Origin of the sequence: Haloarcula vallismortis ATCC 29715 (assembly GCF_000337775.1) — an archaeon.
In the GTDB taxonomy this organism is placed as follows: Archaea; Halobacteriota; Halobacteria; order Halobacteriales; family Haloarculaceae; genus Haloarcula; species Haloarcula vallismortis.
In genome coordinates this window covers 55,915-164,661 of the sequence record NZ_AOLQ01000025.1, presented here as the reverse complement: position 1 = coordinate 164,661, position 108,747 = coordinate 55,915, and the positions used below count along the sequence as shown (strand labels likewise).

Genomic DNA, 108,747 nt, shown 5'->3' with positions numbered 1-108,747 from the left:
GATGTGGATGTCGCCGACCCCAGAAGGGGAAGACGAGATCCGTTCGTAGCTCGGGCCGACCCAGGTGGCCGGCCGAGCGTGTCGACCCGAGCTCGCTGCCCGGTGCGACCTTCGCATTAGTTCAGAAGACGGGGGAACATATAAATGAATCGTCTCAGACCCGCCCTGTGCAGAACACACACGACGCATACGTAACGTGATGCTGTGACATGCATAACCGCAAGACAGCGCTTGGATGTCTATGAACCAAGGTGTCTTTGTATTCGGAGGATGACATAGCCACAAGTGGCCGAGAGTCAGCAATCCATTATATATCAATTGGGAGAAGTACAGACCTGACGGTAGACAGCCGTAGTGTACCAGACGCTATGACGAAACGAGCGTCGGGACATCAAGGGGGTAGCGGTCAGAACAGGGTCGCGATAGAGAACTATCTCACCGTCGTCGTGAACCAGGACGCGGGTACAGTGGTAAAATTAGGCGGTCAGCGAGTCAATGTGGCCTTCCGAACGGAGCTGGTCGGCGTCTTGTCCCTTGTAGCGCCATTCGATGTTGGCCTTCTCGTCTTGCCAGTCCCACGGTTCGGCGAGAACGATGTCGTCCTCGTTAATCCAGGTCCGGAACTTCATCCGGCCTGGAATCCGGCCAAGTCGGGTTTCGCCGTCCTCACAGCGAATGCGGACGTGATTTCCGCCAAGGTGCTCTGTTACCACTGCAAACATCTCGTCACTTGTAGGCATGCGGAGATTCCGCCGCCCTGAATCGTCGCTCACAATATGAATACGGTCGCTTCCCGTATAAGTCGTTTGAGAGGCGAGATAGCGTGTACCATGCGGCCGTGGCGAGACAGGAGTGACCCAGTAGCTATCGGAAACAGTGAAACGATGAGAACGGACTGACGACAGGACGTCGCTTCAGTCGGCAGTCAGCGCCTGCGGCTCGTCGGCTTCCTCGGCCATCGCGTCCGTTAGCCCGGAAGCGAGCGCAAACACCGCTTCCTTGTGGTCTGTCTTCGATTTGTGAATCGACGTCGGTTTGACACCGAGGTCAGCGTACAGATCGTGCTCGACGCTTGTGTCCGCCTCGTGCTCGTAGTGGTGTTGTACCTGCGCGAGAAGACTGTGAAGGTGAATGAGTTCTTGCTTCTTCATTAGTGTCCAATCTTATGACGTGGAGGGTAATAGTACTACCTTGCCAATGACCCACATATGGCGAGTATTCGGATACAATCCTCATCAGTCACAGGTGCAAGTATAGAAGCCTCTACCGGTGGAATACCGCCTATATCTTCTCATTTTGTCCACTAACATCAAATGAAACGGCGTGACCTTTTTGACATATATTCAGCACTACTGTTCGAAGCGATTAACGAACTACTGACCTGCGAAGCGCTCTCAATCATGAAAGACCACGAAGATATATTAGATATCGAACACTTCATGACTGCTGAGCACGTACATATGATCGTAATGAACTGGAAGCACCCACGAGACAAGACTGCGGCTATGGCGAAACAAGAAGAAGCAAACAGCGGGACGGAGTGGTCATTCATCGCAGCGCTGATGGCTGCTGCATAACGGCTTTTTCACCGTTCAGGCTCGAATTCTGTAGCGACAGGTCTATCCACCGGAGATAGAGCCCATCAGGTGACAGTACGGACATCGACCGTCGTATTGTGGACAACAGCGCGACGGATGCCAGTACACTGGTACGTATGCGGTTCCGAGTGGTCCGACCAGTGCGATAGTTCATCCTCGAAGAGTCGGTGCCATGCGTCTGGGTACGCAGTTTTCGAGACGTTGATCGAGACGGTTGTCGCGGACGGTGACTTGCCTGCCTGTGGCGAAATGAGTGTCTTGTTCTGGAGAGCGGTCTCGATTGTGACGCGGTTCGACGATGAGAAATCCGTCTGTCCGTCGAGCGAAAGGGCAGAGATGTATACACTGTCACTTTCAGGGCTACACCGGAAGCGGGGTTTCCGTGAAACAACCAGTCCCTCCTCCTGAACCCGGTACACTGCACCGGCGGTGTAGACGATATCAGTCCCCGAATCGGTTTCCCGAATGAACGCTCCGGTGGAAATATTCGTTGACTGTCCGTCGACGGTTATGTTCAGCGTTGACGGCCGGATGGAGAGTCCGTGGCCCTGTAGTTTCATACTCGTGGTTCGTCGTGGGGCTTCGCCCTGGATGTGGTCGTCCGTGGTCTCCGCGAACCCAATCATCGACGTTTCGGCGACGTCGGTTGTCGCTCCCTCTTGGATGGCGTCAAACGCCCCCAGCCCACCGAGTGTCACCAGCGCAATCCCGGTGATGATGATACTGAACGTGAGCGTAAACGCGAGCAAGTCGGACACACCGCGGTCGTGACCGCTTTGGCTTGACGGTGGGGAAATCATCCGCGCGTCACCTCCATACAGTCGGCTGTCGAATTATACGAGACCGCCAGTGGCCCGCTGGAGACGACAGATGGGCAGACGTTAGTTTCATTCTTGAATCGGACAACAGCGTACCGGTCCAACCCTGATGCGTTCACATACACGCGCGTGCGTGACGCGTCTGGGGTGACTTCAACATTGTACGACTGGTCAGCAATCCGTTCGGGATATGTCGCGCGGAACGATACCGTCGAATTGAGGCTTTCAGTGTTGAACGCATCCAGACGAATCAGGTCGCGCGCGATACCATCACCGACGTTCTCCAGAGCTTCCTCCGTCACGCGCTCACGCTGTGAGTCGACCATCTGGCTCCCACCGATAAGGAGGCCAGTCACCAGGAGGGACGTGATGCCGATAGTGAGCGCCTGCGTGACTGCCGGCGAGACGCCGCGGCTGTCGGACAGAAAACAGTCGAGGCTCATTCGTCGTCCACCTCCACGAGAACTGTTCGATTGTAGCTCGTGGATGGGGTGTCATATGTGGTGTCAACGGCAGGGACGACCGGATAGTTGACACGAGCAACCGGAGAGGCATAATTCGACGACGGGAACGTCCCAACCGCCGCAAACCAGTATTGCCCTTCGGCTTTATTTCCGTTCTTTATTTCCACGGAGTACGGTGGACCAAGGCTGTGGTAGCTATCGAAGGAGCTGGTGTTGCTTCCCACTGTACATGACCCAGCAACCAAGTCGACGTTGACATCGCCGTTGCCATGACACTGCGTCTTTCCGTCGACTGTGACGTTGTTCCCGCTACCAACGGTACTCGGCTCAATTGACAGTGTTAGATCCGTAGAGCCGTTTCGAATGATGAGAGTGAAAGTATTCATCGAACCGCCAACGACGTCGGCAGTGAGATTGAACACCGCAATACGAGAAACGTCATTGGCAACTAACCAGTCGTTCTGCGGGCCACCCGATGGGTTCGGTCGCTGGAATTTGGAGGACGTGCCCGTTTGGTTCACCTCGGTACCGAGCGACGCAGACTCGTTCAGCGTCGCGTTGAGATAGGTCCCTTCACGCGTCCCGACGACACGGTTGTGCGTCCGCGTATAGTTCTCCAGCGCGTGTTCATATCGCTCTTCGAATCCGTCGATATCGTCGCCGCGCGTTTCAGCTGCGAGCCGCCCGAGGTCGCGTTCGACGGAGGCTTCGCGGTCAGCCGACCGCTCAATAGTATCTGCACTCCCTGTGGTCGTGATGCCGTCAGTGACAGCGAGACTGTGGGCAAACAGTATCGTACTGAACACGACGATAGCGATGGCGACGCCACCGATCAACAGCAGTTGTCCGCGCTCGTTGGCTACCATACGACCAGACGCACCTCCACAACGTTGTAGACGATAGAGTCCGGTTCCGCGTCGGGAGCGAAATACCCGTCAACGGCAGAGAGAGACGGGCCGGTGCCGCTACAGTCACCGATTCGGGCGGGCATATCGTCGGTCAGTGTTACCGTTTCAGTCGCGACAGCCGCATCAGCCGGCCTCTCAGCGACGTTCTCACCTGATTCCTGTGAGACAAGCGTTGTCTGCCGTGCACTCGAATCCGAGTCCCAGTAATTGAAGTAGAGATTGTACTGGTCGCCCTGCCGGTCAAAGGTCCGATTCAACATCAGCTCAAACTCGGTAGAGCTGCCGGTCTGATTACCGTTGAGGGTCGGTGTTCCGACGCTGAAACACGCCGTCGCGTTGTGCAGCGCTCCAGTTTCTGCCGCCAGCGATAGGGTGTCACTCGCGCGTGTTTCCAGTGCCGCTGTCCGCTGCTGAGTGCCGGTCTGGAACGGGCCCGTGTCGACTGCTGACAGACCGTAGACGGTCGCCGTCACAACGACGATTGCCGCGAGGACACCTTCCAGCGTGTAGGCTTGGCCGCGCATGGTTACCACACCCTCACGACGAGCCAGCAGACCGGGTCGCACTGGTCTGTGTTTGTCAACTTCACGACGCGCGACGCCGTCGCGACGTTCGTTCGGCCCTCCACCGACGGTCCCCAGGCGAGTGGGTCGCCGTCGACTGCGTGGTCACGCGTTCCGTTCGCGAGCGTCGACGCGTTCACCACCGTTATGTTAATTGACGCGTTTGTCCGACGTTCCGTTGCGACATTGAGCCCAGCATTTGATTTCACATTGTCGACGTCGAGGTTCGTTTTAATCCCGTCGCTCGTTTTGTAGTCGATATGATTCCGCGTCCCGTTGACAGAATAGTTCTCGACCAGATACGTCGCCGCCCTGTCCGCAATTGGTTGGTTGCGCTGTACGTCTGGAGATTCGTACACGCCGACCGCACTACCCTGTACGAATGCCAATACCCCGATTATCGTCACGAGCAGGACGCTCACCCCCACGGCGAAGTCCTGCGGTGTTTGTGCTCTTGTATCCATGTCCCACACACCCTATTTTCCGTTTGATACGAACGCCGCCGAACCGCGGGGAGACTGTTATCCCACGGCGATCCACACCACCAGTGCAATCGTCGACAGGACGACTGCGAACTTCACGCCGGCAACAAGCTTCACTTCCCGAATGTAGCCGGCGATAAACGACGACAGCAACGCCTGCAGCGTCACCGCGTGGAAGAACAGCATCGACAGCAGTTCGGTGTCGACGCTGCCACCGAAGCCGCCACCCGGCGCGCTCGAACTGCTCGCCCCGGAGGCCTGCGTCGCCAGGCCCGACATCACATCGAGGAACTGCGTCTTCAGCAACGCCATCACGCCCAGCAACGTCAGATACGTCATCAGAATGATGACCGTCTGCATCCGCGTCCGAGATTTACGCTCGCGCTCGATGTCGTCCTGATTCTCCGAGGCCTGAGCGGCCGTCGAGAGCACGTCCTGAATCTGGCTAGAGGCCTCCTGTGCCTCCGCGATGAGCTTGACCGTCCGCGCCAGTCGTGGGACGTTGTACTTGTTGTTGAATTCCCGGAGCGCATCTTTCAGGCTCGTCCCGTAGTTGACCTTTGCGTGGATGGTCTCGAACTCCTCGGAGAGCTTCCCGGAGGACGTTTCGGAGACTACTTTGACCGACTCCAAAAGCGTCATCCCGGTATCGTTGGCCGACGCGAGCTTCCGGAGGTTCTCCGAGAGTTTCCCGATAATCGCCTTCCGCGAGCGCTGGTTCCACTCGTAGAAGATCATCAGCGGGATGAAGTTGATGTACATCGGGACGTACACCCAGAAGAACGTCGAGCGCACCGGGACGGCGATCATCCCGTCTAGCGATAGTGGGGCCCAGCCGATGACGATAGCCGCGATGATGGCGAGAATTGACAGCGGGACCGTCAGCCACAGCACCAACAGCGGATGGTCACGGAAGAACATATCGGGCCGTGTGAGGATGGCGAGGAGTTCGTGGGTCCCTTCCCGGCTCTTGATTCGGTCGAAGACGCTGTAGGTCCCTGTGTAGCTCTCGATGAGCCCGAGGTTGAACACGCCGACACCCTCGTCGACGACGAGTTCCTTCTCGCCGGGGCTCGAACGCAGATAGCCGTCCCCGATGGAGTCCTGCGTGACCGTCGAAACGAGGACGAGAAAGCCCAGGCCGGTCAGGGGAATTAGCCCGTAGACAGTGCCGTAGATGAGCGATTTCTGGGCGTTACCCATCATCGACATGATGACCAGAATGATGATGAGAAGCAGCGGGAACAGCGAGAGCGTCATGTACATCTCGCCGAACAGCTCCAGCGTTTCCAGCATCTTCTCCTGTTCCTGCCGGGCAGTTCGCATGTGTTTTTCCTTCTGGTCTTCGAGGAATGAGGTCATGTCGCCGCCGGAGTTGATGATCGAAAGCATATCCGTCAGGAACTGCGACAGTTCGTCCGACGGGGTCTGGAGCGCCTGGTTCCGAACAGCAGTCCGGTAGTCAGTATCGAAATACTCCGTCTCCAGCACGATAGACTGGAACTCCTTTGCGACCTCACCGTACGTGTCTTCGGCTTTCCCCATCGACTGCAGAATTTCGAGTTGGTTGAGCCCGCCAACTGACAGCGCATACATGAACGAGATCGAGTCGGACAATAGGACGTTGATTTCGCGCTCGCGCGCGCTTGCACGGAAATACGGTATCGAGACCAGCGAGCCAAAGCCGATACCGAACCCGATGGCACCGAAGACAAACCCGGTCACGATGACGAGGAAGGGGAGTTTCAGTACGTCGAGAATCGCTGAGACGCTCTCTGACACTGGAATCCCGATAAGTGTCGGCGCTCCCCCACCGGTAAACAGCAACTGGACCAGCAGATACCCGAGGAACGTCCCGACGAGCCACAGTGCGAGACCCGCGATGACACCGACTGCAAGTGCGCGTGCAAGAAACATCTCAACGTTGTCGGCCATCCGGGCCTCCGCGAGTTTGTTCTCGACGCTGTTGACGAAGTCACCCTCGTCGTCGAACACCATCTGATAGGCCGGATAGAACGTGTCACCGAGCGCACCGCCGCTGCCGACCTGTTGCTGACCCGGTGTGTCGAGGCTCATTCGCTATCTGCCTCCGCTCCGGCCTTCGGAACGAACTGACCGAAGTCGATGCTGTCTTCATCATCGCTCTCCTCCGAGTCGTCCATCAGCGCCGAGACGATATCCGGCGTTTCGCGGCTCTTGTAGGTGTTGAACAGTGGTTGGGCGTTGTCAAGCACCTGTTTCGTCTCCTCGACCATCTCCGGCGGTGCGTCGGGCCGGGGCACCATCTCCTCTTTCTCCGGGTCGATGTCGATTTTGACCGACTCCATCTCCCGGAGGTCCTCGAGCGACAGTTCGAGCTGGTCGTTGGCGATGAGCGTGAGGATGGTGTCGGGGTCGTTAATGAACGCCTGAATGGTCGCCGCGACCTGCGTGTAGGTGTTCAACCCCTTCTCGATGAGGTACGCGAGGACGACCTTGCGCTTGAACAGTTCCTCGTCGAGCTTGTCCTGGGTCCACCCGCGGTCAAACTTGATCTCTTCGAGCGTGTTCGAGTTCCCCATCTGGATGTACTCGTCCGTCTCGGCGCGCCACTCGTACACGTCCCGGACGTTGATCTCGTCGTTCTCCGCAGAGTACTCGTTGATCTCGGTCAGAGACTTGTTCCGGCGGACCTTGTTGCCGTCGACGCGCGTCTGGGTCTGAATCGAGACCAGATCGAGCGCGGTAAACAGCGTCTTCGAGACGTTAATCGGTTCGGTGGTGAACCGCTTGATGACCTCGCCGACGGAGTCGGCGTGGAACGTCGTGTAGGTAGTGTGACCGGTCGACATGACCTGGAACAGCGTTCGGCCCTCCTCACCACGAATCTCACCCATGACGATGTAGTCCGGACGCTGACGCAGTGCAGCCTCTAGCAGGTCGAACTCGTCGACGTCGCCCTTGTCGTCCTCACCGAAGGAGGGGCGCGTAACGCTTGCCACCCAGTTCCGCTGTGGGAGTTCGACCTCACGCGTGTCCTCGATAGAGACAATCTTGGAGTTCGACGGGATGAACAGCGAGACGGCGTTCAGGCTCGTCGTCTTTCCGGATGCGGTACCACCGGCGAAGATGAGGCTCTTGTTGTTCTCGATACAGAGCCAGAGGAACGCCATCTCGTCCAAGGAGAAGGTGTTCCAGTTGATCAGGTCGACTGGGGTGAAAGGGACGTCCTTGAACTGCCGGATAGTGTAGTTTGTCCCGTGGTCGGACACCTCACGGCCGAGGGTCAACTGGGCACGCGACCCGTCCGGCAGCGTTGCATCGACCTGTGGCTGGCGCTTCGAGATACCCTTTCCGGAGCGCTGTGCGAGCTTTACGACGAAGTCGTCGAGTTCTCCCTTGCCGTGTTCGACGTTCGAGATGATCTGCTCGTAGTCGGTGTGATAGACGAACACCCGGGAGTTGTACCCGTCACAGGAGATGTCCTCCACGTTGATGTCGTGTTTGACACCGTCGATGCGGGCGTAGCCGACGAAATCCCGCTTGAGCATGTACAGCAGCTTCTCGACCTGATACTCGTTTAGCTTCGGGTCGTCGTCTTCGAGGATAGCTGGTTCTGGACGTGTCGAAATACCGGTTAGTTGCCCCGTGGTTTCGCTTTGTGTTTCCTCGTCCAGTCCGAACAGCTCCTTGACCTGTCCAAGAACGCTCTCTTCGCCGCTCCCGGAGACTGAGCCGTCGTAGAGGTCGTACCGCGAGAGGAGTTGTTCGGCCTCTCGCTGGATGACTTGTGCCCGGTCGGCGTCGGTCCCCTGGACAATCACGTCGTCTTCAGAATACTTGATCGCGGTCTTGAGCTTGCCCGAGAGAAACTCTCGAAGGTCGATTTCGATATCGGTGAGATACGGCTCGATGACGTAGTACTTCTTCTCGTTTTCTTTCCGTGAGTGGAAGATGACGACGCAGGCGTAGGGCTTGTTGACCCAGTATCGTTCCAGTTCCTTGAAGTGAGATTTCTTCGACTGGGGAACAGATTTCTCGAGGTCGTAGCGGTTGACCACGGTCGTGTGGCCGTCTCGTGTCGAGAAGAACTCGTCTTCGTCCAGTTCCGGATTCACGTCGACGGTGTTTTCGTCGACGTACTCATGCAGTTCACTGGCGATATCTTCGGCAGCGGATAGCTCGTTTTCCGTGCGTTCGGAGTCGAAGTTCAGATACTCGCTTTCATCAAACGGAATGACTTCGCCGTCACTGTCACGGGGGAGACTGCCGTCCTCGTAATAGTACTCCTGTTTGAAATGCTCCCACGTGTAGATGTCTTTCGCAACTGGCGTCGTAGTTGGGTCGAGGTACTCTTCGAATGGCGCTTGTAGTGTTTTCCCGGCACTCGCTGCGTCTTCGAGTCGCTGACTGAGTTCTCTTGGCTCGAAGCCGAGATAGACGCTCCGGTCGAAGCGGCCGCCGTCGTGCACCTCCCGTCGGAGATCATCCCACGTGTATTCGCCGACCCGTACAGGCTCGTCAGTCAGGGTCCCCCCACTGTTGACCTGCTCTGACTCACCTCCCCCAGTGTCATCGATAGCCATTGTTATTCATCTCCCGTTAGGCAGGAAAAAACTTTACCCCCAGAAAATGTAGCTGAAAAAGAGTTTCCGGCTGTTTGTATCACGGTCTCCTCACGGTAGTAAGTGGACCGTACTGAATGTTTCGCCGGTCTTAATTGTCAGTCAAGGAACGACTCGATCCGGGCCATCGCTTCCTTGAGGTCGTCGAGACCGGTCGCGTACGACACCCGCAAGTGACCCGATCCGCCCTCCCCGAAGGCGGTTCCGGGCACGACCGCGACCCGCTCCTCCTGTAGCAGACTCTCGGCGAACTCACTGGCATCGTCCCAGGGACATTCCGGGAACGCGTAGAACGCCCCGGCCGCCGGGAAGCAGTCAAGTCCCATCTCTTCGAAGCGTGTAAGCACGTACTTTCGTCGGCGGTCGTACTGCGCGGCCATCTCCGTGACCTCGTCACGACAGTTGTCGAGTGCCTCCATAGCGGCATGTTGGGCCGTCGTCGGGGCCGAAAGCATCGAATACTGATGGATTCGGTTCATCGCCTGGATAGCCTCTGGCGGGGCCATCGCGTAGCCCAGTCTGAACCCTGTCATCGCGAACGCCTTCGAGAAGCCGTTGAACACGACGGTCCGCTCACGCATCCCGGGAAGGGTGGCGATAGACGTGTGCTCGTGTTCGTACGTGAGGTCTGCGTAGATCTCGTCGGCGAAGACGAGGAGGTCGTTTTCGCGGCAAAAGGCCGCGACAGACGCCATCTCTTCGGCCGTCATCGTCGCTCCGGTAGGGTTGTTCGGATAGCAGTACACGAGGGCGTCGGCGTCGGCCGCACCGGACGATTCCAGTACCTCCCGGGTGAGTTTGAACTCGTCTTCCGCGCGTGTCGGTACGTCGATCACGTCGATGCCGGCGAACGTCGCGCCGGGGACGTAGGAGACGTAGCAGGGCTGGGCTATTGCGATGGAGTCACCAGGGTTCAGCAGCGCTCGAAAGGCGAGGTCTAAGCCCTCACTCGCGCCCGCAGTGACGAGGATTTCCTCATCGGGGTCGTACTGCAGGTTGTGCGTCGCCGCCTCGTAGTCCGCGATGCGTTCCCGGAGCTCCCGCTTGCCGCGATTGGCGGTGTAGGAGGTCTGGCCGCGTTCGAGGGACGCGATAGCGGCTTCACGGGCCGCCCATGGGGCAGAGAAGTCCGGTTCGCCGACTCCGAGCGAGATGATGTCGTCCATCTCCTCGGCCAGTTCGAAGAACCGACGGATGCCCGAGGGCGGCACGCTGTCGACCCTGTCCGCTGGCTCGAACGTCATGGTGAGACGGACAGTCGGTCATCGTCGTCGTGGTCGTCGAACTCCATCCCCTGTTCCTTGTACGACTCCATGATATAGTGGGTAACCGTCTGCGTGATTTCGGGAATCGGCGCGATTTTGTCGCTGATGAAATGTGACACTTCACGCATCGAGTCGCCCTCGACCTCTAGGTCGAAGTCGTAGTCGCCGCTGACGAGGCGCAGCGACGTCACTTCCGGGAACTTCGCAATCCGGTCGGAGATGTCGTCGTAGCTGGTTTCACGGTCTAGCGTAACGTTGAGTTCGACGGTGGCGCGGACGCGCTCCTCGTCGCTCTCGACCGCGTTCCAGTCGACGACTGCTTGATAGCCGCGAATGATGCCTGCCTCCTCGAATTCGTCGATGATTTCGGCTACCTCGCTCTCGGAGTAATCGGTCAACCGAGCGATGTCCTCGGTCGTATGGCGAGCGTTCTCCCGTAGCAGGTCGAGTATCTCGCGGCGACTGCTCATACAGTGCCAGCAGAGTGACGCAGACAAAAGCCTTGCTCAATAGTGAGAGAGGGTCACATCATTCGGGCCAGAACACACCAGACAGTTTTAATATCTCTGCCGGTTAGGTGTCGATTAATGTTCGAAGAGGGTGGCCAGCGGGCTGATTCTAACACGGGATGGGCACACATCGCGAACCACGACAAGGCGGCAACAGTTATCGACACGATACTCCGCCTCAATGCGGAGGAGACGTACACGAAAACCGCCCTGAGTGAAGCGGCCGGCGTGCCGCTGAAGACGCTATATCTTGATGGGACGCTCGAAGAGCTAGTGACGGTCGGGCTGCTGGAAAAGCACGAAGCAGAGGGAGAGGAAACGCTGTTCTCCGTCGACGACGGAAGCGAGGCATTCGAGGCAGCGAAAGCCTTCGATACTGCGGCAGCGACGTCCAGTGAAGTGAACAACTGAGTCAAAAGCGGCTGGCACGGAGGTCAGCCGAGCGTCCGTGGACTTTTAGCGGCGACAGCCGTAATGAGATGCGATGGTGTCACTCGATTCGGAGTCCGATGTGCTCGGGCGTGGGGACGAAGCACCGACGTTCGAACTGCCGGGAGCAGACGGGGAGACGTACCCACTCTCAGATTTTGCGGACAAGGACGCACTACTGGTCGTATTTACGTGCAACCACTGTCCGTACGCCAAAGCAAAGATTGAGGAACTAAACCGTCTCGCAACGGACTACGACGACCTCGCTGTCGTCGGAATCAATGCTAACGACCCCGAGGAGTACCCGGACGACTCGTTCGAGCGGATGCAGGAACTCGTCGAACGCGGAGAGATACAGTACGACGCGTATCTGTTCGACGAGACACAGAATGTCGCGGCCGCGTACGGCGCTCGCTGTACCCCCGATCCGTTCTTGTTCCGGAACGACGATGGGACGTTCAAACTGGCGTACCACGGCCGCCTCGACGACGCACCGAACCCAGACGACGAACCGAGCGAGCGAGAGATGGCCGCACACGTCGAAACGTTGCTCGATGGCGACCAGATCACAGCAGTCGAGAAACCGTCCAGAGGCTGCTCGATAAAGTGGAAGCCCGGAAACGAACCGGCATACTGGGACGTCTGAGTGGGGCGTACAGGGTGAACAGCGCTCTCCAAGCGCAAAGTAACTCGTGACTGTGTAACCGTGATGTAGATGGCAGCTATCTGGGGGTAACAGGACCCGCCCCCGAAATCCGGGCTGTGAAGACCAGTGTCAGATCTCGTCTAGCGATTCGAATCCACTCCAGCACTCGCAGTCGAGGTCGTCGATTGACGTGACTTCGTCCGGGAGCGAACTTATCGGCATTCCGTCGTCGAACTCGTCGCACTCTTCGATGTGGATAGAAAAGTCGCCACTAGCCATAATGGGCATGGCCGGTAATAGGTCGTAGCACTGCAAAAATCCTCGGTATCAAGACGCACTGTCACACACTACGAACTGGGTCCGTAGCGGGAACCGACACATATGTTGTCCGTATTCGAGTTTTGTTAGTTGTTACCACATGTTTTGGTAACGTTTATTTGTTGATGCCTTTATGGTTCCTGATACGATACAATACGCAATGAACTCCGGGAGTGGGACAGTGGACCAGCCTCTGAAAGGAGCGTCGTCCGTATTGGTGCTGGCACGCGATTCGAGCGACGCTGAACGAGAGAGCTGTGCGGGCTTCCTGTCTGAGCAGGGGGTCAGTGAGTCGAAAGCGATCTGTATCACAGTGTCTGAGTCCCCCGATTCTCGCCTCTCGCTGTGGCAGCAGCATCTTGACGACGAGATGCCCGAAGAGGCGATCATCGTTGATGCTGGCAGCGAGTTACCGGCTAACTCACAAGCGGCGGCCTCTGGCGCATTTCCCTCATTGACGCTCGATACCCTTCCTGCGGCAGTGGCGCCGATAGACATCGGTGCGACCGTCTCCCGCTATCTCGGTCGACTGGAACAGGCGGATGCACCGTTACTACTCTGCCTCCATTCGCTAACTGGACTGCTCGAGTCCTGGGAGCGTGACCGCGTCATCGCGCTGGCAACTGCGTTGAACCGCCAATGTGCCGAGATGGGCGTCTCGAGCCACCACCACATGGACCCGGAAGCACATACCGAAGAGACAGTCGAGATGTTTCGACCGCTGTATGATGTCGTGTACGAGTATCTTCCGGACCACGGCTGGACCGTCACAGCGTCGAAAGACGCAGGTGAGACGCCGACGTTCCGGAACACAGTCACCCCACCCGGCGGCGTCAAGAAGGGTGACCCGGAAGAGCCAGAAACGATTCCGATTCCCTACTCCTTCGATAAGGTTCTGGAACTGATCTCCGCCCCGCGGCGACGCAGTCTCCTGTATCATCTAAAAGACCGGTCTGAAACCGAGATCCCACTTGACGACCTCGTCGACCGTGTCTACGAACGCGAGAAGGCCATCCCGGCCAGAGCGACACCCAAGTCACGCGACGAAGTGGGCGTGTCGCTGGCACACAATCACTTGCCGCGACTGGACGACCTCGGGATTCTCTCGTACGAGACAGCGGCTAACACCGTCGAGTACCATCCCAACCCCGCACTGGAGTCAGTCATTCAGTACATCGAACGCCTCGAACTCGGTTAGTTCCGGTGCCGACCCACTCATTTATGTCATCGCTCCCGGCATAGCCTGGCATGGATGAAATCCCGCTCCCGGAGGTCACAGAGCAGTTCGCCCGTACACTGGCGCCACCCAGCGATGCAATTATCGAGGAGATGGACGCCAAAGCCGACCGGGAAGGGTTCCCGACAGTCGGCCCCGCAGTCGGTGGCTGGCTTCGCCTCGTCGCCAGAATGGTCGACGCCGACCGCGTCTTCGAGTTCGGCTCCGGCTTCGGCTACTCGGCGTACTGGATGGCTCCCGCCGTCCCCGAAGACGGGCAGATCGTCTTAACGGAAGTCGACGCCAACGAACTGGCGGAAGCCCGCGAGTTCCTCGACCGCGGCGGGTTCACCGACCGGGCCGCCTTCGAGCACGGGGACGCAATCGAAATTGTCGAGCGGTACGACGGCGCGTTCGACGTGGTGCTCATCGACAACGAGAAACACCGCTACGCGGAGGCATTCGAGGCTGTCCGGGAGAAAGTGCCGGTCGGCGGGGCGGTCGTCGCAGACAACATGATCGAGGCCGGACCACTGGACTTCGAGGCGGTACAGGCGCTGCTGGACGGCGAGGACATCGATGCCAACGAGACAAGTCGTGGTATCGCTGCGTATCTCGAATGCGTCGGCAACGACTCGGCGTTCGAGACAGGGCTGCTGCCGCTCGGTGAGGGTGTCGCTGTAAGCGTCCGCGTGGAGTGAGCGACGCGGAATCAACGCGCCCCGATTCTCGCCGACGAAAATGCGGGTGCATAGCTTATGTATGAGGCCGCACAACTCAGCGGCAACGCTGGTCCTAACGAATGAGTCTGATGATAGATATTCGGAAGCTCGGGTTGTTCAATCGGATGGCTAAAGAGGGCGGCAACACCGTTGCAAACCACCTCAGCCAGATGACAGGGATGGAGACGGAAATGGAGATCACGAAGATCAACTTCATCGACATCCCGGATATCAAGACCCACGTCGGCGACGAGAAGCAGATCGGTATCAGTATCGAAATGGTCGAAAAGCCCCACGGGCATATCCTGTTCCTGTTCAACGCCGCCAGTGCAAAGGACCTCGCGACCGGGATGATCGGTGATATGGGCGAGACAGACCCCAACGCAAGCGGTTTCACCGACATGGAGCGGTCGGCGATTCAGGAGATCGGCAACATCATGACCAGCGGCTTCATCGACGGCTGGGCGAACGTTCTGGATACCACCATCGACATCTCCACGCCGAACTTCACGTTCGGCCCGGGGAGTGGAATGGTGGACCAGCTCGTCGGCGGCCGGGACAACGAGATGGCACTGATGTTCGACTCCCGCGTCCACGCGCTGGAGTCCGACATCAACGTGAAGGTGTACACGTTTCCGGAACTCGAGGAACTGGTCGACCTGATGCAGGAAATCGAAGTGTAAGCAGGTCGTAATAACGGGGACGGCGGGCGCTGCCGATGAACTTCTTTTCCCTCATGAAAGATTTAGCAGTGTTTCTTGTACCGTGAGCCCCTGCGTCATGATATGCCAGGAGGAAGCCCACAAACTCTCCGACCGTTCCTGTGGCGTGCAGAAACACTGTATCCGGACACAGAAGTCGTCTCTCGCACCCACGAGGGCATCGTCCGTCACGACTACGCCGAATACGCAGAGCGGACAGCGCAGTTAGCGAACGCAATCGAGGAAGCCGGCTATGGCGACGGCGAACGACTCGGGACGTTCTGCTGGAACCACAGCCGTCACTTCGAGACGTACTTCGGGGTACCGGGAACCGGTGCGCAGCTACACACCATCAACCCGCTCCTGCCCGACAAGCACATCCAGTATATCGTCAGCGACGCACAGGACGAACTCATTTTCGTCGACGAATCGCTCCTGCCGAAACTCGAGGGTGCCGCCGCCGATGATCCCGAGTCTTTCGAGACAGTTGAGCAGTTCGTCGTGATGAGCGAGACCGTCCCGGACACGGATCTCGATGCCGTTGCCTACGAGTCGTTCATCGCCGACCAGCCGACGGAGTACGACTGGCCTGAACTGGAGGGGGACCGCCCCGCGGGCCTCTGTTACACATCGGGCACGACTGGGCGACCGAAAGGCGTCGAGTACACACAGCAGATGCTGTGGAGCCACACGATGGGCATTCAGTCGCCACAGGGCATCCCAGTCGACGACGACGACGTTGTAATGCCCGTTGTCCCGATGTTCCACGTCAACGCATGGGGGCTCCCGTTTTCGACAACTGCAGGCGGGGCCAAACACGTCTACCCCGGCCCACAGCCCGAGCCCGCAGACCTCGCGAAGCTCATCGAGGAAGAGAACGTCACCGTTACGGCTGGCGTTCCGACCGTCTGGCTGGGGCTGATGGAGTACATCAAAGAGAACGACGTCGACCTCTCCTCGCTTGAGCGCCTCATCGTCGGCGGAAGCGCCGCGCCGGAAGCGATGATTCGGTTCTTCGACGACCACGACGTGGAGCTCGTCCACGCCTGGGGGATGACCGAGACGGCCCCGGTGGGTGCGGTAGCGTCCCTGCGAAGTGACCTAGAGGACGCTGACTACCAGACGCAACTGGACAAGCGCTCGAAACAGGGGCTCATCACGCCCGGGCTGGAGTTCCGTGTCATCGACGACGACGGCAACGAGGTCCCGCACAACGGCGAGGACTTCGGCGAACTCCACATCCGCGGGCCGTGGGTGACGACGGAGTACTTCAAGCGGCCGGAAGCGAACGAACAGGAGTTCGAGGACGGCTATCTGAAGACCGGCGACGTGGTGTCCGTCGACGAGGACGGCTACATCAAGATTGTCGACCGGGCGAAAGACGTCATCAAGAGCGGCGGGGAGTGGATTTCTTCGCTCGAACTGGAGAACGAACTGATAGCCCACGACGGCGTGAACGAGGCAGCAGTCATCGGTGTTCCACACGAGCGCTGGCAGGAGCGTCCCCTCGCGATGATCGTTCCGGCAGCCGACGCCGACGAGGAGGCACTCGGTGATGAACTCCGTGAGCACATCCTCGATTCGTACCCCAAGTGGTGGGTCCCGGACAACTTCATCACTATCGACGAAGTACCGAAAACGGCGACTGGGAAGTTCGATAAGAAGTCGCTCCGTGACGAGTACGCCGACGAATCACTCGTCGAGGGCCGCGTCCCCGACGATGCTGCCCCTGAGTAAGGGCGTACGGAACGGTTACTGAACGCCAGCGACGAGATTCCGAACTTCGGTCCGGTACGTGTCTGGCTGGAGCCCGAGGTCGACATCAACCGAGACTGTGATACCGTCGCTCAGGTCAGTTTCGACGGCCTGCTCGAAGTTTTGCGCCGGGTACGCGCCCCCGGAGATGATGACAAAATCGCCATGATGCCAGACGGCGAACATCGCCGAGATGTCGATGTCGCTGGCCGGTATTTCGACACCCTCACCCTCTGTCACCGCGAAGGATATGCCCTCGAAAGGGTACACGGCGGACAGTTCGACCGTCTCGGCCGTCTCGCCGGTGTCGATGTCGATGGTTCCCTCTCCGGTCTTCTCGATATCGGTTAGCCCCTGCGCTTCCATCTGTTGTTCGAAGGTGTCGCGAGCGTTCGTTCTGACCTCCGAAAGCAGTTCCTCGCGGCCCACGCCGGCCGGGAGGTTGTCCAGATTGGGGCTGAAATCCACCCGCGTGGCGAAAAACACCGAGAGCGCAGTCTGAACCTGGTCGAGGGTTCGGCTGGCGACGCGCTCCTGTAGCTGTTCGTCGGCGTACTGGACGGTGCTGGAGACGGCCTCGACCGAAACTGGGCCGTAGCTTCGGTCGAACACCGTTTCTGCGGACTGGTCCGTTCGCGTCCAGCCACCATCGGTCAGTTGCTGTTTCGGAACGTCCGGCGGCGGTGCCTCGGCTGCGGCCAGAAACGAACAGCCCGCAAGGCCGGCGGTTCCGAGGGTCGCTCCGGCAAGCAGATAGTCTCGACGGTTCATGTCCGAGGGAGGCCACAGCCATGCAAAAGCGTGCTGGCCGATTATCAGCAGTTTCCGGGAAACAACTACGCCGGTGTTTGGCAGAGTTCCACGGAGTATATGAGTACACAAACCATGATATTCTCCATGGATCTACTATCCGAGAAACTCGTTCCGGAACACGCACACGAGGTCAAGGAGGAGGCTCGGGAGTTCGCGACGGAGCACATCGAACCAGTCGCGGGTGAGTACTACGCGTCTGGCGAGTACCCCTGGGAAGTGCTCGAAGCGGCCACGGAGGCCGGGATTGTTGCACAGGACATCGGTGAGGAGTGGGGCGGGAGCGGCTACGACCTCCAGCAGATGCTTGCGATGGCGGAGGAGCTGTACAAAGCCGACGCAGGAATCGCGCTGACGATCCAGCTCGCCAGCTTCGGGGCAGAGATCGTCGAGGACCACGGCGCAGACTGGCAGAAAGAGGAATTCCTCCAGCCCGTCGCCGCCGGCGACCAGCTTACCGGCCTCGCCGTCTCCGAGCCGGAGACGGGGAGCGACCTCGCTGGAATGACGACGGCCGCGGAGAAAGACGGCGACGAGTGGGTCATCAACGGCGAAAAGTACTGGATCGGCAACGGCGTCGAGGCCGACTGGGTGACGCTGTACGCAAAGACCGGCGACGACCCGAACGACCGCTACGGGAACTACTCGATGTTTATTGTCCCGACAGACGCCGACGGCTACCACGCCGAGCACATCCCCGAGAAGATGGGCTTTCGGGCGTCCAAGCAGGCCCACATCGTGCTTGACGACTGCCGGATTCCCGAAGAGAACCTCATCGGCGTCGAGGGGGCCGGCTTCTATATGCTCGCCGAATTCTTCAATCACGGTCGCGTCGTCGTCGGCGGGCACGGCATCGGCCTCGCCGCTGCAGCCATCGAAGAAGCCTGGGAGTTCGTCCACGACCGCGAGGCCTTCGGCAAGACCGTCGATGAGTTCCAGGCGGTCCAGCACAAACTGGCCGACATGCAACTCGGACTCCAGTCCGCCCGGACGCTCACCTGGCACGCAGCCGAACGCGTCGCCAATCAGGAGAGCTCCGGCTACTGGGCCGCGCTGGCAAAGACCAAGGCGACCGAGGCTGCAATGGACTGTGCGGAGAAGGGGATGCAGCTCCACGGTGGGCGCTCGGTGCTGACGGAAAACCGCATCTCTCGTGTGTACCGCGACGTTCGGATTCCGGTCATCTACGAAGGCGCCAACGACATCCAGCGGAACCTCATCTACAACCAAGCCCCGATGTAACCGGTCGGTATCAGTCGACCAGCGTCGGTTGCTTGATTGCGTCACAGACGGCGTCTTTCTCGCGAGAACACCACCCTTCGAGTGTTCTCTGTGTAACTTGGCTGGCCAGCTATCGCTACGACGACGGTCCTATTAGCCAATCTGTACGGCCCGAGGCACCCACCAGACGGGTCGTTGTAGTATTAGAGGCAGTCAGTTCGAGTGACACCGAGTCGGTACACCACCCTACAAGTGTTCTGACAGCATCGGACAGCCGATCCGACACCACCATACAAGTGTTCTATCACCACCCTGCGAGTGTTTCCAGTTCGACTACAACCGGACCAGAACAGTGAACACGTGTTCACACACCACCCTGCAAGTGTTCGCACGGCGGACCTACGAGTGTCTGAAGTTCATGTAGACACCACGCTGCAAGTGTTTTGTGCGTTGTTCAGAGCCACGATGGGTCCGTCCACACCACCGTGCAAGTGTTTCACGTACTGAGCCAGGAAGATCAAGAGTACATCGGAACACCACCCTGCAAGTGTTCCAAAAGGACCGTTTTAGACGGGTTTCCCGTCGAATCGAGGTTCACACCACCCTGCAAGTGTTTTCGAAACAGAATAGCGTGGAGCTGTGGTAGAGACAGGTGGACACACCGGTCTGCAAGTGTTCTACACACTGTAGCGCGGGAACAGATGCCATATATCCGCCTTTCCGTACTTGTAGTTCATTGTCGGTTACGGGTACACACACCACCGTGCAACTGTTCTGGACGCCACAACAGGAAGACTGTCGCTGAACACACACACACACCACCGTGCAAGTGTTCTGCCGTATGAACCGGTGGGGGGCTACGTGAACTGCCAGAGGTTCTGTTGTTCGTCGTCGGTAGTGTCCGGTGCCTCGAACTCGGTCGCCTCGTCCTCCAGATAGTGTTCGAGTATCCCGTTGACATTACTCGGTACGGCATCGCTGTAGGATGACTGAAGCGCGGCGTTGATGATATCGGTCGGGTCGTCAGTGACTTCGTAAATATACTTGCGTCCGCCCTTGCGACCGAGATTGCGTTCGGCAGAACGGACTAGCCCCTGCATCGAGAGCTGGTCGAGGAACTCGTAGATTTTCCGCTCGGATTTCACGCGGCGACCGCTCGATTCCGCAATCGAAGAGTAGAGATTGTAGATCCGTTTCGTCGACGCCTCGTGTTTCGGCTCGATGAGTGCAAGCGTCGTCGCGAGATACGTCAGCGCTTGCTGTGAACTCAGGTCGTGCTCGAAGTAATCCAGCAGTTCATCAGTCTCTATGGTGTCTGTCGCCCGTCGTGTGTGCGCTTCCGTCACACCGTCTGCACCTTCCATCCGCGCGTATTCCCCGGCCTTTTCGAGGATACGGAGCCCCTGGCGAACGTCACCGCGTTCCTGCGCTGAGAAGGCCGCAGCCAGCGGGACGACATCTTCGCCGAGCACGTCCTCCCGGAACGCAATGTCGGCGTAGTAGCCCAGAATGTCTCGAAGCTCCGTCGCGTCGTAGGGGCCGAATTTGATCTCCCGTTCCCCTAGTGTCGATTTTACCTTGGGTTCCAGCACGTCGACGAACTTGAGGTCGTTCGAGATACCGATGAGCCCGACCTTCGCGTCGGTGATTGGCGTGTTCTCGTTCGCTTCAGCCCGCGGCAGTTCATACAGGAAGTCGTTCCGCGCGTCCGCTGGAATGTTGTCGATCTCGTCAAGAATGATGAGCACGTTTCCGCCGACAGCTTCGATCTCCTCGTAGAGGAACTCGAAGACGCTGTCAGTGCTGTAACCGCTCTCCGGGAGTTGGTTCTCCGGGTCCCGGAACTCGTTGACGAGCGTGTTGACCAGCGCGTACGCTGACCGGTAGTTCCGACAGTTTATTGGCCCGACAACGGTGAGCGGGATATCCTCGGCCTCGGCTTTCTCTTCGAGTTTGTCTCGTACCCACTTCGTGACGGCAGTCTTCCCGACGCCAGTTGGGCCGTAGACGAAGACGTTGTTGGGGTCGTGGCCGACGATGACATCCTGCAGCGCGTTGATGTAGAACTCGATTTCCTCGTCGCGGTGAAAAATCGTATCCGGCGTGAACGTGTCTTTTTTCAGTGGTTGCTTTCGTTCGAAGATCGCATCAGTCCCATCGAACGGGTTCTCGTTCACGTCGACCATCGTGTCCCACCTTTTGAGTGACTCTATATAAAACCAGTGACCACCGTTCAAGTGTTTCAAGTGTTTCTGCGTCGAACAGTCACACACCACCCTGCAAGTGTTTTTTCGATTCCCCCGGAAAACAGCCAGAAGCAGTCTGCTGTGTCGATTCTCAATCTAGAACACTTGAGTCCTGCGATTTTATCTTTCCCTGTACTAGCCTACAACTGGACCTAGTAATGTATGTTTATATTTTATGGTGGAAGCAAAAATAACCGAATAGTTTAGAGATGGTGCTGATCACTCAACAGATGTTAGAACCGCTCCAGACCCAGTGTATGGACTCTTGAGGTCTCTATCTATCACAGATATCCGAGATAACTGAGCGATGCTTCCCCTGTTTATATACGTGCGAGGCGACCCACCCCTCCCCGCCCCCTCCCCCCACAGACACCGAGAACACTTGCAGGGTGGTGTGTGTGGGTCCCTCCTTCAGATCGCGATTTCAGTATAAAAGTATCTCAGCGTCGATGTGGCCTGAAATCTCCCACAGCGAACGAGCCTACTACCCACGCACACGGCATCGTCTTTACTTTGTGACAGCCCGTAGAAGCCCTATGGACGATCTCACAGTCACGTGCGTCGACCGGGGCCGTGTACAGGCTGACCGAAGCTTCGTCGTCGACGGGCACAGTGTTGCGACGGCCTCAGACCGCAACCCGGAGCACAAGTACGAAACGTACGTCGTGTGGAACCTCGTCATCGAAACGCCCGAGATGACCGTTCTCTGGGACACCGGTTCACACCCGGAGGCCGGGGACGGGTACTGGCCGACGCCGCTGTACGAGGCGTTTGCACACGTCGACGCCGCCGAGCACACGCTCTCAGCCGATCTCGAAACTGCGGGCTACACCATCGACGATATCGACGCCGTCGTCATGAGCCATCTGCATCTGGACCACGCCGGCGGTCTGCACAACTTTGCGGGCACGGACGTGCCGGTCTACGTCCACCGTGAGGAACTCCCGTACGCGTACTACAGCGCAAACACTGACGAGGGCTCTATCGCCTATCTCGCCAGCGACTTCGACCGTGACATGAACTGGGAGATCGTCCACGGCGACAGCTATCACCTCACCGATGGTGTGGAGCTGCTCCATCTCCCCGGCCACACGCCGGGACTCATGGGCGCATTCATCGACCGCCCAGAGCAGCCGCTCCTTGTCGTCGGCGACGAAGCGTACGTTGAGGCAAACTATGCGGGACAGTCGATGGCGACAAGCCTCCTGTGGAACAACGGCGCGTGGAAAGAGAGCCTAGAGCGGTGCCGCGACCGCCAGCGAGCCACGGGGGCCGAGGTACTGCTCGGCCACGACCTCGCGGTGTTCGAAGACGTGTCTGGGGCTGCAGACTGAGACGCAGTCCGTGGCAGATTAGTCCGACACAGCGACAAGCGTTCGGCGCTTGCCGTCGTCAGTTGTCACGACCCACCGGTCTTCGTGGCGCTCAACAACGGCCCACACGCCGAAAAACAGGTGTAAATCGAATTCGAGACCATTGAGGCGTTCGCCGGTCTCTTCGATACGGAACTCGTTGGACTCAGCAACGCTCGTCATCTCACCCGTGGACACCAGCTGACAGTGAGCCGTGGTGATGGCCAATTCGAACGCGGCTCACTGTTCGAGATAGCCGTACGTCTCTTCCAGATAATCGATGATCCAGTCGACCGTGGACTCATCGTAGGTCCAGAAGCCGTAGAACTCGCGCGGTTCGCGCTCCTCGGCCAGTAGAGCACATTTCTGGGTCGGGTCACCGCCACCATCGAACACGACGAACCACGAGTCGGCGATTTCGTCCGACCGTTCCAGATGCAGCGAGAACGTGCTGTACTCGGGTGGCTCGACATCGGGGACGGCATAGGCGTGGACGTCGACGTCAGTCTCACCCAGCCGTTCGTAAAGGTCGAGTTCGCCCTGCAAGGTCGAGAGAGTCTGGAAACCAGCGTGTAGCGTTCCCTGTCCCACTCGCCACGCGCGGTCCTCGATTTCCCGGGACGCAGCAGTCATCCGCTGGATCGACCACGAGGTGAACATCGTCTCGTCGAGGTGATCGAGAATCGACGCGTACGGACTGTCGTCTCGCGTGATATACTGCCGACCTTCGTTGAGCGATTCGGTGAACGAATTGAGACTCGCGGCCGCGATAACCGATTCACCCTCACTCAGCGTGATGAACTCGCCCGGTCGCCCGCTCTCGGTCTGCTCGCTCTGTACGTGGACGTTGCGGTCCGCGAAGCGCTCGCGCAGGTCGTCGGCCGCTTCTGGCCCGGCGTTGAAAATAGTCAGCGTCTTTTGATGGTCTTCAACGCCAGTGATGAGTTCCGTTAGCGACATCCTCGACTGTACATCGGTATTCACTGTGTTAGGCGTTGCGGGAGGACATTACATGGCTTACTATTGGTAGGTGACAAATAGGGCGAGGGCGGAGAGATAGGCCCTGTGATACTGTGCCACTAGTGACGAACACCCATTTCGAAAACGGCAATGAGAGGTCCTGAGCCGAAAGATAACGATTAATGAGTGGTGATGTAGTGGAAAATCTTTAGTCATGGCCCCCTAACGGATTGATACGGCACCAGAGCTGGGGCCGAGGATTTCACCATGACAGACAACGAACTAATCTGGCGAATCGCCGGTGGTTCCGGTGACGGAATCGACTCGACAAGCCAGAACTTCGCGAAGGCCTTGATGTGGTCGGGGCTGAACGTGTTCACACACCGCCATTACCCGTCGCGTATCCGCGGCGGCCACACGTACGTAGAAGTACGTGCGAAAGACGAACCGGTACAGTCCCGCGGGGACGGCTACAACTTCCTGCTGGCCCTGGGTGACTCCTTCGCCCGCAACCCACAGGAAGAGGCCTACTACGGCAAAGAGGAGCTCAAGCCGCTGTACGAGAACTTCGACGACCTCCGTGAGGGTGGCGTCCTCCTCTACGACGAGGGACTGCTCGACGAGGAAGACGTCGACGAGATCGGTCTCGAAGAAGCCGCCGAAGAGAACAACTGGCACGTCGTGCCGATGGACCTCCGCGGTATCGCCAAGGAGCACGGCCGCGAGATCATGCGGAACACGGCCGGTATCGGGGCGACCGCGGCGATTCTGGACATCAGCACCGACGAGTTCGAGAAGCTCATCACGCAGAACATGAGCGGCGACATGCAGGAGGCGAACCTCAACGTCCTGCACGACGCCTACGAAGCCGCAAGCGAACTCGATGTTGACCACGACATCGAGGTCCCAGAGGGATCCCACGACGAGGAGCAGGTCATCCTCTCGGGCTCGAACGCGATCTCCTACGGCGCAATCGACGAGGGCTGTCGCTTCATCTCGGGCTACCCCATGACCCCGTGGACCGACGTGTTCACGATCATGTCCCAACACCTGCCCGAGTTCGGTGGTATCTCCGAGCAGGTTGAGGACGAGATCGCGGCCGCCGCGCTCGCACTCGGTGCGTCTCACGCCGGCGTGAAAGCCATGTCCGGGTCCTCCGGCGGTGGCTTCGCACTGATGTCCGAACCGCTCGGACTGGCGGAGATGACCGAGACGCCGATCGTGCTGGTCGAAGCGATGCGTGCCGGTCCCTCGACCGGGATGCCGACCAAGCCCGAACAGGCGGACCTCGAACACGTCCTGTACACGTCACAGGGCGACTCCGCCCGCGTGGTGTTCGCACCCGCGAACATCCGCGAGTGTTACACGCAGACTCGCTCGGCGTTCCGCATCGCCTACGAGTACCAGATTCCGGTCATCGTCATCTACGACCAGAAGATCCAAGGCGAGCTCCGGAATCTCCCGGCCAGCCACTTCGACGAGGAACCGAACGCCGACCCCGGCTCGGTCCTCACCGAAGAGGAGATTCAGGACGCGGCACACCACTCCTCCGGGAAGTTCCAGCGGTTCCTCCACGAGCCTGAGGACGGCTCCAACGTCAGCCCGCGCTCCGTGCCGGGCCAGAAGGACGGCCGCTTCCTCGCGACAGGCAACGAACACAACCCATCGGGCCACATCAGCGAGGACCCCGAGAACCGCATCGCACAGATGAACCGTCGGCTCAACAAGCTCGACGACATCCGTGCTGACCTAGACGAGAACACGTCCCACCAGACCTACCACGGGCCCGACGAGGCCGAATACGGCATCCTTGTGTGGGGCAGCCAGCAGGGGACCGTCTTCGAGGCCGTCGACCGGCTCAACGAGAACGGCCACTCCGTGAAGGCACTGGGTGTCTCGGACATGGCTCCATATCCGAAGGAGGAAGTCTCCGAGTGGCTCGAATCGGTCGACGAAGCGCTCGTCGTCGAAATGAACGCTACGGCCCAGTTCCGCGGTCTGACCCAGAAGGAACTCGGGAAGTACGGCGACAAGCTGTCGAGCCTCCTGAAATACAACGGCAACCCCTTCGAGCCCGCCGAAATCGTCGACGGGTTCGAGTCCAGCATCGACGGCGAGGAACTCGCCGCGAGCAACATGAAGTACCTACCCGCGGCAGGTGACTAACCTATGAGTGCATTCTCAGCAATCAACGAAGAACGCGAAATCGAGCGCGACGAGTTTACACCCGGCATCGAACCACAGGCGACCTGGTGTCCGGGCTGTGGCGACTTTGGCGTCCTCAAGGCGCTCAAGCAGGCCATGCCGGAGGTCGGCAAGAATCCCGACGAAGTCGCGCTGTTTACCGGCATCGGCTGTTCCGGGAAGCTCAACAGCTACTTCAACAGCTACGGCTTCCACACCATCCACGGCCGCTCGCTGCCCGTCGCCCGGGCCGCGAAGCTCGCCAACCCCAACCTCGAAGTCATCGCGGCCGGCGGGGACGGCGACGGCTACGGTATCGGTGGGAACCATACCATCCACACGGCCCGTGAGAACCACGATATGACCTATATCGTGTTCAACAACGAGATTTTCGGGCTGACCAAAGGCCAGACGTCGCCGACCTCGCCGAAGGGCCACAAGTCCAAGACACAGCCCCACGGCTCGGCGAAGTCCCCGATTCGACCGCTGTCTCAGCAGCTTAACGCGGGCGCGACCTACATCGCCCGGACCGCGGCCGTCAACCCGAACCAGGCCAAGGAAATCATCGCCGAGGCCATCGAACACGACGGCTTCGCGCACATCGACTTCCTGACCCAGTGTCCGACCTGGAACAAGGACGCGAAGCACTACGTCCCGTACACGGACGTCCAGCAGTCCGACGAGTTCGACTTCGACGTCTCGGACCGCGCGGAAGCCGCCGAGATGATGCGAAAGACCGAGGAGCGCCTCTACGAGGGCGAAGTGCTGACCGGTCGGATGTACATCGAAGACGAGCGCCCCTCCTACGGCGAGGAGAAGCGCCAGATCGGCGAGATGCCCGAAGAGCCGCTTGCTGAGCGGTACTTCGACGAGGACGCGGAGTGGGAGCGGACCTACGATAACCTCCTCGAACACCACAAATAGGGCTCGCTGACGGACTGCGGACACCACCTCGGACGTGGGTTTCCGGTTCGGAAGATATTTTTTCATGCACCGAAAAGATTAGTCCATGAGCGCTGAGTCCACGGAGCGTCGAATCCTGTCGGTCCTCGAAGAGGACGCACAGGCCTCGTACGCAGAAATCGCGGAGCGAGCCGACGTATCGAAACCGACAGTCAGGAAATACATCCAGAAGCTCGAAGAGGAGGGCGTCATCGTCGGCTACTCCGCCGATGTCGACCCGAAGAAACTGGCTGGCCAGTCGATTGCCCTCGTCGGCATTGACGTCGCGAGCGACTGCTACGTCGAGGCCACCCGGAACCTCAAGGACATCCCGGAGATGGAGGAGCTGTACACTTCGAGTGGCGACCATATGCTGATGGCGGAGGTCCGGGCGATGGACGGGGACTCGCTGGCCGACGTCATCGAAGACAAGATTCTCGCGCTCGACGGCGTCACAGCCGCGCATCCGTCGTTTTTGCAGGAACGGCTGAAGTGACGGGTTTTTAGACGCTCCAGCGCTGACTGCACGGTATGCTTTCTCGGCTGGTGCTCGGACTCGGGCCGACGGCCGCGGACCTTCTCGACGCGATTAGTGACGATCGCGGCGACCTGGCGGTCGTGACGCAGGACGAGCACCGTGCTGAAACGCTCCGAGCGGATGGGATTGATGTCCACGAGGCCGACCAGACCGATCCGTCCGTTCTCGCCGGGCTCGATATTCAGCCCGAAAGCGTCATCGTCGCCAGCGAAGACCCAGAACGGAACGTCACCGCGGCGACAGCTGCGCGTGACCGCTTTCCCGACGCGTTCCTCCTCGCGTACGCCGGGCGCGGCGCGACGGTCGACCAGCGCGACCGACTCGACAGCGTGGCAGACCGGCTGGTCACGCCGGAGACCGTCATCACCGACTACGTTACCCAGTCAGTCGGCGACGAAGGGACGCGGGCCAGACAGCTCCATCAGGTGCTTCGGGACATCGACGACCATCTCGCCGTCGTCACACACGACAATCCCGACCCTGACGCGATTGCCAGCGCTGTCGCCCTCGGCGCGCTCGCGGAGCGGGCCGACTGCGAGGTGACGATCTGTTACTACGGGGAGATCTCTCACCAGGAGAACCGGGCGTTCGTCAACCTCCTCGAGTTCGACCTCCGGAACCTCGATGCCGATTCGCCGGACGAGCTGGACGCGTTCGATGGGTTCGCGCTCGTCGATCACTCCAGAGCCGGTGTCAACGACCAGCTCCCGCCGGAGACCCCCATCGACATCGTCATCGACCACCATCCGCCGCGCGTCCCAATCGAAGCCCGCTTCGTCGACCTCCGGAGCGGCGTCGGGGCGACGAGCACGCTGCTGGTCGACTACCTCCAGCGGTTCAACGTCGATATTCCGACGCCCATCGCGACGGGCCTGCTCTTTGGCATTCAGGTCGATACGAAGGACTTCCGACGGGAGGTCGCCGCCGCTGACTTCGAGGCTGCCGCCCATCTCGTGACGAACGCGGACATGGCGACGCTCCAGCGCATTGAAGACCCGAGTGTGAGCCCGGAGACGCTGTCAGTCATCGGCCGCGCGATTTCGAACCGCGAACAGGAAGGGTCAGTGCTCCTGACTGGCGTCGGCGAGATCGGCGACCGTGACGCGCTCGCACAGGCGGCCGACAGGCTCCTTGACCTCGAAGGCGTCCAGGCGACGATGGTGTACGGCGTCGTCGAGGGGACGATATACGCCTCCGCTCGGGCGCGTGGGGCAGATATCGACCTCGGCGAGGCGCTCCGGGACGCCTTCGGACAGATCGGGTCCGCGGGCGGCCACGCCGATATGGCGGGCGCACAGATCGACGTCGGGATGATTACCGTCGACGACCGCGAGGAGTCGCTGGAGGAAATCGTCCGCTCAATCGTCTCAGACCGGTTTCTCGACGCCATCCAGTCGCGGTCCCACCGGCTGCTCGGGCACGTCTATGCGCGCGCTGACTACGAGGTGGGCGCGTTCGCTGAGTCAACGGCACTCGGACAGGACAGCGAAGACATCCCGGCGACGGCTGAAGACGCATCCGGGGAGTCTGGTGACGAGGGCACAACGGACTGGAAGGCCGATGTGATGTTTCTGGAAAACGGCGACGAAGACGATAGTGGCGAGTCAGAACAGGCAGCCGACGCGACTGACCAGACGGCCGACGAGTCAGAACAGGAGGCAGACAGCGCGGAGCCACTCATCGAACCCGACGACAGCGACCGGTCGTAGGCGAGCCTTTTTTGCCATCGGTCGAGAACTCCGTCCCGATGGAGGAATCGAGTCGACCGACGGTCGGAGACTACATGACACGCGAGGTTGCCACCGTCGAACTCGACGACACTGTCGGGGAGGTCGCCCGACGTATCGCCGACAACGACCACTTCAGCGGGTTTCCAGTGACTGACGGCCGCCGCGTCGAGGGGTTCGTCAGCGCGCGCGACCTGTTGCTCGCGGAGGACCACGAGCCGATGTTCCGGGTGATGACTGACGACATCCTCGTGGCCCATCCGGACATGGCCGTCCAAGACGCCGCACGCGTCATTCTCCGCTCGGGGATCCAGAAACTCCCGGTCGTCGACGACGCCGGCCACCTGGTCGGCATCATCTCGAACGCCGACGTGATCCGCTCACAGATCGAGCGGGCAACGCCGGGCAAGGTGGACAAACTCGGCCGGACACTAGAGAACATCCACGGCATCACGACACACGAAGGCCGCCGCGAGGTGAACCTTGATGACCTGACCCCGACCCAGACGACGGTGTACGCCGACGAACTCGAAGGCCGGGTGTACGAACTCGAACGCGGGCTTGCGGAACCGCTCGTCGTCATCGACAACGGCGGGGACCTCCTGCTGGCGGACGGCCACCACCGCGTGAAAGCCGCCGCGCGGCTCGGTATCGACGAGATGGACGCCTACGTCATCGTCCTTGACGAGACAGTCGAACTGGGGATGGCCGAGACGGCCGCAGACTCCGATCTGGAGTCAATCGAGGATATCGAGGTCGTCGACTACGCGCACCACCCGCTCGTGCAGACGACGGAACGACTCCAAGACTAGCCTTGGGTGCGTGGTTGACGGTAGCACCCCGCTTTCCCCGAACCTTCTTACTAAATCATGACATACACCGGAGTATGTTCGACGAGTCGGACCTCCAGCGCATCCGCGAGCAGAAAGACGAGTGGGAAGCCGAGACACTGGACCCCGTACTGGACGCCTACGGCGAACGCAAAGAGCAGTTCGCGACGGTTTCAAACCTCGATGTAGACCGGCTGTACACGCCACTCGACGTGGACGACATCGATTACGAGGAAGACATCGGCTTCCCCGGCGAAGAGCCCTTCACCCGCGGCGTCTACCCGACGATGTACCGCGGCCGGCAGTGGACCATGCGGCAGTTCGCGGGCTTTGGGACCGCTGACGAGACCAACGAGCGGTTCCACTATCTCATCGACGAGGGCCAGACCGGGCTGTCGACAGCCTTCGACATGCCGACGCTGATGGGAATCGACTCCGACGACGTGATGGCTGACGGGGAGGTGGGCAAGGAGGGGGTCGCCGTCGACACGCTGGCTGACATGGAGCGGCTGTTCGACGGCATCGATCTCGACGAGGTGTCGACTTCCTTCACCATCAACCCTAGCGCTCCCGTCATCTACGCGATGTACATCGCGCTGGCCGACCATCAGGGCGTCCCGCGTGAGGAAATTCGGGGAACGCTCCAGAATGATATGTTCAAAGAGTTCATCGCACAGAAGGAGTGGGTCATCCCACCGGAGCCGTCGCTGAAGCTCGTCACCGACACTATCGAGTTCGCCAGTCAGGAGACGCCGAAGTTCAAGCCCATCTCGGTGTCAGGCTATCACATCCGGGAAGCCGGCTCAACCGCCGTGCAGGAACTCGCGTTTACGCTCGCGGACGGCTTCGCCTACGTCGAGGACTGCCTGAACCGCGGACTGGACGTCGATGAGTTCGCTCCACAGCTTTCCTTTTTCTTCAATTCGCATAACTCCATCTTCGAGGAAATCGCGAAGTTCCGCGCGGCACGGCGCATCTACGCCCGGGTTATGGACGACTGGTACGACGCCGAAGCCGACGCCAGCAAGCAACTGAAGTTCCACACTCAGACCGCCGGCCAGTCACTCACCGCCCAGCAGCCGCTGAACAACATCGTCCGCGTGACGATTCAGGCCCTCGCTGGCGTGCTGGGCGGCACCCAGAGCCTGCACACGAATAGCTTCGACGAGGCGCTGGCACTCCCGTCCGAGCAGGCCGTTCGCGTCGCCCTCCGGACACAGCAGATCATCGCGGAGGAGTCGGGAGCCGCCGACATCGTCGACCCGATGGGCGGCAGCTTCGCCATCGAGTCACTGACCGACGAGGTCGAAGAGAAGGCGATGGCCTACATTAACCACATCAGAGACGAGCTCGGCGACGGGTCAGTCCGTGACGGCGTCGTGCAGGGGATTCAGGACGGCTACTTCCAGCGCGAGATTCAGGACGCCGCCTACGAGTACCAGCAACGCGTCGAGAGCGAGGAAGAGGTCATGGTCGGTGTCAACAAGTACACTGTCGAGGAAGACACCGAACCCGAGATTCTCACCGTCGACGAGGACGTACAGGAACGCCAGCGGGATAAGCTCGCGACGGTCAAGGCAGAGCGCGACGACGCGGCCGTGGAGGCGGCGCTCGAGGAACTGCAACACGTGATCACCGACGGCGGGAACGTCATGCCCGTCATCATCGACGCGGTGAAAGCCTACGCGACGATGGGCGAGATCATGGCCGTCTTCGAAGCAGAGTACGGGAGCTACCAGGAAACAGCCAGCGTCGCGTAACCGATTCAGGACCCCGCCGCGTCGTCGATTCGCTCAGAGACGTATATGACGAGACCAAGCAACACGCCGAGGACGATGCCGATAGTGACGAACCCGTAGATGGCGACGCCAAACGGTGTCGGTGGCAGCGCGATCACACCGAACAGTTCCGGTTCGAGGTCCTCCGGTCGGATGCTGCCGAGTACGAATCCCATCACGCCGGCAAGAACAACAATAGCAACGTACAGGCGGAGGACGATCTGCCGTCCAGACCTGGCCTCAACTTCGCTCATGTGAGACCAACGGCGCGGAGACGATTAGCCTTTTTCACTTCCACGCCGTAGCTATCCTATGTCACAGAAGGAGCTGTTGTTTCTCGTCCTGACCGGAATCGCACTCATGATGTTCGTGACGGCTATCGTACTCGTTTCTAGCGCAAGCTAACGGGTACTGCCAGTTCGGTCATGGCTGCAAACGAAACACGCGCAGACAAAAACAGCGTTCGGGACGCTTACGAGTCGTCTTGTTCTTCTTGACCGCCGTCAGCGAGTAGCGACGGGTCCTTCTCTGGACTGTCGGCTTCGAGTTGCTCGTCGAACCACTGGAACTCGCGGTCCAGCATGCCGTCGCGCTCGAGGTTCCACGGGTCGCCGTCCTCGACCTTCGGGCCTTCGAGCCAGGACTGGACGATGTTCCAGACGAAGAACAGCTGGCCGATGAACAGGATGACTGCGCCCACTGTTGCCGCCTGGTGGAACGTCGACACCTGCGTCAGTGGCGCGATAGCGCCGTCGAACTGGTAGGTGGCGTAGCGCCGGGGCATCCCCAGGTAGCCGAGCGCGAGCATCGCGAAGAACGTGATGTTGGTTCCCACCATCGAGAACCAGAAGTGCGCCTTCCCGAGGGTGCGCTGATACATCCGCCCGGTGAACACCGGGAACCAGTAGTAGATGCCGGCGAAGGCCGCGAAGCCGATGGCCCCCATCACGATGTAGTGGAAGTGGCCGACGACGTAGTAGGTGTCGTGGAGGATCAGGTCCACAGGGATGGAGGCGAGGAACACACCCGTCACACCGCCGATGATGAAGTTCGAGACGAAGCCGATACAGAACAGCATCGGCGTCGTCAGGCGGAGGCGGCCGTTCCACATCGTCGTGATCCAGTTGAACGTCTTGACTGCGCTTGGTATTGCGATAGCCAGCGAGACAGCCATGAACGACGCCCGGAGGCGCGGGTCCATGCCCGTCGAGAACATGTGGTGGGCCCAGACGCCGAACGAAAGGACACCGATGGCGAGCGTCGAGTAGACGACGAACTTGAAGCCGAACAGCTTCCGTCCGGAGAACTTCGGCAGGATGAGGCTGACCAGTCCCATCGGCGGCAGGACGAGGATGTACACCTCGGGATGGCCGAAGAACCAGAACAGGTGCTGCCACAGCAGCGGGCCGCCGCCCTCGACGGCGAAGAACGTCGTCGCGAGGTTCCGGTCAAGCAGCAGCATCACGATAGCGCTCCCCAGCAGTGGGAAGGCGAACAGAATCAGCGCGGACTGGGTGAGAATCGTCCACGAGAAGATGTCGAGGTTCGCCCAGTTGACTTCCTCGTTGCGCTCCGTGAAGATAGTCGCGATGAAGTTGATCGCCCCCATCGTCGCTGCGACACCCGAAAGGTGTAGCCCGAGCAGCATCAGGTCGACGCCGGGGTTCGCCTGCTCGACCGACAGCGGCGTATACATCGTCCAGGCTGTACGGGCTGGCTCGATCATGTTGTCGGTCACTGGCGCGAGGAAGAACCCTGCCCAGATTAGCAGTGCTGCCGGCGGGAGCAGCCAGAACGCGATGGCGTTGATACGTGGGAACGCCATGTCGTCAGCCCCGATGAGCAGCGGGATGAAGTAGTTCGCGAACGCCGCGATGATCGGCGTCCCGAACAGGAACAGCATCGTGATGCCGTGACTCGTCAGGATCGAGTTGTAGGCGTTGTTTCCGAGGATGGCCCCGGCGGGCGTGACGAGCTGGATCCGGATGAGCATCGCCATAATCCCACCGACAGCCAGGGCGATAATCGCGTACAGCCCGTACAAGAGACCGATATCCTTGTGATCGACTGTTGTTAGCCAGCGAATGATACCTGCGGGTTTCTCACGGTTGATGACCGTTGTCTCGTCACCCGTGACGGCCCCGCCACCCGCGAGCGGCGTATACGAACGCCAGTTCTCGACACGGGTGAGAAGCGCGGCGACGCCGACGAGGAGGACGGCCATCAGCCCCGTCAGCACAATATCTCCTGCTACCATAGTCGTCCTTCAGGACTGGGACATTATCAAAGGGTCGATTCCTGCAGCAACGACAATAAAAAACGGCTCCCATCCGGCATTGCAACCGCAGAAAGAAGGGCTCAGCTCACACAGTCTCCCGGTGGCAAACGCGGTCGGTCTTCGGAGCGGTCTGTCCGAAGCTATCCGCTCAGTCTTCGTGACCCGGTTCGCCGTTCTCTTTCTCGGCGTTCTCGACGGCCTTCCCCGCGTAGTAGGTCAGGACGGCGAGCAACAGGAACATCGAGATAATCAGTGCGAACTGCATCCCGGAGAAGACGGGATCGGTCCCGAACGCCGGGAACGCGGCGAACGCGACGATGAAGAAGAAGAGGATCCCGAGCGGAATGACGTTCACGGTGAGGTCGAGCAGGGTATCTTTTTCGAACCCGAACAGTGCCATGCCTGCTCGTTAGAACAGGCCAGTAAATAGAGTGTTGGTTTCCGAATCGGGCCGGTGCCCGTCTCAGGCTGCGGTCTGTTCCATAACTGAGGCGACGCCGCCCATCGCGATCATCACAGCACCCGCCGCGGCGACGGCCACCAACCGAGTAAAGAGCGGCCCGGTCCCGACGTTCGACAGCGCGATATCGGCGACCGGAACCTGCCAGAGCGTAAACCCGGCGGCGATGACGATGAGAACGACTCCCACTCCGAGCAGGGTCGGCCACGGCCGTTCCACGTACCCGGACTCGGTGAGGATACCGGCAATACTACCGCCGAACAGTATCAGTCCGAAGACAGCCACCGGAAAGAGTCCGACGAACACGCCGATCTCTGACAGTGCTAGTCCCAGTGCGACAAACAGCGGCCACGGACTCGCGGTCGGATACTGGTCGCTTAGTCCCGGCTCCTCTATCATACCCGTTTTTGCGGCCGAGTCATCATATGTCCATCGGACCGCGCCCGTGGGCACAAACTATTTGTTCGCCATCCGGCTTGGTGGGAGTAATGAGTACACGCACGGTCGAACGGATCGACGGCTGGGAGTCTGTTCCGTTCGACGGCGGGTTCGCGGGCCTGCAGGACCTCGCCGGACAGGAGTTCTCCGGCGCGGTCATTGCGGGTCCGACGCGCCTGTTCATGTTGAACGGGACCGTCGTCGGCGTCCTCGACGGCACTATCGAGGATTTCGAGGACGCGTCGGGCACAGCCAAGCGGTCACCACACGAGGCGTTGCCACTGCTTGCAGTGATGCAAGAGCGCGCCGACGAGGTGAAAGCACAGTACTACACTGAAGATACAGCGCTCGAGGAAGTCGACCAGACACTGTCGAGCGGTAACTTTACCGGCTTTATCGAACTCTCCGAGAACGTCCTCTCGGGTGACTACTACACCGTCTATCACCAAGGCCGCTCGATGAGTGTCGCGTGGGTCGGCAACTCCGACAAACTGCTCACTGACGACGAGGCATTTGAGACGGCCAACGACGAGGTCGGCATCTACGAGGTGATGCCGGTCGATATCGAACCAATCGAGATTCCGGAACCGCCAGCGGACGATACGGACGAGCAGTCAGCAGACCCGGCGGCCGCCGGCGTAGGCCCGCTCGACGACGACGAAACGGCTGTCGCCGACGAACCGGCCGATGGTGGTGCGGCGGATGCCCCGTCGGCAGGCGGGGCAGAACCGGACGGCGCAACGCAACACGACGGCAGTAGCGACGACCCGGTGGCACCATCCTCGGACCCGGACTCCGCCGGTGATACTGTAGCCGGTGGAACTGACGACGCTGGACAGGCTCAGGCCGAATCAGAGCCGACACCGGACCGTGGCCCTGCAAGCAGCGGCCCGCCGGGATCGAAAGCCGCCGGGGCGACTCCGGGGCGGTCCCGCCGTCGTTCTGAATCAGATGCGCAGCCGACCGTAGACGAGACGCCGAGTTCGGACAGCCGGCCAGACAGCGGAGCGACCGACCGGGAGACGGAAGGCCCCGGCACCGCGACACAGACGGAACCCGACCGCGATTCCACCGAACGGGAGGCCGGAGTGCGTGAGACTACCGGGGAGACCGAGCAGAAACGCCCGGCGACTGAGCCGTCACAGACACGGGATGCGCAGCACGCTAGCGCACGGAGCGCCTCGACCCAGAGCGACCAAGCGGACTCGACAGACCGTCGCGCCGAACCGGCAGACTCGAAACCGACCCAGAGCACCGAGTCACGGCCTTCACAGGCACAGTCTGGGACTGATACTCCGACGGCGGAAGCCGCTTCTGGCGGGTCGCGTACGGAACTAGAGACGCGCTCGGTCCCGTCACTTGACCCTAACAAGTCCGGCGGTGCGCAGGAAAGCACGGCCACCAGCGTGCCACCCACGCAGACGCCGCCGACAGGCGGGCAACAGGCATCGACACCGCGGCGTGACCAGCCGGCACAGGACGACTCGGCATCGTCGACCGAACCCAGCCGACAGGCATCGGCACCGGGTCAGGAAAGCCGTGTCACAACTTCAAACGACCCACAGCCGGCCGAGACGCCGCAATCCCAGCCGTCGACAGCGGACCAGCGACAGTCGCCTGGCGATGAGGAATCGACACCGCACAAGCAGGAGCGCGTGACGGAACTCGAATCCGAACTGGAACAGCGGGCCGAGACGGTATCGGAACTCGAATCTGAACTCACCGATCTGGAGGCAACGAATCAGGAGCTCCGGGACGAGCGCGACCGGCTGGAGTCAGAGTTAGCCGATGCCCGGGCCGAAATCGACCGGCTGGAAGAGCAACTCGACGAGCAAAACGACGCCGCCGCAGGTGGTACCCGGCTCAGCGCCGGTGAGGCGATAAACGGGACGAACCTCTTCGTCAGATACGACTCGAAGGGCAAAGCGACGCTGGAGGAGGCCAAGGACGGCGACGCGAGCCGTGAGGACGTCGAGGCGAATCTCAGGCTGGAGTATCACACCCAGTTCGAGGCCGAGGGTGCCATGGTCAACGGGACGCCCTTCGAGGAGTTCCTCGAGGACAGCATCCAGTACCGCTTCGTCAACTGGCTCATCCGGAACCTCCTCTATGAGATTCGGGACACCGGACACGCGGGGGCGATGAAGGACCTCTACGAGGGACTGCCGGCTATCGACCGCGCCGAACTGAACGGCAACGTCACGGTGACATACACGGAAGACGGTCAGGAGAACCGCTCGCAGGAACGGTTCGACGTGGTCGTCCGCGACCGGATGGGGAACCCGCTCGTCGTCGCCAACATCAACGATTCGCGCGAACCGGCCTCCGAGGGCCAGATGTCGGACCTCATCCGGAACGCCGAACGGGTCGGTAACGCCTCCGGGTCACTCGCGTCAGCGTTTCTCGTCACGAGCAGTTTCTTCGAACCGGGTGCGCTCGAAACCGCCGAAGAAGCCACCTCTAGTGGACTGTTCAACCGCGATAAGCGCAAGAGCTTCGTGAATATCTCACGGAAAAAGGGCTTTCACCTCTGTCTGTTAGAAGCGAGAAACCAGGAGTTCCACCTGGCGGTCCCGGAACTCTGAGAAAGAAGCTTAGCCTTCGATTTCGGCCGCGTCTTCGATCTTCATACCTTCGAGCTTATCGATGATTTCGTCGACCTTCTCGTCTAGGTCATCGACGAACTCACCGGTCTGTTCGGTCGTGATCGCACCCTGGCTGGAGGGCTCGATGAGATTCTCCTCTTCGAGGACGCGCAGGGAGTAGCGTACCTTGTGGTGTGGGTAGCCGGTTTCGTTGGACATCTTCACGATACCGATAGGCTCGTTCTCGATAACCATGCGAAGCACCTGCAAGTGGCGCTCCAGCATGTCAACTTCCTTTTCAAGCCTGTCTATCATGGCAATTGTTAACTTGTGTTTGCGGTATTTAAAGGTTCTCCCTCGACGAATCGCTACAACGTTGATACGTTCGAACAGGGGTGTCTTAAAACCGTCGTAACGGTTCACATGGGTACTGCTCACGAGCGTGAGTTCCGGACCGTAATCTGTTTATCACGGTGGCTGGAAGGTGCGTGCGATGACCGTAACCATCGTCGGCTCACAGCTCGGCGACGAAGGGAAGGGCGGCATCGTCGACCTGTACGGCGACGACGTGGATGTCGTCGCGCGCTATCAGGGCGGCGACAACGCCGGCCACACCGTCGTCCACGAGGGCGAGGAGTACAAGCTCTCGCTGGTTCCGAGCGGAGCCATCCGCGGCAAGGTCGGCGTACTCGGCAACGGGTGTGTCGTCAATCCGCGAACGCTGTTCGACGAGATAGACACGCTTCAGGAACGCGGCCTCGACCCGGACGTCCGCATCGCCGAACGAGCACACGTCATTCTGCCGTTCCACCGCGTGCTCGACGGTATCGAGGAGGAAGTAAAAAGCGAAACGGATGACGAAGTCGGGACGACGGGCCGCGGTATCGGCCCGACCTACGAGGACAAAGCCGGCCGGCGCGGGGTTCGCGTCGGCGACCTGCTTGACCCGGACGTACTCCGGGAGCGCCTCGAATATGTCGTCCCGCAAAAGCGGGCTGTCGTCGAGGACGTGTACGACCTCGATGTTGACGAGCTCGACGACCCGGACGCTTTCGACGTGGACGCCGTCTTCGAGGAGTTCCGCGAGTTCGGCCGCCGCTTCGAGGCCGAAGACATGACTGTCAACGCCGGGGCGTTCCTCAGCGCGACCATCGATGAAGGACAGAACGTCATGCTTGAGGGCGCACAGGGGACCATCATCGACATCGACCACGGGAACTACCCGTACGTCACCTCCTCGAACCCGACGGCCGGTGGCGCGGCGACCGGGACCGGACTCAGCCCCGGCGTCGTCGGGGACGGCGAAGTCATCGGTATTGTGAAGGCATACCTCACCCGGGTCGGCAGCGGCCCGCTCCCGACCGAACTCGGCGGCGTCGTCGGCGATACGCCCGGCTACGACGAACAGGGCGAAGGCGAAAACGAGGAGCTGGCGAACTACATCCGAGAGGAGGGGGGCGAGTACGGTACGGTCACCGGCCGCCCGCGGCGAGTCGGCTGGCTTGACCTGCCGATGCTCCGCCACTCCACGCGCGTCTCCGGCTTTACCGGCATCGCTATCAACCACCTCGACGTGCTTGCTGGCCTCGACGAAGTGAAGGTCGGCCACACCTACACGCTCGACGGCGAGGAGCTGGCGTCGATGCCCGCGACCACCGAGCAGTGGAAGCGCTGTGAAGCCAATTTCAAGTCCTTCGATGGGTGGCCCGAGGTCGACTGGGCGGACGCCGCCGACGAGGGGTACGACGCGCTGCCGGAGAACGCGAAAGCCTACGTCGAATACATCGAGTCCGAACTCGACACGCCGGCCTACGCCATCGGCGTCGGTCCCGGCCGCGGCGAAACTATCGTCCGCGAGCATCCGTTCTAACGGGGCTTCTTCCTAACTCGACGTTCGAGTGCACACACGATTACCTAGCGATAGGGCGATACTACTGGGAGAGCGGCAGACTTTTGCAACCGCCGGTCTTGGTCGAATGTATGAAAGAGGACCTGATGGAAATTATTTGCTGCCCTCTGGACAAGCACGACCTCGACCTCGAAGTGACGGAGCGCGACGACGGCGAAATCCTGTCGGGCGAACTCGTCTGCACCGAGTGCAGCGAGACGTTCCCCATCGAGGACGGCATTCCGAACCTGCTCCCGCCGGACATGCGCGACGAGGCACCGGCCTGAACCTTTTTTTCCTCGCCACGCGGAGTCACGCCCGTGCCTGACTCCCTGCCCGTGCACCTCAACCGGACAGACATCCACAGTCTGGAAGTTCCAAACGAGTTCGACGCGACAGGGAGTTTCGACGTCCGATTAGTCAACCACGGCGAGGCCCTGCACGTCCATCTTCATCTCGACGACTCGCTCTCCTCTGTCGCGTCCCTCGACGCAACAAACCACCACGTACGGGCCGAAACCGATCGACTGGTCAGGGTAACCGTCGACGGTGACGGACCAGTCCGTGGCAAGCTGAAAGTTGTGACAGGCTACGGCGCTGAAACCCGGTACATCGACATTTATATCCAAGAAGGCGGGGTCGAAAACGAACCGGTTATTGTCGACGACGAGTTGTCGAAACCACAGCCGAAACCATCGGCGGAATCAGAACCCGGCCTCGAAGACCTGTCTGCGGGGCCGATACTGGCGGCTGGCGGCTTCACGGTTCTGGTTGCGGGGCTCATCACGCTGGTCCTCACCGAGAGCGTGCTGTTGACCGTTGCCGCCGTGCTCGCGGTCACAATCGTTCTGGGGCTCCTATCCGTCGCCATTCGCTCGGCCTGACGCCCCGCTACCGCTCCGTCTCGACACCGCCGAGGTTCCCCTCGTCGTCGAACAGCTTCGCCCGCAGGAACCGCGTCCGATACCGATTGGCTCCCTCGTAGATGTCGGCCTCGCGGATGTCATCTGCCTCGCCGTCGGCCACGGCGTCGATGATTTCTTCGACCTGTTCTTTCTCGCTGGGCGTGAGTTCGAACTCGTAGGTCTGGGCCTGCTCGCCTTCGAGTTTCGTCCACTTGCGCGCGCCAGCGATGACAAGCGAACAGGGCTCGCGACAGGGGAACGGCCCCGACCCGCCGTCGACGTCGAGGTCCGTCTCGTCGTCGTACTGCCACTCCCGTCGCTTGAGACACTGGGAGTCATCACAGCAGGCCTCGGCGACCCAGTTGACGTGTTCGTGGCCGTCGCCGCGGTCCCAGGTCTTGACGACGCCGTAGATTCCCGTCTGACGGTCGACGGTGTCTCGCCAGTGGGTCACGTCGAGTTCGTCCTCTTGCTCGCGGTGCCAGTTCGCAATCGTGGCCGGATAGAACGTTTCGACCGTTGTGACGAGGTCACCCGCCGATAGCTCGGGAAACACCCAGCCGGTCTGGAGCGACGGGGCAGTCTTGAGCGGCCGGTAACCGCCGTCGTCGTCGTGTTTCGCGATTTCGCGTGCGTCGAGCGGGTCGTCGTGGGCATCGAGCACGCTGCTGCCGACATCTGCATCCGCGCGGTGCCGGATGCTGTATGTCCGCGTTCCATCGGAGAGCGTGACAGTCAGGTGGAGTTCGCCCCAGGTCGCGGACACTCCGTCGGCGAGCGCGTCGTAGCGCTCGGCCACGTCCCGTTGCTCTGCCCCTTCGAGCCAGCGGAGGAACGCCCAGCGGTCAGCCTTCTGGGGCGCTGTGGCGTGCCAGAAATACCAGTTTCGGACGTACGGTGACTCCGCTGCCACCGTCCGGAGCGTTGCTTCGTCGATACCACTGTGGTCCACGTCCGGCGTCTGGAACGTGTACCCGTCGTTCTCGTGGGCCACGTGGAGGTCGTCGAAGGCGATGCCGTCGGGGGCGGTTGCCACCAGCGCGTCCACGTACTCGCCGTCCATACGGGAAAACGGGACTCGGTCGGCAAAAGTCGGCTGGTTCCGGCCAGCCAGCAGTGTCAGTCGGTCTGTATTCCGGTACGACAGCAGCAGGCGCTGCGCCGTCAGTCCCCTGTCGCAGGCTTTGCACCGCCGGTCTCCTCGCGCACCTGCTCGATTGCTGCACCCACATCGGCTCCCGCATCAGCGGCCCGTTCAAGCACCACATCAGCCATCAGCGGCTCCGTCCCGACCGCGCCGGCGTACCAGATGTCGTGCCCCTCAACGGTCGTCGGTACGTCGTAGCCCGTCCGGTAGTCGTCGGTCAGGCCCATGTCTTCTGGAATGTCCTCTTGGGTGTGGAAGCCGTCGGCGATGAACAGCGGGACGACGACGATGTCGTCACTCTCGAAGTAGTCTGCCACGTCGTCGACCTCTGGGTCCTCGTCCATGAACAGCGACTGCACCTCGTCGAAACGGTCCCGCTCGCGGATGCGGTCGGCGTGGTACTGGATGGCTTTCGCGGAGTTCTCGTTGCGCTCCGTGCCGTGGCCGACGACCGCGAGGCCGAACCCTTCGCCGACATCGGGGTTGCCGGTAACGGACTCGGCCCGCTGGACGATGACGTCGCTCATCGCGTCGTGGGTGCCCGCCGGGCCACAGTAGTGGATCGTCTGGCCCGTATCCTCGGCCGTGAGCGTCGCGTGCGTGGCGCTCGTCCCATCGGAGTCCCATAACGCGGGGTCCCAGTCCTCCAGACGGAACTCCCGGGGGATGACCTGTTCGGTGAAGTAGCCCTCGGAGATGAACAGCGGAACCAGATACACCTCGTCGGCGTCGACGGTCCGCAGGGCCTCCCGGAACGACGGTTCCTCCTTCCAGAAGGACTCACGGACTTCGGCGAACGCGCCGGTCGCCCGAATCGTGTCGGCGTGGTCGTAAGTGGGCGTACTCGACTCGGCGTTCAGATGGGAGCCGTGGGCCGCGATAACGAGTGCTTCGTCCATACTTCCCGGTTGGTGCGAGCCGTCCTTAGGGCCTTCGTTGGCCCGCGCGGGTAGCCGGCGGGCTGTGCAACGTCGAGCGCGGAAAGTGTGTATTTGCCGACCGATCCCGCTCGGTCACAGCCCGAACAGGAGGACGTAGAACAACAGTCCAGCGGCTGCCAGCAGTGCGGCATGTCCCAGCGCGCCGGCGAGCACGGCGAGGCCAGCGATAACTCGCTCCGCAGTTTCGAGGGGCTGTCCGAATACTTCGCGTTCACGTTGTGCAATAGCCATTGTCCTTCCCTCATGTGGAGGGAGGATGTCCAGATGGACAATCCCCCCTGACTGTTCTCACTTGCTGGGAGCGGGCCACAGTTCTGTGGGTCTAGCACGGCCGTGGCGTGGGCGTCACGGGGCGAGACGTGACCGTGCAGCGAACCGCACAGTGGAACCGCGTTCCCTCGCACCCGATAGAACCGCTTTTGCCCGCGCCGGTCGTGTTTGCCGCCAATGTCACTCGCAGCCGCGACCAGGGACGCCGTCCGCGAGCGCCCGTTCCTCTACGACGCACTTCGAGCGGGTGTCGTCAACTACACAGCCGCTGCACGTACGCTCGACATCGATGGCGAGGAGGATGCAATCGCGACTGCGCTCCGTCGGTTCGCCGAGGAGCTGCCCGCTGACTCGGCACACGACAGCGACGCTCGTGTCTCGATGCAAAGCGGGCTTGGTCGGGTCGAGTCCACCGATGCTGAGTCGGCTATCGTCCTCCAGATCGGAGACACTGCTTTCGCCGAGGACGCCGGCTCACTGACGGGCGTTGTCGCCGCTGGCGACCTCGCTTCAGCAGCACTGGCCGAGGTGCTGGGACGCCTGCGAGCGACGGACGTTGCTGTCAAAGCCGCCGCTGTCACCGACAACGCGCTCGTCGTGGTTGTGAGCCGCCGTGCCGGGCCAGACGCGCTCCGGATAGTCGAAGCAACAGTACAGAAATGAGTCGCCTTCCGACGGCTTAAAGCGGGCGGACACAGTTCTCCCCGGTAATGACGCTTCGTGTGACGAACACGTTGACCGGTGAGAAAGAGCCCTTCGAGCCGCGCGACCCAGACTCTGTGTTGCTGTACTACTGTGGGCTGACGACCTCCGACCCGCCCCATCTCGGTCACGCGCGGGGCTGGGTTCACGTCGACGTGATGGCCCGCTGGCTCGACCATCTGGGCTATGACGTCCACCACGTCGAGAACTTCACCGACGTCAACGAGAAGATCGTCGCCCGCGTCGGCGAGGACGGCGACAGCGAGGCGAGCGTGGCCCGCCACTACGTCGGGCAGGTCATCGAGGACATGCGGTCGCTCAACCTCGGCCGCGCGGAGGTGTACCCCCGTGTCTCCGAGCACGTCCCGGAAATCATCGACCTTGTCGAACGGCTCGTCGAGCAGGGACACGCCTACGAGCAAAACGGCTCCGTCTACTTCGACGTGACGAGCTTCGAGGACTACGGGAAGCTCTCGAACCAGTCCGTCGACGACATCGAATCACAGGGTGCAGACACCGAAGGCGAGAAGCACCACCCGGCGGACTTCGCGCTCTGGAAGGCCGGCGGCGTCGACCCCGAGGACATCGCCGAACACCAGCACCCCGAAGCCGCACCCGCCGAGGAAGCCTGCCAGACCGCACAGACATGGGACTCGCCGTGGGGCGAGGGCCGACCCGGCTGGCACATCGAGTGCTCGGCGATGTCGATGACCCACCTCGACGAGTCTATCGACATCCACGTCGGCGGGCAGGACCTCGTCTTCCCCCACCACGAGAACGAGGTGGCCCAGAGCGAGGCCGCGACCGGAAAGCAGTTTGCGAAGTACTGGCTCCACGTCCGGCTGCTTGAGACCGAGGAGGAGAAGATGTCCTCTTCGCTCGGCAACTACTTCACCGTCGCCGACGCCGTCGCGGAGTTCGGCCCCGACGTGCTCCGGACCTTCCTGCTGTCGACGGCCTACACCTCGCGGGCGACCTACAGCAACGAAACAGTTTCGGAGGCCGAGGAGCGCTGGGACCGCCTCTCGCGGGGCTACGAGCGCGCGGTGGCGGCCTGCGACGACGTGGACGCCTACGCGAAGGTGACCGACAAGGCACTCCGGGACGCCGTCGACGCCGCCCGGGACGACTTCGAGGCTGCGATGAACGATGACTTCAACACGCGAGAGGCGACGACCGCACTGCTCGACCTCACTGCTGCGGTCAACACGCACGTCGATGGCCCCGACGAGTACGACTATCAGGGCCTGCGACGCGCAGTCGAGACGTTCGAAGAACTGGGCGGCGACATCCTTGGGCTATCTTTCGGCGACGACGACAGCGGCGACGTGTCGCTGGCCGGCGACGTGGTCGACCTGGTCCTGAGCGTCCGCGAGCAGGAACGCGAGGCCGGAAACTACGAGCGAGCCGATGAACTCCGGGACGAACTGGAAGCGCTCGGCGTCGAGGTGCAGGACACCGACGACGGGCCGACGTATCGCCTCTAAAGGCTCGAACGCCCGGTTCTGGACGCTTATCGGCGGTTTCGTATATCGCAGGTAACAGCTTGAACGGCCAGGTACTTTATATACTGGACACGGTGTAGGAACAACAATGCGAAAGGGCATCCTCACGCTTCTCGTCGGGTTACTCGTCGTCTCGTCGGGCTGTGTCGGCCTGATAACCGGGGAGACAGTCGAGTTCGACTCCGCACCGGCGTCAGTCGGCGACAGTGCGCTCGAAGAGACCGGCTACGAGCAGTCGATGGCTGACGAACAGACTATCGAGCGGACGGTCACCGTCGCCGGGCAGGAGCGAACCATCCGCGTCACGAACCACATCCGACAGTACGAGCGCGGCATCGACCTCGGACCGGTCGGTGAGGTAAACGCCGGCAGTTTCATCGTCTTCTCGACGCCCAGCGCCAGCGTCGCGGGGCAGTCGCTGAACCCCGCGGCGAGCTGGTCCAACGAACGCCTCGTCGAGGAAGTCGCCAGCCGAAACGACCAGATCAACGACGTCCAGTTCGAACGCAACCGCTCGGTGGAGGCGCTGGGCGAATCCCGTGAGGTGGCCGTGTTCTCCGGGACGACCTCCATCGAGGGCCAGGAGGTTGACGTCCTGATACATCTCACGAGCTTCGAGCACGAGGGCGACGTGGTCGTCGCCGTCGCCGTCTACCCGGAACGAATCGACGACCGAGAGAGTCCGCGTGTCGATACGCTGCTTGGCGGCCTCTCGCACTCGGGGAACTGACCGCGGGGATACTGTTTTCTTTTGGCCCGGTGATAACGGAGGCATGAATCGGTTGTTCGTCGCGGGCGTGGCGCTCACGCTCGTCGGCATTGCCGGCTACGCCGTCGGGACGACCGTCGCCTACCCCGGCCGGTCCGCGTCGGTAACGGCGGTCATGGTCGGCCTGACGGTGGCCGCTGTCGGTCACTCCACGCCAGCGGAGGACACGCCGTGATTTCCGCGGTGGTGTACGCCGACGAACAGGCAATAGAGTACGACGACTTGGCGGCCGCCCGAACCGCGGTCGGGACGACGTGGATCCACGTCACCGACGCGACACCCGATGAGGTCGAGACCGTCAGCTCCGTTTTCGACCTCCACCCGCTGGCTATCGAGGACATCAAGAACGACGTCCGAGCGAACGTGCAGGAGTTCAACGGCTACACGTTCGTCCTCGTCAAGTCCGCATCGCTCACGGCCGGCGATACGACCTTCGACAAAGAGGTGAAGACGACACCGCTGGGCCTGTTCATCGGTCTCGACTGGGTCGTCACGTTGTCATCCGGCTCCGTTCCGTCCGTCCAGCGCGTGATGGACGCCGTCGGCCGCGGGGACGAGCGACTCCTCCACCGCGGGCCGGACTTCACTGCCTACCGGGTCATCGACGTTATCGTGGACGCGTACTTCGACCTGCTCGACGAGATTGAAACGGATATCGAGGCGATAGAGGAGGAGGTGACGGCCTCCACCGACATCGAGACGCTCGAACGGATCAACGACGTCCGCCGTGACCTGCTCTCGTTCCGCAAGCAGGTCTGGCCCGCCCGCGAAGCCATCGGTATCCTCGCTCGTGGCGACCCCAAAGAAATCCAGCCACAGACGGAGAAGTACTTCCGGGATGTGTACGACCATCTGGTCCAGATTGTCGATCTGACTGAGACCTACCGCGACCTAGTGGCGGGGGCGCGGGACATCTACCTGAACACGGTGTCGCAGTCCACCAACGAGGTGATGAAGATGCTCACTGTCGTCGCGACCATCTTCATCCCCCTGACGTTCGTCGTCGGCATCTACGGGATGAACTTCGCCGACAGCCCGTACAACATGCCGGAACTGGGTTGGACGTTCGGCTATCCCGCGGTGATGATCGGCATGGCGGTCATCGTCGCAGTGATGCTTATCCACTTCCGCCAGCGGAACTACCTATAGCGCCAGCGGGACGAGCAACACCCCCATCAGGGTCGTCCGCCGCGCCCCGAACCGCGGGGGCAGGTGGCCCACTGCGGTCGCGGCCCCGAACGCCCCCACGCCGATTAGTCCCGCAAACAGTGCGGAGAGACAGACGAGCAACCCAATTACCGTCAACGAGAGGTGCGTCGGGTCCAGTTGGCCGACAGTTCGGAGGTAGCGGTCACCCAGTGTCGGGACGAGTACTGCGCCAGCGACGGCTGCGATAGCGACCCCGGCGAGCAGCACTGGGAGCACAAGCGGTACGTCGACCCGGTCGAGCGCGACGAGAACGCCGGTCCGGGGCGTTCCGAGCGAAACGAGCGCGAACAGCGCGAAGACCGCCGTCGCCGTATTGACACCGCTTGTCGTGACGATGAACGCCCGCGGCCCGCGCTCGGCGACCAACCCCAGCGCAAGGGTTGCCGCGACGGCGCTGGAGACACCCGGAATGTAGCCGACAGCGCCACCACAGAGCGTCCCAACGCCCGCGAGAACGCCGACGGTCCGGGGCGGCGTCGTCACCGCCACGTCGGCCTGTGGCGGGACGCCTTCTCCCTTGATGGCGGCCAGAAGCACCGGCGCGCCGAACAGCCCCGAGAACAGCGGGACCAGCACGTCCGACACGGGCAACGCTCCAGCTACCGGCGCGTCAAGCAGGCCGATTCCGAGCAGACCGCTAGCGGCAAGCGAACACGCCGCCCCGATCTGCTGACGGCGGCCGTGCTCCGTGACAACGAGGAGGACAGCGACCCCTGCGAGCAGTACCGACAGCCACGGCCGGAGTAGCGGATAGGCTCGTTCCATCAGGAGTGTGAGTGGAACCGCCAGCGGGACGGCAAACACGACGGCCAGCCCGCTGCCAAGCGCCGACAGGCGAAGCGCCTCCCGACCACGACCCTCGATGACCAGCTGGTGACTCGGCAGCGCGCTAGCCGCCATTGCCGGGTCCGGTACGCCAAGCGCTAGCGCCGGAATCACGTCGAGAAAAGTGTGTGTTACCCCGGCAGCCAGCATCGCGACACCGACGTAGAGCCGTGGCCCGGGCAGACTGCTCGCCGCGGCGGCGAGCAAAAGCGCGAACGTGTTGGCGTGCAACCCCGGAACAAGCCCGCTGAGCGTGCCCAGTCCGACCCCCGCGCCGACCGCAGCGAGTAGCGCGAGCGTCGCTGTCGGGTCGATGACGGGAGTCCCCGGTAGCATACGGAGGTATGGCCCCGTTCCAGTACTTGAATCTCAGCGACGCTCGGTCCGGCTAGTCCTCTTCAGCGTGGTGTGGCCCCACCGGACCATGCTCGGGGCAGGTGCCGGCGATAGGCGTGGCGTTGAGACAGCAGTGCCGACTATCGGTCGCGACCAGGCCCGTCGAGAGTTCCCGGCCACAGAGGCGACAGCGGAGGTCCGAATCGGCCATACAGCCCTTTCCGGCCGGAGCCCCGTGAACCTGGCGAGCTTTTTGGTGTGCCGGCCATTCGTACACACATGAGCAACGAGTCCCGAAAGTCGGCCGGGTTCAAAGACCGTACCCCGGTGACGACAGCCAGGGAGGCGCTGCTGGACGCAGTGGCCCCACACGAGCGGACGGAGCGCGTCCCGCTTCGCGACGCCGACGAGCGCGTCGTTGCGGGGGAAATCACTGCCCAGCGAGCGGTCCCCCACTACCGACGCGCGGCGATGGACGGCTTCGCCGTCAGAGCTGAGGACACGTTCGGCGCGAGCCAGCGGTCGCCGGCGTCGCTCCGAGTCGGCGAGACAGTGACCACAGGAACAGCCGCCCGCGTCCACACGGGCAGTGAACTCCCCGATGACGCAGACGCCGTCGTGATGGTCGAGGAGACCGAGGTGGCCGGCGACACCGTCACCGTGTTCGACGCGGTCGCGGGCGGCGAGAACGTCGCCCCCGTCGGCGAGGACGTAGCGGAAGAGCAGACCCTCTACGAGGATGGCCACAGGCTCCGCCCATCTGACCTCGGGCTGTTGAAATCAGTCGGGAACGACACTGTCGAGGTGTACGAGCGACCGACCGTCAGCGTGATACCGACCGGGGAGGAGCTGGTGCAGGACGACCCGGAACCAGGAGAGGTAATCGAGACGAACGGTCAGACCGTCACCCAGTACGTCGAACGCTGGGGCGGCGACGCAAGCTACCGCGACATCGTCACCGACGACGTGGACGCGCTCCGGACGGCCATCAGCGACGATCTCGACCACGATATCGTGGTGACGACCGGCGGCTCCTCCGTCGGCGAGCGCGACCTGCTCCCGGAGGTCGTCGACGGAATCGGCGAGGTGCTGGTCCACGGCGTCGCGCTGAAGCCGGGCCATCCGGTCGCACTCGGTGTGGTCGAGGAGACGCCGATTCTCATGCTACCGGGGTATCCGGTCGCCTGCATCGTCAACGCCGTCCAGTTCCTCCGGCCGGCGCTCCGGCGGGCCGGCCACCTCCCGGCGACAGAACCGCCGACCACCGAGGCCGAACTGACGCGGAAGATAGCCAGCGAACCGGGGACCAGAACCTACGCCCGGGTGGAACTGCACGGCGCAGACGCGAACGAACAGCCGACTGCGACGCCGACGCGAGCCAGCGGCTCCGGTGTGCTCTCCAGCGTCGCGCTCGCGGACGGCTGGGTCGTCGTGCCGGAGTCCGTCGAGGGGTACGACGCCGGCGACACCGTGGCCGTCGAAGACTGGGAGTGGTCCCAGTGAGCGACCGCCGCGAGTTCCGCGACTTGGCTTCGCCCGAGGAGGCTCACGAGGTCGTCGCGGGTCTCGACATCGACCCTGCCCCGGAGACGGTCCCGCTCTCGGACGCCCGGGACCGCGTGCTCGCTGAGCGGGTCGACGCTGACATCGACGTACCGGGGTTCGACCGTGCGAGCATGGACGGCTACGCGGTCCGTGCCAGGGACACCTTCGGCGCTGACGAGGCCGACCCGGTGGCGCTGTCGGTCGCCGGCGAGGTTCACGCTGGCGAGGAGCCCGACGTGACCGTCGAGTCGGGCTCTGTCGCCGAGATTTCCACCGGCGCGGTGATGCCTCCCGGTGCGGACGCTGTCGTGATGGTCGAGCGGACGACCGAGACGGACGACGGCGTCGAGATACGCACCTCCGTCGCGCCCGGTGACAACGTGATGCTCGCCGGCGCGGACATCGCGGCTGGGGCGCGGGCACTCGGTCCCGGAACGCGAATCACGCCACGCGAAATCGGGCTCCTGTCGGCGCTGGGCGTCGACGAGGTTCCGGTGCGTGGCCGCCCCCGTGTCGGCATCCTCTCGACCGGCGACGAACTCGTCCGGCCCGGGAACCCCCTCGACAGCGCCGCCGGCCAAATATACGACGTGAACAGCTACACGCTTGCAGGTGCAGTCGCGGAGGCCGGCGGCGACCCAGTGATGTACCCTCACGCTGGCGACGACTACGCGGAGATGGAGCGGTTGCTCCACGAGGCGGCCGACGAGTGCGACCTCGTCCTCTCCTCGGGGTCGACCAGCGCGAGCGCGGTCGACGTCATCTACCGCGTCATCGAGGAGCGCGGCGAACTCAGGCTCCACGGCGTCGCTGTCAAACCCGGCAAGCCGATGCTCGTGGGTACCATCGGCGACTCGGCCTACGTCGGTCTGCCCGGGTATCCAGTGTCGGCGCTGACCATCTTCCAGACGTTCGTCGCGCCGGCAGTCCGGGACGCCGCTGGGAGGGACCCGCCACAGACGGCCACGGTGTCCGGAACGATGGCGGTCCAGGAACGCTACGGCGAGGGCCGCAGACGCCTCATGCCGGCCGGACTCATCGAGGATGGGACCGGGTCGCTGCTGGTCTACCCCGTCGACAAGGGCAGCGGCGCGACGACGAGCCTCGTCGACGCGGACGGCTTCGTCGACGTACCGCCGGGGACCGACTACCTCGCCGAGGGGGAAACGGTCGACGTGACGCTGTTCTCCCCGGCCGTCAGGCCGCCGACGCTCCTGGGTATGGGCGAGGATGACCCGCTCCTCTCGCGCCTGCTCGACACAATCGACCGCCCGCGGTATCTCCCGCTCGGGTCGACTGAAGGACTCCGCCGCCTCGGCAACGGCGTACCCGACGCTGCTGTCGTCGCGGGTCCAACCGCCAGCGACCACGACACGGCCGATATCGGCGGCTGGCAGCGCGAGTGGGGCCTCATCGTCGGCCCAGAGAGCGACGTGGCCGGCCTGGGCGACCTCGTCGACGGGGACTACCGCTTCGTCAACCGCGACACCGCCTCCGGCCTGCGGCGGAGCTTCGACGACGAACTCGACGCACTTGGCGATGAACGCGGCGTCGGCCGCGCCGAAGTCATCGACGCCATCGACGGCTACGAACTGACGACAAAGGCACACGAAAGTCCCGCACGGAAGGTCCTGGCAGGCGATGTGGACGCTGGGCTCGGGCTTCGCGCCACGGCGGCGAAACTCGGCCTCGGATTCGTCCCGCTCGGGACCCAGCCGGTCCGGGTCCTCGCGAACCCAGACCGCCGGGGGAAAGCCAGCGTCGGCGCGCTCGCCGAGACCCTCGACAACCTCGACTCGCTGACCGACGGGATGGCCGGAATGGAGTCGCAGTGAGCCGGAGTGGTTCACGGTGACGCCCAACCCACCGGTCGCCGGCGACCTCGCCGCCCCGTTTCGGTTCGACTACGACCCCGCAACGCTCCGATACGCCCCCGACGCCGCGCGGTCGCTGGGTGCAGAGTTGGACGCACAGGGCTACGACCGTGCGCTGGTCGTCTGTGGCACGACCGTCGGTGCAACGCCGGCCGTGATGGACCCCGTGCGGGCGGGGCTCGGCGACCGACTGGCGGGTGTCTTTGCGGAAACGACGCCAGCCAAGCGGCTCGGAACCGCCTACGACGGGCTCGAACGGTTCCGCGAGGTGGACGCAGACTGCCTCGTCGCCGTCGGCGGCGGGAGTAGCCTCGACGTAGCGAAGATTATCAGTATCCTCGCGGCCACCGACCGCGACCCAGCCGCCGTCGGTCGGGCCTTCGTTGACGCCGGAACGATAGCTGTCCCCGAAGCGGGTCTGCCGCCTATTCTGGCCGTCCCGACGACGCTGGCAGGCGCTGATCTCTCTATCGTTGCCGGAGTCACGGCCCACCCCGACACCTGTCCCGTTGACCGACCGGCCAGCGGCGGCGTCAGCGACCCGGACCTGATGCCCACAGCGGTCTGTTACGACCCCGATCTGATTGCGACGGCACCCCGGTCGGTCCTCGCCGCGTCGGCGATGAACGGCTTCGACAAGGGTATCGAGACGCTGTACGCGGCCACCGCGACGCCGATAACCGACGCGACGGCGTCACGCGGGCTCGACCTCTTTACGCAGGCACTGCGTGCGTTCGGCGACGGCGACGACGACCCGTGGGTGTATCAGTCGCTTGCGCAGGGCACCATGCTCGTCCAGTACGGTATCGCCCGGGCCGATGGGACGACTCTCTCCTTGCTCCACGCATTCGGTCACGGGCTGACCCGGACCTACGAGGTCCAGCAGGGCGCGGCCCACGGAGTCATTGCTCCGCACGCGCTCTCGTATCTCTTCGAACAGGTCGACGGTCGGCGGTCGCTGCTTGCTGAGTCACTCGGTGTCGGTGATGAGGCCGACCCCGCTGCTGCGGTCGTTGACCGGGTGAGTGACGTGGTGGTAGCGCTGGGTCTCCCCACGCGACTCCGAGATGTCGCCGGCCCCGACCGCGATGCGTTCCCCGAAGTCGCCGACGCCGTCCTCGAAGATTCCTTCATGGCGAATGCCCCACCAGAACTGGAACCAACCCAAGAGGATATTGTCGGTGTGTTAGAGTCGGCCTGGTAGTGCCTCGATTGGGACGGGTCGAAGGCAAAACAGCATACCGCGCGAGCGGAGCGAGCGCGGTTTCACCCCGAGTGCGCTCGCAGAGCGCGACTCGGAGGTCGTTTGTAGCGTAGATTTTTGCGAGCCGGGCGGGACCGAAGGTCCCGCTAGCCGTGCGAACGGGCGCTCCGCGCCCGTGAGCAGAAAGTGGTGCCCGCAGCACGCTCGAAGAGCGTGCGGGGAAACCCCTGTAGTAAAAAAGGGACTCGCTACATGTCGGGCCAGGCCTTGGCGGCCCGACCGACACTCGTAACGTCGTTGATCCAGCGGGCGGCAATCGCCTTCTTCAGCAGTTTTGCCGGCAGTCCGCCGAAGGTTTCGATAGGCACGTTCACCACGTCGTGGGCGACAGCTTTCTCCCCAACCGAGACGACTGTCCCCTTGTCTTTGTGGGTCCAGGTCTTCAGGGGCTGGCCTCGTGCCGCTCGGGCGAGGTTCTCACCGGCGACTTCGGCGGCCTGCCAGGCGGCCTGAGCGGTCGGCGGCGCGGGCTGGTCGCCGGGCTGGTCGATCAGCGCCGAGTCACCGATGGCAAACACCCGCTCGTTCTCGGTCTGGAAGTTTCCTTCCGCGTGGACGCGATGATTCCGTTCATCCTTGTCGAGGTCGACATCCTGCATGCAGTCCCGGCCCGTGATACCACCCGTCCAGACCAGCACGTCGTAGTCGAGTTCGTCCTCGTCACCGATGTACACGGTCTCCTCGTCGACCTCGCCGATGAACTCCCCGCATTTGATGTTCACGTCGGCGGCTTCCAGGCGCTTGCGCAGAGCGCCCTGAAGCTCGGGGTCGCTGTTTGGCAGGACCTGGTCGAGGCCTTCGACGAGGTGAATTCCGATGGGCGCGTTGTGTTCGTCACGGAACTCGGCAACCTCGCCGGCGGTCTGGATGCCAGAGAGGCCAGCGCCGCCGATGACGACCTGCGCGGGGTCGTTCGTGGAGGCCTCACGAGCGGCCTGCTGAATATTGTCGTGGATATCGAGTGCGTCGTCGAGGCTCTTGAGCGTCAGCGCGTGCTCTTCGAGCCCGTCGATCCCGAAGAATGCAGTCTGCGAGCCCAGCCCCACGAGCAGATAATCGTACTCGACGGTGTCGGACTCGGCCAGTTCCACTTCCTGGGCGTCGGTGTCGATACCGACGACCTCGTCCTGAATGAACGCCGTCGAGGGCTGCTTGATTTCGTGGACGGGAATGGCGATATTCTCCTGTACACTCGGGTCCCGGATACAGCGGTGGGACTCGTGTAACACCAGATGATAATCCGTCTCGGAGACCCACGTGACGTCAACGTCCGTCTCACCGTCTAACTCGTCCTCTAAACTCTTGATTGCCCCCGCGCCAGCGTACCCCGCTCCGAGCACGACCACGTTCTCTGTCATAGGCCACTCTCCGGAGTCATTAGATACAAACCCTTTGGAATCGGTCTACGGCTCCGCTGTTGTCCTCGCATACTGGCTCATGGTCGTAGTCTCGCCTCCTAAGTTTGCAGTCGCCTTCGGCCACCACCCCGAGAGAAAACAGAGCCTACCGTCCCTGAAGCCACCTCCTAATCATATAGTTACAGATTCGAGCGGCCGTTTCCAGACGGTCGATTGAACAGAGGGCAGATCAGTCGACGGTCAACAGGCACCACAGTGGTTGCCCTGATCGTCAGGACGGTCCGGCGCTGGGTTGGTCGGGCTCATTCGGCGCGGCCCATGCAACGGCGTTGTGCAAGAGTTTCTGGACGACCGGCCGGTGGTATACCGGAAACGTCTCGTGGCCAGGTTGGAAGTAGAATATCCGCCCCGCACCACGGTAGTAACAACACCCGCTGGGAAATACCGTGCCGTCATCGCACCAGCTTACAGTCACCAGAGTGTCGGGTATCGGCAGGTCGAATCCCTTTCCGTAGATCTCGGCACGTTCGAGTTCGAACTCCTCGGGAAGTCCGGCGGTAACGGGATGGCTCGCTTCGACGACCCAGACGTGTTCACGCTCGCCCTCTTCGCGCCAGCGCAGGGTGCCAGTCGTTCCCATGAGCGCCTCGAACGGCTTCGATTCGTGACTGGAGTGGAGCGGAATGAACCCCGTTCCGTCACGGACAGCCTGCTCGACGCGGCTCGCAGCCCCATCGCTGACGGCATCATGTGCGACATCGCCCCACCACAGCAACACGTCAGTTTCGGCGAGTACCGCCTCAGTTAGTCCGTGGGCAGGGTCATCGAGTGTCGCTGTCTGAACGGTGTGGCCGTATGAAGTAAGCATCTCAGCCAAGGTCGTGTGGATTCCGTCCGGGTACATCGCGTTGGCAGGACCTGTCGCCCGTTCGTGGCGGTTTTCGTTCCACACGGTGACTGCAACCATACAAGAATACACTGAATAACCGGAGAAAAATATGACTACTCCGTTCCGGGCGAAAATAACCGTACTAATGTCAGGAGTAATCGAGGTGGTTTCCGTCCCAGCCCAGCTATCATACGGGTTTTCTCCTGTGAACAGGGTAAACAGCCGATTCGACGACCTGTGAAATAATTGAAACCGCCTGCGGCGGTAGCCGTGTCAGGAAGCCATGATTAGGTTCCACACAGGTATCTTGGCTTGCAGTTCTTGCCAGACATCGGTGCGCGAGAGTCCACTCCGTCTCTCGATGTGGTCCCCAAACGATGGATTCCGGCTACCCGCACAGGGGTAGTTATTAGCCGGCCGCGACCGAAATCACGACAAGATATGAGCGATTCACCGGAGAAGCTCTCCGTCTGGTGTGCTGGCGAGGACTGGTGTCCGATAACCACGACGGCGTCTCTTATCGGGAAGAAGTGGCACCCTGTTATCATCCACCGACTGCTTGAGAACGGCCCCTCTGGATTTAACGAACTCAAAGAGAACGTCGACGGGATTTCGTCCAAAGTGCTCTCTGACAGCCTCGAAGACCTACAGGAGAAGGGGCTCGTCGACCGAGAAGTAATCAACGAACAGCCGTTTCGCGTCAATTACTCGCTCACCGAACACGGGGAGTCACTGGAGTCCGTAATCACCGAAATGGCAGCGTGGGGCGAGACCTACCTACAGGAACCGACAGCGTCCGACGAGCGCGCAGAATAGGTCCCGCAGGCAATCGCTTTTATTGGTGCCCCACGAACTGTCGTGTATGCCTGTTACTTCGGACGACGAACTCCAAGAGATTCTCGAACTGGACCGCGTCGCCGTCGTCGGGTGTTCGACCAGCCCCGGCAAGGACGCACACGAGATACCGAAGTACCTCACCGAACAGGGGTACGAAGTGATACCGGTCAACCCCTTCGCTGACGAGATATTCGGGCAGAAGGCCTACGACTCACTGGCAGAGGTTCCCGGCGACATCGATATCATCGATGTGTTCAGGCCCAGCGACGAGGTCAGTGATATCGTTGATGCGGCCTTGGAACGCGACGACGACGCCGTCATCTGGCTCCAGCTCGGCATCCACGACGATGATGCTGTCGAGCGCGCCGAGGCGGCCGGCCGCCGCGTCGTCCAGGACCGCTGTATGAAGCCGACACACCAGCAACTACTGGCCTGAAAGCAGGTAACGGCTGAGACAGCCGCCGCCCGGTACGGTTTAGTTCGTGGCTGGGCCACATCGGGTGTATGCTGCTGTGGGAGCCAGAGACGTACTGGCTCGTCCGGGTTCTGTTCCACCGGGCGCTGGCGGTCATTTACCTGCTGGCGTTCATCATCGCAGCCAGACAGTTCCGTCCGCTTGCGGGCGAGGACGGCCTGTTGTCGATACAGCAGTACGTCGACCGCCACGAGTTCCGTGAGCGCCCCAGTCTGTTCTATCTCTATCCGGACGACCGCGTCATCGGCAGCACAGCCTGGGTCGGCGTCGGGCTCTCAGTGCTGGCACTCGTCGGCTTTCCGTCGTGGCTCCCGCGCCCGTACGCGGTCCCCGTGTCGATGCTGCTGTGGCTCCTGCTGTGGGCGCTGTACCTCTCCTTTGTCAACGCCGGCCAGACCTTCTACGGCTACGGCTGGGAGTCGATGCTGCTGGAGACCGGCTTCCTCGCGGCATTTCTCGGCGCGGGGCCAGCAGGGCCTCCGGTCGCTGTCGTGTGGCTCCTCAAGTGGGTACTGTTCCGCAATATGTTCGGGGCCGGACTCATCAAACTGCGCGGGGACGACTGCTGGCGGGACCTCACTGCACTGGACTACCACTACGAAACACAGCCGATTCCGAACCCGGTGAGCTGGTACGCCCATCACCTCCCCGACCGGTTCCACCGGATAGAGGTGCTTGGAAACCACGTCATCGAGGTCGCTGTGCCGTTCCTCTACTTCGCGCCACAGCCGTGGGCGTCAGTAGCGGGAGTGGCAACCATCGGCTTTCAGGGCTGGCTCATGTTGACTGGCAACTTCTCGTGGCTCAACGCTCTCACTATCGTTCAGGCTATCGCGACGTTCAGCGACGGCGTTCTCACGTCGATACTCCCCGTCGTCGCACCGAACACGAGCGCGCCGCCGCTGTATCTGCAGGCGCTGTCGATGGTACTCGCGGTGGTCGTCGTTTGGCGGAGTATCGACCCGGTCCGGAACATCCTCTCAGAACAGCAGGTGATGAACACCGCCTTCGATCCGCTCCGGCTAGTCAACACCTACGGCGCGTTCGGCTCAATCACCCGGACCCGCTATGAAATAGTCGTTCAGGGGACCACCGACGAGGTCGTCACGGCCGACACGGAGTGGCGAGCCTACGAATTCAAAGGCAAGCCAACGGACACAGCACAGCGACCGCGGCAGGTCGCACCCTATCACTACCGGCTGGACTGGCAGTTGTGGTTCGCGGCGATGGCTCCCTCACCTCATCGGAGTCCGTGGTTCCTCGCGTTGCTGGACCGGCTACTGGCTGGCGATGAGGCCACCGAGGACCTCCTCGCTTCTGTGCCGTTTGCGGAGACCACACCCACGCACATTCGCGCGGTCCGCTATCGGTATCGGTTCACGACACCCAAAAAGCGCCGCCAGACAGGTCAGTGGTGGGAGCGTGAACGTGTCGGCACCTACGTCAGCCCGGTCAGCGACGGTGACCTGCGACTGGACAGAGTCTGAGACGGTTCGTCAGTCAGAATCGTCCCTGCGCGCTGGCGGCGTCTTCGACATGACCTGCCCCCACTTCGAACGGTTATCGGCGACCCGCCGATAGGCCCGCTCGCGGACTCGCTCGTAGTCCTCGAACTGCCGGAGAAACGAGACCAGCGGCCGCGCCGGCTTGCCCACGTCGGTGTATGTGAGCGCTGTCTCGATGGATTCCCCGCAGGAATACACGTCTTCATCGGTCACCAGGTGCGAACAGGATTCGTAGTCGTCTGGCAGTCGCTCCAGTAGGTCGCCGTCTAGCTGAGAGAAGCCGACGATTTCGAGGTCGGACCGTTCGTCGATGAAGTCGGCCCACCACGTGCAGAAACCGCAGTCGTCGTCATAGACGAGCGTTGCGTCGCTCATAGACGAGCTACGTACCCGGGGCACAAACACCTGTGGTTCAGCCGGCAGGAATTTACAGCCGGTCATCGCAGGCACGGACATGGAACGGTTCGTCGAACTGGTCGTAGCCGGCGGGTTGGCCCTGGTAGCCGGGCTTTGGACCGTCCGGCTTGCGGCCGCGTTTTCGGCGCTCTGGCTTGGCGGAGTCGCGCTTGCGCTTCTGGGAGTGGCCGCCCTTGGGGTCGGTATCGCCCGGGAACTGTCACCCAATTGGTGAGCGACGTCCCTGTGACGCCAACTGTTTTGCCTGCCGCTCTCTTCAGAGCGCGTATGGATGAGGATGCCGTCGCCGAACTGATCGAGGAAGCGCTTCCGGAAGCACAGGCGACAGTCACCACACCGCGGGACCCCGACGACGACAAACACTACGCCGTACGCGTGGTTTCGCCGGCGTTCGAGGGCGAGTCGCTGGTCGACCAGCACCAGCTCGTCCACGACGCGCTGGGGGACCATCTCACCCGCGACATTCACGCCATCGAGCTGACGACCCTGACGCCTGAGGAAGCCGAGTAGCCGTGTATCTCGGCGGTGCGGCGTTGTTCGACCCGTCGGTACGCCTTTATTGCCGACGCTGTTAGTGATGGTATGGCATTCGAGCCCGAAGAACTCTCCCCGGATGAAGTCACGGATCAGGTAGACAACGTCATCGAGGACAACGAGGTTGTCCTGTTCATGAAAGGCAACGAGCTGATGCCACAGTGTGGCTACTCGAAGAAGGCCCTCGGACTGCTGCAACAGCACCGCGACGACATCGAAACAGTGGACGTACTCAAGGCTACCGACGCGTACCGGGAGGCCCTAGAGCGCCACAGCGGGCGCGAGACAATCCCCCAGACGTTCGTCGACGGGGAGTTCATCGGCGGCAGTGACATCCTCGAACAGCTCGACGAGCGCGGCGAACTCGCCGAAAAAGTCGGTCAGGGAGCGCCGTTCTAAGGGTCAGTCGAAGGCGTTACTCCTCGTCCTCGTCTTTCATGTCGCCGAGTTTGTCGACGAGATCGCTCGTGGTCGCCTCCGTCTCGAAGGAGACCGATCCGTCGTGGTCGTTCTCGTGGACCGCGACACCCTCGCTGTCGTCCGCGTCTACGTCGTTGTCCTTCTGTTCGGATTCATCGTAGCTACCAAAGCCCATATAGATACATCTCGCAGTCGCACACTAAAACTCGCCGGTTCCTGCCAATGTACGGGCCGTACTGACACAGCAAAACAAGCAAAGGTTCTTTACCATGGTCGCACTCCGGCTAGATAACGGCAATTGAGGGCCGTGGTTTTCCGACGGCTATCGGGCCTCCATCTCCAAACTTATGAGTTCCGCAGACGAAACACTTGATCGAATCAAAGCACAGGTCGAAGAAGAGACACCGGACGACATCGAAATCGAATCTGTCGCGTTCGAGGGACCGGAACTAGTTATTTACACGCCGGACGCGCAGACGGTCGCTAACCGCGACGGCATCGTCAGAAACCTCGCACAGACGCTTCGTAAACGAATCAACGTTCGCCCCACGCAAGAAGCCCTCGTTCCGCCAAACGAAGCCCGGGCCCGAATCACACAGACGATACCGGAAGACGCTGGCGTCCAGAATCTAGATTTCGACCGCCAGACCGGCGAAGTGTTTATCGAGGCCGAAAAGCCCGGTCGCGTCATCGGCCGTCACGGGGCAACCCTCGACGAAATCTCGGCTTCCGTCGGCTGGACCCCTGAGGTCGTCCGGACGCCGCCGATGGAGTCATCGACCGTCTCAAACGTCCGGAATTATCTCAAGCAGGAACGTGACGAACGGCGTGATATCCTCCAGCGCGTCGGCCGCCAGATCAACCGCCCCACCACGAGCGACGAGGACTGGGTTCGACTCACGACACTGGGCTGCTGTCGTGAGGTCGGGCGCGCCGCCTTCATCCTCTCGACGCCGGAATCCCGCATCCTCATCGACTGCGGTGACAAGCCCGGTGCCGAGGGCGAGGTCCCGTATCTCCAGGCGCCCGAAGCGCTCGCCGCGGGGCCGAACTCCCTCGATGCCGTCGTCCTGACCCACGCCCACCTCGACCACTCCGCACTCATTCCTATCCTCTTCAAGTACGGCTACGACGGGCCGATCTACACGACCGCGCCAACCCGGGACCTGATGGGGCTGCTCCAGCTGGATTATCTGGATGTGGCCTCGAAAGAAGGTCGCACTCCGCCCTACGAGAGCCAGCAGGTCCGTGACGCGCTGAAACACACGATTCCACTGGAGTTCGGCAACGTCACCGACATCGCACCGGATATCAAGCTCACGATGCACAACGCCGGCCACATCCTCGGGTCGGCGGTATGTCACTTCCACATCGGCGAAGGGCGGTACAACGTCGCCTTCTCCGGTGACATTCACTATAAGGACACCCGCCTGCTCGACGGCGCTGTCAACGACTTCCCACGGGTGGAGACGCTGGTGCTGGAGTCGACCTACGGCGGCAAGAACGACTACCAGACCGACCAGTCCGACTCCGAGCGCGTTCTCAGGGACGTTATCAACGAGGCCCACGAAAACGACGGCAAAATCCTGATTCCGGCCTTCGCCGTCGGTCGGTCGCAAGAACTCATGCTCGTCCTCGAAGAGGCGATGCGGGAAGGCGACATCCCGACAATGCCGGTGTACTTAGACGGGATGATTCGGGAGGCGACGGCCATCCACACCGCGTATCCGGAGTATCTCCGGGACGACCTCCGACAGCGCATCCTGTACGAGGACGAAAACCCGTTCCTCGCCGAGCAGTTCGAGCAGGTCGACGGCGGCGACGAGATGCGTCAGGACATCGCCGACGACGAGCCGGCGATCATCCTGACGACCTCTGGGATGGTCACTGGCGGCCCCGTGATGTCCTGGCTCCGCCTGCTGGGCAGCGACCCGGACAGCACGATGGCCTTTGTCGGGTATCAGGCTGAAGGGACGCTCGGCCGCCAGATCCAGCGCGGTCAGGACGAGATTACGCTCGGCGACACGAGCGGGCCACGCGCTGAACGGGTGAGCCTCAAGATGAACATCGAGACGGTCGACGGCTTCTCCGGCCACGCTGACCGGCAGGGCCTCGAATCGTTCGTCGAGACGATGCACCCGCGGCCGGAGAAAATCCTCTGTGTCCACGGTGACGCGTCCACGACCAACCAACTGTCCTCTGCGCTGTACCAGAAATTCAACATGCGGACCCACAACCCGAAGAACCTGGAAACGTTCCGGTTGTCCTGACGGCGGCTCAGTTGTCTTCTGAGAGGTTCAACCCGGCGAACAGCCGCGCCGAAATCACTTGCTCGACGATGTCGACGAGGACGGTGTCATCACTCGTGTAATCAGCGAAGATACCGAGTGGCACCTCCCCGCCGGCCATCTCCCGGTGGCCGCCCGCGCTTCCGACGTCGCCCAACGAGTCGTTCAACACGTCGCCGATATTGACCCGGGAATCCGTCGACCGGGCACTGAGATGGATGGTGTCCTCGACGATACCGAAGACGATGGCTGTCTCAACGCCCTCCAGGGTCGCCAGGTAGTCGGCCGCCTGCGGCAGGGCGTCCCGCTCCGGCGTCCGCCCGACGTGTGAGATCAGCACCGACCCACGGACCGTCCGGTTCTCGATGGCGTCCGCGATTGCGTCGACGGTCGCGCCGCTGACTGACGGCGAAGATAGCTGTCGAAGCAGGTCCGCGTCGGCCGTTTCAGTCAGAAAGCCGGCGGCCCCGTACTCGTCCGGGGTCACGCCGCGCAGGAACCCCAGCGTCTCCCGACGGATCGCAAACAGCAGCGCGGTCGCCAGTCGGTCGTCAAGTTCGATCTCGAGGTCCCGCAGGTACTCGGTCAGTATCGTCGCCGTTGCCCCGCTCTCCACGCGGTGATCGACGAACCGGGCTCGGATGTCCTCGGCGGGATGGTGGTCGATGACGATGTCGACCGAGACATCTTCGGGAACGCGGTTGTTCGACCCCGGTATCGAGTGGTCGACGAAAGCAAGCAGTTCCGAGGAGTCCCGGTCTGTTACGTCAGCCGCATCGAACTCCCGGAGGTCCATCTCAAGCAGATTGACGAACGAGCGGTTCTGCTGGTGAGATATCTCGCCGCTGTAGAGGATTCGCCGCTCGTCGATGCCGACGGCGGCCGCGATGCGACCGAGTGCGAGCGCGCTAGCCAGACAGTCTGGGTCGGGGTTGTTGTGGCAGACGATAGTGAGTGATTCGGCTTCTCCAAGCAGGTTTTCGAGTTCCGTTGCAGGGCGCATCTATTAGTCGTCCCTTCGACCTCCTGATACAAGCGTGTGGGGGCCGGCCCGCGGTCACACCTTGGCGCGCAGTTGCTGGACGAGAACGCCGAGGACGAGTGCAAGGCCGAGGTTGACGAGCACACCGAAGACGCCGATCGCCGCGACCACTGTCAGATCATCCGTTCTGGAAACCCCGGTCCAGCCCAGCTGAAGCGCGATCAGCACCAGAATGACGCCGAGCAGCGCCGTCGGGTAGGCCGCGATAACGCCGACAGCGAGAAACGCGGTCAGCACGTAGCCCGCGCCGAGTATCAGGTTCGCGCCGGGCGTTCTGGCACCGAAGGCATACTTCCCGGCGACGCCACCGCTCCCGTGACACATCGGGAATGCGCCAAAGGGGACCGCAGCAAGGTTCATCAGCCCCATGCTGTTTGAGAGCTGGTCCACAGACACGTCCCGGTCGAAGTAATCCGCGAGCAAGACCGACGTGGCGAGGGCGGCGTTGCCGACCGTGACCGCAATCTGGGCGAGGACGGCTTCCGCCGTCTGCGCCGATAGCGTCATGCTCGGGAGCATAAACATAGCGTCAACACCGGGGACCGCTGGCGTCGGCATCCCGGTCTCCGCGAGGGCAAGGGCGGCTCCAACGGCGAAGACGGCGAAGGCGCTCTGCCCGCTGTGGCCCAGGAGCGCGAAAACAGCCACTACACCGATAGCGACAGCCACGAGCCGCAGGTCGGTGAGTCCGAGACCGATGCCGGTTTCTAGCAGGACCAGCGCGACGCCGAGTTGCACCCCCCGAACGACAGTGTCATCGACGTACTGATTGACGGTTTCGAGTGATTGCGTCGTTCCGAGCACGAGCAGGATACCGGCCAGCAAAAGCCCCGCGACGACCAGTTCACCGGTGGAGATGGTTCCGGCGATGACCAGTGCGGCGAAGGCCTTCATCGGCTCGACCGATATTGGGACGCCGTAGTACAGCCCCCAGACGACCTGAAAAACGCCGAACCAGACGAGCATGACCGGGAGCGAGAGCTCCGTCAGCACGGCGACGGCCACGACGACCGGCAGCACCGTTGCCGAGTCCCCGACCGCACCGGTCAGTTCGTTCCACGACAGCGAAACCGTCGTCTGGTCGCGGAACGTGAAACTCATCCTGGCCGGTTTTCACGATGGAACAGTAAGAGCGTTTGCCCGCGGCGGTCGCTACTCCGAGTACTCGTAGGGCGCACGGTCCCCGTCGGTGTCGATGTACTCCTCGTTTATCTCCCACTCGCCATCTTCTGTTTCGACCATATACTCGCCGTAGTAGGGGACGCGGGTGTCGACTGTCTCGCGGAACGCATCGCGCATCGACTCCTTGGTCGTGCCGATGTCACGCAGGTCGTCGTTTCGGTTCAGACAGCCCTTGAGGTAGCCGTCGTGGGTGAGCCGCACGCGGTGACAGTTCGCACAGAAGTTCTTGTTGCCGACGGGATCGACGATTTCGACCATCCCGCTGTTGCGGTTGTTGACCGGTTCCGTCCGTATCCCGCCGTCGGACGCGGCCAGTGATGTTGTAGCGCCGCTACTTTCGACCGCCGCGTCGCTGCTGTGCATCCAGTAGCGCTTGCGGTCGTGCATCTCGCGGTGTTCGACTTTGTCGGCGCGGTCCTCAAGCCAGTCGTGGACCCGGTCGATGTCGATGGCCCACTCCGGGTGGCCCGCCAGTTCAGGCATGTACTCGATGAGCTGAAGCTGGAGGCCGGGGTTCTCGGCGACGTGGTCGACCATCTTCGGGACGTAGCCCGCGGTCGGCTCGAAGACGACCATATTGAGCTTTACCGGTTCGAGGCCGGCGTCCAGCGCCGCTTCCACGCCTTCGAGGACGCGGTCGTAAGCCCCGCTCTGGGTCAGTTCGGCGAAGGCCTCGCTATCGAGGGCGTCCTGCGAGACGTTGACTCGCTCGAGTCCGGCGTCGACGAGGTCCGGGGCGCGGCCGGGAAGGAAGGTGCCGTTGGTCGTCATCGACACCTCCATCTCGTCGGGTGCGCGCCGGACGATCTCCTCTAGGTCCTCCCGGAGCATCGGCTCCCCGCCAGTGAACTTCACCGAGTCGACGCCGAATTCGGCGGCGACTTCGAGGAAGGCCACGATGGTGTCGGCAGTGAGTTCGTCGTCCTGTGCCTCCATCGGGCCCCGTGTGTCGCCCAGCCCCTCGTTGTGGCAGTAGACGCAGTCGAAGTTACACCGGTCGGTGAGGGAGACGCGGACACCGGAGACCTCGCGACCGAAGTCGTCTTCGAGCATATCCTTGCTAACTGTTCACAGCACAGCCTATTAAATGGCGTGACTGCTCCAGTGCCGTCGTCGGACACAGGGTAACGATTAACCAGACCACTGCCCTGCACTGCGTATGGACATCGTCGACGCGCTAGACGCACAGCACGGGACCACCTGCTTCGTCGGCGCTGGGGGGAAGAAGACGGCGATGGCAACACTCGCAGCGCGACTGGTGCGCGCAGTCGTTACTGCGACGGTCCGAATTCCGATTTTCGACGGCTGGGTCACAGACGTTGTTGTGACAGAGACCCCACGGACAGCCATCGAGACGGCATCTGCGTGGCCGCTGGGTGTCGTCCCGGCACAGGAACGCCCGGACCGCTACCGCGGCTACGACCCGGCGACCGTCGCCGACCTGGCAGACATCGACCACCCGATTCTGGTGAAAGCTGACGGCGCGCGAATGCGAGAATTCAAAGCGCCGAGCGACCGCGAGCCACAGCTCCCCTCGACGGCCTCGACGGTCGTTCCCATCGCGAGCGCTCACGTCGTCGGCGAACCGCTAACGGACGACATTGTCCATCGAGTCGACGAAGTGGCCGCGATTACCGGGCTGGACCCCGGCGACGTGATCCACCCGCAAGATGTCGCCGCGGTGCTCGCCAGCGACCGAGGTGGATTGAAAGACCTGCCAGCCAGCGCGACCGCGATTCCGCTGCTCAACATGGTCGACGACGACGAACTCGAAACGAGCGCGCGGGCCGTCGCCGAAGCGATTCACGAGCGCGCCGATGTCCCGCGTGTCGTGCTCGCCGAGATGCGAGCAGACGACCCGCTCGTCGCTGTCGTCTGAGCACGGCTGGCCCCAGCGGCCCCTAGAGCCGCTCGATAGCGGCCTCGAACTCCTCGCGAGTGTTGAGGTTCTCGAACGTATCCAATGAGGTGTGTTCGAGAATCTCCTCGCGCTCGACGACGACGTAATCGAGGTCGAACAGCGGCTCGACAATCCTGTGCTCGCCGCGCTCCAGCGCTCGCTGGCAGGCGTCGCCCATGGCGTCTGCGTGATACACTGCCTGTGTCGTCTGGAACCACTCGTCGGGGCGCGGGACCGCGGCCTCGTGGGACGCCGCCCGCTCGAACAGGTAGTCGACGAACGACGGGTCGACAAAGGGCATGTCACAGGCCACCACGGCCGCGTACTCGCTCTCGACGGCCCCCAGCCCGGTCGCGATGCCTGCCATCGGCCCCTGGTCGGGGTCCGTATCGAGCGCGAACGTCGGGTCGAGGGTGTGGTCCGAAAGCGCCGCGTCGATGGCCTCGACCTGGTCCTCGCGGCAGTTCACGACGAGTTCGCCGACGGCCTGCCCCAGTCGGTCGGCGACGCGGCGGATCATCGGCGTGCCAGCGAGGTCAGCGACGGCCTTGTCGCTGTCGCCGAACCGCGTCGACCGGCCGCCAGCGATGATAATGCCTGCGCGCATACTCTGCCTTCTCAGGTCTGGCAGAAAGGCGCTTCGTGCTGTGGGTAATCCTTTAGTCGACAGACAGAAGAATGAGGTATGATGACAGTAGGCAACCGAGACCGGATGCTCCACGTCAACCTGTCGTCGGCGTCGGTCGAGAGTCGTCCGGTCCCGGAGCGGTGGCGTCGGCGGTTCGTGGGCGGCAAGGGCCTGGGCGCTCGGTACCTGTACGACGAACTCGACGCCGGCACCGACCCGCTGGCCCCCGAGAACGTCCTGTTGTTCATGCTCGGACCGGTTTCCGGGTTGCTCCCCGGCGAAACGCGCTACGCGGCGGTCACGAAGTCGCCGCTGACTGGTGGTTTCCTCGACTCCTACGCCGGCGGGACGTTTCCGGACACGCTGGCCGGCGCGTTGCAGGACCACGTCGGGATTCTGGTCACCGGACGCGCCTCGGAGCCGGTCACACTCGTCGTCAAGGACGACGACGCGACGGTCGAACCCGCCGAGACGTGGGGCCATGACACGGCCGAAACCGACGCGGCGTTTCCCGAGGCTGCGGTGGCGTGTATCGGCCCAGCGGGCGAGCAGGGCGTCGCGTTCGCGACCATCGCCTCCGACGGCGGCGAACACCACGCCGGCCGGGGCGGTGCCGGGGCAGTGATGGGCGCAAAGCGACTGAAAGCCATCGTCGTCCGCGGCGACCCGCCGACAGACCTCGCGGAGCTACGGAAACAGTACGCAAAGCGGTACCGCGAGGGCGACACCGGACAGTGGCTCCACGCCAGCGGGACCGTGGAGACGGTCGATTTCGCCAACGAGGTCGGTGCGCTCTCGACGCGGGGCTGGGAGGACGGTCAGTTCGAGGGGGCCGACGGAGTCGGCATCGAGGCCGTACAGGACCTCGCCGCGGGGCGGGAGTACGACGATGCGGACAGTCCCGGCGGATTCCGCGTCGAGACGGAGGACGGTGAGACCGTCCCCCGCGGTGCGACGGCGATGAGTCTCGGGGCCGGGCTCGGCATCGACGACTTCGACGCTGTGGCGACGTTGGGCGAGACGTGCAACCGACTCGGCCTCGACCTCATCAGCGCCGGGAGCGCCGTTTCGTGGGCCATCAAAGCCGGCGACGTAGGTCTGCTGGAGGAATCGTTCGACTACGGAAGTCCCGACGACGCGCGAGCGCTTCTGAACGAAATCGTCGCGCGGGAGACGACGCTCGGGGACGCCCTGGCCGACGGCGTCGACGCGGCTTCGGCCCGCCTGGGCGGGGACGACCTCCTGCCGACGGTCAAGGCCATGGAACTGCCCGCGTACGACCCCCGCGGCGCACGGAGCATGGCGCTGGCGTACGCGACCAGCGACCGCGGAGCCTGCCACCGGCGGGCGCTCCCCATCGAGCGGGAGGCCTTCGACGGCGACTGGAGCCCCGAGCGAGCGGCCGCGGCCGTCATTCGCGAACAGGACCAGCGCTCAGTGCTGTGGTGTCTCGTCGTCGATGATTTCGTCGGCGACGCCTTCGACGACCTCGGCGCGGAGTGGCTCGACGCTATCGGTCTGGACACTGACGGCGACCTCGCGACGGTCGGCGAGCGCGTCTGGACGCTCACACGCCTGTTCAACGTCCGCGAGGGCGTCTCGCGGGCTGACGACGAACTTCCGGCGAAACTGCAGGAACCGCTCGATTCGGGACCGAACGCGGGCGCGGCAATCGACACCGAGTCCTTCGACGCGATGCTCGACGCCTACTATGACCAGCGCGGCTGGGACACCGACGGCCGGCCCACCGCCGAGACAATCGAACGACTTGGCCTCGCGGACGCCGTCGACCAGTCGACACTACCAGCGGACACGACACTCGGAGAATGACAGACGAAATCGACCTCGACGAACTCGACGTACAGGACGACGAAGAGACGCCAAACAGGGGTGACTGGTTCTGGAGTGGCGAGGGTGACCCCGAAGACGAGCCCGACCCCGGAGCCACTGGGACCGCATCGGTGCGGCCCAATAGCGACGCCGAGGCTGAGAGTCCCGATGCGGCCACAGGGACGAGTCAGGACGGCGACACCGGCATGGAGGGGAACGATGGGAATACCGCCAGCGCGGCCCGTGGTGGTCAGTCGGTCCCCCACGTCCCCCGTGAGAATAAAGACAAGCCGGTCGGTATTCCGACGGATAGCGGGGGCGCAGGTGGCGCAGCCGCGACTAACACTGACCCCGCCTCGAACGTCGCCGAGGACCCCGCCGCCGGCGAGGAGCCCGTAGATGCGAGCGGTCCTCACGGTGGTGGCATCGACGATATGACGATGGCCGTGACATACGACGCGGCCCGGCAGTTCGCCGACCCGCAACGGGTCTTCCGCGAGGCGCGCGCCTGGGCCGACTGGGTTGGTATCGTCGGCGACGTCGACGCCTTCGTCATCAACAAATTCCAGCGCGACAACGGCATCGACGCCGACTTCTTCAGCGGCGCGGGCCAGGAGCCAGCCGAGCGGCTTGCCGACATCAACGAGCACTCGATGTTCTACGCAGAGCGGATGGTTCTAGTGGGCCGACCGGCCGACGAGCCCATTGCCGAGCGGACCGGCTGGGAGTTTATCTCGCTTGCCGACGCCGCGGAGAAGGCAGACTGGGACCTCGCTGATGGGTGACGCCGTATATTTATAACGCTTGCTGGTCATTGTCATACACGAACGACAATGACACTCCGAACCGCAGTCCAACAATCGAAGATACTCACGTTCGTGGTGCTGGGTGCCTTCGTCTGGCTGTTACTGACACTGTTCGAAGTACTGTCGGCCATCGACTTCACGGCCGGAACGGCATCGTTCATCGGCCAGAACGCGCTGGGTGGCATCGCCGGAGTGCTTGTGTTGGCTATCGTTCTCGGGGCACTCGTGGTGCTGTACTCCGAGATTACCGAGTCAGACCCGGCCCCACAGTCGTGGCCGCCATCCGAAGAATGACGTACTACAGTTGCGAGGAATGTGGCCAGATGATAGACCTCTCGGCGTTCGAGGGGCAACCGCGCCGGCAGGACTGTCCGGTGTGTGAGGAGACGACGCTGTGGACGCCTGAGTTCGAGGGCGAGGGGGTGTCGTTTTGACGCTTACCTTCGAGGTGAGCGACCGCCTGTACGAGGCCGCACAGGAGTGGGCCGACCGGCGATTAGAGGACATCGACGAGGCGATGGCGACCAAAGTCGAGCAGGCGCTGCTAGAGATCGAACATCTCGTCTCACAGTCCCACAACGTGGCGTTCGAGGTCGACGGCCGCGAGATACGGTACGAGCCGACCGAGGAACTGGCCGCGTTGCTCCGCCGGCAGGCCGAGGAGAGCGGCGTCGACGAGAGCGCGGTTCTGAAGATGCACGTCGACCTCTACGCCAACGCGTTCCTCGACGAGGTCACGGACGAGCAGAAACCGCCGGGGACGCCGTCTGAGTGACGGCACCAAAAGTTAAGCCCGGTCACTGCGACAGTTGATATACAATGGCACACGAACAAAGCGAGTGGAAGCCTAAAGGTGCGACAGAGACATTCAACGGTTTCGAGGTCTGGGACCACGGCGTCTGGCCGGGCGACGTGAACCAGAACGACACAACACCGGACAACGAGGAGTAGACGGCGGCCGCTTTCGACTCTCACACCTGACCAGCGGCGGCTACGGGGTCGGGAAGGCCCGTTTGTCGCGCGGTGGGACGTAGAAGTTCGAGCGCGACACGACCTCGATGAACTCCAGCAGGCCGTTGTTCTGCCGGTCCCGGAGGTCCTCGTGTTCTTCCCGGAGCCACCAGCCGTTCATCGCGTCCCGGACTTCCTCGAAGTCCCGCGGACGCTCCTGTAGCGACAGGAAGTGAAGCCCGGCCTGACCGCCGTCAATCGTGTTGAAGTCGCGCCGGAGGATAATCGGCTCCCCGTCCTTGCGGGCGCGGGCCACCTTCTCGAAATGTCCAACCTCCCCCTCGCTGCTCGCGTGCTCGCGGACTACGTCGGCGAATGGGAGGTCGCCCCTGTCGATGTCGCCCGGGGAGAACTCCGCCGAAAACAGCCGCTTGACCTGGTCGGACTGGGCGAGCTCCCACCAGTTGTCGAAGGCCTCGTTGATTCGTGAGAGGTGTATCGTCGTTCCACCGGCATACGGGCCGTCGTCGATGGTAACGCGGTGCTCGCTGGCCTGTGTCCCCTTCCGGCCGGCGAAAAAGCCCGAGAACATATGTGCCTCCTCGGGGATGTCGGCGGGGACGCCCTCCGCGTCGGCGTGGGCCGCCGGGAGTCCCTCCCCGACGAACCCGCCACGGCGGTCGGCGATGGAGAACACATCGCCGAGGCGGCCCTGAATCTCCGCGTCGGCCAGCCGCGGGCGCGTGTCGAACATCGCTGATTCGGCGGCCGAGAGGTTCGAGGGAACGTCACTCGCGAGGACGAGCATCGCGTCGAAGGCCTGCAGGTCGGGGTCGTCCGTCCGGGAGAGGACCTGCGGGCTGCGTATCGGGGACGAATCGAGCGACCCGTAGGTGTCGAAGTAGCTTGTTCCCCAGCCGAGCATATGCAGGAGCCCTGCACTGTTGAACTCATACGCGTCTTCCAGTGTTCGCATCGCTAGCTCGACGGTTTCCGCGGTCGTATCAGACGGCGAGGCGTCGAGGTCGAGCATGAACAGCCGGAAATGGTGTGGCAACAGGTCGTTGCCGGCGGCATCGCTCTGAAGGCGCTCGTTCCAGGCGTGTTGTCGTATCGGGAGTTCGTCGGCCCGCGGGTTCGGGTCGAGGTTCCCTGTTGGCGACTCCGCTCGCCTGGCCAGCAGGGACGAACAACCGCTGAGACCGGCCGCTCCGGTGAGTGCGGAGAGCCGAAGCAGCAGTCCGCGGCGCGATGTCATGGTATGCTATCACAGGGGTGGGGCTACGTGGAGAAAAACTTTGTCTCAAGAAAACAGGTCGCAATAGTTTTTTACTTGCCAGACCGTACCACAGCTCATGCTAACTATCCTCATGCACTCGGAATCGGGGCTCAATCTCCCGTTTCCGCCCGATATGGGTGCGGCGGTCCTCGGTGTCGGGCTGGTCGTCCTCGCCGTCATCACGTACGATATCTATCAGCAGCACTGGACCGGAGAGGGTACCTGATGGCCACCGAGCAATCGAACTCCCGACTGACTGCCGTCTCACTTCTCGGATATCTCCGAATTCTGGTTTACACCCTCGCTACGCTGCTGGCACTGTCACTGCTTGTCGTCGGCACAATCGGCCTCATCGCCGAGCTCAAGGGAAGCTGGCACTGGCAGATTCACCTCGAATCGACTATCAGCTATATCGGTCTGTTCGTCAGCCGTCTGCTAGTCGTCCTCGTCCCGCTGTTCGTGGTCCTCGTCGTCGGTCGGCGGGTGGTCCCCGATGCGTGAGCGATTACACGCGAACCCGTTCGGTGTGGTCGCGGCCGCTTCAATCACGCTCCTCTGCGTTCTGGTCGCGGGCGCGGGGGCCGTCGCGGTCATCGCGCGGTCGGTCAATTCCTGGCGGTCGCTCTTTCTCATGGAACAGGCGATGGCGCTCCTGCTGCCCGCCGTGAAGGTCCTGCTGGTCGTCGGCCTCGTCGCCAGCATGGGACTCGCGCTCCGAATCCGGTAGCCGCCTCTAGCCGATCTGTGCGACGATCTCGTCTTCGAAGCGGACCAGCCCCTCACAGACGAGCGCCGCCGCGAGGAAGAGGCCGTCGTCGGCCTCCTCGCGCATCTCCTCGGCAAAGTCGACGACCCACTCGCTGAGATGTTGCTCGATGAACACCCGCTCGTAGCCAACGGTCTCCTCGTCGCCCTCGCGCTGGCGCTCGATGAGATACCGCAGGAACGCCAGTTCGACGGCGATGAAGTCGTCTTCTTCGGGGTAGTCCTCGGGCGGTGACCACCCCGCCGCGGCGTAGCTGGCATCGACCTCGGCGAGCCCCTCGCCGATGAACTCCGTGTCCTCCCGGTAGTTCGTCTCGTGGGGCAACACCGGCGGCCGCGGGCCGACGAGCAGGTTCGTGTACTCCCGTTCGAGGTCCGCCTGCACCGCCGACACCGACCGGTCGGTGTTCTCGTCTATCCACGCCTGCAATAGCTCGAACCCCTCGTCGAGCTGGTCGTTGATGGAGTCCTCCGGTAGCTGGATATCGCCGCTCAACAGCCGCTCGACGAACGCTTCGTCGGGCACGTCCCAGAACACGTCGATGACGAAGTCGACCAGTTCGAGGCGGGCCTCGTAGACGGCCGCGTCGTTCATCGCTTCTCCCCCTGGTCGAACAGCAGGCGACTCCGACAGTCGCTACAGTACTCGAAGACGCTGTGGTCGGCGTCGGGAGCCAGCCCCTCGACCTGGTCACCTACTTCGTCCTCGATCTTGTCGGCCGAGGCGACGCTGGTGAACGGCTTGCCACAGCGGACACACTCCAGCATCTCGCCCTCGTGAACCGTCACCCAGGCCTCGCCGCCCCGGTTCTCGGGGAGCAAGGAGAGGTCGAGCCCGTCGTGCATCGTAATCGCCGTCTCCGGACAGCCCTCCTCACAGAGGCCGCAGTTGACACAGTCAGCGTGGTTAAACGCCAGTTCGCCCTGCCCGGTCCGCTTGATGGCGTCGGTCGGACAGAGGTTCGTACAGGTCGGCGTCAGCGTACACGCGTCGTTGACGTCCATGACGCCGAAGTCCTTCAGCCCGCGGATCACCTCGCGTTCGGGCTCGGCGTGATCGAGGATAGTCCGGACGCTCTCTAAGGTCCAGCCGTGGCTGTCGAAGTCGGGGTTGGGGCGGGGTTCCTCGCGGCCCGTATCGCTGCGGCCCGTCGCCTCGTAGTCGCCGGCCGGGACTGGCGTCTCGTCTAACCCGAACTCGACGAAGCCGGACAGCGACTCGACGAACGCCTCGGGGTTGCCGGCCTCCGGCGCGAAGAAACCGACGCGGTCGCCCAGCCCGAGGTCAGTCGTCGCCTGATTGAGCCGGTCGACCAGCTCCTGCTTGGGGTCGGGGCCGGAGTGCAGACAGGAGCCCCCACAGCCGACGATTGCCACCCCGTCCGCGCCGGCCGCGAGCGCGTGCATGACGTGGGCCTCGCCGACGGTGTCCGTACAGTTGACCTGGACCGGGAGAATCGGTGGGTAGTCGAGGTCGCCCGACCGGACGGCTTTGCGTCCATGTGCTCGGAGTCGCTCGGCAGCGTACTCCGAGCAGACGAACGCGACGACCTGCGTCTCGATACCCCTGCTGTCACCCCGCGAGAGCAGCCCCCCGTCCGCGTCGTCTTCCAGCAGCGCCTCGACCTCGCGGGCGAGCCGCCGGTTCGAAGGCTCGCGGAGCTGGGTCGCGCCGGTCGGACAGGCGCTCGTACAGGCACCGCAGTTCTCACAGGCGGTCTCGTCGAACTCGACGGAGTCGATGGTCGGCCGGTCGACCGCGCCGTGGGGACAGGCGTCGACGCAGGCCGTACACCCCTCCTGGCTTGATGCGCCGGCCGCACAGACGTCCATATCGAGGTCGAGGAACTGCGGTTTCTCGATGCCGCCCAGTTGTGATTCGACGGCGGCGATGGTTCCGGCGTCGACCGGCCCGGTGTAGAAACCCAGTCGACCGCCGCGGGCGTTGTCGCGGCCGCCCGGGTAGATGACCTGGTCGACTTCGACGGTGCGGGTGACGCCGCCTAAGTCGATAGCGTCAGTCGGACAGGTGTTCGTCCACTCGCCGTCAGGGGCGTCCGGATGGATGTCGACGGGGAACTCCGTCACCATCCCATCCGGCCCCTCACGCACGCAGTCCATGCAATCGATACAGTCGTCGGTGACGCGGGCTTCCAGCGTGAGTTCGTACTCGCCGTAGGACCCCTCGATGTCGACGACGCGACCGCGTTCCATCGTCACGTCGCCGAGTCCTTCCACGTCGGCGAAGTCCCGGCCGTCCGCGATGAACGTCACGTCGGCGTCGTCGGTCAGTGACCGGGCCGCGCCGGGGTCGCCGACGACGGCGACGCGGTTCCCGGCGTCTTTCGACACCGTTCGCGACGGCGCTTCCTCGCGCAGGCCGGCCTGTTTCGCGTTGATGAGGCGTGCCGTCTTGTCGGTGGCCGCCGCCTCGTCGTGGACCCAGGCGTTGGTCTCCCGATGGTCGACGAACACCGACGCCTCGGGATGCAGGCCGTGTTCGTCGGCCAGCCCGCGAATTCGGTCCTGGCACGACGGTTCCGGCGTCGTCGCGATGACCTGATCGAGGTCGTACTCCTCGATGACCTGTGACATCCCGGCCAGGCCGTCCTGACAGAGCAGTTCGGAACTGGCCACGACGTCGACATCATCGACGCCGTCCCGAACCGCTTCGAGGTCGATATCACACGATCCCCCGCAGGAACACACAAAGGCACCTGTATCCATTAATCATGCAAAACCCTGTGCCGGTAATAGACCTTGCGGAGTGTTCACATATGTATTCGTGAACACAACCCCCAAAATTTTGGCCCGTCAAAAAATCCCCAGTAATAATCATGGCAAAATATGACACCTTTTATCATACATGACAGTAAAGTTGTAGCACGTCTAGTTAGACAATGACAAACCAGATTGCGTGGCAAGCGCGGACAGCATCGGTAATGGGTGGGCACCATTCACCATGAGTACACAACAGGAACCAGTCTCACTGGATCTCGACCGGCGCTCGTTCATGAAAGCGAGCGCCCTCGCGGGCGGGGTCGCTCTCGGCGTCAGCGGCGCTGGTCGGGCACTTCAGGAAGACGGCGAGGAAACGGACGGGACAGACACGGACACCGAACTGACCAAGACCATTTGCAACTACTGTTCGGTGGGCTGTGGCTTCCGGGGCGAGAGGAAGGGCAACTCCTTCGTCGGCATGGAACCATGGCATGAACACCCTATAAATGCCGGGTCGCTGTGCTCGAAAGGGGCCGGCATCTACGAGACCGAACACTCCGAGAAGCGCCTGAAGCATCCGATGATTCAGGAGGACGGCGAGTGGCGCAAGCTCGGCTGGAACGAGGCCTACGACCGCCTGGCGACCGACATCCGAGCGCTGTGGCCGGATGACGACGTCTCACCGAGCGAGGCCGTCGACGTCGACGCGGAGCACAGCCGCGAGAGCGTGATGTTGCTCGGCAGCGCCCATCACTCCAACGAGGAGGCCTACGCAAGCCGGAAACTGGCGGCGTTCATGGGCACGAACAACATCGACCACCAGGCTCGGATTTGCCACTCCACGACGGTGACGGGGCTGGCAAACACCTGGGGGTACGGCGCGATGACCAACACCGTTCAGGACTACCGGAACTTCGACCTGAACATCATCATCGGGCAGAACCCGGCCGAGGCACACCCAATCGCGATGCAGCACATCCTCGAAGGGCAAAAGCGGGGCGGCACTATCCTCAATCTGGACCCGCGGTTCACGAAAACGTCGGCCCACGCCGACGAGTTCATGCGGTTCCGTCCGGGCACCGACGTGGCCCTGATGATGGGGATCATCAAAGAGCTCCGCGACAAGCACGGGCTGGCGATGGACCCCGACGCGGACGAAAGCGGACAGAACATGCTCACGGACCGCGTTCAGGGCTGGGAAGACGTTGAGGCGCAACTCGACCAGTACGACAAGGAGACCGTCGAGGAGATTACCTGGGTGTCCGCCGAGGACATCGAGCGCATCGCCGACATGATCGACGAGGCCCGGCCCCACGTCCAGATTGAGTGGGCGATGGGTGGGACCCAGCACAACAACGGGACCCAGAACATCCGCTCGTATGCGATGGCGAGCCTCGCCTCCGGGAGCGCGGCCCGGAGCGGCGGCGGCCTCCAGGTAATGCGTGGCCACGCGAACGTGCAGGGAGCGACCGACCTGGCTGTCGCCAGCCACATCCTTCCGGGGTATTACGGTCTGTCACCGGGTGGCTGGTCGTGGTGGGCCGAAATCTGGGACCGCACCCCCGAGACCAGCGGCTCCACCTCGTTTGCGGACATGTACGACCGGTTCGAGCTGATGCCGCCGGAGAAGTACGTCCGCCAGAGCCCGAACTACGAAGGGAGCGAGGACGCAGCCTCGCTCCCGCCGAACACTGACCACGGGCCGAATAACCCGGCCGAGAACTCGATGCTGTTCCAGAACGGGCTGACGGTGGCCCGCTGGTTCGAATCGGCACTCGACAAGGAGGACCGCTATCAGGAGACGCCGATCTACCAGCCCGACCAGACGAAAATCGCGTTCTTCTGGGGGCACTCGGCGAACTCCATCAGCGAGATGGAACAGATGAAAGAGGGGATGGAGAACCTCGACCTGCTGGTCGTCATCGACGTGTTCCCCTCGGTCGCGAGCGTCCTCCCCGACTACGAGGACGGCCCGCCGGTGTTGCTGTTGCCGGCGTCTAGCCAGTACGAGCACTACCGGTCGCTGACCAACACGAACCGGTCGGTGCAGTGGTCCGAACCGGTCCGCTCGCCGGCCCACAACTCCAAGCCGGACCTCCAGATCATGCAGGAACTCGCCGGCTACCTCGGCTTCGGCGAGCACTTCGACTGGGGCGCGGGCTCGGACCTCTACAACGGCAAGTCCTCCTACGAGGGTGTCGTCCGCGAGTTCAACCTCGGAACCAACACCATCGGCTACCGGCAGACACCCGAACGGCTCCAGCAACATCTGGAGTACGACTACGCGTTCTCCAACGAGGACCTCAAAGGGGCCGAGGGGACGCCGGTCGCGGGTGAGTACTGGATGCTCCCCTGGCCTTGCTGGGGCGAGGACCATCCGGGGACGCCGATTATCTGGAACGACGACCTCGACCCCAACAACGGGGGACAGGACTTCCGGACCCGGTGGGGCGTCTCGGCACCGACCCCGGAGGACTGGGACGCAATGCCGACGGACGACGAGTACCCGATGCAGGAGACGCTCGACGCTGTCGGGGACCGCTACGAGAGCCAGGAAGAGGCTCTGGACCTGACCCGTGCGCCGTACAACCCCGAGTGGGCTGACGACGACGACACGGCCGCGGACGGCATGATTCACGGTATCCCCGAGTACCCGGGCTGGAAGGTGACGCCGCCACAGAGCCTCATCGACTCCGAGCAAGAGGTCCAGCCGGACGAACTCACCATCCCACAGCAGTACGCGCTCGACAACCAGGAGTCGGTGTACACCGCCGCGCAGGCGCTCAATAACCCCGACACGGGGAGCGCGGTGTTCGACGAGTACCTCGAAACGATGATCGGTGAGGGGGTCGACCCCGAGTTCTACGAGCAGTACGACTTCGCACAACCCGACGCGCCGACCGGGCGCGGCCGGGCACGGGCCGTCGTCTGGAGCTTCCTCGATAAGGTGCCGGTCCACCGCGAGCCTATCGAGGGGCCGGACACGGAACTGCTGAACGAGTGGCCGGCAAACGGCCAGCAGCGGAACTTCTACCGGCTCGACCAGAACAACCTCGTCGAGCAGGAACGGGCGACGGACATCATCCACAATCAGGAGGAAGGCCCGGACCTGGACACCATCATGACCAGCGGTCGGCAGGTCGAACACCAGGGCGGTGGTGCGGAGACGCGGAACAACATCCACACCGCTGACCTCCAGCCGCACATGTACGCCGAGGTCCATCCGGAGATGGCGGAGGACCTGGGCATTGACGGCGGCGACCTGATCGTCATCGCCTCGACGGACCGCGGGTCCGTCCTGGTGAAATCGCGGGTGACGAACCGACCGAACCCACAGGAAGTGTTCCTGCCGTACCACTGGGGTGGCGTGTTCAAAGGCCAGAGCCTGGAGGAGAAGTATCCCGACGGGCACGTGCCCTACGCGATCGGGGATTCCGCGAACGCGATCACGTCACGCGGCTACGATGTCGAGACCCAGATGCAGGAAACGAAGGTGTCGATGGTCGGCGTCTACCCGGCGACCGAGGAGGTAGTCAACGAATTCAACATGGATGTCGATCTCGATCTCACGTTCCCGCAGGACGTGAACGACGTTGGGACACAGAAGGACTTCGACGTCCGCGACAACTCGACGGTGCAATGAGGTGAGCTAGTATGTCAACAGGCAACGAAGTGATGCACGACGGCGTGATGAGTACCGGCGAGGACGCGCGTATCTTCCCGGACGTCGAAGCGTGCATCGACTGTGGCGGCTGTGTCGTCTCCTGTAAACGAACGTGGGACGTCCCACGGGACGAACAGCGAATCAGTATCGCAACGATGCTCGAAGGCCAGGAGGCCGCGTCGGGGCTCAACGCCAGCAGCGGGCAGGCGATAGGCCAGGGCGAGTCACCCGGCGAGACCGCGGTGCCGATGCAGTGTTACCACTGTGAGAACGCGCCGTGTGTCTCGGTGTGCCCGACCGACTCGCTCATCTCGAAGGAGAACGGCTTCGTCCGGGTCCGTGACGACCTCTGTATCGGCTGTCAGTACTGCCTCTCGGCGTGTCCCTTCGGCGCGCCCCAGTTCCCCGACGAGGATTCGGGGGTCGCCAACCTCGTCGGCAGCGGCGGCAACATGGACAAGTGTACCATGTGCGAAGAGCGCCAAGACGTTGGCAAGGGGCCGGCCTGCGCCGAGGAGTGTGCAACCGACGCCATCTTGGTCGGGACCCCGGAACAGATTTCGGACGAACTGGACAACAGGGACAGCGGCACGTTCTTCAACGACGTGGCCATGGACATCATCTTTGGCGAGGACGCCAGTGAGTTCCAATGACGGCAGAAGAGGACCTTCCGGAGGTGAGCGGCTACAGCCGCGTCTCGGTGCTCATCAGCGCGGTCGTCGGACTCGCTGTGGCGGCGCTGTCGTTGTTCTGGGCACAGGGGCTCAGAATCGGTTACGAATCGCTGTACCGGGTCAACCCAAGTGTCGAGGGCGGTGGCATCGGTTCGGACTGGGTGTTCGGTAACACCATCCCAGCGCTCGATTTCCTCATCGCGCTCATCCACGCGGCCGACGTCATCATGGGCGCGTTCATCCTCGTGATGGTGTTCATCCACTGGGCGGCGTTCCAGCGACTGGCCGGCCAGATGCGTGAACCCGGCGAGGACGTCAGCGAGGCCGTCGCGGCCGACGGTGGCTCGCCGGCCGGCGGCGACGGACAGGGAGGTGACGGCGCGTGAGTAACCTCGACCACGGGAAGTTCACGCGCGTGACGACCCTGTTCCACTCGCTTCTGGGTCTCGACGTGTTCCTGCTGTTTTTCACCGGCTACGCCATCATGTTCAACGACGAACTGTGGTGGATGCTCACGCTCATGGGCGGGGCCTCCGGTGTGACAGCGATTCACCGCATCACCGGCATCGGGCTGGTCGCGCTCGTCATCTTCTGGATCACGCTCCAGATTATCTCCTCGACCGGCCGGAGCAACTTCTCGAAGATTCTCCCCGGAAAGGACGACATCGACGCGTTCATCCAGGATATCCAGTTCGTGCTGGGCCGGGCCGACGAGCGACACCCGAGCGCGCGGCAGTTCGGCGGCTACAAAGCCGACGAGGTCCCGCTGCTGTCCTACATCGGTAAAGGCGTCGTGTTCATCTTCTCTATCGAGCTGACGCTGCTCGCGATTTCGGGGCTGCTCATCTGGAGCAAGACCGGACTCGCTGCGATGTTCCAGACCAAGGCGGCCGCGATGGCCTTCGTCACGTTCCACGGCCTGCTGGGTGTCATCATGCTGATGGGAGTCATGTTCCACATCTTCGAGCACGGGATGCACCCCGCCTTCTACCCCGTCGAGACGAAGGCGTTTATTCCCCGCAGCATGGTGCCCGAACACCACGGCGACGAGGACGAAGAGCCGGATACTACGGGGATCGAGCGGCTCTCGCTGTCGCCCTCGTGGCGCACCGTTTCGACCATCTTCGGTGCGATGACCGTCATCGGCATCGTCTCGGTGCTCATCGGGAGCATCTTCGACGAGGGGTATCCGGTGCCGCGCGAGCTTGCGATTGGCGGCGGCCCGTCGAGCATCCTGCTGACGGTTGGCATCAACCTCGGGATGGTCGTCCTCGGGGTCGGGCTCGTGCTGTCGATGTACGGGAACGTCCTGCGCATCCGCTGGGAGCAGCAGCTAGAGGAAGAGCGGGAACAGCCGACTGCGGCCGACGGGGGCGAACCCCAGACCGACGGCGGCCAGCCGAACGCTGACGACGCTGAGTCCGAGAACTGAATCGCCCGCGCGCCGTCATTTATTTCGCACCTACGCGATGAGTGCCTGTCCTTCCGGCGACAGCTTGACATCGACATCCTGCCGGGTCTGTTCCTGAATTTGGTTCAGGTTTCGGGTCAGGACCTGGAGGATATCCTTGGGTTCCGGGTAGACGAGCATGTTGCCGTCCCCATCTTCCATGACCAGTTGCGTGTCCGAGAGCGCGACTTGGTCGCCCTCGATGCTGGCAACGATGACGTCGAGCGCCTCCGCGCCACCGGGGTCGCCTTCCGTGACCCTCGTTATGTAGAGCGCGTCTAGTCCAATGAGGTCCTTGTACTCGCGGACCTGCTCGGCGCAGGCGACCATATCCTGTGTCACAGCCGTCTTTTGATCGTTACCATGATCGCCCTCGTAGCAGTGTTTACAGATTCGCAGTTCGAGACGCATGCGCCTGACTATGTGACTGTCTCTCATTACGGTTGTGGCGGGGCCGTGCAACCACCAGTGTTTACTGTTCTGATGTGAAATGATACCATATGGCATCAGCGCTCAACGCGGTGTATCTGGCACTGGTCGTCGTCGTCGGTGTCGTCGGAACGCTGTTCGTCGCAAGTATCAGGCCCGCCGGCGTTCGGTCCCGGTGGCTCGAACTATCATCGATCGGGGTCGTGGTACTGTTCCTGCTGGCTCTGGGCATTCAGTTCCTCGCATAACCACATACCCTCGATCTGGCGCGCGCTATGGCCGGAGCGATAGCTATGTTGTGTGCCTACCTGCGCGAAATCTATTGACAGGTAGTTGCCTCTCTATCCCTACGTCAACCAAATGCGGCTGCTTTCATCCTCAAATGTGGATATACTCCGCAATATCAGTCTCTAAGGCACCAAAATAGTGCTATATTACGATATATTGGTTGCAAAGCAGATATTTGGCGATACTACGTCGAAGGACAGCATGTTCGGCTACTACTTGGAACATATCCAGTGATACGAAACGCACAATCGATGTGTTTCGTTTGGAGTAACAGTAGTACATCCATTATTGGGGTACAGACTGCGTCGGAGTCGTGGTCACATCTAGTCTCGGACAGTGTTCGTTGGCGTTAGGACCCGTTCACTCATACTGAATATTACGTATAAACATTATCTATCCGCCACAGCTAGGCGCTAACAGTTATCAGACGAAAGCCGGGCGCGCGCCCTGGGATGGTATAATACGGACAAAAGACGCGTACGGTATGTACTTTGAGTAACCTCTTGACTGGTCTGTGCTGTTCTGCAATCGCTGGCCCTGTTGTTGAAAATAAGCCACGTAAGTCTGGCTTCCACAAAACGGGCTTGCGTTCCCCTTTTTCGAACACTGCTGTCACGAGTAGGTAACGTTCAGCTCTATCACGTTGGCGACTTCGAGTACTTTCTGCGGGAGTTCCTCGCGGAACCGGTCGCTACGGAACCGATTGGTCGGTCCGGAAACACTGATCGCACCGATAATTTCGTCATCGTGATTGAGCACTGGAGCAGCGACACAGCGGAGCCCTTCGAGACGCTCTTCGTCGTCGAAGGCGACACCACGTTCCCGGATATCCGCCAGCTCTTGCTCCAGTTCCGCTCTGGTACTTATCGACTTGCTGGCCTCCCCGCCGAGTCCGTGGCGGTCGACGATCGCATCGACCCGTTCTGCCGGCATATGAGCAAGAATCGCCTTTCCGAGCGCTGTCGTATGAAGCGGAACGCGTGTTCCGACGTGGGCCTTGACCTGTACAGCTTTGTCTCCCCGAGCGCGATACAGGTACGACCCGCGGCCGTGTTCCTCGACGAGAATATTTCCGAGTTCGCCGGTTTCTGCGGCCAGCCGATCAACTTCTGGCTTCGCAATCTCGAACAGTTTCTCCCGGTGGCGGGCGTATGCGCCCAGCTCCAGAAACCGAAGCCCTACCTCGTACACACCGTCTCTGTTGACGACGTACTCTTCCTGTTCCAGCGTGCTCAGGTAGTTGTGAACCGTACTCTTCGGGATGCCAAGATGCTGGGCCAGCTCGGTGACACCGGCCCCGTCGAGGTCTTTCAGTGCGTCAAGCACCTCGAACGTCGTCTCAGCGGATTTGACTGGGTTTTGAGCGGTCTTTGCCATATCCGCTCATGGTGCGCCCTCGTATTAAACAGTTGTTCAAACATCTGGGACAGGCGGTGGTCTCGACGGCACACCGTTCTCTGTCACGGCATATCGAGAGCACATCACTGCAGACTGAGGCACACACCTTCTGGTCGATTGTCACAGACAGAGATACCGACGGTGCGTGTAGTCGAATGGAGGGGAGTCATAACTCCGTCGGCCCAAACTCCCACGCAGACCGACACACAGGTGCACAACTGAAACCAGTCGTCGAACAGGGTACCGCGCTGTGGGCCCCTCTCCAAGGCAGGTACGAGAGAGACTGCGTTCCCGGTCCGATAGCCGCTCAGACGACCGTGACAGGATTTTTCAGTGTTCCGATGGACTCGATGTCGATGGTGACTTCATCTCCCTCCCGCAGCGTGAAATTGTCGTCGGGAACAAGCGATGTACCAGTAAGTAGCACCGACAGCTCGGGGACTGCGTTGTGCGCGGTGTAGTACGAAACGAGTTCCTCGCAGGTACGTTTCATCTCGCTGGTGGTGGTCTCCCCGTGGTAGACTCGGTCGCCGCCACGGTGAATCGACATTGAGAGCGCCAGCGAGTGCGGGTCTTCGATGTCCGTGACGACCGCTGGGCCGATCGAACAACAGCGGTCGTACACCTTCGCCTGGGGCAGGTACAGCGGGTTCGCCCCTTCGATAGACCGACTACTCATGTCGTTGCCGGCAGTGTAGCCGACGATTTCTCCCTCGTAGAGAACAACCGCAAGCTCGGGCTCGGGCACGTCCCAGTCTGAGTCGGCTCGGATACCGACCGCTTCGTCGGGACCGACAGTCCGGTTCGGCGTCGACTTGAAGAATATCTCCGGCCGTTCAGCGTCGTACACGTCAAGGTACATCTCCGGCGTGTCGCTTTCCTCTGTTCGTGCTTCTTCGCTGATCTGGTACGTCACGCCAGCGGCCCAGACTTCGTCGGCAGTGACGGGATCGGTAGCATTGCCTTCGAGTCGCTGTTCGGGCACCGTCTCAGCGGCATCGAGGTGGCGGGCGCTGAGTTCGTCCGGCGCGGTCTCCGCAATCGAGGATGATTTGAGGAGGTCACGGAACGTTCGGAGCTGGGGCTTGACGCTGGTCAGATCGTACACACCATCCCCAGTTTCGACCGCTAACCGCTGTGAGTTCCCGTCACGCAGCTGGTAGTACCTCATACAGAGTTGGAAACTGCAACAATACATGAATCTTGTGCTGCCAACGACATGCTTCTTGCCTTTCGTAGAAGACACACTGACAGTTGTTGTGGCTGGAATCAGTTATTCAGCGATGCACATGACTGGGCACAGCCACCAGTTCCATAGAGCCACACACGGGGAACGCCCTGCCGTCGACCAATAATCCATGTCCCGTCAGGTGAACTGTTGTTCAGCAATATAGAACATTACGAATGACAGACGTACATACGTTATTCTGTTATCTCGGTGTACGTCTCGTGAGACACGTAATCACCGCCCCAACTCCAGTTCTGCAACAGCGAGTGATGTCGCAGTATGGCTCTCTATAAAGCCGACATTCAGCAACTCAGTTTCTATTCGAAACACAGTTGTTGGGCTAATAGCAATGCGACTCCCAGCCTGTCACCATCCACTTGATGTGATTTGTAACGAGCCGAAAATCTTAGATGAGTTCGCGAGCGAATTCTACAGACGCTACCCGCGCTTTACAATCATAATCATGGTTATCTTGCCAAATTTTGGGAATTTAGCCATATATTATCGATAGATGATCTTACTGCTCCGAATAAAACCTCCTTACGCTATTATCTACTTGGTCGTCCGAAATATACGAACAGTGTCTCGCTTTCCAGCCATAGAATCTACTTCGGTAAGCCCACAGCCTGTGAACACCGCGTTCCAGTCTCGATAGTACAGCGGGACGTTGTCATCGACGAAATTTACGTCACCTGCGTCACCGCCTTCGTTCTCGACAGTGATCAACAACTCATCCACAATCCGGGCTAACTCCTCAAACGCCCAGTCGACATCCGGGTGGAGATGCTGCAGTGTTTCGACCGAAAAAACGACGTCGTACGTGCCATCCGGGATATCCGTGACGAATTCTTCGATAGCCATCGCGTGAAACGAACCCGTGGCCGCGAGGTCGGGGTACGTCTCGGAGAGGACATCTAACGCATCGGCGTTGATGTCGACCCCGGTCAGATCCGAGTAGCCAGCTTCAGACAATGCGGCGAGGTGCCGCCCGGAACTGCAGCCAACCTCCAGAATAGCCGCGTCTTGCTCGACGTGCTCTGCAAGAATCGACTGCACCAGCTCACTCGTCTCGTCCGCTCCATAGTAGGCATAATACGCGGGAGAGTACTCGCCGGACCGGTCGGCCCACTCCTCGCGAATGTCGGTAGAGTCCACGGTAGAGCCGAGTGGGGAAGACGGAAAGTTCTGCTGGATCGGTTGTGACGACGATGACCGAAAGACGCAACAGCCACCCAGACGACCAGCATGCCATGGTCTGGACAGTAATGCCGGACTTCGAGGAGTACGACGAGGCCCGCGATGAGTTCACCTGGGACCTGCCAACGTCGTACAATCCGGCGGTCGACTTTCTGCGAAAACACGACGACCCCGACAGGGTGGCACTCGAACAGGCATATCCAGATGGCCGGCGCGACCAGTACACGTTCCGCGAACTGGATCAGCTATCAGATAGGCTCGCGGCAGGGCTGGCCGGACTCGGCGTCGAGGCCGGCGACCGGGTCGGCGTCGTCGTCCCACAGAAGCCACAGAATCCAGTCACACACCTGGCGAACTGGAAGCTCGGGGCCGTGTCGGTTCCGCTGACGGTCCTGTTCGGCACGGACGCACTCCGGTATCGGCTGGACGACGCTGGCGTGACCGTCGCCGTTATTGATCCAGCCGTGCGTGACGATATCGACGCAGTCCGGGACGACTGCTCGGCGCTGGAACACATCGTCGAAATCGAAACCGACGCCCCGACGGACGATGTCCACGCCTTCGAGGACGTACTCGCCGTGCCGGAGGACGCGGCTATCGATACATACGACTCGACGCCGGCCACCGACACGGCGATACTGTACACGAGTGGCTCGACGGGGCCACCAAAGGGCGTCCGTCACTCGCACGCGCTCTGGCTCGGGCGCGCAGCGGCGGCGTACAATTTCTTTGACCACGGTCTCGGGCCGGACGCGACGGTCTGGACGCCCGCGGACTGGGCTTGGGGTGCGGCACTCGGGGGGACGCTCTTTGCGACGTGGCACCACGGCGGGACTGTCGTCGGCTACCCCGCCTCGGGCTTTGACGCCGACGAGGCGTTTGACCTGCTCTCGGAGTTCGGCGTCACCCGGTCGTTCATGCCGGCCACCGCCCTCCGAATGCTGATGGATATCGAGGTCCCGACGGCGACATACGACCTCGACATCGAGACGCTTGCTGTCGGCGGCGAGTCGCTGACGCCCGAAATCGTAGATTGGGTCGTGGACACCCTTGATTCGGTCACGATCAACGAGTTCTACGGCCAGACTGAACTGAACCTCGTCGTCGCTACCAACTCCAACTGGTTCGATACCCAGCCCGGCAGCATGGGCAAACCGCTGCCGGGGTACGACCTGACGATTCTGGACCCCGACGCCGCCGACCGCGGCGTCGCTGAGCCCCTCTCGACCGGCGAACTCGGCGAGATAGCACTGCGACCGCACGACCGCTCGGTGTTCTTCGACGAGTACTGGCACATGCCCGAGAAGACGGCAGCCAAGGAGGTCGAGGGCTGGTTCGTGACCGGCGACCTGGCCCGGCAGGACGACGACGGCTACGTCTGGTTCAAATCGCGCAAGGACGACGTTATCATCACGAGCGGCTACCGCGTCGGCCCGATGGAGGTCGAGAGCGCGATTCTCGAACACCCTGCCGTGATTCAGGCCGGCGTCATCGGCGTGCCGGACGACACACGCGGCGAAATCATCAAAGCCTACGTCGAGCCAGCTGAGGACGCACCGGCTCACGGGACGCTCCGGTCGGAAATCAAGTCCGTCGTCAGAGAACACCTCGCCGAGTACGAGTACCCCCGCGAGATCGAATTTGCCGATACGTTGCCACAAACGACGAGTGGGAAAATCCGGCGGAAGGAACTGCAGGAGTGGGACGCCGACAGCGGGCCATCGTAGTCTTCGAGACCAGACAGCGACGGAAAGCCGAAATTGGTCGTACCGACGCTACGCTGAGATCTATATACAGAAATATTAGTATAGATATAGACGCGTACGCAGGATTGTAATACTACGTCTCCCATTTAAATCATATATAGCTACAAATTCGCAATAAGATGGAAATAACTGGAGCAATAAAAGATATATAGCGAGAAAATAGTTGTATGGGCACATAAATCTGGTATTATAATCAGGAATAGCCTAATACAGAAGTAAACACTCAGCAGTACCCGGTTATTATAGTTGTATTCCCACAGAACGTTTCGAGGACTGTTCGGTTACCTGCACCAACGCTGTTCGTAGAGACAAGAGATATGAATGGAACGGACAGCCAGGATGGCCCGGCGTTCGGACGCGGGTAATCCCGTTTGCCTCCTCCACCCCGCGACCCCACGAGCGACGGGTGTTCGATGGTCCGCTGCTCACTTCCGTGCCTGGCGGAGTGCCATCGTTTAACCACGTGGGCACACCCCTGCAGGTGCGACCACGTGGACCGCCGTCCCCGTGGGACGAGGCTTCCACGTTAGCTTACGGGGTCCACGTCCGTCAGACCGGACGCCCCCGGTGTTCGGTCCCCGCTCAAGACCACAGTGCGGGCGAGGAGGGGGGCCTAGCCCCCCGACCTAGTCCATCTGAAACTCCGCCGCCACCCCATAAGGGCCTTTCGGATGCGCCCAGACCGCTGGACGACGCCCCGGTAGGGAGACGGGCCTACAGCAGGTCCAGCGCCCGCGCAAACCACGTCCCACCAAGCGGGATGAGACAGCCAGCGGCGACGACGCCCCAGCGGTGGTGTTCCATCAGCGTCGACTCGGTCAGTCCCAGTACGAGGCTTTCGGGGACGGTGACCGCCCAGAGTAGGCTCAGGGCGACGATGAACACGCCCATACCGATGCTCGCGCCCGCCGCGACGCTCGGGTCCGACCGGCCCTCGCGGCCGGCCGCCAGCACGATGATGCAGACGAGCGCGAACACGCCCGGCAACAGCGGGGACAACGCCCCCGAGCTGTAGTACGCTCCCACGGCGCTCGTCGTCTCGACGAGGCCGTACGGAACTGCGAGCGCGAGGAGATACAGAACGCAGCCGACGATACCGACAGTTGGCGCGAGCCGCAAATCGTCCATATCGTCGCTGTGTCCGGCGGCGTCTTAACAGCGACGTTCGAGCGAAACGAGGAAATGTCGGCTCTCCGTAGCCATGGCTATGGGATTGGGTTCCACCGCGAAAAAGATACAGAAGGTTGCCGACATCGCCGAGGACCTCTACAAGAAGGTCAACGAGTTGAAGACACAGCTCGAAGATCTGCGAAGCACCGTCGACGAGACGAACGCCCGCGTTGACGGAATGGAAGACGAACTGGCCGAACAGCGCGCACTCATCGAGGCACTCGCCGAGGAACGGGGCGTCGACACGGAGGCTGTCGTGGCTGAAGTCTCCGCTGACACTGATTCCGATGCGGCTGAAGCGGTTTCGGAGTAATCCCGTGACTGCGGGACCATCGCGCGGCGGAACCGGTTGGTTTAAACCATAACGTCATCATACCATTGTACGTAGGGCGCTTAGCTCAGCTTGGACAGAGTGCTTGGCTTCGGACCAAACCGTCGGGGGTTCAAATCCCTCAGCGCCCGTCCCGTTTTGTGACGGCCAACGTTTGGCAGACAGAGCGTCCGAAGGCTCTGTTTCCCATTCCGTGGAGAAAACCTGGTCATAGAAACGGCCAGGATGAAGTAAGCCAGAGAGCACCAATCTCGGTTCTTTCTCATTGATATATTCGGCTTTGTAGTTTCGCTGGGCGAGAGCGCCGCGATTGCGTTGTGCCGTGGAAATCAAAAAGACAGACTCGTCTGATATCTGAATTCCGCCTTTTCGCCGTATCACGGCCGCTAAGTCGAACCAGGTGGTGCTACTCTGGACGAGTCCGTACGCGCCTTTGTGTAGGTGTTCACGACCTCGACACGACACGTCGCTCCACTTCGCAGTGAACACAGCGTATTATGTGACGTCGCTACGATTCGCTCTCAGTAACGCGACTGAAGAGCACGGCCTGGCTGTCAGCGAGCGGTATCGGTTCGCCTGGATCCTCGACTGCCAGCCCTGGCGAGGCGAGCGCGACCTCCCAGCCGTTTTCGTCGACATCGACGAGGTGACTGGGAGTGACGGTTTCAGCAACCCCCTCCATGGTCCCCACGAACAGGAGTTCTTCGCCGGTCTCCGGATCGGTGCGATAGCCGTAGTACAGCACTGTCCCATCAGTCGGATAGACGTAGTCGAGTTCATCGTCGCCCGTGAAATCTGCCGTCACCCAGTCGTGCTCGTGGCGGAACCGTCTGACCTCGAGGTCGAACGCGGTTCGACCGTCGTCCTGTGTGTCGGTCCAGTGTGATAGCGTGGCGAAGTGAGCGACATCACGCATCCAGTCGAGACCCAGTTGTTCTAGGTCCTCGACGGAGAGGTCGTCCCCGACGGGTGTCTCGACCACCGAAAGCAGCGCCGCCATCTCCGCCTTGTCGTAGTCGGTCATGCTGACCGCGTCGCTGAGACGTGCCAGGAACGCGCTCAGTTCCTCGCGGCTTTCGAAACCCCACCCCTTGAGACGGGTGAAAAACCGGTCGTCTTCGAAGTCGCGGTCACGAATCTGCCACTCAGGGAAGTTCTTCTCCTCGGCGAGGACTTTCAGGTTCCAGACGGGGTCCGTATCGCGGACGAAGCCCCACGGGGCTCGCATGTTAGCGTGCGTGAAATCCATCGGACAGCCGGGCATGAAGCCGTGAAACAGGATTGTCGTGGCGGGGTTGTTGTAGGCTCGTTCGAGTTGTTCCTGCCGGCTATCGCCGAGATATCGGTTTATCTGTGGCTGGCTGAACGGCGGGTCCGGGTCGAGCTGTGTCCCGCGTCGGATCGTGTCGTGGTTCGCGACCCCGGAAATCCAGTTCTCGCCCATATCCGCGACCTCGCGGACGCGCCACCACTTCGTCGCCCAGAACGTCTGGAGCGCCGGCGTGTTGTGGGCGAACGTAACTGGCCCCCACTGGTAGGCGTGGGGGTGTTCCTCGATGAGCGTCCGGTACGTGGAGGCGAGTTCCCAGTCCGAGCGCGGCCACGGGCGGCCGTCCTCGTAGATCATCCACGGGCGGTACTCGACGCCGGCCACCTCCTGTGTTACCCGGTCCATCTCGGCGAGGTACTCGTCGTCGTGCCACTCCTCTTCAGCCTCGGGGTCCCAGTTCGTGAAGTCCTGTGCGCCGTCGACGCGGATTCCGTCTGCCCCGAAATCCATCTTGCGGCGCTGGAGTTCGAGCAGGCCCGCACGGACAATCGGCTGAGTGTAGTCGAGTTCCTGTCCGTACATCCCCGGTCCTGCGAACCACTCGTCGTTGAGCAGGGGGAGCGCCCCGTTATCGGCGTGGCCCAGCGCGATGTCGAAGACGACCTTGACCGGGTCGGACATCGTGTGCAGGGTCGCGATGAGGTCGACGAGTTCGTCCGGCCGACGGCTCTCCAAGATCGCCGGATTGACCGTTCCGAACCCAGAGACGACGATATCGTACCCCCAGTTTACCATGTCTGGCCGTCTGACCGTCGCCATGAGTTGCGTCTTGCTCTCGGTCTCAGGTAGCCAGTAGCCCAGCTCGTCCTCGTTCTGTGTGATGGGCGCGAGTGGCATTAGCTGGATGGCGTCGTAGCCGGTGAAGTTACGTTCGGCCGGCGTCAACGCCTCGTCGTCACGCTGTTTCTGGCCGATCTGATCGAATAGCTCGGTGAGTCCAGCGAGCGTGCCCGACTCCGTTGCGGTTCCCGGGTGGACTTCGAGCATACTTGTCGCAGGCTCGAATCGGGGCAGTCCATCGTCTTCGTGGGCGTGCGGGGCGACGCCGTCCTCCACGAGCGCCTGAAAGTACGCCCGGTCGTCCCGTTGCTCATCAAGGCGGTCCATGTCGTACAGTTCCGGGGGCCCGTAGGCACCGAAGGGCAGTGAGTCCGCGAACGGGTCGGTGATGGTCTCCCGGCCGCCGTCCTGTTCGTAGCTGAGGCGGTAGAGGGTTCCGAGCTGGTCGCGCGTCCCTGGCCGTGGTCCGTCCACAGCCGCCCACGTAAACTCTCCTTCCCGACGTGTCTCCACGAGCTGTCTGTCGAAGGTAACGGTCTGCTCGGCGGCGGTCAAGTCGACCGACTCGGTCGCCGTCAGCAGTTCGAGCTCAACGGCGTTGGCCGGCACCTCACCGACGAGCTCTGGCGTCCAGAACCCGAACTCCGCGTGGCTGTCCCGCCAGTGTGCACCGAGCCGGGACGTGATTTGCGTTGCCGCTTCGAACCGGCTATCGTGCTCGTCGAGTCGCTCACGCTGCCACGTACACAGCGAGTCCGTCGCATCGGGTAGGAAACTTGAACGTGTCATCGGCCGTCATCCCGTGGCCTGTCCGGTTCGCTCATACAACGTGTGTCGCTCACACACAACATGAGCGTTTCCCTCACCCCACTATCTGTGCCCCGTCCGTGGATCTGGGAGCATCGCCTCTGGTCCTCCCGTACATGCAGGCACAAGCCACAGTATCGAGCCAAGCACCAGACACTGGTACAGCAGTCACGTTCCGCGATCACCGAAAAAAGCCGCCGACCTGTCCCTAGTCGTCAGCCGGTTCCACGACGCTGTCGAGCCCAGTCATCTCCAGCCCGCCGCCGATGGTCCGGTTCGGGTACGGGATGTTGATGTCCTCCGCATCGAACCGCTCCTTGACTGACGTGACGTACTCGCCGCGTGTCTTGACGAAGTCGGCGCGGCTCGGGTCTTCGATCCAGATACGGGACTGGAGGCCGACAGAGGAGTCGCCGAGTTCGGTCAGTCGGACCGAGGGCTCGGGGTCGTCCATGATGCCCGGATGGTCTCTGGCCTCTTCCAGAATTATCTCGGTCGCCTTGTCGATGTCGTCGTCGTAGCCGATGCCGAACATGAATTTGAGTCGAAGCTGCTCCTTCGCGACGGGGTTCTTGATGACGCCGTCTGTCAGGTTCGAGTTCGGCACGGTCAGCAGTTCGTTGTCGAAGGTCCGGACGCGGGAAACCCGCAGGCTGATGTCCTCGACGACGCCGGAGTTGCCGTCCCACTCGATCCAGTCGCCGATCCGGAACGGCTTATCGGTGTAGATGAACACGCCGGCGACGAAGTTCGAGATAACGTCCTGCATCGCGAAGCCGATAGCCAGCGTCGCCGCGGCGGCGATAGTCGCCAGCGACTGCAGGAAGTTCCCGTACTCGGCCATACCAAAGGCAACGGAGATAGCGACGAAGACAATGCCGATACTGACGACCTTCTTCAGCGGTCGCCGGGCGTGGGCATCGAGGTCCCGGGACTTGAGCGAGCGGTCGACGATAGGCAGGACAATCGCCTTCCCCAGAACGTAGACGAGGGCGAAGACGACGACAAAGACCACCGCGGAGGCGATGGACCCCGCTGCCGGCACGCCGAACCCTGCGAGCAAGTCGGCGAGCGGTTGGACCTGCATCATTTCTCGAACACCGCAGTGTGGCCCCGGACCTGAATCACCTCTGCGTTGACCATCTCGGCCAGGTCCTCAGCGAGTTCTTCGGCCGTCGTGCCGCCCCGGGACGACCGGAGGAACTTCACCTTCACCAAGTCCGTGTTCTCCAGCTGGTCGTCGAGTTCGTCCGCTACTGATTCGATGCCGTGCTTACCGACGCGAAGCGTCGCATCGAGGTCGTGTATCCGCGACTGTCGAGAAGAATCACTCATGTACACCGTTTAGCGAGGACAGGCCCTTAAAACCAGTAGTCGCAAAGAAACCTCAGTCGTACGGGTAGCGGGACTGTGACCCACAGTCGCAGGTGATGACGACGTGGCCGGACTGGGTTCGAGACCGGGCGTTGTGGCCATGCAGGAGATACGTGTTACAGGCGTCACACGTCGACCGTTCGAAGGACCGCGGCAGCCGCAGGCGGTGACGCTCGGCGACGCGTCGAGCACGCAGGACGTACGACCGAGCACGTTCCTCCTTGCCGGCCTGTACGGCCTCGCGGGCGAGCGACTGGAGGCGCTCGATCCGCTCGCGGGCGATGGTCGCCTCGTCCGTCATTGGCGGTACTGGGTCGGCGGCGGGAAAATGCCTTCCGAACGAGCTAGCAATTGTCGACGCGCGATTTGGTCGCTTTGTGAACAGCCAGAAAGCCCCGAGACGCTGGGCTACTGCGACTCGCTGCGCGCTTCGCTCACTCTGTTCGCTCCAGTGCTTACGTCGTCTCGAACGCCCAGCGTCTCGCCCCTTTCAGTCCCACCCTGTGGTTGTGAAATCAGTCGACCCGGGCGGACTTTCTGGCTGTTCTAGACTATCGTTTGGAAAGTAAAGACTTCCAATCCCCTCCCCACAGACCAATTCGATAGGATTTTCGGCTCGGCCAGAGAGCCCCGAGACGTGCGTGTCCTGAACTATCTCGAACTGGCCGACCGCCTCGACCGGTCAGGCATCGGCACCGCCGTGGACCACCAGCGGGCGGCGTTATCCGAGACTGACATCGAGGTGGAGACGACGCCATGGCAGGAGGGCCATCCAGCGTGGGCACTGGGTGGCAATATCGCGTTCAACGATCCGGTGTTCCGACAGTTCGACATCGCCCACTGCAACATGATCGGACCCGGCTCCGTCGCCGTGGCGCAGCACGCGGCGCAGGCGGACATCCCGCTCGTCCTCCACGCCCACGTCACCCGCGAGGATTTCCGGGACAGTTTCCGTGGGTCGAACCTGATTGCGCCGGCGCTGGGGCGCTACTTGAAGTGGTTCTATTCGCAGGCCGATATGGTTCTCTGCCCGTCCGAGTACACGAAGAGAATCCTCGAATCCTATCCCGTCGATGCGCCGATACGGCCGATGACAAACGGCGTCGACATCGACGCGCTGGCGGGCTACGAGGACCTGCGGGAAGACTACCGGCACCGCTACGACCTCGACGGGATGGTCGTCTTCGCCGTCGGCAACGTCTTCGAGCGCAAGGGGCTGACGACGTTCTGTGAACTCGCGCAAGAAACCGACTACGACTTTGCGTGGTTCGGTCCCTACGACGCCGGGCCACAGGCCTCCAAGACGGTCAAGCGGTGGGTGAACGACCCGCCCGAGAACGTGACCTTTACCGGGTGGATAGAGGACATCCGCGGCGCGTTCGGGGCCGGCGACGTGTACCTGTTCCCGACGAAGGCCGAGAACCAGGGCATCGCTGTGCTGGAGGCGATGGCCTGCGGGAAGGCGGTCGTCCTCTCGGACATCCCGGTGTTCCGGGAGTACTACGAGGACGGCCACGACTGCCTCATCTGCGCGGACGAAGCGGAGTTCCGCGAAGCACTGGAGCGCCTCGCCGAGAACCCCGACCTGCGGGAGCGGCTGGGCGAGAACGCCAGGGAGACGGCCAGAGAGCACAGCCTGGATCGGGTCGGCCGGCGGCTGGTCGAGACGTACGACGAACTGGTCTGAGACGGTCGAAGCGGACGATTCTTACGCCGAAAGCGGTTCGCTGTCGACAGATATCGTCGGCGAGCGCCGCCAGACGACCGCGACCAGCACTGCACCGACCAGCACCAGCGCGCCGGCGACGCCGAACGCAAGCAGGAAATCGTAGCCGCCGAGCCAGCCGCCAAGTATCGACCCGACGCCGCTTGCCAGCCCGGAGACGGCGGTGTAGATGCCGAGCGCCTCGCCGCGAATGGCCGACGGTGCGAGCTGCGTGACGACGCTGGCCGCGGTGACGGCGATGACAGCCCAGGCGACGCCGATGAGGGCGAACACGACGCCGTTGATAATCGTCCCCATGAGCGTCGCCGACAGCAGGAGTCCCACGACGGCGACGGCCGGATGGAGCGCCGCGCGGGCGAGCAGGCCCCCGACCTGAAGCCCGCTCGGGCTGTAGCGTTCGGCGAGCGAGCCGGCGCGGTCGTACCACAGTGCCGAGCCGATGCTGGAGACGAGATACAGTGCGAAGACGAGCCCCGATTCGTAGCCGAGCGTCCGCGAGAGATACAGCGGCAGCGGCCCCCAGAACACGCCGAAACCGACGAAGAATGCGACGACTGCCCCGAAGTAGATGGTCAGCGACGGGGAGAACCGGGCCGCGACTTCTCGGGGGTGTATCGACCGCGTGAGCCAGTACAGCCGGCCCGGACCGACGGGGAACGTCGCGCTCCTGACCGGAAGCCGACGCGACCGGGCGATGGCCCGCGCCATCCGACTGGCCCGCGGCCGGTCGAGCTCGTCGGGGTCGGGGGGCAGCCACTTCGCTGCGAGAAACGCTGACAGGCCGACCGCGGCCGCACACACCCACAGTAGCGACTGCTGGGCGACGAGGGGACCGAGCGGGACCGACAACAGCGCCGTCCACACCAGCCCGAGGACGAGGCCGCCGGCCCACCCCCAGCCCTGATAACGGTTCAGGACGGCGAACCGCGCCGGCCAGTCCCGCTCGACGGTTCCGGCAGTGACAAGCAGCGTCAGCACCGGCGCGACAGCGCCGGCCGCAAACCACAGGAGGCCGTTGCCAACGATGACCAGCCACGGCTGTTCGGTGAGTGAGACGAGCAAAAGCGCCAGGGTCGCCAGCCCCAGCGCGATGAGGACAAGTGCGCGGCGCTTCTCTGTTTTGTCGGCGAGGCGTCCGAAAAGGAGTGCACCCGGCGCACCCGCGGCGGCGGCCACTCCAGCGAGAACGCCCAGCATGAACGTCTCACCGCCGATAGCGACGAAATACAGCGGCACGAGCAGCGAGCCTGCGCCCAGCGCGACCGATGCGAGCGCCCAGGCGTACAGCCAGCCATCCCGGTCCATGACCCACAATCCACCGCGGCCGCGGAAAAACGCTCTGGCGACTGGTGGCTGGTGGCAGCTGTCTGATGAGTGGCGTGCCAATGGCAACCGTTTAAGCCCTGGTCCTGCTACGCCGCGGCGATGGCACTGCCGCACGTCGCGACGTTTACCGACACGTATCTCCCGACCGTCAATGGGGTGACCTACACGGTCGAGACGTGGCGGGACCGCTGGCGCGACCGCGGCGGTCGCATGGGCGTGGTCTATCCGAAAAGCAATCACGACCCGACCGAGAACGAGTATCCGGTCCGGAGCCTTCCGTTCCCGTTCTACGAGGGGTTTCGGCTCGGGATGCCACAGATACCGAAGGGCGTCCGGGACGCCGAACTGGTCCACGCCCACACTCCTTTCAGCCTCGGGATGGCGGGCCAGCGACTCGCGGGCAAACTCGATATCCCGTTCGTCGCGTCGTATCACACGCCGACCAGCGAGTACGCCGAGTACGTCTCGTTCAACGGTGCTGTCGAGTCAGCGGTCCGCTCCAGCGCCGAGAGCTACGAACGCTGGTTCCTGGGCCGTGCCGACACCGTCATCGCGCCGAGCGAGCGCGCAGCGACTCATCTGCGAGAGTCTATTGGCCTCGATACAACGGTATCCGTCGTCCCGAACGGCGTCGACACGACCGTGTTTGAACCGGTCGACACGGCCGACTTCCGGGACCGCTATGACCTCCCTGATGGCCCTATCATCGGCTACACCGGCCGCCACGGCTACGAGAAGTGTCTTGAGGACATCATCACCGCCTGCGAGGGGCTGGACGTGACTGTCGTGTTCGGCGGCGACGGACCGGCCCGCGAGTCGCTCGAAGCGACGGCCGAAGACAGCGACGTCGACGTGCGTTTTCTTGGCTTTCTCGACCGGGCGGAGCTGCCCGAGCTGTACTCGACGCTTGACGTATTCGCGTTCCCCAGCCCCGTCGAGACGCAGGGGCTCGTCGCGCTGGAAGCCAACTGCTGTGGGACGCCCGTCGCCGGTGTCGACGCCGGCGCGCTCAGCGACACCATCGAGGACGGTGAAACCGGCTACACCTACGACGAAGGCGACATCGACGGTTTCCGGGGGGCTATCGAGCGTGTCCTCGACGAACGAGAGCACCTTCGGGAGCGCTGTCTTGCCCGTCGAGACGTGATCAGCGTCGAACACGCCATCGACAAGCTGGCCGATGTGTACGACAGTGTGCTGTGACTGTCATCCGCGTAGCGTCTGCTTCGCACAGCTCAGGCCCGTGAGTGTGACCAGCCGATACCGAACGCGAGGCCGTTGAGCGTTCCAAGCAGTATCCCGAGGTAGAAATCACCCAGTGACACGGCCAGTATCAGGCCGGCCCCGATTCCCAGTGCCAGTCCTTTCAGGACCGTCGGCCAGTGGAGCCAGCTGAGTCGTCCCTCGGCGTCGTCGCTCATACGTTCTCTCGGGCCGCCGGCGAGTAAACTGTACCCATTCGTCACAGCCGTTCGGGCTGGTCAAGGGCGGACTGTCGCTCCGCCAGCGCAGCAATGCGGCTTTCCACAGGTGGATGCGACCTGGGCAGCAGCCGCTCGGAGAGGCTCTGCCAGCGGTGGGCGAGCCGCTCGGCCCGTCCCTCCGGCGGGTCGGACGTCCCGTCTGCAATCGCGTACGGTACCACGCACAGTTCCCGGACGCCCGTCCCGGCGGCCCGGATATCGGCGGTCGGACGGAGGTTCTCGGTCAGCGCCTCCAGTGCACTGACGAGCGCCGCCGGGGAGCCACAGATGGCGACGCCTCCGGCGTCGGCAGCGTACTCCCGAATCCGGGACAACAGCCGGTAACAGGCCGTGCTAGCCAGATACAGCGCCGCCGTGAGCGGGAGCGCGACCAGCGCGAACGCGACCAGCGGGAGGTGAAAATAGGCAGCACCGACAGCGTTGCTGCTGATTTCCCCGTCAAGGAACCGGTAGGTGACCACCGACGTTTCGAGCGTCGTCCGGAGCCTCCGCATGGCGCGTGCGCTCACGATTGGCAGGAACGCCGCCGCTGTCATCACGAACGAGTCGCCGTTTTTCAGGTGGGCGAGTTCGTGAGCGAGGACGGCGTCCAGTTCGGCATCGTCAAGGCGGTCGACGAGTGCCGTCGTGACGAACAGCGTCTGCTCGCCGGGCCGGCTCGCGGCGTAGCTGTTCGGTGTCGCCGAGTCGATAACGCGCACGTCGGGCGTCGGCATGTCCGCCGCTCGGGCCAGCCGTCCGACCCGTTCGCGGAGCCGTGTCGCCAGCCGCTCGCGTTTGATGCTGGCGAACCGCTCTCGGCTTGTCTCCGGCTCGGCCGCCTCGGGCAGGGCCGGCCCGCCGGTGGTCTCCCGCAGCGTGACCCGGTAGCCAAAGAGGAACTGGAGAGCCAACACGAACGGCGTTCCAGCTAATACCACCGGCCCGAGCGGGACCAGATGGAATCCCCGGGTCCAGACTGACGCACCGACCGGGAGGCCGAACATCGGAAGCAGGCCGTAGGCGACGTGTGCCAGGACGTACACCATGGCCACGGCAAGTGCGTCGAAGGCAATCAGGCCGAGCAGGAGGAAAGTCAGACGCAGCCGTGGATTGGAGTTGGTCGCGGGCACTATCGTTCGTGGTTTGATTCGCTGTATAAAAAACGTGACGAGGACGCGGCTGGTCGGCGGTGTGTCAGCGACCAAACGCGACGGTCTCAGGCCAGCGCGCTGCCCGCTCGGATGATTTCTCGCTCGCCAAAGGCCGGCCCGACCAGCTGCAGGCCCACGGGCAGCCCGTCCCCAGTCTCGCCGGCTGGAACCGAGATTGCCGGGAGGTTCGCGAGGTTCACCGGGGTCGTGTTGGCGTCGGCCAGATACATCGTGAGTGGGTCGTCCAAACTCTCGCCGCGTTGCATCGGTGGGACAGGCATTGTCGGCGACGCGAGCACATCGGCATCGTCGAGCGCCTCGTCGAAGTCCTGTTTGACCCACGCGCGAGCGTCCTGAGCCTTCTTGTAGTACTTGTCGTGGTAGCCCGCCGACAGAGCGTAGGTCCCGAGCAGAATCCGGCGCTTGACCTCCTCGCCGAAGCCCTCCTCACGGGCGTTGGCGAAGGACTCGTTCCAGTTGCCGTCGTAGCCGCCGGACTCACCGGCAGACTCGCGCTGCTCGTCTCCCGAGCCTCCGCTCGCTTCGCTCCCGGAGAGCCCGTACCGGACGCCGTCGAACCGCGCGAGGTTCGAGGAGGCCTCGGACATCGCGATAACGTAGTAGGCTTCGACGGCGTGTTCGACGCTCGGGAGGTCGACCTCGTGATAGCTCGCGCCCTGTGCTTCGAGATCGGCCATCGCATCCCAGAACGTCTCGACGACTGCGTCGTCGGCTCCATCCAGCAGTTCGGTTGGGACGCCGATAGAGAGCCCGTCCACGTCGCCGTCGGCGGCCGCCGCGTAGGAGCCGTCAGCTTCGGGGGCTTCCTGCGTCGTCGCATCGTGTTCGTCCGGGCCGGCGATAACATCCAGCAGTTCCGCGGCGTCCTCGACGGTCGGCGCGATGGGACCGATCTGTTCGAGGCTGTTGGCGTAGGCGACGAGGCCGTACCGGGAGACCAGCCCGTAGGTGGGTTTGATGCCGACGACGCCACAGAACGCAGCCGGGCAGCGGATGGAGCCGCCGGTGTCGCTCCCCAGCGCGAGGTCGGCGTCGCCAGCAGCGACGACGGCGGCCGACCCGCCGGAGGAACCGCCCGGCACGCGGCCCTCGGCGACGGGGTTCTCGACGGGACCGAACGCGGAGGTCTCGGTGGTCGTCCCCATCCCGAACTCGTCCATGTTCGTCTTGCCGGGGATAGTCGCGCCGGCGTCTTTCAGCCGCTCGACGACCGTCGCGTCGTACGGCGGGACGTAGTCGGAAAGCATCGCCGAGCCACAGGTCGTCCGGACGCCCTCGGTTGAGATGTTATCTTTGACCGCGACAGTCCGGCCCGCGAGCGGGCCGTCCTCGGCCCCCTCGATTGTCTCCTCGGTGACGTAGCCGTTGTACGCCGTCATCTACGACACCTTCGGCCCTTTGAACTGTCCTTCCTCGGTGTCGCTGGCGTTCTGAAGCGCGGCCTCCTGTGAGAGGCTTTCGCGCGTCTCGTCGGGGCGCATCACGTTCGAAAGCTCAGCCTCTCGTTCTGTTTCAGGGACATCGTCGAGCGCCTCGAATGCATCAAGGATGTCGCCGAACTGCTCGGTGAACCGCTCGATTTCGTCATCTGCGAGGTCGACGCGGGCGAGGTCCGCGACGTGCCGGACCTCCTCGGGATCGACGGCGGGGTCGCTCATGTCGGGCCGGAGTGCTGGATGCGCGGTAAGCGTTTCGAAACACTGGGCAAACCTATAGCGTAATTAACAATTTAAGAAGCGAATAAACAAGAATTACCAACTCTTGTTTTCCCTTCGGAAAATTGGGATTCTGAAACAGACAAAAGTTTTAAGTCGCCGTAGGTACAACAATTGGTTACAACACGTTTTTCGGGTCCGATACCCGGTTGCCCCCATCCAACAAATGACCGATACCAGCATCCGCCGATACTCGAACGAGCGCGAAACGGAGACAGAGAAGACGGACGAAGAGGAGTCGGAGACGCTCGTCTGTCCGGAGTGTAGCGGCGCGTTACTCTCCGACAGCGAGCGCGGTGAAACGGTGTGTGAAGACTGTGGACTGGTTGTCGAGGAAGACGAGATCGACCCCGGCCCCGAGTGGCGCGCGTTCGATTCGAAGGAAAAAGACGAGAAATCCCGCGTCGGCGCGCCGACGACGAACATGATGCACGACAAGGGCCTGTCGACCAACATCGGCTGGCAGGACAAGGACGCCTACGGCAACTCCCTGTCTTCGCGCCAGCGCGAGAAGATGCAGCGACTGCGCACCTGGAACGAGCGCTTTCGAACTCGGGACTCCAAGGAGCGCAACCTCAAGCAGGCGCTGGGCGAAATCGACCGCATGGCCTCCGCCCTCGGACTGCCGGAGAACGTCCGCGAGACGGCCAGCGTCATCTACCGCCGCGCACTCGATGAAGACCTCCTTCCGGGCCGCTCCATCGAAGGCGTTTCGACAGCGTCGCTGTATGCCGCCGCGCGACAGGCCGGCACGCCGCGGTCGCTTGATGAGATTGCGGGCGTCTCCCGGGTCGAGAAAGACGAGATCGCTCGCACCTACCGCTACGTCGTCCGTGAACTCAGCCTCGAAATCCAGCCGGCCGACCCCGAGAGCTACGTCCCGCGGTTCGCGTCGGATCTAGACCTCTCCGAAGAAGTCGAGCGGCGCGCTCGCCAGCTCCTCCAGAACGCAAAACAGGAGGGCGTCCACTCCGGGAAGTCGCCGGTCGGCCTCGCTGCCGCCGCGGTGTACGCTGCCTCGCTGCTCACCAACGAGAAGGTGACCCAGAGCCAGGTCAGCGAAGTCGCGAACATCTCCGAGGTCACCATCCGCAACCGCTACCACGAACTGCTGGAAGCGGAAGACAACATCCACCCCTGACCGATATCGTAACCGAAACAACCGACTGTCCCGTCCCGTCGGTATGGAAACGACGCGTCATTTTGTCGCGACTGTCTACGTCGTCAGCGACGGTGCCGTCGCGCTGCACGAACACAGCAAGCTCGACATGTGGCTGCCCGCCGGCGGCCACATCGACCGCGACGAACTCCCCCACGAGGCCGCCCTGCGCGAAACGCGCGAGGAACTGGGCCTCGACGTAGAGCTGATCGCACCACAGCAGGACATCGAGAGCGAGACGGTCCGCTCCATCCCGCAGCCACAGCATTTCCTGCTCGAAGACATCAACGTCAACGCTGAGGGCGAGGTCGGCCACCAGCACATCGACTTCATCTTCTACGGTCGCGCGGACGGCCGCGACATCACGCCGGGGCCGGGCGAACAGCCGGCTGACGACTGGGAATGGTTCTCCGTTGCCGATCTGCAGGACCGGCGCGAAGAACTCCCGGCAGATGTCGTCGAGGTCGGTCAGCAGGCAATCAAATCGGTTCGCGAGGCGTAGACGCGGCTCACTCGATGAGCGACTCGACGTACTGCGTGACGTGGTCGTCCATCCGGCGTTTGTAGCCGGCCTGCCGGGCCAGACGGTCGAGTTCCCGAGCGGCGAGCGAGCCGTACTGGGCGGCCTTCTTGTCCCGGCTGGCGATTTCGTCCGGGAGCGATTCGCGGGCCGCCGCCCGGAGCGCGACCTTCCGCGTCTCGCCGTCGACGAGCAGGTCGCCATCCAGACGCAGGGCAGCATCGACAACGCGGTCGTGTAACAGCGGCGTCACTGGCTCGACGCCCGCGGCCCGCAGTGTGAGGACGTCCCGTTCAAGCTGGTCTGGGAGCGAAGCAATGACCTCGCGCTGTGCCCCGCGAACGGTGTCGGCCTCGACGCGGGGGTCCTCGGGCGCCTTGGCGACTTTCGCGTATCCGCCGAACAGCTCGTCGGCCCCCTGGCCGAGCGCCAGCCGGTCGAAGCCGTCGGCGGCGACGCGTTCGGCGGCGAGGGACAGCGGGAGCGATATCTGTACGTCCATGGCGTTGACCCGCCCCGTCGCGCGGGCGATCTCGGGAACGGCCCGTTCGATAGCGTCGTGTGTGAGTTCGACGACGCGGACCTCGGTTCCTAGCAGGTCAGCGGCCGACCGCGCCGCCTCAACGTCGTGGCTGTCGGGGAAGCCGGCGACGTACAGCGGCGCGTCAAGCCGTGCTGCAAGTAGCGCTGAGTCCACACCGCCGGAGAACGCGATGGCGAGGCCGTCGGTGTCGACGGCGTCGACGCTCTTCTCGACGGCATTACGGACCTGCTCGATGGCTATCTCGCGGTCGGCAAACGGCTCCGGCGACGGCAGAGTCCAGTGGCGTCGGGACCCACTCTCGTCCCGAACGTGGCCGGCGGGGAACGAATTAGGGTTTGTGAGGTCTGTCGGGTCGTGGCTCCACTGCCCGGGGGCACGTCGCCCCTCGTCAGAGACGGCGCGCTCCACGAACAGCGGATACCGCCCGAGTACGTCGCGGACGAGCACTCCGTCCAGTTCCCCCGCGAAGCCGCCGGTTCCGGGAAGCGCGTCGCCGCGTTCGAGGGCACCGGCGACAGCGTCTGTATCGGCTCCCTGCATCACTGTAGGAGCTCCGCGATGCCGTTCTTGACGCGTCGCTTCGCACCGCCAGCGGCCTGCCGGAAGCTAATCCGCCACGGCGTCCGCTTGCCCTCGACGGTCGTCTTGCCATCTCGAATCGCGTCGAGAATTGCTTCGACCGTTCGCTCGTCCGTGCCGACGTTGGTGACTGCCTGCCCGACCATCTCCGCGATGTGGGCATCGCTCCCGGCGGTCATCGGCAGTCCCTCCCGACGGGCGAACCGCTCGGCCTGCCGGTTCGACCGCCCGGTCAACAGCCGCGAGTTGTACACCTCGATGGCGTCGGCCGTGGCGAGTTCGGCCTTCGAGATGTGCTCTAAGACGCCGTGACGAGACTCCTGAAACGGATGCGGGACGACCGCGAGTCCGCCCTGATTGCGGATGCGGTCGAGCGTCTCGTCGAACGGGAGGTGCGGTGGAATCGCCTCCTGAATCCCCAGAGCGAGCACGTGTCCGGCAGCACACGTGACTTCCATCCCTGGAATTCCGACGAGGCCGTACTCCGGGGCGAGTTCGGCCGCCCGGAGGCTGGCATCGATTTCGTCGTGGTCAGTCACGGCCAGCGCGTCCAGTCCGACACCGCTGGCTTGCTCTAAGAGGAGCTCGACCGGGTCACGGCCGTCGTACGACAGCGACGAATGCGCGTGTAGCTCAACCGACTGCACAGGTGTCGATAACGGGGGGCAGGGCAAAAACGCCCCGGTCCGCCCCAGTGCTCACAGAGAACAAACCGGCCGCCGTGTCCATGGCGGCCGAATGCCCGAAGGAACGCCCATCTGTCCCACGAGACTGAGCGTGTGTTTCCCGACGATACGACCGTCAGTCGACGGTCGCATGTGACAGTTGTCGATACGCAAGAATGAGTCGTCGCCCTCAGCTTGATGGGCGTTAAAGTGGCGTGGCCCGATTTAGTCAGCCGAACTCCCGCCGGCTACCGAGTTCCCACCGGTGTCGAACGGCAGCGGGCCGTGTACCTCGGCGTCATCCAGGTAGCACTGCGGGTCCGGGGCGAACAGGTCGTCCTCGACGGTGAGCGCCCGCAGCCGAGAGGCACCGCGGCAGACCCCGGCATAGCGGCAGTCAGCACACTTTCCCGTGAGATGGTCCTCGCGATTCCGGAGCGCCCGCAGCAGTGGATTCGACTCGTCTTCCCAGATAGCGCCAAAGGAGCGGTCGCGGACGTTTCCCAGTGAGTACCCCTGCCAGAACTGCGTGAGGTGGACGTTGCCCTGATAATCCACGTCGGCGACGCGCTCGCCGGTCGGGTCCCCGCCGTTGACCCGCAGGTACTCGTACACTCGCTGGGCCTGCGCGTCGCTCATGTGCTCGCGGGCGTACTCGACGAGGTACGCCGCGTCGGCGTAGTTCCCGACCAGTAGCGTCTCGATTTCCTCCCCGCGGTCGTGGTACTCGCGGGTCATGTCACAGACCCGCTTGACCGCCTGTCGGCGGTCCTCGGGTGTGAGGTCGGCGTCGACGATTTCGGTCCCGCGGCCGCCATAATCCAGATGGTAGAAACAGAAACGGTCCACGCCCACGTCGGTCAGTAGGTCGACGACACCCTCCAGGTCCGCGGCGTTGCGCTCGGTTATCGTGTACCGGAGTCCAGTCTTCAGCCCCGCGTCGAGGCAGTTCTCGATACCCTGAACCGCGCCCTCGAACGCGCCGTCGACCCCGCGGAAGTCGTCGTTTCGCTCCGGCAGGCCGTCGACGGAGACGCCGGCGTATTTGAGTCCGGCGTCTTTCAGCGACCGGGCGCGCTCCTCAGTGATGAGCGTCCCGTTGGTCGAGAGCACCGGTCGGACGCCGACCTCGTTCGCGTAGGCGACCAGCTCTTCGAGGTCGTTGCGGACGAGCGGCTCGCCGCCGGAAAACAGCACTACCGGCGCGCCGTAGTCGGCCAGGTCATCCAGCAGCGCTTTGCCTTCCGCGGTCGAGAGCTCCCCGTCGGCGATTTCGGTGTCGGCAGCGGCGTAACAGTGGTCACAGTAGAGGTTGCACTGCTTGGTGACGTTCCAGACGACGACCGGCCGGCGCTGCTTCTCGTCGCGGATCTGGCGTTTGGTCGACTCGTCGGCGGCGTCGTACCGGAGGCCGTCCCCCTCGGCGTCGAGGTCACAGAGCAGTTTCGAGACCGAAATCATCGGTTCTCCCCCCGGAGCGTCTCCGACTCCATCTCGTCGACACTCATGGTGGCGTCCTCGCCCGTTTGCCCTGCTCCGAGCGTCACATCGGCCGTCTGATAGCGGTGCGTCTCGTCGGCGGGGCACAACCACAGTGTGACGGCAGTCCGCGCGAACAGTGACGCTGCCTGCTCCCTGGCAATGTCGGCGGACGGCGCGCTGACGCTTCCGACGTGCGTGAGCGAGTCCGCCGTGTCCTCGCGGACGAACACCTCCCACTCGCGACTCGTTGCGCCGCGCGGGGCGTCTACCTCGTGGTCGAACTCTTCCATACCCCTCTGTTAGACTCCCCAAGAAAAACGGGACTAGCGTGTTCTCAGCTACTGGGAACTACCCGGTCGCAACCTCCTGACGAGGCTCTGAAACGGCGTCGGCGACACCGGCGCTGCGTCACGAAGCGGACCGGTGTTGTGAACGCTCACTCATACGGCTTAGTGTAGCAATGTACCGGTGCCCGCCGACACCGGCGCCGGCGTAATATAAAAAACCCACCCTAGTCCGTACCAGAGCTCTGTGCGTCGCGGAGCGCCTGTGTGTCCACGTCCTGTCGGACACGCAGTGTGCTCTCGCCCACCTGCTCAACGGTCGGGTCGTCGAAGACCGGCCAGTACGACAGGCGAAACGTTTCGCGTTCAGCCGACTCCGCGGCGCCTCGATAGACGGCTTCGACGGCTGAACGCTGGACGGACGCATCACCGGCAAACGAGAGGGTGACCTGCATCCGCGCGGTGTCGTACGATTGCTCGCTGCGGTTCGGGAAGGTCGTGCTCGCGAGCGCGCCGTAGAGATTGCCGTCCACGCCCTCAAAACCGCCCGGGTCCGGCGACGGGAACAACACGCCCTGTGCGTCGGCGGCGACGTAGGCGTCGTAAAACAGCGGCCGGGTCTCAGGGCTTGCCCCCGACCACGACGGCTCGTCACCAGTCCTGGTGTCGAGAAGCGCTGCCGTGAGGTCATCATCCTGATCGCCGCTAAACCGAACGTAGACGCTCCATTCGTTGCCGCCGATGTACGTGAGCCGTCGCCCGCCCTGCTCGTCGGTCTGGCGATACACACGGTAGCCGTCGACGCTCGAGTCCTCGGTCATGCCCTGGGCCTCGAACGATTCGAGCAGAGACTGGGTCGGCCCTCGGGCGACGACAGCGACTTCGAGCGCCTCAGTGCGGTACGTCATCGCCATCGGGACGCTGTTCTCTGTCCGTGCGTCGCTTGCCGCGTCAGCGATGAGTTCGTTCCCCGCCGACGCGTCGAGTCGAGCGAATCGCAGGTCCGAGACGCTCACAGTCTGATAGCCGACCTTCTGGGGGTTCGAGTACGGGAGCGTCCACAGCGGGGGGAGCCAGCGCCGGAACTGGTACTCCGCCGGAATCCGTTCCACTGTCCGCTCGGGCGTCGGCGTTTCGGTGTCAGGTGGGGTTGCCGTTTCGCTGCTGAACAGGTCGCCGGACGAACAGCCGGCGACTGGAATCGAAATCGCAGATCCGAGCAATGCGAGCGTCTTCCGGCGCGTCTGGTTTCGACTCACGATTTGGGAGCCCTGTTCGGATGTTTTTCCACCGAACCAATGAGCGTTGTGCAATTGCGGTGTTCGCACCGCCGGACGGTGGCGGGACGACACTGTGGGCCACCGCGTCAACAAGTCCGCCGACCGACCTATTTTTGATTCCCGGGACAAACTACAGACCGATGGCGGACCGCCCTGCTACCGTCGACGACCGAGACACACGGGCCACAGCGGGGGTCGGCGGCGCAGGACTGGCCATCTGTCTCGCTGTCGGCATCGGGTACCTGTTCCTGGATGGTCGAGTCGCGACGCTCCGCACCGTCCACGTCTGGGTCGGGACCGCGTGGACAGCGCTTGTGCTCGCCTACGGCTTCGGCGTTGCGCCGTTGTTGCGGGAGCGCGAGACATCAGCGGCTTACGCGATAGTGCGGCGGCTCGTGCCGGCGACGGTTGTCCTGTTGCCCACGCTTGCCATCGTGACGATTACCGCCGGCATCACGATGGCGCTGACGTACGAAATCGTGTGGCCGATGACCACGCTCATCCAGACTGTGCTCGGTGTCGCAGTCGCCATCGCGGCTATCGCACTGCTTGGCGTGTTGCCGACAGATATTCTTGCCTACCGCGAACTCCGCAGCGCGAACCCCGACCCGGAGCGCGTCGTCTCTCTTGGCACCCGTACTGCGACATTACTCACCGTTCAGGGGGCGCTGCAGGTGATGATGCTGTTCCTGATGCTCCGTGTTGCCGCGATGGCCGGGTGATCACCGGCGACAGTCCTGCGTCAGAGCGCCGAGAGCAAGACGCGGTCCAGCTGGAACAGCAGCGCGACACCACTCAGTAACAGGAGGTACCCGGCGAGTCGACGGACTGTTTCGGTCTGTTCGACACCCGGGAGCGCGCCGCTGACTCGCCTGCCGGCGACCTTGCTGCCGTAGGCGACACCGAGCATCGGGAGACCGAACCCGACGCCGTAGCTGAACAACAGCAGACCACTCTGTGAGACATCCCCCGTCGTTCCCGCGTACGCCAACACAGCGCCAAGAACTGGGCCGACGCACGGCAGCCAGAGGATACCGATAACGAGTCCGAGGGTGAACCCGGCCGCAAGCGGATGGGCCGCGCTTGAGAGAAAGCCGATGCCGTCGACCCGCCCTGAGACTTTGGACGCGGTCGTCGCATACGCTTCGTGGAGGTCGTCATCGGCCATGACCGCGCCGAAGGCGATGATGACAAGAAACGCTGGAGCCCGGAGCGAGTCGGACGTGAGCGTTCCCAGATAGCCCGTCAACAGGCCGACAAGCGTGAACGAAACGACGCTCCCGCCGACAATCGCGAGCGGTTTCAGCCGATGTCCCACGCTCCCCGACAGGAGTGGCGGAAGCACCGGCAGACAGCACGGCGTAAAGACAGTGACGGCACCGGCGGCGAACGACGCGAGAAACGAAACCGCTGCCATACCCGTACTTGGATTACAAAAGGTAAAAACATCTGCTGTCCGTCTCTCCAGTGATGGCTTTCCTCTCGCTGTCTTCAGTCTCGAAGTATTTCGGCCCACAGGTCGGTGTTGAGGGGATTACTGTCGACGTGAGCCGCGGCGAGACGGTGCTTCTGTTCGGGCACAACGGCTCAGGCAAGACCACGTTACTCAGACTCATAGCGACGCTGACCCGACCGAGCGAGGGGACGATTTCCCTGCAGGACACCGAGTTCTCCCGCGACCGGCCGACACAGCGCGGGGACATCGGGTTCGTCGCCCACGAGACGTACCTGTATGAACAGCTAACTGCGCTGGAGAACCTTCGCCTGCACGCCCGGCTACACGGGGTAGAGCTGAGCCGGTGTGAGTCCCAACTCGACGCAGTCGGGCTCACCGACCGCGGGAGCGACCCGGTGAGCGAGTTCTCCCACGGGATGGCAAAGCGGCTCGCGCTCGCCCGGGCGACGCTGCACGACCCCGCGCTGTTGTTGCTTGACGAGCCCTTCACCGGGCTCGACGAGGAGTCACTGCTGCGGGTGACAGACCAGCTCCGGGAACTCACGGAGACGACAATCGTCTTTGCGACACACGCTATCGACCGGGGGTTCGACTACGCCGACCGCGTGCTCGTGCTCGACGGCGGACAGCTCACCCGCGACATCGACACGGCCCAGTGTCCCGGACCGGACGCGATCAAACAGGACTACGTGAACGCGCCGGGACAGCTATGATTCGCCAGTATCTGCGCGCCGTTCGGGCTATCGCGGCGAAAGATCTGCTGCTCGAAGCACGGGGCAAGCGCCGGGCCAACGGTGCGGCGGTGCTGGCGCTGCTGATAGTCGTCATCTTCTCGTTCGTGTTCGTCCGCCGCGTGGACGAACAAGCAGTTATCGCCCGTGGCGGCCTGTGGATAGCGCTCGTCTTCGCCACGACGCTCGCGCTCTCCCGGGGCATCGCTGTCGAAGACGCCAACGCCGCGATCGAGGGGCTGATGCTCGCCCCTGTTGACCGGTCGGCTATCTACCTGGGCAAAGTCTGTAGCTCGACAGTGTTCGTGACGGCCATCGGGTGGGTTACTCTCGTTGCAGTCACGGTCTTTCTCGGCGCGCCGTTCGAACCCGCCTTGCTCGTCCAGCTTGCGGTCGTGTTCC

115 protein-coding genes, 1 tRNA gene and 1 other RNA gene (1 of these 117 only partly in view) are annotated in these 108,747 nt (G+C 62.5%); 59 read left to right on the top strand and 58 right to left on the bottom strand.

The genetic code is table 11. From position 1 onward, the window contains the following. Positions 1-476 precede the first annotated feature (476 nt). Positions 477-773 (bottom strand): translation initiation factor eIF-1A, encoded by a 297-nt coding sequence (locus tag C437_RS07390; RefSeq protein WP_049919665.1) that lies wholly within the window; start codon positions 771-773, stop codon positions 477-479. Between the two features lie 141 nt (positions 774-914). Further along, the gene (locus tag C437_RS07385) at positions 915-1,151 is read right to left on the bottom strand and encodes a UPF0058 family protein (RefSeq protein ID WP_004516302.1); all 237 of its coding nucleotides are present in this window, start codon (positions 1,149-1,151) and stop codon (positions 915-917) included. Between the two features lie 162 nt (positions 1,152-1,313). Between C437_RS07385 and C437_RS07380 the strand changes: the two genes are divergently transcribed. Further along, on the top strand, positions 1,314-1,577 hold the full coding sequence (locus C437_RS07380) for a hypothetical protein (RefSeq protein WP_004516301.1): 264 nt from the start codon (positions 1,314-1,316) through the stop codon (positions 1,575-1,577). A 65-nt stretch (positions 1,578-1,642) separates the two neighbouring features. Here the strand turns inward: C437_RS07380 and C437_RS07375 are convergent, their stop codons facing one another. The 9 genes from C437_RS07375 to C437_RS07335 form a co-directional block, all read right to left on the bottom strand. Next, on the bottom strand, positions 1,643-2,398 hold the full coding sequence (locus tag C437_RS07375) for a DUF7289 family protein (RefSeq protein ID WP_004516300.1): 756 nt from the start codon (positions 2,396-2,398) through the stop codon (positions 1,643-1,645). After that, positions 2,395-2,859: a DUF7266 family protein gene (locus C437_RS07370; RefSeq protein WP_004516299.1), complete on the bottom strand. Its 465-nt coding sequence runs from the start codon at positions 2,857-2,859 to the stop codon at positions 2,395-2,397. Before C437_RS07370 ends, C437_RS07375 begins: the two co-directional genes overlap by 4 nt. Further along, positions 2,856-3,746: a hypothetical protein gene (locus C437_RS07365; RefSeq protein ID WP_004516298.1), complete on the bottom strand. Its 891-nt coding sequence runs from the start codon at positions 3,744-3,746 to the stop codon at positions 2,856-2,858. The genes C437_RS07370 and C437_RS07365 overlap by 4 nt, the downstream gene beginning before the upstream one ends. Beyond that, on the bottom strand, positions 3,740-4,312 hold the full coding sequence (locus C437_RS07360) for a DUF7288 family protein (protein WP_004516297.1): 573 nt from the start codon (positions 4,310-4,312) through the stop codon (positions 3,740-3,742). Before C437_RS07360 ends, C437_RS07365 begins: the two co-directional genes overlap by 7 nt. A 2-nt stretch (positions 4,313-4,314) precedes the next feature. Then, a complete protein-coding gene (locus tag C437_RS07355; RefSeq protein WP_004516296.1) occupies positions 4,315-4,815 on the bottom strand; it encodes a DUF7287 family protein in 501 nt (166 codons plus the stop codon). Between the two features lie 57 nt (positions 4,816-4,872). Beyond that, positions 4,873-6,909, bottom strand: a complete 2,037-nt coding sequence (locus tag C437_RS07350; protein ID WP_004516295.1) for a type II secretion system F family protein — start codon at positions 6,907-6,909, stop codon at positions 4,873-4,875. After that, positions 6,906-9,398, bottom strand: a complete 2,493-nt coding sequence (locus C437_RS07345) for a type II/IV secretion system ATPase subunit (RefSeq protein WP_004516294.1) — start codon at positions 9,396-9,398, stop codon at positions 6,906-6,908. The genes C437_RS07350 and C437_RS07345 overlap by 4 nt, the downstream gene beginning before the upstream one ends. Before the next feature lie 137 nt (positions 9,399-9,535). Continuing rightward, positions 9,536-10,681, bottom strand: coding sequence for a pyridoxal phosphate-dependent aminotransferase (locus C437_RS07340; RefSeq protein WP_004516293.1), 1,146 nt, complete (start codon positions 10,679-10,681; stop codon positions 9,536-9,538). After that, on the bottom strand, positions 10,678-11,172 hold the full coding sequence (locus tag C437_RS07335; RefSeq protein WP_004516292.1) for an Lrp/AsnC family transcriptional regulator: 495 nt from the start codon (positions 11,170-11,172) through the stop codon (positions 10,678-10,680). The genes C437_RS07340 and C437_RS07335 overlap by 4 nt, the downstream gene beginning before the upstream one ends. Before the next feature lie 117 nt (positions 11,173-11,289). Between C437_RS07335 and C437_RS07330 the strand changes: the two genes are divergently transcribed. Continuing rightward, positions 11,290-11,622: a hypothetical protein gene (locus C437_RS07330; RefSeq protein ID WP_004516291.1), complete on the top strand. Its 333-nt coding sequence runs from the start codon at positions 11,290-11,292 to the stop codon at positions 11,620-11,622. A 73-nt stretch (positions 11,623-11,695) separates the two neighbouring features. Next, positions 11,696-12,286: a thioredoxin family protein gene (locus C437_RS07325; RefSeq protein WP_004516290.1), complete on the top strand. Its 591-nt coding sequence runs from the start codon at positions 11,696-11,698 to the stop codon at positions 12,284-12,286. Positions 12,287-12,415: 129 nt separating this feature from the next. On the opposite strand, the gene C437_RS20550 is transcribed toward C437_RS07325, so the two are convergent. Continuing rightward, on the bottom strand, positions 12,416-12,574 hold the full coding sequence (locus C437_RS20550; protein WP_004516289.1) for a hypothetical protein: 159 nt from the start codon (positions 12,572-12,574) through the stop codon (positions 12,416-12,418). 190 nt (positions 12,575-12,764) lie between these two features. Between C437_RS20550 and C437_RS07320 the strand changes: the two genes are divergently transcribed. From C437_RS07320 to C437_RS07305, 4 genes are all read left to right on the top strand, one after another. Next, positions 12,765-13,802, top strand: a complete 1,038-nt coding sequence (locus C437_RS07320) for a DUF7504 family protein (protein ID WP_049919664.1) — start codon at positions 12,765-12,767, stop codon at positions 13,800-13,802. Positions 13,803-13,852: 50 nt separating this feature from the next. Next, a complete protein-coding gene (locus C437_RS07315) occupies positions 13,853-14,521 on the top strand; it encodes an O-methyltransferase (RefSeq protein ID WP_004516287.1) in 669 nt (222 codons plus the stop codon). 101 nt (positions 14,522-14,622) lie between these two features. Further along, positions 14,623-15,225, top strand: coding sequence for a chemotaxis protein CheC (locus tag C437_RS07310; RefSeq protein ID WP_049919663.1), 603 nt, complete (start codon positions 14,623-14,625; stop codon positions 15,223-15,225). A gap of 102 nt (positions 15,226-15,327) precedes the next feature. Then, positions 15,328-16,980 carry a long-chain fatty acid--CoA ligase gene (locus C437_RS07305; RefSeq protein ID WP_004516285.1) on the top strand — a complete coding sequence of 551 codons (1,653 nt, stop codon included), beginning with the start codon at positions 15,328-15,330 and terminating at the stop codon, positions 16,978-16,980. A gap of 15 nt (positions 16,981-16,995) precedes the next feature. Here C437_RS07305 and C437_RS07300 read toward each other — a convergent pair whose 3' ends face one another. Then, positions 16,996-17,769: a DUF6517 family protein gene (locus C437_RS07300; protein WP_004516284.1), complete on the bottom strand. Its 774-nt coding sequence runs from the start codon at positions 17,767-17,769 to the stop codon at positions 16,996-16,998. A gap of 126 nt (positions 17,770-17,895) precedes the next feature. Between C437_RS07300 and C437_RS07295 the strand changes: the two genes are divergently transcribed. Next, on the top strand, positions 17,896-19,050 hold the full coding sequence (locus C437_RS07295; protein WP_004516283.1) for an acyl-CoA dehydrogenase family protein: 1,155 nt from the start codon (positions 17,896-17,898) through the stop codon (positions 19,048-19,050). 836 nt (positions 19,051-19,886) lie between these two features. On the opposite strand, the gene C437_RS07290 is transcribed toward C437_RS07295, so the two are convergent. Beyond that, positions 19,887-21,215: a Cdc6/Cdc18 family protein gene (locus C437_RS07290; protein WP_004516282.1), complete on the bottom strand. Its 1,329-nt coding sequence runs from the start codon at positions 21,213-21,215 to the stop codon at positions 19,887-19,889. Positions 21,216-21,811: 596 nt separating this feature from the next. On the opposite strand from C437_RS07290, the gene C437_RS07285 reads away from it, so the two are divergent. After that, positions 21,812-22,609 carry an N-acyl homoserine lactonase family protein gene (locus C437_RS07285; RefSeq protein WP_004516281.1) on the top strand — a complete coding sequence of 266 codons (798 nt, stop codon included), beginning with the start codon at positions 21,812-21,814 and terminating at the stop codon, positions 22,607-22,609. An 18-nt stretch (positions 22,610-22,627) separates the two neighbouring features. Here C437_RS07285 and C437_RS07280 read toward each other — a convergent pair whose 3' ends face one another. Together C437_RS07280 and C437_RS07275 are read right to left on the bottom strand one after the other, a co-directional pair. Beyond that, positions 22,628-22,810 (bottom strand): hypothetical protein, encoded by a 183-nt coding sequence (locus C437_RS07280; RefSeq protein ID WP_004516280.1) that lies wholly within the window; start codon positions 22,808-22,810, stop codon positions 22,628-22,630. Positions 22,811-22,867: 57 nt separating this feature from the next. Then, complete coding sequence (locus C437_RS07275) at positions 22,868-23,587, bottom strand: DICT sensory domain-containing protein (protein ID WP_004516279.1); 720 nt, start codon at positions 23,585-23,587, stop codon at positions 22,868-22,870. A 267-nt stretch (positions 23,588-23,854) separates the two neighbouring features. On the opposite strand from C437_RS07275, the gene C437_RS07270 reads away from it, so the two are divergent. From C437_RS07270 to C437_RS07245, 6 genes are all read left to right on the top strand, one after another. Further along, entirely contained in the window at positions 23,855-25,753 is a 1,899-nt protein-coding gene (locus C437_RS07270; protein WP_004516278.1) for a 2-oxoacid:acceptor oxidoreductase subunit alpha, read from the top strand. Positions 25,754-25,756: 3 nt separating this feature from the next. Next, positions 25,757-26,695 carry a thiamine pyrophosphate-dependent enzyme gene (locus C437_RS07265; protein ID WP_004516277.1) on the top strand — a complete coding sequence of 313 codons (939 nt, stop codon included), beginning with the start codon at positions 25,757-25,759 and terminating at the stop codon, positions 26,693-26,695. Between the two features lie 85 nt (positions 26,696-26,780). After that, positions 26,781-27,209: an HTH-type transcriptional regulator LrpA1 gene (gene lrpA1 / locus C437_RS07260; RefSeq protein WP_004516276.1), complete on the top strand. Its 429-nt coding sequence runs from the start codon at positions 26,781-26,783 to the stop codon at positions 27,207-27,209. Positions 27,210-27,244: 35 nt separating this feature from the next. Continuing rightward, on the top strand, positions 27,245-28,960 hold the full coding sequence (locus C437_RS07255) for a DHH family phosphoesterase (protein ID WP_004516275.1): 1,716 nt from the start codon (positions 27,245-27,247) through the stop codon (positions 28,958-28,960). A 38-nt stretch (positions 28,961-28,998) separates the two neighbouring features. Then, positions 28,999-29,790 (top strand): CBS domain-containing ParB/RepB/Spo0J family partition protein, encoded by a 792-nt coding sequence (locus C437_RS07250; RefSeq protein WP_004516274.1) that lies wholly within the window; start codon positions 28,999-29,001, stop codon positions 29,788-29,790. A gap of 74 nt (positions 29,791-29,864) precedes the next feature. Further along, positions 29,865-31,568, top strand: coding sequence for a methylmalonyl-CoA mutase family protein (locus C437_RS07245; protein WP_004516273.1), 1,704 nt, complete (start codon positions 29,865-29,867; stop codon positions 31,566-31,568). Between the two features lie 5 nt (positions 31,569-31,573). Here the strand turns inward: C437_RS07245 and C437_RS07240 are convergent, their stop codons facing one another. The 4 genes from C437_RS07240 to C437_RS07225 all read right to left on the bottom strand — a co-directional run bounded on the left by C437_RS07240 (position 31,574) and on the right by C437_RS07225 (position 34,723). Next, on the bottom strand, positions 31,574-31,840 hold the full coding sequence (locus C437_RS07240; RefSeq protein WP_004516272.1) for a DUF7520 family protein: 267 nt from the start codon (positions 31,838-31,840) through the stop codon (positions 31,574-31,576). A 218-nt stretch (positions 31,841-32,058) separates the two neighbouring features. After that, a complete protein-coding gene (locus C437_RS07235; protein ID WP_004516270.1) occupies positions 32,059-33,843 on the bottom strand; it encodes a cytochrome c oxidase subunit I in 1,785 nt (594 codons plus the stop codon). Between the two features lie 169 nt (positions 33,844-34,012). Continuing rightward, positions 34,013-34,264 carry a DUF6684 family protein gene (locus tag C437_RS07230; protein WP_004516269.1) on the bottom strand — a complete coding sequence of 84 codons (252 nt, stop codon included), beginning with the start codon at positions 34,262-34,264 and terminating at the stop codon, positions 34,013-34,015. A gap of 63 nt (positions 34,265-34,327) precedes the next feature. Continuing rightward, complete coding sequence (locus tag C437_RS07225; RefSeq protein ID WP_004516268.1) at positions 34,328-34,723, bottom strand: DUF7541 family protein; 396 nt, start codon at positions 34,721-34,723, stop codon at positions 34,328-34,330. A gap of 89 nt (positions 34,724-34,812) precedes the next feature. Here C437_RS07225 and C437_RS07220 point away from each other — a divergent pair, with 89 nt between their 5' ends. Further along, positions 34,813-37,347, top strand: a complete 2,535-nt coding sequence (locus C437_RS07220; RefSeq protein WP_004516267.1) for a DUF7527 domain-containing protein — start codon at positions 34,813-34,815, stop codon at positions 37,345-37,347. A 9-nt stretch (positions 37,348-37,356) separates the two neighbouring features. Here the strand turns inward: C437_RS07220 and C437_RS07215 are convergent, their stop codons facing one another. Then, on the bottom strand, positions 37,357-37,662 hold the full coding sequence (locus C437_RS07215) for a hypothetical protein (protein WP_004516266.1): 306 nt from the start codon (positions 37,660-37,662) through the stop codon (positions 37,357-37,359). Positions 37,663-37,840: 178 nt separating this feature from the next. On the opposite strand from C437_RS07215, the gene C437_RS07210 reads away from it, so the two are divergent. From C437_RS07210 to C437_RS07200, 3 genes are all read left to right on the top strand, one after another. Beyond that, positions 37,841-39,217 (top strand): adenylosuccinate synthase, encoded by a 1,377-nt coding sequence (locus C437_RS07210; RefSeq protein ID WP_004516265.1) that lies wholly within the window; start codon positions 37,841-37,843, stop codon positions 39,215-39,217. Between the two features lie 110 nt (positions 39,218-39,327). Continuing rightward, positions 39,328-39,522 carry a methytransferase partner Trm112 gene (locus tag C437_RS07205; protein ID WP_004516264.1) on the top strand — a complete coding sequence of 65 codons (195 nt, stop codon included), beginning with the start codon at positions 39,328-39,330 and terminating at the stop codon, positions 39,520-39,522. Positions 39,523-39,555: 33 nt separating this feature from the next. Beyond that, positions 39,556-40,119 (top strand): DUF7524 family protein, encoded by a 564-nt coding sequence (locus tag C437_RS07200; RefSeq protein ID WP_074654945.1) that lies wholly within the window; start codon positions 39,556-39,558, stop codon positions 40,117-40,119. A 7-nt stretch (positions 40,120-40,126) separates the two neighbouring features. Here the strand turns inward: C437_RS07200 and C437_RS07195 are convergent, their stop codons facing one another. The 3 genes from C437_RS07195 to C437_RS20545 form a co-directional block, all read right to left on the bottom strand. Beyond that, positions 40,127-41,203 carry a DR2241 family protein gene (locus C437_RS07195; protein ID WP_004516262.1) on the bottom strand — a complete coding sequence of 359 codons (1,077 nt, stop codon included), beginning with the start codon at positions 41,201-41,203 and terminating at the stop codon, positions 40,127-40,129. A gap of 101 nt (positions 41,204-41,304) precedes the next feature. Further along, entirely contained in the window at positions 41,305-42,186 is an 882-nt protein-coding gene (locus C437_RS07190) for a CbiX/SirB N-terminal domain-containing protein (RefSeq protein ID WP_004516261.1), read from the bottom strand. Between the two features lie 114 nt (positions 42,187-42,300). Then, complete coding sequence (locus C437_RS20545) at positions 42,301-42,459, bottom strand: hypothetical protein (protein WP_004516260.1); 159 nt, start codon at positions 42,457-42,459, stop codon at positions 42,301-42,303. A gap of 216 nt (positions 42,460-42,675) precedes the next feature. Here C437_RS20545 and C437_RS07185 point away from each other — a divergent pair, with 216 nt between their 5' ends. The 5 genes from C437_RS07185 to corA all read left to right on the top strand — a co-directional run bounded on the left by C437_RS07185 (position 42,676) and on the right by corA (position 46,623). Next, entirely contained in the window at positions 42,676-43,161 is a 486-nt protein-coding gene (locus C437_RS07185) for a DUF7523 family protein (RefSeq protein WP_004516259.1), read from the top strand. A gap of 47 nt (positions 43,162-43,208) precedes the next feature. Then, a complete protein-coding gene (cysS, locus tag C437_RS07180; protein ID WP_004516258.1) occupies positions 43,209-44,687 on the top strand; it encodes a cysteine--tRNA ligase in 1,479 nt (492 codons plus the stop codon). Between the two features lie 106 nt (positions 44,688-44,793). After that, positions 44,794-45,435: a DUF6517 family protein gene (locus C437_RS07175; RefSeq protein ID WP_004516257.1), complete on the top strand. Its 642-nt coding sequence runs from the start codon at positions 44,794-44,796 to the stop codon at positions 45,433-45,435. Positions 45,436-45,478: 43 nt separating this feature from the next. Beyond that, on the top strand, positions 45,479-45,649 hold the full coding sequence (locus tag C437_RS20540; RefSeq protein WP_004516256.1) for a hypothetical protein: 171 nt from the start codon (positions 45,479-45,481) through the stop codon (positions 45,647-45,649). Further along, on the top strand, positions 45,646-46,623 hold the full coding sequence (corA, locus tag C437_RS07170; protein WP_004516255.1) for a magnesium/cobalt transporter CorA: 978 nt from the start codon (positions 45,646-45,648) through the stop codon (positions 46,621-46,623). Before C437_RS20540 ends, corA begins: the two co-directional genes overlap by 4 nt. Here corA and C437_RS07165 read toward each other — a convergent pair. Continuing rightward, on the bottom strand, positions 46,618-47,844 hold the full coding sequence (locus C437_RS07165; protein ID WP_004516254.1) for a tripartite tricarboxylate transporter permease: 1,227 nt from the start codon (positions 47,842-47,844) through the stop codon (positions 46,618-46,620). The two genes, corA and C437_RS07165, sit on opposite strands and share 6 nt — an antisense overlap. Positions 47,845-47,896: 52 nt before the next feature. Next, positions 47,897-48,055, bottom strand: coding sequence for a hypothetical protein (locus C437_RS20535; protein WP_169331084.1), 159 nt, complete (start codon positions 48,053-48,055; stop codon positions 47,897-47,899). A 68-nt stretch (positions 48,056-48,123) separates the two neighbouring features. On the opposite strand from C437_RS20535, the gene C437_RS07160 reads away from it, so the two are divergent. Genes C437_RS07160 through C437_RS07150 form a run of 3 tightly spaced genes read left to right on the top strand, consistent with a single transcriptional unit; the run spans position 48,124 to position 52,467 of the window. Further along, a complete protein-coding gene (locus C437_RS07160; RefSeq protein ID WP_004516253.1) occupies positions 48,124-49,347 on the top strand; it encodes a molybdopterin molybdotransferase MoeA in 1,224 nt (407 codons plus the stop codon). Beyond that, the gene (locus C437_RS07155) at positions 49,344-51,224 is read left to right on the top strand and encodes a molybdopterin biosynthesis protein (protein ID WP_079992073.1); all 1,881 of its coding nucleotides are present in this window, start codon (positions 49,344-49,346) and stop codon (positions 51,222-51,224) included. The genes C437_RS07160 and C437_RS07155 overlap by 4 nt, the downstream gene beginning before the upstream one ends. A gap of 16 nt (positions 51,225-51,240) precedes the next feature. Beyond that, the gene (locus tag C437_RS07150) at positions 51,241-52,467 is read left to right on the top strand and encodes an iron-containing alcohol dehydrogenase family protein (protein WP_004516251.1); all 1,227 of its coding nucleotides are present in this window, start codon (positions 51,241-51,243) and stop codon (positions 52,465-52,467) included. Positions 52,468-52,715: 248 nt separating this feature from the next. Here C437_RS07150 and C437_RS07145 read toward each other — a convergent pair whose 3' ends face one another. Next, positions 52,716-53,885, bottom strand: coding sequence for an NAD(P)/FAD-dependent oxidoreductase (locus C437_RS07145; RefSeq protein WP_004516250.1), 1,170 nt, complete (start codon positions 53,883-53,885; stop codon positions 52,716-52,718). A 271-nt stretch (positions 53,886-54,156) separates the two neighbouring features. Then, positions 54,157-54,852 (bottom strand): ThuA domain-containing protein, encoded by a 696-nt coding sequence (locus C437_RS07140; protein WP_004516249.1) that lies wholly within the window; start codon positions 54,850-54,852, stop codon positions 54,157-54,159. A 363-nt stretch (positions 54,853-55,215) separates the two neighbouring features. Here C437_RS07140 and C437_RS07135 point away from each other — a divergent pair, with 363 nt between their 5' ends. The 3 genes from C437_RS07135 (at position 55,216) to C437_RS07125 (ending at position 57,573) form a co-directional block, all read left to right on the top strand. Beyond that, a complete protein-coding gene (locus C437_RS07135) occupies positions 55,216-55,590 on the top strand; it encodes a winged helix-turn-helix transcriptional regulator (RefSeq protein WP_004516248.1) in 375 nt (124 codons plus the stop codon). A gap of 46 nt (positions 55,591-55,636) precedes the next feature. Beyond that, positions 55,637-56,047, top strand: coding sequence for a CoA-binding protein (locus C437_RS07130; protein WP_004516247.1), 411 nt, complete (start codon positions 55,637-55,639; stop codon positions 56,045-56,047). Positions 56,048-56,115: 68 nt separating this feature from the next. Continuing rightward, entirely contained in the window at positions 56,116-57,573 is a 1,458-nt protein-coding gene (locus tag C437_RS07125; protein WP_004516246.1) for a lipase maturation factor family protein, read from the top strand. Between the two features lie 9 nt (positions 57,574-57,582). On the opposite strand, the gene C437_RS07120 is transcribed toward C437_RS07125, so the two are convergent. Further along, positions 57,583-57,966: a thiol-disulfide oxidoreductase DCC family protein gene (locus C437_RS07120; protein WP_004516245.1), complete on the bottom strand. Its 384-nt coding sequence runs from the start codon at positions 57,964-57,966 to the stop codon at positions 57,583-57,585. 79 nt (positions 57,967-58,045) lie between these two features. Between C437_RS07120 and C437_RS20530 the strand changes: the two genes are divergently transcribed. The 3 genes from C437_RS20530 (at position 58,046) to C437_RS07110 (ending at position 58,941) form a co-directional block, all read left to right on the top strand. After that, complete coding sequence (locus tag C437_RS20530) at positions 58,046-58,222, top strand: hypothetical protein (RefSeq protein WP_004516244.1); 177 nt, start codon at positions 58,046-58,048, stop codon at positions 58,220-58,222. Positions 58,223-58,275: 53 nt separating this feature from the next. Further along, positions 58,276-58,518 carry a BolA/IbaG family iron-sulfur metabolism protein gene (locus C437_RS07115; protein ID WP_004516243.1) on the top strand — a complete coding sequence of 81 codons (243 nt, stop codon included), beginning with the start codon at positions 58,276-58,278 and terminating at the stop codon, positions 58,516-58,518. A gap of 72 nt (positions 58,519-58,590) precedes the next feature. Continuing rightward, on the top strand, positions 58,591-58,941 hold the full coding sequence (locus tag C437_RS07110) for a glutaredoxin family protein (RefSeq protein ID WP_004516242.1): 351 nt from the start codon (positions 58,591-58,593) through the stop codon (positions 58,939-58,941). Positions 58,942-58,957: 16 nt separating this feature from the next. Here the strand turns inward: C437_RS07110 and C437_RS07105 are convergent, their stop codons facing one another. Further along, positions 58,958-59,137 (bottom strand): DUF5786 family protein, encoded by a 180-nt coding sequence (locus tag C437_RS07105; RefSeq protein ID WP_004516241.1) that lies wholly within the window; start codon positions 59,135-59,137, stop codon positions 58,958-58,960. A gap of 172 nt (positions 59,138-59,309) precedes the next feature. Here C437_RS07105 and C437_RS07100 point away from each other — a divergent pair, with 172 nt between their 5' ends. After that, the gene (locus C437_RS07100) at positions 59,310-61,232 is read left to right on the top strand and encodes a beta-CASP ribonuclease aCPSF1 (protein WP_004516240.1); all 1,923 of its coding nucleotides are present in this window, start codon (positions 59,310-59,312) and stop codon (positions 61,230-61,232) included. 7 nt (positions 61,233-61,239) lie between these two features. On the opposite strand, the gene C437_RS07095 is transcribed toward C437_RS07100, so the two are convergent. The 3 genes from C437_RS07095 to moaA are packed head-to-tail and all read right to left on the bottom strand — an operon-like array spanning position 61,240 to position 64,527. Next, entirely contained in the window at positions 61,240-62,253 is a 1,014-nt protein-coding gene (locus C437_RS07095; protein WP_004516239.1) for a DHH family phosphoesterase, read from the bottom strand. Between the two features lie 54 nt (positions 62,254-62,307). After that, positions 62,308-63,393 (bottom strand): putative sulfate/molybdate transporter, encoded by a 1,086-nt coding sequence (locus C437_RS07090; protein ID WP_004516238.1) that lies wholly within the window; start codon positions 63,391-63,393, stop codon positions 62,308-62,310. A gap of 51 nt (positions 63,394-63,444) precedes the next feature. Then, positions 63,445-64,527, bottom strand: a complete 1,083-nt coding sequence (moaA, locus tag C437_RS07085; protein WP_004516237.1) for a GTP 3',8-cyclase MoaA — start codon at positions 64,525-64,527, stop codon at positions 63,445-63,447. A 106-nt stretch (positions 64,528-64,633) separates the two neighbouring features. Between moaA and yqeC the strand changes: the two genes are divergently transcribed. After that, positions 64,634-65,353 carry a selenium cofactor biosynthesis protein YqeC gene (gene yqeC / locus C437_RS07080; RefSeq protein ID WP_004516236.1) on the top strand — a complete coding sequence of 240 codons (720 nt, stop codon included), beginning with the start codon at positions 64,634-64,636 and terminating at the stop codon, positions 65,351-65,353. A gap of 22 nt (positions 65,354-65,375) precedes the next feature. Here yqeC and C437_RS07075 read toward each other — a convergent pair whose 3' ends face one another. Beyond that, positions 65,376-65,981 (bottom strand): molybdenum cofactor guanylyltransferase, encoded by a 606-nt coding sequence (locus C437_RS07075; protein WP_004516235.1) that lies wholly within the window; start codon positions 65,979-65,981, stop codon positions 65,376-65,378. A gap of 78 nt (positions 65,982-66,059) precedes the next feature. Here C437_RS07075 and C437_RS07070 point away from each other — a divergent pair, with 78 nt between their 5' ends. The 6 genes from C437_RS07070 to C437_RS21065 are packed head-to-tail and all read left to right on the top strand — an operon-like array spanning position 66,060 to position 69,589. After that, complete coding sequence (locus C437_RS07070; RefSeq protein WP_004516234.1) at positions 66,060-67,832, top strand: aldehyde ferredoxin oxidoreductase family protein; 1,773 nt, start codon at positions 66,060-66,062, stop codon at positions 67,830-67,832. After that, positions 67,829-68,617 carry a DUF7124 domain-containing protein gene (locus C437_RS07065; RefSeq protein WP_004516233.1) on the top strand — a complete coding sequence of 263 codons (789 nt, stop codon included), beginning with the start codon at positions 67,829-67,831 and terminating at the stop codon, positions 68,615-68,617. The genes C437_RS07070 and C437_RS07065 overlap by 4 nt, the downstream gene beginning before the upstream one ends. 48 nt (positions 68,618-68,665) lie before the next feature. Beyond that, positions 68,666-68,932: a hypothetical protein gene (locus C437_RS07060; protein ID WP_004516232.1), complete on the top strand. Its 267-nt coding sequence runs from the start codon at positions 68,666-68,668 to the stop codon at positions 68,930-68,932. After that, positions 68,929-69,072 carry a hypothetical protein gene (locus tag C437_RS20525; protein ID WP_004516231.1) on the top strand — a complete coding sequence of 48 codons (144 nt, stop codon included), beginning with the start codon at positions 68,929-68,931 and terminating at the stop codon, positions 69,070-69,072. Before C437_RS07060 ends, C437_RS20525 begins: the two co-directional genes overlap by 4 nt. Next, positions 69,069-69,413, top strand: a complete 345-nt coding sequence (locus tag C437_RS07055) for a hypothetical protein (RefSeq protein WP_170832140.1) — start codon at positions 69,069-69,071, stop codon at positions 69,411-69,413. The genes C437_RS20525 and C437_RS07055 overlap by 4 nt, the downstream gene beginning before the upstream one ends. 44 nt (positions 69,414-69,457) lie before the next feature. Continuing rightward, entirely contained in the window at positions 69,458-69,589 is a 132-nt protein-coding gene (locus C437_RS21065; protein ID WP_004516229.1) for a hypothetical protein, read from the top strand. A 40-nt stretch (positions 69,590-69,629) separates the two neighbouring features. Here the strand turns inward: C437_RS21065 and C437_RS07050 are convergent, their stop codons facing one another. Next, entirely contained in the window at positions 69,630-70,847 is a 1,218-nt protein-coding gene (locus C437_RS07050; RefSeq protein WP_004516228.1) for a DUF7405 family protein, read from the bottom strand. 97 nt (positions 70,848-70,944) lie between these two features. Here C437_RS07050 and C437_RS20520 point away from each other — a divergent pair, with 97 nt between their 5' ends. The 3 genes from C437_RS20520 to C437_RS07040 are packed head-to-tail and all read left to right on the top strand — an operon-like array spanning position 70,945 to position 71,595. Beyond that, the gene (locus C437_RS20520; protein ID WP_004516227.1) at positions 70,945-71,094 is read left to right on the top strand and encodes a hypothetical protein; all 150 of its coding nucleotides are present in this window, start codon (positions 70,945-70,947) and stop codon (positions 71,092-71,094) included. Then, positions 71,094-71,369, top strand: coding sequence for a hypothetical protein (locus tag C437_RS07045; protein WP_004516226.1), 276 nt, complete (start codon positions 71,094-71,096; stop codon positions 71,367-71,369). Before C437_RS20520 ends, C437_RS07045 begins: the two co-directional genes overlap by 1 nt. Further along, positions 71,362-71,595 (top strand): hypothetical protein, encoded by a 234-nt coding sequence (locus C437_RS07040; protein ID WP_004516224.1) that lies wholly within the window; start codon positions 71,362-71,364, stop codon positions 71,593-71,595. The genes C437_RS07045 and C437_RS07040 overlap by 8 nt, the downstream gene beginning before the upstream one ends. A gap of 6 nt (positions 71,596-71,601) precedes the next feature. Here the strand turns inward: C437_RS07040 and C437_RS07035 are convergent, their stop codons facing one another. Both C437_RS07035 and C437_RS07030 read right to left on the bottom strand, forming a co-directional pair. After that, the gene (locus tag C437_RS07035) at positions 71,602-72,228 is read right to left on the bottom strand and encodes a TorD/DmsD family molecular chaperone (protein ID WP_004516223.1); all 627 of its coding nucleotides are present in this window, start codon (positions 72,226-72,228) and stop codon (positions 71,602-71,604) included. Continuing rightward, entirely contained in the window at positions 72,225-74,360 is a 2,136-nt protein-coding gene (locus tag C437_RS07030) for a hydrogenase iron-sulfur subunit (protein WP_004516222.1), read from the bottom strand. Before C437_RS07030 ends, C437_RS07035 begins: the two co-directional genes overlap by 4 nt. 235 nt (positions 74,361-74,595) lie before the next feature. Between C437_RS07030 and C437_RS07025 the strand changes: the two genes are divergently transcribed. The 4 genes from C437_RS07025 to C437_RS07010 are packed head-to-tail and all read left to right on the top strand — an operon-like array spanning position 74,596 to position 80,124. Further along, a complete protein-coding gene (locus tag C437_RS07025) occupies positions 74,596-77,997 on the top strand; it encodes a formate dehydrogenase subunit alpha (RefSeq protein ID WP_004516221.1) in 3,402 nt (1,133 codons plus the stop codon). A gap of 11 nt (positions 77,998-78,008) precedes the next feature. Further along, positions 78,009-78,671, top strand: a complete 663-nt coding sequence (locus C437_RS07020; protein WP_004516220.1) for a 4Fe-4S dicluster domain-containing protein — start codon at positions 78,009-78,011, stop codon at positions 78,669-78,671. Beyond that, the gene (locus C437_RS07015; RefSeq protein ID WP_004516219.1) at positions 78,668-79,078 is read left to right on the top strand and encodes a hypothetical protein; all 411 of its coding nucleotides are present in this window, start codon (positions 78,668-78,670) and stop codon (positions 79,076-79,078) included. Before C437_RS07020 ends, C437_RS07015 begins: the two co-directional genes overlap by 4 nt. Then, a complete protein-coding gene (locus C437_RS07010; protein WP_004516218.1) occupies positions 79,075-80,124 on the top strand; it encodes a cytochrome b/b6 domain-containing protein in 1,050 nt (349 codons plus the stop codon). Before C437_RS07015 ends, C437_RS07010 begins: the two co-directional genes overlap by 4 nt. 30 nt (positions 80,125-80,154) lie before the next feature. Here the strand turns inward: C437_RS07010 and C437_RS07005 are convergent, their stop codons facing one another. Further along, positions 80,155-80,553 carry a hypothetical protein gene (locus C437_RS07005; RefSeq protein WP_004516217.1) on the bottom strand — a complete coding sequence of 133 codons (399 nt, stop codon included), beginning with the start codon at positions 80,551-80,553 and terminating at the stop codon, positions 80,155-80,157. Between the two features lie 89 nt (positions 80,554-80,642). On the opposite strand from C437_RS07005, the gene C437_RS20515 reads away from it, so the two are divergent. Then, a complete protein-coding gene (locus C437_RS20515) occupies positions 80,643-80,819 on the top strand; it encodes a hypothetical protein (RefSeq protein WP_004516216.1) in 177 nt (58 codons plus the stop codon). Positions 80,820-81,471: 652 nt separating this feature from the next. On the opposite strand, the gene C437_RS07000 is transcribed toward C437_RS20515, so the two are convergent. The 3 genes from C437_RS07000 to C437_RS06990 all read right to left on the bottom strand — a co-directional run bounded on the left by C437_RS07000 (position 81,472) and on the right by C437_RS06990 (position 84,640). After that, positions 81,472-82,236: an IclR family transcriptional regulator gene (locus tag C437_RS07000; RefSeq protein WP_004516215.1), complete on the bottom strand. Its 765-nt coding sequence runs from the start codon at positions 82,234-82,236 to the stop codon at positions 81,472-81,474. 328 nt (positions 82,237-82,564) lie between these two features. Next, a complete protein-coding gene (locus C437_RS06995) occupies positions 82,565-83,428 on the bottom strand; it encodes a fumarylacetoacetate hydrolase family protein (protein ID WP_004516214.1) in 864 nt (287 codons plus the stop codon). Positions 83,429-84,037: 609 nt separating this feature from the next. Then, positions 84,038-84,640 (bottom strand): class I SAM-dependent methyltransferase, encoded by a 603-nt coding sequence (locus C437_RS06990; protein ID WP_004516213.1) that lies wholly within the window; start codon positions 84,638-84,640, stop codon positions 84,038-84,040. A 95-nt stretch (positions 84,641-84,735) separates the two neighbouring features. On the opposite strand from C437_RS06990, the gene C437_RS06985 reads away from it, so the two are divergent. Further along, positions 84,736-86,409 carry an acyl-CoA synthetase gene (locus C437_RS06985; RefSeq protein WP_049919667.1) on the top strand — a complete coding sequence of 558 codons (1,674 nt, stop codon included), beginning with the start codon at positions 84,736-84,738 and terminating at the stop codon, positions 86,407-86,409. Between the two features lie 363 nt (positions 86,410-86,772). On the opposite strand, the gene ffs is transcribed toward C437_RS06985, so the two are convergent. Both ffs and C437_RS06980 read right to left on the bottom strand, forming a co-directional pair. After that, positions 86,773-87,085, bottom strand: an RNA gene (gene ffs, locus C437_RS19790) — signal recognition particle sRNA. 77 nt (positions 87,086-87,162) lie between these two features. Further along, positions 87,163-87,576 (bottom strand): DUF7548 family protein, encoded by a 414-nt coding sequence (locus C437_RS06980; RefSeq protein WP_004516211.1) that lies wholly within the window; start codon positions 87,574-87,576, stop codon positions 87,163-87,165. Positions 87,577-87,655: 79 nt separating this feature from the next. Between C437_RS06980 and C437_RS06975 the strand changes: the two genes are divergently transcribed. Both C437_RS06975 and C437_RS06970 read left to right on the top strand, forming a co-directional pair. Beyond that, positions 87,656-87,931, top strand: a complete 276-nt coding sequence (locus C437_RS06975; RefSeq protein ID WP_004516210.1) for a DUF5798 family protein — start codon at positions 87,656-87,658, stop codon at positions 87,929-87,931. A gap of 74 nt (positions 87,932-88,005) precedes the next feature. Next, positions 88,006-88,080 (top strand) — tRNA-Arg (locus C437_RS06970). 377 nt (positions 88,081-88,457) lie between these two features. Here the strand turns inward: C437_RS06970 and gghA are convergent. The 4 genes from gghA to C437_RS06950 form a co-directional block, all read right to left on the bottom strand. Beyond that, positions 88,458-90,848 (bottom strand): glucosylglycerol hydrolase, encoded by a 2,391-nt coding sequence (gene gghA, locus C437_RS06965; RefSeq protein ID WP_004516209.1) that lies wholly within the window; start codon positions 90,846-90,848, stop codon positions 88,458-88,460. A gap of 226 nt (positions 90,849-91,074) precedes the next feature. Next, on the bottom strand, positions 91,075-91,953 hold the full coding sequence (locus tag C437_RS06960) for a mechanosensitive ion channel family protein (RefSeq protein ID WP_004516208.1): 879 nt from the start codon (positions 91,951-91,953) through the stop codon (positions 91,075-91,077). Beyond that, a complete protein-coding gene (locus C437_RS06955; protein WP_004516207.1) occupies positions 91,953-92,201 on the bottom strand; it encodes a YhbY family RNA-binding protein in 249 nt (82 codons plus the stop codon). The genes C437_RS06960 and C437_RS06955 overlap by 1 nt, the downstream gene beginning before the upstream one ends. A gap of 52 nt (positions 92,202-92,253) precedes the next feature. After that, positions 92,254-92,541, bottom strand: coding sequence for a ribonuclease P protein component 4 (locus tag C437_RS06950; protein ID WP_004516206.1), 288 nt, complete (start codon positions 92,539-92,541; stop codon positions 92,254-92,256). A 336-nt stretch (positions 92,542-92,877) separates the two neighbouring features. Between C437_RS06950 and C437_RS06945 the strand changes: the two genes are divergently transcribed. Then, positions 92,878-93,927, top strand: coding sequence for a glycosyltransferase family 4 protein (locus C437_RS06945; protein ID WP_004516205.1), 1,050 nt, complete (start codon positions 92,878-92,880; stop codon positions 93,925-93,927). Between the two features lie 21 nt (positions 93,928-93,948). Here C437_RS06945 and C437_RS06940 read toward each other — a convergent pair whose 3' ends face one another. Beyond that, positions 93,949-95,517 (bottom strand): MFS transporter, encoded by a 1,569-nt coding sequence (locus C437_RS06940; RefSeq protein ID WP_394324836.1) that lies wholly within the window; start codon positions 95,515-95,517, stop codon positions 93,949-93,951. On the opposite strand from C437_RS06940, the gene C437_RS06935 reads away from it, so the two are divergent. After that, positions 95,398-96,495 carry a glycosyltransferase gene (locus C437_RS06935; RefSeq protein WP_394324835.1) on the top strand — a complete coding sequence of 366 codons (1,098 nt, stop codon included), beginning with the start codon at positions 95,398-95,400 and terminating at the stop codon, positions 96,493-96,495. The two genes, C437_RS06940 and C437_RS06935, sit on opposite strands and share 120 nt — an antisense overlap. Before the next feature lie 32 nt (positions 96,496-96,527). Here the strand turns inward: C437_RS06935 and C437_RS06930 are convergent, their stop codons facing one another. The 4 genes from C437_RS06930 to gatC are packed head-to-tail and all read right to left on the bottom strand — an operon-like array spanning position 96,528 to position 99,588. Then, on the bottom strand, positions 96,528-96,713 hold the full coding sequence (locus tag C437_RS06930; protein ID WP_004516202.1) for a hypothetical protein: 186 nt from the start codon (positions 96,711-96,713) through the stop codon (positions 96,528-96,530). Between the two features lie 41 nt (positions 96,714-96,754). After that, a complete protein-coding gene (locus C437_RS06925) occupies positions 96,755-97,963 on the bottom strand; it encodes a M48 family metallopeptidase (protein ID WP_004516201.1) in 1,209 nt (402 codons plus the stop codon). Between the two features lie 11 nt (positions 97,964-97,974). Next, positions 97,975-99,309 carry an Asp-tRNA(Asn)/Glu-tRNA(Gln) amidotransferase subunit GatA gene (gene gatA, locus C437_RS06920; protein WP_004516200.1) on the bottom strand — a complete coding sequence of 445 codons (1,335 nt, stop codon included), beginning with the start codon at positions 99,307-99,309 and terminating at the stop codon, positions 97,975-97,977. Continuing rightward, positions 99,310-99,588, bottom strand: coding sequence for an Asp-tRNA(Asn)/Glu-tRNA(Gln) amidotransferase subunit GatC (gene gatC / locus C437_RS06915; RefSeq protein ID WP_004516199.1), 279 nt, complete (start codon positions 99,586-99,588; stop codon positions 99,310-99,312). Positions 99,589-99,811: 223 nt separating this feature from the next. Between gatC and C437_RS06910 the strand changes: the two genes are divergently transcribed. Beyond that, positions 99,812-100,786: a transcription initiation factor IIB gene (locus C437_RS06910; RefSeq protein ID WP_004516198.1), complete on the top strand. Its 975-nt coding sequence runs from the start codon at positions 99,812-99,814 to the stop codon at positions 100,784-100,786. A gap of 43 nt (positions 100,787-100,829) precedes the next feature. Further along, positions 100,830-101,306: an NUDIX hydrolase gene (locus C437_RS06905; protein WP_004516197.1), complete on the top strand. Its 477-nt coding sequence runs from the start codon at positions 100,830-100,832 to the stop codon at positions 101,304-101,306. A 7-nt stretch (positions 101,307-101,313) separates the two neighbouring features. Here the strand turns inward: C437_RS06905 and C437_RS06900 are convergent, their stop codons facing one another. The 5 genes from C437_RS06900 to C437_RS06880 form a co-directional block, all read right to left on the bottom strand. Then, positions 101,314-102,408, bottom strand: a complete 1,095-nt coding sequence (locus tag C437_RS06900; protein WP_004516196.1) for an asparagine synthase C-terminal domain-containing protein — start codon at positions 102,406-102,408, stop codon at positions 101,314-101,316. Continuing rightward, positions 102,408-103,094 (bottom strand): PHP domain-containing protein, encoded by a 687-nt coding sequence (locus tag C437_RS06895; protein WP_004516195.1) that lies wholly within the window; start codon positions 103,092-103,094, stop codon positions 102,408-102,410. Before C437_RS06895 ends, C437_RS06900 begins: the two co-directional genes overlap by 1 nt. A gap of 243 nt (positions 103,095-103,337) precedes the next feature. Then, complete coding sequence (locus tag C437_RS06890; protein WP_004516194.1) at positions 103,338-104,573, bottom strand: TIGR04347 family pseudo-SAM/SPASM protein; 1,236 nt, start codon at positions 104,571-104,573, stop codon at positions 103,338-103,340. Further along, positions 104,570-104,884 carry an Htur_1727 family rSAM-partnered candidate RiPP gene (locus C437_RS06885; protein WP_004516193.1) on the bottom strand — a complete coding sequence of 105 codons (315 nt, stop codon included), beginning with the start codon at positions 104,882-104,884 and terminating at the stop codon, positions 104,570-104,572. The genes C437_RS06890 and C437_RS06885 overlap by 4 nt, the downstream gene beginning before the upstream one ends. A 221-nt stretch (positions 104,885-105,105) precedes the next feature. Continuing rightward, complete coding sequence (locus C437_RS06880) at positions 105,106-106,137, bottom strand: hypothetical protein (protein WP_004516192.1); 1,032 nt, start codon at positions 106,135-106,137, stop codon at positions 105,106-105,108. A gap of 161 nt (positions 106,138-106,298) precedes the next feature. On the opposite strand from C437_RS06880, the gene C437_RS06875 reads away from it, so the two are divergent. Further along, positions 106,299-106,880, top strand: a complete 582-nt coding sequence (locus C437_RS06875; protein WP_004516191.1) for a hypothetical protein — start codon at positions 106,299-106,301, stop codon at positions 106,878-106,880. Positions 106,881-106,900: 20 nt separating this feature from the next. Here the strand turns inward: C437_RS06875 and C437_RS06870 are convergent, their stop codons facing one another. Further along, positions 106,901-107,575 (bottom strand): cytochrome c biogenesis CcdA family protein, encoded by a 675-nt coding sequence (locus C437_RS06870; protein WP_004516190.1) that lies wholly within the window; start codon positions 107,573-107,575, stop codon positions 106,901-106,903. 53 nt (positions 107,576-107,628) lie between these two features. Between C437_RS06870 and ccmA the strand changes: the two genes are divergently transcribed. Next, complete coding sequence (ccmA, locus tag C437_RS06865) at positions 107,629-108,327, top strand: heme ABC exporter ATP-binding protein CcmA (RefSeq protein WP_004516189.1); 699 nt, start codon at positions 107,629-107,631, stop codon at positions 108,325-108,327. Beyond that, on the top strand, positions 108,324-108,747 hold the 5' portion of the coding sequence (locus tag C437_RS06860; RefSeq protein WP_004516188.1) for a heme exporter protein CcmB. The gene runs 254 nt beyond the window's last position; only the first 424 of its 678 coding nucleotides appear in the window; its start codon is at positions 108,324-108,326; the stop codon falls past the right edge of the window. Before ccmA ends, C437_RS06860 begins: the two co-directional genes overlap by 4 nt.

Bases quoted from the DNA above. Each gene is read 5' to 3' on its own strand.
- C437_RS20540 (WP_004516256.1), top strand. From the start codon at position 45,479: ATGAATCGGTTGTTCGTCGCGGGCGTGGCGCTCACGCTCGTCGGCATT.
- C437_RS07190 (WP_004516261.1), bottom strand. From the start codon at position 42,186: ATGGACGAAGCACTCGTTATCGCGGCCCACGGCTCCCATCTGAACGCC.
- C437_RS07115 (WP_004516243.1), top strand. From the start codon at position 58,276: ATGGATGAGGATGCCGTCGCCGAACTGATCGAGGAAGCGCTTCCGGAA.
- C437_RS06905 (WP_004516197.1), top strand. From the start codon at position 100,830: ATGGAAACGACGCGTCATTTTGTCGCGACTGTCTACGTCGTCAGCGAC.
- C437_RS07355 (WP_004516296.1), bottom strand. From the start codon at position 4,815: ATGGATACAAGAGCACAAACACCGCAGGACTTCGCCGTGGGGGTGAGC.
- C437_RS07385 (WP_004516302.1), bottom strand. From the start codon at position 1,151: ATGAAGAAGCAAGAACTCATTCACCTTCACAGTCTTCTCGCGCAGGTA.
- C437_RS06960 (WP_004516208.1), bottom strand. From the start codon at position 91,953: ATGCAGGTCCAACCGCTCGCCGACTTGCTCGCAGGGTTCGGCGTGCCG.
- C437_RS07240 (WP_004516272.1), bottom strand. From the start codon at position 31,840: ATGAGCGAAGTTGAGGCCAGGTCTGGACGGCAGATCGTCCTCCGCCTG.
- C437_RS07375 (WP_004516300.1), bottom strand. From the start codon at position 2,398: ATGATTTCCCCACCGTCAAGCCAAAGCGGTCACGACCGCGGTGTGTCC.
- C437_RS20525 (WP_004516231.1), top strand. From the start codon at position 68,929: ATGACGTACTACAGTTGCGAGGAATGTGGCCAGATGATAGACCTCTCG.
- C437_RS07035 (WP_004516223.1), bottom strand. From the start codon at position 72,228: ATGAACGACGCGGCCGTCTACGAGGCCCGCCTCGAACTGGTCGACTTC.
- C437_RS07040 (WP_004516224.1), top strand. From the start codon at position 71,362: ATGCGTGAGCGATTACACGCGAACCCGTTCGGTGTGGTCGCGGCCGCT.
- C437_RS07350 (WP_004516295.1), bottom strand. From the start codon at position 6,909: ATGAGCCTCGACACACCGGGTCAGCAACAGGTCGGCAGCGGCGGTGCG.
- C437_RS07195 (WP_004516262.1), bottom strand. From the start codon at position 41,203: ATGGACGGCGAGTACGTGGACGCGCTGGTGGCAACCGCCCCCGACGGC.
- C437_RS07125 (WP_004516246.1), top strand. From the start codon at position 56,116: ATGCTGCTGTGGGAGCCAGAGACGTACTGGCTCGTCCGGGTTCTGTTC.
- yqeC (WP_004516236.1), top strand. From the start codon at position 64,634: ATGGACATCGTCGACGCGCTAGACGCACAGCACGGGACCACCTGCTTC.
- C437_RS07015 (WP_004516219.1), top strand. From the start codon at position 78,668: ATGACGGCAGAAGAGGACCTTCCGGAGGTGAGCGGCTACAGCCGCGTC.
- C437_RS07275 (WP_004516279.1), bottom strand. From the start codon at position 23,587: ATGTCGCTAACGGAACTCATCACTGGCGTTGAAGACCATCAAAAGACG.
- C437_RS07020 (WP_004516220.1), top strand. From the start codon at position 78,009: ATGTCAACAGGCAACGAAGTGATGCACGACGGCGTGATGAGTACCGGC.
- C437_RS07305 (WP_004516285.1), top strand. From the start codon at position 15,328: ATGCCAGGAGGAAGCCCACAAACTCTCCGACCGTTCCTGTGGCGTGCA.
- C437_RS07050 (WP_004516228.1), bottom strand. From the start codon at position 70,847: ATGACATCGCGCCGCGGACTGCTGCTTCGGCTCTCCGCACTCACCGGA.
- C437_RS07160 (WP_004516253.1), top strand. From the start codon at position 48,124: ATGAGCAACGAGTCCCGAAAGTCGGCCGGGTTCAAAGACCGTACCCCG.
- C437_RS07320 (WP_049919664.1), top strand. From the start codon at position 12,765: ATGAACTCCGGGAGTGGGACAGTGGACCAGCCTCTGAAAGGAGCGTCG.
- C437_RS07105 (WP_004516241.1), bottom strand. From the start codon at position 59,137: ATGGGCTTTGGTAGCTACGATGAATCCGAACAGAAGGACAACGACGTA.
- C437_RS07070 (WP_004516234.1), top strand. From the start codon at position 66,060: ATGATGACAGTAGGCAACCGAGACCGGATGCTCCACGTCAACCTGTCG.
- C437_RS06870 (WP_004516190.1), bottom strand. From the start codon at position 107,575: ATGGCAGCGGTTTCGTTTCTCGCGTCGTTCGCCGCCGGTGCCGTCACT.
- C437_RS07095 (WP_004516239.1), bottom strand. From the start codon at position 62,253: ATGCGCCCTGCAACGGAACTCGAAAACCTGCTTGGAGAAGCCGAATCA.
- C437_RS07100 (WP_004516240.1), top strand. From the start codon at position 59,310: ATGAGTTCCGCAGACGAAACACTTGATCGAATCAAAGCACAGGTCGAA.
- C437_RS07145 (WP_004516250.1), bottom strand. From the start codon at position 53,885: ATGACAGAGAACGTGGTCGTGCTCGGAGCGGGGTACGCTGGCGCGGGG.
- C437_RS07185 (WP_004516259.1), top strand. From the start codon at position 42,676: ATGTCACTCGCAGCCGCGACCAGGGACGCCGTCCGCGAGCGCCCGTTC.
- C437_RS07295 (WP_004516283.1), top strand. From the start codon at position 17,896: ATGGATCTACTATCCGAGAAACTCGTTCCGGAACACGCACACGAGGTC.
- C437_RS06950 (WP_004516206.1), bottom strand. From the start codon at position 92,541: ATGACGGACGAGGCGACCATCGCCCGCGAGCGGATCGAGCGCCTCCAG.
- C437_RS07065 (WP_004516233.1), top strand. From the start codon at position 67,829: ATGACAGACGAAATCGACCTCGACGAACTCGACGTACAGGACGACGAA.
- C437_RS07325 (WP_004516290.1), top strand. From the start codon at position 11,696: ATGGTGTCACTCGATTCGGAGTCCGATGTGCTCGGGCGTGGGGACGAA.
- C437_RS06930 (WP_004516202.1), bottom strand. From the start codon at position 96,713: ATGAGCGACGACGCCGAGGGACGACTCAGCTGGCTCCACTGGCCGACG.
- cysS (WP_004516258.1), top strand. From the start codon at position 43,209: ATGACGCTTCGTGTGACGAACACGTTGACCGGTGAGAAAGAGCCCTTC.
- C437_RS07290 (WP_004516282.1), bottom strand. From the start codon at position 21,215: ATGGTCGACGTGAACGAGAACCCGTTCGATGGGACTGATGCGATCTTC.
- C437_RS07090 (WP_004516238.1), bottom strand. From the start codon at position 63,393: ATGAGTTTCACGTTCCGCGACCAGACGACGGTTTCGCTGTCGTGGAAC.
- C437_RS06985 (WP_049919667.1), top strand. From the start codon at position 84,736: ATGGTCTGGACAGTAATGCCGGACTTCGAGGAGTACGACGAGGCCCGC.
- C437_RS07330 (WP_004516291.1), top strand. From the start codon at position 11,290: ATGTTCGAAGAGGGTGGCCAGCGGGCTGATTCTAACACGGGATGGGCA.
- C437_RS20535 (WP_169331084.1), bottom strand. From the start codon at position 48,055: ATGGCCGATTCGGACCTCCGCTGTCGCCTCTGTGGCCGGGAACTCTCG.
- C437_RS06995 (WP_004516214.1), bottom strand. From the start codon at position 83,428: ATGAGGTACTACCAGCTGCGTGACGGGAACTCACAGCGGTTAGCGGTC.
- C437_RS20520 (WP_004516227.1), top strand. From the start codon at position 70,945: ATGCTAACTATCCTCATGCACTCGGAATCGGGGCTCAATCTCCCGTTT.
- C437_RS07255 (WP_004516275.1), top strand. From the start codon at position 27,245: ATGCTTTCTCGGCTGGTGCTCGGACTCGGGCCGACGGCCGCGGACCTT.
- C437_RS07030 (WP_004516222.1), bottom strand. From the start codon at position 74,360: ATGGATACAGGTGCCTTTGTGTGTTCCTGCGGGGGATCGTGTGATATC.
- C437_RS07380 (WP_004516301.1), top strand. From the start codon at position 1,314: ATGAAACGGCGTGACCTTTTTGACATATATTCAGCACTACTGTTCGAA.
- lrpA1 (WP_004516276.1), top strand. From the start codon at position 26,781: ATGAGCGCTGAGTCCACGGAGCGTCGAATCCTGTCGGTCCTCGAAGAG.
- C437_RS06900 (WP_004516196.1), bottom strand. From the start codon at position 102,408: ATGCAGGGAGCCGATACAGACGCTGTCGCCGGTGCCCTCGAACGCGGC.
- C437_RS07205 (WP_004516264.1), top strand. From the start codon at position 39,328: ATGAAAGAGGACCTGATGGAAATTATTTGCTGCCCTCTGGACAAGCAC.
- C437_RS07140 (WP_004516249.1), bottom strand. From the start codon at position 54,852: ATGGTTGCAGTCACCGTGTGGAACGAAAACCGCCACGAACGGGCGACA.
- C437_RS07110 (WP_004516242.1), top strand. From the start codon at position 58,591: ATGGCATTCGAGCCCGAAGAACTCTCCCCGGATGAAGTCACGGATCAG.
- ccmA (WP_004516189.1), top strand. From the start codon at position 107,629: ATGGCTTTCCTCTCGCTGTCTTCAGTCTCGAAGTATTTCGGCCCACAG.
- C437_RS07165 (WP_004516254.1), bottom strand. From the start codon at position 47,844: ATGCTACCGGGGACTCCCGTCATCGACCCGACAGCGACGCTCGCGCTA.
- C437_RS07265 (WP_004516277.1), top strand. From the start codon at position 25,757: ATGAGTGCATTCTCAGCAATCAACGAAGAACGCGAAATCGAGCGCGAC.
- C437_RS07005 (WP_004516217.1), bottom strand. From the start codon at position 80,553: ATGCGTCTCGAACTGCGAATCTGTAAACACTGCTACGAGGGCGATCAT.
- C437_RS20515 (WP_004516216.1), top strand. From the start codon at position 80,643: ATGGCATCAGCGCTCAACGCGGTGTATCTGGCACTGGTCGTCGTCGTC.
- C437_RS20530 (WP_004516244.1), top strand. From the start codon at position 58,046: ATGGAACGGTTCGTCGAACTGGTCGTAGCCGGCGGGTTGGCCCTGGTA.
- C437_RS07345 (WP_004516294.1), bottom strand. From the start codon at position 9,398: ATGGCTATCGATGACACTGGGGGAGGTGAGTCAGAGCAGGTCAACAGT.
- C437_RS07340 (WP_004516293.1), bottom strand. From the start codon at position 10,681: ATGACGTTCGAGCCAGCGGACAGGGTCGACAGCGTGCCGCCCTCGGGC.
- C437_RS07315 (WP_004516287.1), top strand. From the start codon at position 13,853: ATGGATGAAATCCCGCTCCCGGAGGTCACAGAGCAGTTCGCCCGTACA.
- C437_RS07360 (WP_004516297.1), bottom strand. From the start codon at position 4,312: ATGCGCGGCCAAGCCTACACGCTGGAAGGTGTCCTCGCGGCAATCGTC.
- C437_RS06980 (WP_004516211.1), bottom strand. From the start codon at position 87,576: ATGGACGATTTGCGGCTCGCGCCAACTGTCGGTATCGTCGGCTGCGTT.
- C437_RS07210 (WP_004516265.1), top strand. From the start codon at position 37,841: ATGACCGTAACCATCGTCGGCTCACAGCTCGGCGACGAAGGGAAGGGC.
- gghA (WP_004516209.1), bottom strand. From the start codon at position 90,848: ATGACACGTTCAAGTTTCCTACCCGATGCGACGGACTCGCTGTGTACG.
- C437_RS06975 (WP_004516210.1), top strand. From the start codon at position 87,656: ATGGGATTGGGTTCCACCGCGAAAAAGATACAGAAGGTTGCCGACATC.
- C437_RS07025 (WP_004516221.1), top strand. From the start codon at position 74,596: ATGAGTACACAACAGGAACCAGTCTCACTGGATCTCGACCGGCGCTCG.
- C437_RS07250 (WP_004516274.1), top strand. From the start codon at position 28,999: ATGGAGGAATCGAGTCGACCGACGGTCGGAGACTACATGACACGCGAG.
- gatC (WP_004516199.1), bottom strand. From the start codon at position 99,588: ATGAGCGACCCCGCCGTCGATCCCGAGGAGGTCCGGCACGTCGCGGAC.
- C437_RS07285 (WP_004516281.1), top strand. From the start codon at position 21,812: ATGGACGATCTCACAGTCACGTGCGTCGACCGGGGCCGTGTACAGGCT.
- C437_RS07060 (WP_004516232.1), top strand. From the start codon at position 68,666: ATGACACTCCGAACCGCAGTCCAACAATCGAAGATACTCACGTTCGTG.
- C437_RS06890 (WP_004516194.1), bottom strand. From the start codon at position 104,573: ATGATTTCGGTCTCGAAACTGCTCTGTGACCTCGACGCCGAGGGGGAC.
- C437_RS20550 (WP_004516289.1), bottom strand. From the start codon at position 12,574: ATGCCCATTATGGCTAGTGGCGACTTTTCTATCCACATCGAAGAGTGC.
- C437_RS07230 (WP_004516269.1), bottom strand. From the start codon at position 34,264: ATGGCACTGTTCGGGTTCGAAAAAGATACCCTGCTCGACCTCACCGTG.
- C437_RS06955 (WP_004516207.1), bottom strand. From the start codon at position 92,201: ATGAGTGATTCTTCTCGACAGTCGCGGATACACGACCTCGATGCGACG.
- C437_RS07270 (WP_004516278.1), top strand. From the start codon at position 23,855: ATGACAGACAACGAACTAATCTGGCGAATCGCCGGTGGTTCCGGTGAC.
- C437_RS07370 (WP_004516299.1), bottom strand. From the start codon at position 2,859: ATGAGCCTCGACTGTTTTCTGTCCGACAGCCGCGGCGTCTCGCCGGCA.
- C437_RS07045 (WP_004516226.1), top strand. From the start codon at position 71,094: ATGGCCACCGAGCAATCGAACTCCCGACTGACTGCCGTCTCACTTCTC.
- C437_RS07135 (WP_004516248.1), top strand. From the start codon at position 55,216: ATGAGCGATTCACCGGAGAAGCTCTCCGTCTGGTGTGCTGGCGAGGAC.
- C437_RS07130 (WP_004516247.1), top strand. From the start codon at position 55,637: ATGCCTGTTACTTCGGACGACGAACTCCAAGAGATTCTCGAACTGGAC.
- moaA (WP_004516237.1), bottom strand. From the start codon at position 64,527: ATGCTCGAAGACGACTTCGGTCGCGAGGTCTCCGGTGTCCGCGTCTCC.
- C437_RS07215 (WP_004516266.1), bottom strand. From the start codon at position 37,662: ATGATAGACAGGCTTGAAAAGGAAGTTGACATGCTGGAGCGCCACTTG.
- C437_RS07365 (WP_004516298.1), bottom strand. From the start codon at position 3,746: ATGGTAGCCAACGAGCGCGGACAACTGCTGTTGATCGGTGGCGTCGCC.
- C437_RS07175 (WP_004516257.1), top strand. From the start codon at position 44,794: ATGCGAAAGGGCATCCTCACGCTTCTCGTCGGGTTACTCGTCGTCTCG.
- C437_RS07220 (WP_004516267.1), top strand. From the start codon at position 34,813: ATGAGTACACGCACGGTCGAACGGATCGACGGCTGGGAGTCTGTTCCG.
- C437_RS20545 (WP_004516260.1), bottom strand. From the start codon at position 42,459: ATGGCTATTGCACAACGTGAACGCGAAGTATTCGGACAGCCCCTCGAA.
- C437_RS07000 (WP_004516215.1), bottom strand. From the start codon at position 82,236: ATGGCAAAGACCGCTCAAAACCCAGTCAAATCCGCTGAGACGACGTTC.
- C437_RS06875 (WP_004516191.1), top strand. From the start codon at position 106,299: ATGGCGGACCGCCCTGCTACCGTCGACGACCGAGACACACGGGCCACA.
- C437_RS07280 (WP_004516280.1), bottom strand. From the start codon at position 22,810: ATGACGAGCGTTGCTGAGTCCAACGAGTTCCGTATCGAAGAGACCGGC.
- C437_RS07075 (WP_004516235.1), bottom strand. From the start codon at position 65,981: ATGCGCGCAGGCATTATCATCGCTGGCGGCCGGTCGACGCGGTTCGGC.
- C437_RS07225 (WP_004516268.1), bottom strand. From the start codon at position 34,723: ATGATAGAGGAGCCGGGACTAAGCGACCAGTATCCGACCGCGAGTCCG.
- C437_RS07235 (WP_004516270.1), bottom strand. From the start codon at position 33,843: ATGGTAGCAGGAGATATTGTGCTGACGGGGCTGATGGCCGTCCTCCTC.
- C437_RS07245 (WP_004516273.1), top strand. From the start codon at position 29,865: ATGTTCGACGAGTCGGACCTCCAGCGCATCCGCGAGCAGAAAGACGAG.
- C437_RS07310 (WP_049919663.1), top strand. From the start codon at position 14,623: ATGAGTCTGATGATAGATATTCGGAAGCTCGGGTTGTTCAATCGGATG.
- C437_RS06885 (WP_004516193.1), bottom strand. From the start codon at position 104,884: ATGGAAGAGTTCGACCACGAGGTAGACGCCCCGCGCGGCGCAACGAGT.
- C437_RS21065 (WP_004516229.1), top strand. From the start codon at position 69,458: ATGGCACACGAACAAAGCGAGTGGAAGCCTAAAGGTGCGACAGAGACA.
- C437_RS07300 (WP_004516284.1), bottom strand. From the start codon at position 17,769: ATGAACCGTCGAGACTATCTGCTTGCCGGAGCGACCCTCGGAACCGCC.
- C437_RS07120 (WP_004516245.1), bottom strand. From the start codon at position 57,966: ATGAGCGACGCAACGCTCGTCTATGACGACGACTGCGGTTTCTGCACG.
- C437_RS06910 (WP_004516198.1), top strand. From the start codon at position 99,812: ATGACCGATACCAGCATCCGCCGATACTCGAACGAGCGCGAAACGGAG.
- gatA (WP_004516200.1), bottom strand. From the start codon at position 99,309: ATGACGGCGTACAACGGCTACGTCACCGAGGAGACAATCGAGGGGGCC.
- C437_RS07335 (WP_004516292.1), bottom strand. From the start codon at position 11,172: ATGAGCAGTCGCCGCGAGATACTCGACCTGCTACGGGAGAACGCTCGC.